Origin of the sequence: Massilia brevitalea, from assembly GCF_030711405.1 — a bacterium.
In the GTDB taxonomy this organism is placed as follows: domain Bacteria; phylum Pseudomonadota; class Gammaproteobacteria; order Burkholderiales; family Burkholderiaceae_D; genus Telluria; species Telluria brevitalea.
Genome location: NZ_JAULSI010000010.1, coordinates 57,672 through 163,251 on the forward strand (window position 1 = coordinate 57,672; position 105,580 = coordinate 163,251).

Annotated in this window: 90 protein-coding genes, 1 tRNA gene and 2 pseudogenes (1 of these 93 running past the window's edge); 64 read left to right on the forward strand and 29 right to left on the reverse strand. The window is 64.5% G+C overall.

Annotated features, from left to right (window positions below):
* Together QWL29_RS08235 and pcp are read left to right on the forward strand one after the other, a co-directional pair.
* Positions 1 to 252 carry the 3' end of a DUF979 domain-containing protein gene (locus QWL29_RS08235; protein ID WP_305822404.1) on the forward strand. The gene continues 705 nt to the left of window position 1, outside the view, so only the last 252 of its 957 coding nucleotides appear in the window; the start codon falls outside the window, past its left edge; its stop codon occupies positions 250 to 252.
* Positions 253 to 265: 13 nt separating this feature from the next.
* Positions 266 to 910 carry a pyroglutamyl-peptidase I gene (pcp, locus tag QWL29_RS08240; protein ID WP_305822405.1) on the forward strand — a complete coding sequence of 215 codons (645 nt, stop codon included), beginning with the start codon at positions 266 to 268 and terminating at the stop codon, positions 908 to 910.
* 46 nt (positions 911 to 956) lie between these two features.
* On the opposite strand, the gene QWL29_RS08245 is transcribed toward pcp, so the two are convergent.
* Genes QWL29_RS08245 through QWL29_RS08255 form a run of 3 tightly spaced genes read right to left on the reverse strand, consistent with a single transcriptional unit; the run spans position 957 to position 3,891 of the window.
* Entirely contained in the window at positions 957 to 1,859 is a 903-nt protein-coding gene (locus QWL29_RS08245; RefSeq protein WP_305822406.1) for a LysR family transcriptional regulator, read from the reverse strand.
* 7 nt (positions 1,860 to 1,866) lie between these two features.
* Positions 1,867 to 2,781, reverse strand: a complete 915-nt coding sequence (locus tag QWL29_RS08250; protein ID WP_305822407.1) for a pseudouridine-5'-phosphate glycosidase — start codon at positions 2,779 to 2,781, stop codon at positions 1,867 to 1,869.
* 9 nt (positions 2,782 to 2,790) lie between these two features.
* Complete coding sequence (locus QWL29_RS08255; RefSeq protein ID WP_305822408.1) at positions 2,791 to 3,891, reverse strand: carbohydrate kinase; 1,101 nt, start codon at positions 3,889 to 3,891, stop codon at positions 2,791 to 2,793.
* A gap of 333 nt (positions 3,892 to 4,224) precedes the next feature.
* Between QWL29_RS08255 and xapA the strand changes: the two genes are divergently transcribed.
* The 10 genes from xapA (at position 4,225) to QWL29_RS08305 (ending at position 19,237) form a co-directional block, all read left to right on the forward strand.
* On the forward strand, positions 4,225 to 5,079 hold the full coding sequence (gene xapA / locus QWL29_RS08260; protein ID WP_305822409.1) for a xanthosine phosphorylase: 855 nt from the start codon (positions 4,225 to 4,227) through the stop codon (positions 5,077 to 5,079).
* A 19-nt stretch (positions 5,080 to 5,098) separates the two neighbouring features.
* The gene (locus QWL29_RS08265) at positions 5,099 to 6,292 is read left to right on the forward strand and encodes a phosphopentomutase (RefSeq protein ID WP_305822410.1); all 1,194 of its coding nucleotides are present in this window, start codon (positions 5,099 to 5,101) and stop codon (positions 6,290 to 6,292) included.
* Positions 6,289 to 7,245, forward strand: a complete 957-nt coding sequence (gene deoC / locus QWL29_RS08270; RefSeq protein WP_305822411.1) for a deoxyribose-phosphate aldolase — start codon at positions 6,289 to 6,291, stop codon at positions 7,243 to 7,245. Before QWL29_RS08265 ends, deoC begins: the two co-directional genes overlap by 4 nt.
* Positions 7,246 to 7,263: 18 nt before the next feature.
* Positions 7,264 to 9,642, forward strand: a complete 2,379-nt coding sequence (locus QWL29_RS08275; RefSeq protein ID WP_370663679.1) for an aldehyde dehydrogenase family protein — start codon at positions 7,264 to 7,266, stop codon at positions 9,640 to 9,642.
* 366 nt (positions 9,643 to 10,008) lie between these two features.
* On the forward strand, positions 10,009 to 11,334 hold the full coding sequence (deoA, locus tag QWL29_RS08280; RefSeq protein WP_305822412.1) for a thymidine phosphorylase: 1,326 nt from the start codon (positions 10,009 to 10,011) through the stop codon (positions 11,332 to 11,334).
* Between the two features lie 5 nt (positions 11,335 to 11,339).
* Positions 11,340 to 11,744: a cytidine deaminase gene (locus QWL29_RS08285; protein ID WP_305822413.1), complete on the forward strand. Its 405-nt coding sequence runs from the start codon at positions 11,340 to 11,342 to the stop codon at positions 11,742 to 11,744.
* A 325-nt stretch (positions 11,745 to 12,069) separates the two neighbouring features.
* Complete coding sequence (locus tag QWL29_RS08290) at positions 12,070 to 14,880, forward strand: type VI secretion system Vgr family protein (protein ID WP_305822414.1); 2,811 nt, start codon at positions 12,070 to 12,072, stop codon at positions 14,878 to 14,880.
* Between the two features lie 11 nt (positions 14,881 to 14,891).
* Positions 14,892 to 15,767 (forward strand): DUF4123 domain-containing protein, encoded by an 876-nt coding sequence (locus QWL29_RS08295; protein ID WP_305822415.1) that lies wholly within the window; start codon positions 14,892 to 14,894, stop codon positions 15,765 to 15,767.
* Between the two features lie 2 nt (positions 15,768 to 15,769).
* Positions 15,770 to 18,037: a T6SS effector BTH_I2691 family protein gene (locus QWL29_RS08300; protein WP_305822416.1), complete on the forward strand. Its 2,268-nt coding sequence runs from the start codon at positions 15,770 to 15,772 to the stop codon at positions 18,035 to 18,037.
* Positions 18,038 to 18,208: 171 nt separating this feature from the next.
* The gene (locus QWL29_RS08305) at positions 18,209 to 19,237 is read left to right on the forward strand and encodes a DUF6708 domain-containing protein (RefSeq protein WP_305822417.1); all 1,029 of its coding nucleotides are present in this window, start codon (positions 18,209 to 18,211) and stop codon (positions 19,235 to 19,237) included.
* A 118-nt stretch (positions 19,238 to 19,355) separates the two neighbouring features.
* Here QWL29_RS08305 and QWL29_RS08310 read toward each other — a convergent pair whose 3' ends face one another.
* The 4 genes from QWL29_RS08310 to QWL29_RS08325 all read right to left on the reverse strand — a co-directional run bounded on the left by QWL29_RS08310 (position 19,356) and on the right by QWL29_RS08325 (position 21,936).
* A complete protein-coding gene (locus tag QWL29_RS08310; protein ID WP_305822418.1) occupies positions 19,356 to 20,120 on the reverse strand; it encodes a LytR/AlgR family response regulator transcription factor in 765 nt (254 codons plus the stop codon).
* Positions 20,120 to 21,010 carry a sensor histidine kinase gene (locus QWL29_RS08315; RefSeq protein ID WP_305822419.1) on the reverse strand — a complete coding sequence of 297 codons (891 nt, stop codon included), beginning with the start codon at positions 21,008 to 21,010 and terminating at the stop codon, positions 20,120 to 20,122. Before QWL29_RS08315 ends, QWL29_RS08310 begins: the two co-directional genes overlap by 1 nt.
* Positions 21,011 to 21,012: 2 nt before the next feature.
* Positions 21,013 to 21,264, reverse strand: a complete 252-nt coding sequence (locus QWL29_RS08320; RefSeq protein WP_305822420.1) for a hypothetical protein — start codon at positions 21,262 to 21,264, stop codon at positions 21,013 to 21,015.
* 96 nt (positions 21,265 to 21,360) lie between these two features.
* Positions 21,361 to 21,936, reverse strand: coding sequence for a GNAT family N-acetyltransferase (locus QWL29_RS08325; RefSeq protein WP_305822421.1), 576 nt, complete (start codon positions 21,934 to 21,936; stop codon positions 21,361 to 21,363).
* Positions 21,937 to 22,264: 328 nt separating this feature from the next.
* On the opposite strand from QWL29_RS08325, the gene aptA reads away from it, so the two are divergent.
* From aptA to QWL29_RS08380, 11 genes are all read left to right on the forward strand, one after another.
* On the forward strand, positions 22,265 to 23,581 hold the full coding sequence (aptA, locus tag QWL29_RS08330) for an omega-aminotransferase AptA (protein WP_305822422.1): 1,317 nt from the start codon (positions 22,265 to 22,267) through the stop codon (positions 23,579 to 23,581).
* A 10-nt stretch (positions 23,582 to 23,591) separates the two neighbouring features.
* Positions 23,592 to 25,094 carry a CoA-acylating methylmalonate-semialdehyde dehydrogenase gene (locus QWL29_RS08335; RefSeq protein WP_305822423.1) on the forward strand — a complete coding sequence of 501 codons (1,503 nt, stop codon included), beginning with the start codon at positions 23,592 to 23,594 and terminating at the stop codon, positions 25,092 to 25,094.
* Between the two features lie 196 nt (positions 25,095 to 25,290).
* Complete coding sequence (locus QWL29_RS08340; RefSeq protein ID WP_305822424.1) at positions 25,291 to 26,661, forward strand: NAD(P)-dependent oxidoreductase; 1,371 nt, start codon at positions 25,291 to 25,293, stop codon at positions 26,659 to 26,661.
* Positions 26,649 to 27,998 carry an NAD-dependent dihydropyrimidine dehydrogenase subunit PreA gene (gene preA / locus QWL29_RS08345; RefSeq protein ID WP_305822425.1) on the forward strand — a complete coding sequence of 450 codons (1,350 nt, stop codon included), beginning with the start codon at positions 26,649 to 26,651 and terminating at the stop codon, positions 27,996 to 27,998. Before QWL29_RS08340 ends, preA begins: the two co-directional genes overlap by 13 nt.
* A gap of 61 nt (positions 27,999 to 28,059) precedes the next feature.
* Entirely contained in the window at positions 28,060 to 29,550 is a 1,491-nt protein-coding gene (locus QWL29_RS08350; RefSeq protein ID WP_305822426.1) for an NCS1 family nucleobase:cation symporter-1, read from the forward strand.
* Positions 29,551 to 29,586: 36 nt separating this feature from the next.
* Complete coding sequence (gene hydA, locus QWL29_RS08355; protein WP_305822427.1) at positions 29,587 to 30,966, forward strand: dihydropyrimidinase; 1,380 nt, start codon at positions 29,587 to 29,589, stop codon at positions 30,964 to 30,966.
* Between the two features lie 20 nt (positions 30,967 to 30,986).
* Positions 30,987 to 32,228: a Zn-dependent hydrolase gene (locus QWL29_RS08360; RefSeq protein WP_305822428.1), complete on the forward strand. Its 1,242-nt coding sequence runs from the start codon at positions 30,987 to 30,989 to the stop codon at positions 32,226 to 32,228.
* A gap of 59 nt (positions 32,229 to 32,287) precedes the next feature.
* Positions 32,288 to 32,623: a hypothetical protein gene (locus QWL29_RS08365; protein ID WP_305822429.1), complete on the forward strand. Its 336-nt coding sequence runs from the start codon at positions 32,288 to 32,290 to the stop codon at positions 32,621 to 32,623.
* 217 nt (positions 32,624 to 32,840) lie between these two features.
* Positions 32,841 to 33,443, forward strand: coding sequence for a DUF1326 domain-containing protein (locus QWL29_RS08370; RefSeq protein ID WP_305822430.1), 603 nt, complete (start codon positions 32,841 to 32,843; stop codon positions 33,441 to 33,443).
* Positions 33,444 to 34,274: a DUF2182 domain-containing protein gene (locus QWL29_RS08375; RefSeq protein WP_305822431.1), complete on the forward strand. Its 831-nt coding sequence runs from the start codon at positions 33,444 to 33,446 to the stop codon at positions 34,272 to 34,274.
* Positions 34,267 to 35,133, forward strand: coding sequence for a DMT family transporter (locus QWL29_RS08380; protein WP_305822432.1), 867 nt, complete (start codon positions 34,267 to 34,269; stop codon positions 35,131 to 35,133). The genes QWL29_RS08375 and QWL29_RS08380 overlap by 8 nt, the downstream gene beginning before the upstream one ends.
* Before the next feature lie 6 nt (positions 35,134 to 35,139).
* Here the strand turns inward: QWL29_RS08380 and QWL29_RS08385 are convergent, their stop codons facing one another.
* The 3 genes from QWL29_RS08385 to QWL29_RS08395 form a co-directional block, all read right to left on the reverse strand.
* Positions 35,140 to 35,607 carry a GNAT family N-acetyltransferase gene (locus QWL29_RS08385; protein ID WP_305822433.1) on the reverse strand — a complete coding sequence of 156 codons (468 nt, stop codon included), beginning with the start codon at positions 35,605 to 35,607 and terminating at the stop codon, positions 35,140 to 35,142.
* Complete coding sequence (locus QWL29_RS08390) at positions 35,604 to 37,358, reverse strand: allantoate amidohydrolase (protein ID WP_305822434.1); 1,755 nt, start codon at positions 37,356 to 37,358, stop codon at positions 35,604 to 35,606. The genes QWL29_RS08385 and QWL29_RS08390 overlap by 4 nt, the downstream gene beginning before the upstream one ends.
* Before the next feature lie 74 nt (positions 37,359 to 37,432).
* Entirely contained in the window at positions 37,433 to 38,371 is a 939-nt protein-coding gene (locus QWL29_RS08395; RefSeq protein WP_305822435.1) for a LysR substrate-binding domain-containing protein, read from the reverse strand.
* A 119-nt stretch (positions 38,372 to 38,490) separates the two neighbouring features.
* On the opposite strand from QWL29_RS08395, the gene QWL29_RS08400 reads away from it, so the two are divergent.
* From QWL29_RS08400 to QWL29_RS08410, 3 genes are all read left to right on the forward strand, one after another.
* Entirely contained in the window at positions 38,491 to 39,720 is a 1,230-nt protein-coding gene (locus QWL29_RS08400; RefSeq protein ID WP_305822436.1) for a urate hydroxylase PuuD, read from the forward strand.
* The gene (locus QWL29_RS08405) at positions 39,717 to 40,961 is read left to right on the forward strand and encodes a M20/M25/M40 family metallo-hydrolase (protein ID WP_370663680.1); all 1,245 of its coding nucleotides are present in this window, start codon (positions 39,717 to 39,719) and stop codon (positions 40,959 to 40,961) included. Before QWL29_RS08400 ends, QWL29_RS08405 begins: the two co-directional genes overlap by 4 nt.
* Positions 40,962 to 41,022: 61 nt before the next feature.
* Entirely contained in the window at positions 41,023 to 41,265 is a 243-nt protein-coding gene (locus QWL29_RS08410; RefSeq protein WP_305822437.1) for an H-NS family nucleoid-associated regulatory protein, read from the forward strand.
* Here QWL29_RS08410 and QWL29_RS08415 read toward each other — a convergent pair whose 3' ends face one another.
* The 5 genes from QWL29_RS08415 to QWL29_RS08435 form a co-directional block, all read right to left on the reverse strand.
* Positions 41,266 to 41,457: a YqaE/Pmp3 family membrane protein gene (locus QWL29_RS08415; protein WP_305822438.1), complete on the reverse strand. Its 192-nt coding sequence runs from the start codon at positions 41,455 to 41,457 to the stop codon at positions 41,266 to 41,268.
* Between the two features lie 269 nt (positions 41,458 to 41,726).
* Complete coding sequence (locus QWL29_RS08420) at positions 41,727 to 43,460, reverse strand: vWA domain-containing protein (RefSeq protein WP_305822439.1); 1,734 nt, start codon at positions 43,458 to 43,460, stop codon at positions 41,727 to 41,729.
* 141 nt (positions 43,461 to 43,601) lie between these two features.
* Positions 43,602 to 45,845, reverse strand: a complete 2,244-nt coding sequence (locus tag QWL29_RS08425; protein WP_305822440.1) for an RIFT barrel domain-containing protein — start codon at positions 45,843 to 45,845, stop codon at positions 43,602 to 43,604.
* 82 nt (positions 45,846 to 45,927) lie between these two features.
* On the reverse strand, positions 45,928 to 48,288 hold the full coding sequence (locus QWL29_RS08430; protein ID WP_305822441.1) for a S9 family peptidase: 2,361 nt from the start codon (positions 48,286 to 48,288) through the stop codon (positions 45,928 to 45,930).
* Positions 48,289 to 48,484: 196 nt separating this feature from the next.
* On the reverse strand, positions 48,485 to 48,694 hold the full coding sequence (locus tag QWL29_RS08435) for a hypothetical protein (RefSeq protein WP_305822442.1): 210 nt from the start codon (positions 48,692 to 48,694) through the stop codon (positions 48,485 to 48,487).
* A 360-nt stretch (positions 48,695 to 49,054) separates the two neighbouring features.
* On the opposite strand from QWL29_RS08435, the gene QWL29_RS08440 reads away from it, so the two are divergent.
* The 7 genes from QWL29_RS08440 (at position 49,055) to QWL29_RS08470 (ending at position 59,242) form a co-directional block, all read left to right on the forward strand.
* Complete coding sequence (locus tag QWL29_RS08440) at positions 49,055 to 49,717, forward strand: ANTAR domain-containing response regulator (protein WP_305822443.1); 663 nt, start codon at positions 49,055 to 49,057, stop codon at positions 49,715 to 49,717.
* Entirely contained in the window at positions 49,714 to 50,886 is a 1,173-nt protein-coding gene (locus QWL29_RS08445; RefSeq protein ID WP_305822444.1) for a CmpA/NrtA family ABC transporter substrate-binding protein, read from the forward strand. The genes QWL29_RS08440 and QWL29_RS08445 overlap by 4 nt, the downstream gene beginning before the upstream one ends.
* A 271-nt stretch (positions 50,887 to 51,157) precedes the next feature.
* Complete coding sequence (locus tag QWL29_RS08450) at positions 51,158 to 52,468, forward strand: MFS transporter (protein WP_305822445.1); 1,311 nt, start codon at positions 51,158 to 51,160, stop codon at positions 52,466 to 52,468.
* Positions 52,465 to 54,990, forward strand: coding sequence for a nitrite reductase large subunit NirB (gene nirB, locus QWL29_RS08455; protein WP_305822446.1), 2,526 nt, complete (start codon positions 52,465 to 52,467; stop codon positions 54,988 to 54,990). Before QWL29_RS08450 ends, nirB begins: the two co-directional genes overlap by 4 nt.
* A gap of 10 nt (positions 54,991 to 55,000) precedes the next feature.
* The gene (gene nirD / locus QWL29_RS08460) at positions 55,001 to 55,342 is read left to right on the forward strand and encodes a nitrite reductase small subunit NirD (protein WP_305822447.1); all 342 of its coding nucleotides are present in this window, start codon (positions 55,001 to 55,003) and stop codon (positions 55,340 to 55,342) included.
* Positions 55,327 to 56,568 (forward strand): NAD(P)/FAD-dependent oxidoreductase, encoded by a 1,242-nt coding sequence (locus QWL29_RS08465; RefSeq protein WP_305822448.1) that lies wholly within the window; start codon positions 55,327 to 55,329, stop codon positions 56,566 to 56,568. The genes nirD and QWL29_RS08465 overlap by 16 nt, the downstream gene beginning before the upstream one ends.
* Before the next feature lie 16 nt (positions 56,569 to 56,584).
* Complete coding sequence (locus QWL29_RS08470) at positions 56,585 to 59,242, forward strand: molybdopterin-dependent oxidoreductase (protein ID WP_370663681.1); 2,658 nt, start codon at positions 56,585 to 56,587, stop codon at positions 59,240 to 59,242.
* A gap of 293 nt (positions 59,243 to 59,535) precedes the next feature.
* On the opposite strand, the gene QWL29_RS08475 is transcribed toward QWL29_RS08470, so the two are convergent.
* Together QWL29_RS08475 and QWL29_RS08480 are read right to left on the reverse strand one after the other, a co-directional pair.
* A complete protein-coding gene (locus QWL29_RS08475; protein WP_305822450.1) occupies positions 59,536 to 59,769 on the reverse strand; it encodes a hypothetical protein in 234 nt (77 codons plus the stop codon).
* 183 nt (positions 59,770 to 59,952) lie between these two features.
* Positions 59,953 to 60,510, reverse strand: coding sequence for a GbsR/MarR family transcriptional regulator (locus QWL29_RS08480; RefSeq protein ID WP_305822451.1), 558 nt, complete (start codon positions 60,508 to 60,510; stop codon positions 59,953 to 59,955).
* Positions 60,511 to 60,879: 369 nt separating this feature from the next.
* Between QWL29_RS08480 and cydD the strand changes: the two genes are divergently transcribed.
* From cydD to QWL29_RS08510, 6 genes are all read left to right on the forward strand, one after another.
* Positions 60,880 to 62,613 (forward strand): thiol reductant ABC exporter subunit CydD, encoded by a 1,734-nt coding sequence (cydD, locus tag QWL29_RS08485; protein ID WP_441295504.1) that lies wholly within the window; start codon positions 60,880 to 60,882, stop codon positions 62,611 to 62,613.
* Positions 62,610 to 64,301: an amino acid ABC transporter ATP-binding/permease protein gene (locus tag QWL29_RS08490; protein ID WP_305822452.1), complete on the forward strand. Its 1,692-nt coding sequence runs from the start codon at positions 62,610 to 62,612 to the stop codon at positions 64,299 to 64,301. The genes cydD and QWL29_RS08490 overlap by 4 nt, the downstream gene beginning before the upstream one ends.
* Positions 64,302 to 64,338: 37 nt before the next feature.
* Positions 64,339 to 65,940: a cytochrome ubiquinol oxidase subunit I gene (locus QWL29_RS08495; RefSeq protein WP_305822453.1), complete on the forward strand. Its 1,602-nt coding sequence runs from the start codon at positions 64,339 to 64,341 to the stop codon at positions 65,938 to 65,940.
* A gap of 19 nt (positions 65,941 to 65,959) precedes the next feature.
* Positions 65,960 to 67,114, forward strand: coding sequence for a cytochrome d ubiquinol oxidase subunit II (gene cydB, locus QWL29_RS08500; protein ID WP_305822454.1), 1,155 nt, complete (start codon positions 65,960 to 65,962; stop codon positions 67,112 to 67,114).
* Positions 67,115 to 67,142: 28 nt separating this feature from the next.
* Positions 67,143 to 67,247, forward strand: a complete 105-nt coding sequence (gene cydX, locus QWL29_RS08505) for a cytochrome bd-I oxidase subunit CydX (protein WP_305822455.1) — start codon at positions 67,143 to 67,145, stop codon at positions 67,245 to 67,247.
* A gap of 371 nt (positions 67,248 to 67,618) precedes the next feature.
* A complete protein-coding gene (locus QWL29_RS08510; RefSeq protein ID WP_305822456.1) occupies positions 67,619 to 70,093 on the forward strand; it encodes a PAS domain-containing hybrid sensor histidine kinase/response regulator family protein in 2,475 nt (824 codons plus the stop codon).
* Position 70,094: 1 nt separating this feature from the next.
* Here the strand turns inward: QWL29_RS08510 and QWL29_RS08515 are convergent, their stop codons facing one another.
* Positions 70,095 to 72,278 (reverse strand): TonB-dependent receptor, encoded by a 2,184-nt coding sequence (locus tag QWL29_RS08515; RefSeq protein ID WP_305822457.1) that lies wholly within the window; start codon positions 72,276 to 72,278, stop codon positions 70,095 to 70,097.
* Between the two features lie 110 nt (positions 72,279 to 72,388).
* Here QWL29_RS08515 and QWL29_RS08520 point away from each other — a divergent pair, with 110 nt between their 5' ends.
* From QWL29_RS08520 to QWL29_RS08555, 8 genes and pseudogenes are all read left to right on the forward strand, one after another.
* A complete protein-coding gene (locus QWL29_RS08520; RefSeq protein WP_305822458.1) occupies positions 72,389 to 73,525 on the forward strand; it encodes a PepSY-associated TM helix domain-containing protein in 1,137 nt (378 codons plus the stop codon).
* Complete coding sequence (locus tag QWL29_RS08525; protein ID WP_305822459.1) at positions 73,522 to 73,701, forward strand: hypothetical protein; 180 nt, start codon at positions 73,522 to 73,524, stop codon at positions 73,699 to 73,701. Before QWL29_RS08520 ends, QWL29_RS08525 begins: the two co-directional genes overlap by 4 nt.
* 126 nt (positions 73,702 to 73,827) lie before the next feature.
* A complete protein-coding gene (locus tag QWL29_RS08530) occupies positions 73,828 to 74,466 on the forward strand; it encodes an NAD(P)H-dependent oxidoreductase (RefSeq protein ID WP_305822460.1) in 639 nt (212 codons plus the stop codon).
* A 1,307-nt stretch (positions 74,467 to 75,773) separates the two neighbouring features.
* Positions 75,774 to 76,727, forward strand: a pseudogene (locus QWL29_RS08535) (DUF6402 family protein).
* A gap of 58 nt (positions 76,728 to 76,785) precedes the next feature.
* Positions 76,786 to 77,469, forward strand: a complete 684-nt coding sequence (locus QWL29_RS08540; RefSeq protein WP_305822461.1) for a hypothetical protein — start codon at positions 76,786 to 76,788, stop codon at positions 77,467 to 77,469.
* Positions 77,470 to 77,847: 378 nt separating this feature from the next.
* A complete protein-coding gene (locus QWL29_RS08545; RefSeq protein ID WP_305822462.1) occupies positions 77,848 to 78,330 on the forward strand; it encodes an Hcp family type VI secretion system effector in 483 nt (160 codons plus the stop codon).
* A 9-nt stretch (positions 78,331 to 78,339) separates the two neighbouring features.
* Positions 78,340 to 78,738: a CHAP domain-containing protein gene (locus QWL29_RS08550; RefSeq protein ID WP_305822463.1), complete on the forward strand. Its 399-nt coding sequence runs from the start codon at positions 78,340 to 78,342 to the stop codon at positions 78,736 to 78,738.
* Positions 78,719 to 79,309: a hypothetical protein gene (locus tag QWL29_RS08555; RefSeq protein ID WP_305822464.1), complete on the forward strand. Its 591-nt coding sequence runs from the start codon at positions 78,719 to 78,721 to the stop codon at positions 79,307 to 79,309. Before QWL29_RS08550 ends, QWL29_RS08555 begins: the two co-directional genes overlap by 20 nt.
* A 329-nt stretch (positions 79,310 to 79,638) precedes the next feature.
* On the opposite strand, the gene QWL29_RS08560 is transcribed toward QWL29_RS08555, so the two are convergent.
* Positions 79,639 to 79,715, reverse strand: a tRNA-Pro gene (locus tag QWL29_RS08560).
* Between the two features lie 57 nt (positions 79,716 to 79,772).
* Positions 79,773 to 80,762, reverse strand: a complete 990-nt coding sequence (gene ispB, locus QWL29_RS08565) for an octaprenyl diphosphate synthase (protein WP_305822465.1) — start codon at positions 80,760 to 80,762, stop codon at positions 79,773 to 79,775.
* 269 nt (positions 80,763 to 81,031) lie between these two features.
* Between ispB and rplU the strand changes: the two genes are divergently transcribed.
* From rplU to QWL29_RS08605, 9 genes and pseudogenes are all read left to right on the forward strand, one after another.
* Complete coding sequence (rplU, locus tag QWL29_RS08570; protein WP_305822466.1) at positions 81,032 to 81,343, forward strand: 50S ribosomal protein L21; 312 nt, start codon at positions 81,032 to 81,034, stop codon at positions 81,341 to 81,343.
* A 42-nt stretch (positions 81,344 to 81,385) separates the two neighbouring features.
* Positions 81,386 to 81,664, forward strand: a complete 279-nt coding sequence (gene rpmA, locus QWL29_RS08575; RefSeq protein WP_305822467.1) for a 50S ribosomal protein L27 — start codon at positions 81,386 to 81,388, stop codon at positions 81,662 to 81,664.
* Between the two features lie 104 nt (positions 81,665 to 81,768).
* A complete protein-coding gene (gene obgE / locus QWL29_RS08580; RefSeq protein ID WP_305822468.1) occupies positions 81,769 to 82,884 on the forward strand; it encodes a GTPase ObgE in 1,116 nt (371 codons plus the stop codon).
* Complete coding sequence (locus QWL29_RS08585; RefSeq protein ID WP_305822469.1) at positions 82,874 to 83,314, forward strand: hypothetical protein; 441 nt, start codon at positions 82,874 to 82,876, stop codon at positions 83,312 to 83,314. The genes obgE and QWL29_RS08585 overlap by 11 nt, the downstream gene beginning before the upstream one ends.
* Positions 83,311 to 84,441, forward strand: coding sequence for a glutamate 5-kinase (proB, locus tag QWL29_RS08590; protein ID WP_305822470.1), 1,131 nt, complete (start codon positions 83,311 to 83,313; stop codon positions 84,439 to 84,441). Before QWL29_RS08585 ends, proB begins: the two co-directional genes overlap by 4 nt.
* A gap of 11 nt (positions 84,442 to 84,452) precedes the next feature.
* The gene (locus QWL29_RS08595; protein WP_305822471.1) at positions 84,453 to 84,815 is read left to right on the forward strand and encodes a nuclear transport factor 2 family protein; all 363 of its coding nucleotides are present in this window, start codon (positions 84,453 to 84,455) and stop codon (positions 84,813 to 84,815) included.
* A gap of 510 nt (positions 84,816 to 85,325) precedes the next feature.
* The gene (locus QWL29_RS08600) at positions 85,326 to 87,020 is read left to right on the forward strand and encodes a methyl-accepting chemotaxis protein (protein WP_305822472.1); all 1,695 of its coding nucleotides are present in this window, start codon (positions 85,326 to 85,328) and stop codon (positions 87,018 to 87,020) included.
* 251 nt (positions 87,021 to 87,271) lie between these two features.
* Positions 87,272 to 87,613, forward strand: a pseudogene (locus QWL29_RS26760) (acyltransferase family protein); the annotation flags it as partial.
* Positions 87,614 to 87,662: 49 nt separating this feature from the next.
* Entirely contained in the window at positions 87,663 to 88,298 is a 636-nt protein-coding gene (locus tag QWL29_RS08605) for a hypothetical protein (RefSeq protein ID WP_305822473.1), read from the forward strand.
* Here QWL29_RS08605 and nth read toward each other — a convergent pair.
* Positions 88,267 to 88,956 (reverse strand): endonuclease III, encoded by a 690-nt coding sequence (nth, locus tag QWL29_RS08610; protein ID WP_305822474.1) that lies wholly within the window; start codon positions 88,954 to 88,956, stop codon positions 88,267 to 88,269. The genes QWL29_RS08605 and nth overlap by 32 nt on opposite strands.
* A gap of 18 nt (positions 88,957 to 88,974) precedes the next feature.
* Entirely contained in the window at positions 88,975 to 89,712 is a 738-nt protein-coding gene (gene rsxB, locus QWL29_RS08615; protein ID WP_305822475.1) for an electron transport complex subunit RsxB, read from the reverse strand.
* A 146-nt stretch (positions 89,713 to 89,858) separates the two neighbouring features.
* Between rsxB and QWL29_RS08620 the strand changes: the two genes are divergently transcribed.
* Positions 89,859 to 90,263, forward strand: a complete 405-nt coding sequence (locus QWL29_RS08620) for an RcnB family protein (protein WP_305822476.1) — start codon at positions 89,859 to 89,861, stop codon at positions 90,261 to 90,263.
* 68 nt (positions 90,264 to 90,331) lie between these two features.
* The gene (locus QWL29_RS08625) at positions 90,332 to 90,535 is read left to right on the forward strand and encodes a hypothetical protein (protein ID WP_305822477.1); all 204 of its coding nucleotides are present in this window, start codon (positions 90,332 to 90,334) and stop codon (positions 90,533 to 90,535) included.
* 281 nt (positions 90,536 to 90,816) lie between these two features.
* Here QWL29_RS08625 and QWL29_RS08630 read toward each other — a convergent pair whose 3' ends face one another.
* The 5 genes from QWL29_RS08630 to QWL29_RS08650 form a co-directional block, all read right to left on the reverse strand.
* Entirely contained in the window at positions 90,817 to 92,052 is a 1,236-nt protein-coding gene (locus QWL29_RS08630; RefSeq protein WP_305822478.1) for a polyhydroxyalkanoate depolymerase, read from the reverse strand.
* A 255-nt stretch (positions 92,053 to 92,307) separates the two neighbouring features.
* Positions 92,308 to 93,405, reverse strand: coding sequence for an NAD(P)/FAD-dependent oxidoreductase (locus QWL29_RS08635; RefSeq protein WP_305822479.1), 1,098 nt, complete (start codon positions 93,403 to 93,405; stop codon positions 92,308 to 92,310).
* A gap of 149 nt (positions 93,406 to 93,554) precedes the next feature.
* A complete protein-coding gene (gene fdxA, locus QWL29_RS08640; protein ID WP_290425552.1) occupies positions 93,555 to 93,878 on the reverse strand; it encodes a ferredoxin FdxA in 324 nt (107 codons plus the stop codon).
* Between the two features lie 247 nt (positions 93,879 to 94,125).
* The gene (locus QWL29_RS08645) at positions 94,126 to 94,407 is read right to left on the reverse strand and encodes a protealysin inhibitor emfourin (protein ID WP_305822480.1); all 282 of its coding nucleotides are present in this window, start codon (positions 94,405 to 94,407) and stop codon (positions 94,126 to 94,128) included.
* Positions 94,408 to 94,417: 10 nt separating this feature from the next.
* Positions 94,418 to 95,995 (reverse strand): gluzincin family metallopeptidase, encoded by a 1,578-nt coding sequence (locus tag QWL29_RS08650; RefSeq protein ID WP_305822481.1) that lies wholly within the window; start codon positions 95,993 to 95,995, stop codon positions 94,418 to 94,420.
* Positions 95,996 to 96,148: 153 nt separating this feature from the next.
* Here QWL29_RS08650 and QWL29_RS08655 point away from each other — a divergent pair, with 153 nt between their 5' ends.
* On the forward strand, positions 96,149 to 96,430 hold the full coding sequence (locus QWL29_RS08655; protein ID WP_229437853.1) for a polyhydroxyalkanoic acid system family protein: 282 nt from the start codon (positions 96,149 to 96,151) through the stop codon (positions 96,428 to 96,430).
* A 58-nt stretch (positions 96,431 to 96,488) separates the two neighbouring features.
* Here the strand turns inward: QWL29_RS08655 and QWL29_RS08660 are convergent, their stop codons facing one another.
* On the reverse strand, positions 96,489 to 96,743 hold the full coding sequence (locus QWL29_RS08660) for an acyl-CoA-binding protein (RefSeq protein WP_305822482.1): 255 nt from the start codon (positions 96,741 to 96,743) through the stop codon (positions 96,489 to 96,491).
* A 391-nt stretch (positions 96,744 to 97,134) separates the two neighbouring features.
* Complete coding sequence (locus QWL29_RS08665) at positions 97,135 to 97,491, reverse strand: FKBP-type peptidyl-prolyl cis-trans isomerase (RefSeq protein ID WP_305822483.1); 357 nt, start codon at positions 97,489 to 97,491, stop codon at positions 97,135 to 97,137.
* Between the two features lie 163 nt (positions 97,492 to 97,654).
* Between QWL29_RS08665 and QWL29_RS08670 the strand changes: the two genes are divergently transcribed.
* From QWL29_RS08670 to QWL29_RS08690, 5 genes are all read left to right on the forward strand, one after another.
* Positions 97,655 to 98,506, forward strand: coding sequence for an EI24 domain-containing protein (locus tag QWL29_RS08670; RefSeq protein WP_305822484.1), 852 nt, complete (start codon positions 97,655 to 97,657; stop codon positions 98,504 to 98,506).
* A 144-nt stretch (positions 98,507 to 98,650) separates the two neighbouring features.
* On the forward strand, positions 98,651 to 98,818 hold the full coding sequence (locus QWL29_RS08675; RefSeq protein WP_305822485.1) for a hypothetical protein: 168 nt from the start codon (positions 98,651 to 98,653) through the stop codon (positions 98,816 to 98,818).
* Positions 98,819 to 98,838: 20 nt separating this feature from the next.
* Complete coding sequence (locus QWL29_RS08680) at positions 98,839 to 102,093, forward strand: transglycosylase domain-containing protein (RefSeq protein ID WP_305822486.1); 3,255 nt, start codon at positions 98,839 to 98,841, stop codon at positions 102,091 to 102,093.
* Positions 102,090 to 103,496, forward strand: coding sequence for a TAXI family TRAP transporter solute-binding subunit (locus tag QWL29_RS08685; RefSeq protein ID WP_305822493.1), 1,407 nt, complete (start codon positions 102,090 to 102,092; stop codon positions 103,494 to 103,496). Before QWL29_RS08680 ends, QWL29_RS08685 begins: the two co-directional genes overlap by 4 nt.
* A gap of 57 nt (positions 103,497 to 103,553) precedes the next feature.
* A complete protein-coding gene (locus tag QWL29_RS08690; RefSeq protein ID WP_305822487.1) occupies positions 103,554 to 105,515 on the forward strand; it encodes a CocE/NonD family hydrolase in 1,962 nt (653 codons plus the stop codon).
* Positions 105,516 to 105,580: the final 65 nt, after the last annotated feature.

Here is a 105,580-nt window from a genome sequence, read left to right on the forward strand (position 1 = left end):
ATTGCCGGCGGCATCGGCATCCCGGTGCTGGTGAAGGTGTATGGCGCCGATCCGGCCGTCATGGCTGCCATCGGCATGTTCAGTGCGTATTGCGGCACCTTAATGACGCCAATGGCGGCGAACTTTAATATCGTCCCCGCGGCGCTGCTGGAGTTGCCTGACAAGAACGCGGTGATCAAGGCCCAGATACCGACCGCGCTGCCGCTGCTGGCGGCAAACATCCTCCTCCTCTACTTCCTCATGAACCGCTGACGTTGGAGAAATGATGAAAAAAACTGTCCTCCTGACTGGTTTCGAGCCCTTCAACGGCGCCAGCATCAACCTGGCCTGGGAAGCGGTGCGCGCGCTCAAGGGCTGGAGCGGCGGCGACTTCCTGATCGAAGTGCTGCAGCTGCCCTGCGTGTTCGGCTTCGCCAGCCGGGTGCTGTCCGGCGCCATCGACGAGATCAAGCCGGACGTGGTGATCGCCGTCGGCCAGGCCGGCGGACGCGCCGACCTCACCGTGGAGCGGGTGGCGATCAACGTCGACGATGCGCCGATCGTCGACAACGACAAGCAGCAGCCGGTCGATGCGCCGATTGCCGCCGATGGCCCTGCCGCCTATTTCTCCAGCCTGCCGATCAAGGCCATCGTCGCCGAGATGCGCGAGCGTGGCTTGAAAGCGTCGGTGTCGCAGACGGCCGGCACCTTTGTCTGCAACCACGTGTTCTATGGCCTGATGCACCGCATCGCCGGCACAGGTATCCGTGGCGGCTTCATCCACGTACCGTATTTGCCCGAGCAGGCCGCGGCCTTTGCCGGAGCGCCGGGGATGGCGCTGGACGAGATTGTCGAGGGGCTGCGCGTGGCGGTCGAGGTGGCGGTGCGGGGTGGTTCAGATACGGTTGTCGAAGGCGGGGCGACGCACTGATGGTTCAAACGCGGATGAAACGCGTGAACCTGCGGCGCAACCCGAATCACTCCCCGTCCGGATTCAAAATCTTCAAAAACGCCCGCACCACCGGTGCATCGTCCTGATTGGTGGTCGTGATGTACAAATTCGCCGACGGCGCATTCGTGCGGATCGGTAAAAAGGCCACGCCCGGCCAGCCGATCCGGCTGGTCGTCTGCGGCATCAGCGCCACGCCCAGACGCGCGCCGACCATCGCCAGCAGCGTCTGCGGCTCGGCTGCTTCCTGGAAGATCGCCGGCTGGAAGCCCGCGTTCACGCAGCATTGGATCAGGTAGCGCGGTTCGGCCGACTGGTGCAGGTGCAGGGTCAGCATCGGCTCCTGCGCAATGTCGGTCAGTTCGATCGCTTCCTGGCGCGCCAGCGGGTGTTCCTTGTGCACGGCCACGCAGAAGTTCTCGCGGAAGCACAGCTGCTGGCGCAGGTGCGCCGCCTTCAGTTCCTCGTCGTCCAATCTCGGTTCGCGCCAGAAGCCGACGTCGATCTGCTTCGAGCGCAGCGCTTCCAGTTGCTGGTCCGGTCCCAGCTCGTGCAGGGTCCAGGTCACGCGCGGGAACTCGGTCTGGAAGCGCTCCAGCAGGCTCGGGATCGGGCCCCACATCGCCGAGCCGACGATGCCCACGCGCAGGCGGCCGACTTCGCCGCGGTCGATCTGGCGGATGGTGTCGATCGTCATGCGCATCCGGCCCAGCAGCTCGGACGCTTCCGCCATCAGCGCCTTGCCGGCCACGGTCAGCTCGAAGCTGCGCGTGGTGCGCGCGAACAGGCGCACGCCGAGTTCGGACTCGAGCTTCATGATCTGCTGCGACAGCGGCGGCTGCGAAATGTGCAGGCGCTCGGCGGCGCGGCTGAAGCTTTTTTCCTCGGCCACGGCCAGGAAGTACTTCAGCTGTTTCAGGTCGATCGACATAAGGTAGTCAAGCGTTGCCGCTCAGGGCCACCGCCAGGCGCGCGCCGACCAGGGCATTGTGCTTGACCAGCGCGATGTTGGTCACCAGGCTGCGCCCTTCGGTAAGCTCCTTGATGCGCGCCAGCAGGAAGGGCGTCACCAGCTTGCCGGCCACGCCTTGTTGTTCCGCCTCGCCGAGCGCCTGCTCGGTGATGCGGTCGATCTCTTCCTTCGGCATCGCCGATTCCGCCGGTACCGGATTGCTGACGACCACGCCGCCATCCAGGCCGAGCTGCCACTTGGTGCGGATGAACGACGCCTGCGCTTCCGGCGCGTCGAGCTGGAAGTCGGCCTTGAAGCCGCTCTCGCGCGTGAAGAAGGCCGGGAAGCCGGGCTGGCCGACGCTGACTACCGGCACGCCGTTCGTTTCCAGGTATTCCAGGGTCAGGCCGATGTCGAGGATGGACTTGACGCCGGCGCAGACCACGGCGACATTCGTCTGCGCCAGTTCCTGCAAGTCGGCCGAGATGTCGAAGCTGGTCTCGGCGCCGCGGTGCACGCCGCCGATGCCGCCGGTGACGAACACCTCGATGCCGGCCAGTTCGGCGCAGATCATGGTCGCGGCGACGGTGGTGGCGCCGAGCAGCTTCTGCGACAGCACGTAGGCCAGGTCGCGGCGGCTGACCTTGATGGCGTCCGGTGCGGTGCCCAGGCGTTCCAGCTGTTCGTCGTCCAGGCCGATGCAGATCTTGCCGTCGATGATGGCGATGGTGGCCGGCACGGCGCCGGCGTCGCGGATGATCTGCTCGACTTCGCGCGCGGTCTGCACGTTTTGCGGGTAGGGCATGCCATGCGAGATGATGGTCGATTCGAGGGCGACCACGGGCAGGCCGGCGTTGCGCGCGGCGGCGACTTCGGGGGAGAACAGCAGGAAGGATTGCATGGTGAGACCTTATTCTGTGATGAGGGCGCCGAACGTATCGGGCGCGAGTTGCGGACAAACGGTCTGGCGGCATTCGACCGTCATGGCCGACAATTGCAGGCCGCGGCGGCAGGCCAGGGCCAGGTCGGCGCCGCCGCTGTGCAGCGACAGCACCAGGGCGGCGGCAAAGGCGTCGCCGGCGCCGGTGACGTCGACCACGTCGGCCGGCGGCGCGTCGAGGCGTTCGGCGCCGCCGCCCGGCACGGTGAACAGCACGCCGCGCGCGCCGAGCGTGACCACCACGTCTTCGGCGCCTTGCGCCTGGACTTCGCGGCAGGCGGCGGCCAGCTCGGCTTCGCTGTTCAACGCACGGCCGACGCGGGTGGCGAGTTCGCCTTCGTTCAGGATCAAGAGGCGCACGCCCACCAGCGACTCCGGCAGGCGATTCATCTTCGGTTCCGACACGGCGACCAGGATCAGCGCCACGCTGTCGCGCGCGGCATCGCGCTGCAGCGCGGCGATGGCGTCAATCGTCAGGTTCAGGTCGGCCACGATCAGCGAGGCGCCGCTGCGCTGCTGCTGGCGGGTGTCGAGGAAGGCCGGGGTGATGCGGTCGTACAGCGCCATGTCGGCCAGGGCCACCAGCAGCTGTCCGTCGCCGTCGAGCACCGCGGTATAGGTGCCGCTGCCGGCGTCGTCGAGTTTGAAGGCGCCGCGGGTGTCGATGCCGACGCTGTCGGCGTGGGCGAGCAGGGCGCGGCCCGATGAATCGTTGCCGACCGCCGTGATCAGGGACACGGCCGCACCCATGCGCGCCAGGTTCTCGGCGATGTTGCGGGCCACGCCGCCGAACGATTCGACGCCGCTGGCCGGGTTCGAGGTGCCCATCGCCAGCGTGCCTTCGGCGCGCAGCTTGCGGTCGAGGTTCGCGGCGCCCACGCACAGGATGGGGCGGTGGTCGGGCAGCACGTAGGCGCGGCCGAGGAGGCGGCGTTCGCGTACCAGGGTGGCGATGTAGCCGGCAACGGCCGAGCGCGAGAGCCCGAGCTCGGCGGCGAGGTCCTGCTGGGAAATGAAGGGGTTGGCACGGATCAGCTCGTACAACTGTTCTTTCTTGGAGAGTTCAGTCACAGTCGGCACTTATAAACAAATGTTGATCGATACTAGACAAATGTTTGAATGCGGTCAATACGTCGCCAGCATAATATTGTCCTGTTAGCTAAATTGTATCTCCAAGCCAACATGCAGCGGACATAAATTTACGTCGATTTATTTGTCAGACATATAAATGCAGAAGAAAAATGGTATTTGCCATACATATCCGGGATAATGCATAGTTAGAATAATTTTTGGCTACGCAGCGCCCCGTCCAGGCGGCGCCGGGCCGCAGCTCCAGCACCCCGCTCAGCACACCGCCCGTACGTAGCCTCCTCACCGTTTTTTCAGATCCCACGAAGGAATACCATGTCCAGCAATACCCCATTCGAAGCCGCCGACGTCATCCGTGCCCGCAAGCCGGGCTTTGCGCCGCGCGTGGCGATGATCCTCGGTTCCGGCCTCGGCGTGCTGGCCGAGCAGATGACCGACGTCGTCTCGATCAGCTATGCCGACCTGCCGGGCTTCCCGATCAGCACCGTGCACGGCCACGCGGGCGAACTGGTGCTGGGTGAGCTGGCCGGCGTGCCGGTGGTGTGCATGAAGGGCCGCGGCCACTTCTACGAAGGCTATGGCGCCCACGTGATGACCTCGGCCGTGCGCACCTTCAAGCTGCTCGGCTGCGAAATGCTGCTGGTGACGAACGCCGCCGGTTCGCTGCGTCCTGAAGTCGATGCGGGCAGCGTCGTGGTCCTCTCCGATCATATCAACCTGCTGCCGGGCAGCCCGATGGCCGGCCCGAACGACGACCGCTTCGGCCCGCGCTTCTTCAGCATGGCGAATGCCTACGACGCCGACCTGCGCGCGCTGGTGAAGGAAACCGCGGCAAGCAAGAACATTACCCTGGCCGAAGGCGTGTACCTGGCCGCGCCGGGCCCGAACTTCGAAACCGCCGCCGAAATCCGCGCCTTCAAGACCCTGGGCGCCGACGTGGTCGGCATGTCGGTGGTGCCGGAAGTGATCTCGGCACGCCACTGCGGCCTGAAAGTGGTGGGCGTCTCGGCCATCACCAACCTGGCCGAAGGCCTGTCGCCGTTCCCGCTGTCGCACGAACAGACCCTGAAGTACGCAGCGATCGCCGCCAAGGACCTGGTCACCCTGATCCATTCCTTCACCGAACGCCTGGGTTCGATCCCACGTGCAGCCACCCCGGCCGCCAACTAATCAACGACACGAGCGAACAATGTCACGCGCATTCATCCTCCTGCTTGACTCCTTCGGCCTGGGCGCGCTGCCCGACGCCGACCAATACGGCGACACGGGCGCCAACACCTTCGGCCACATCGCCGCGTGGGCCGCGAAAGAAGGCAAGCCGATGTCGCTGCCGAACCTCGAGCGCCTGGGCCTGGCCGCTGCCGCCCACAAGGCCAGCGGCGAATGGGCTGCCGGCTTCGACCTGCGCGACGGCTTTACCGGCGCCTGGGGCGTCGCGCGCGAGCAATCGACCGGCAAGGACACGCAGAGCGGCCACTGGGAAATCGCCGGCGTGCCGGTGCTGTTCGACTGGGGCTACTTCCCGAAGACCGTGCCGACCTTCCCGCAAGAGCTGACCGACAAGCTGCAGGAATTGACGGGCGTACCGGGCTGGCTGGGCAACTGCCACGCTTCGGGCACCACCATCATCGACGAACTCGGCGACGAGCACGTTGCCAGCGGCAAGCCGATCCTGTACACCTCGGCCGACTCGGTGCTGCAGATCGCCGCGCACGAAGAGCACTTCGGCCTGGAGCGCCTGTACGCAGTGTGCGAAGCGGCCTACGAGCTGGTCAAGCCCTACAACATCGGCCGCGTGATCGCGCGTCCTTTCCTGGGCGAGAACGGCAAGTACAAGCGCACCAGCAACCGCCACGACTACGCCGTGCCGCCGACCGCGCCGACCCTGCTGGATCACGTGAAAAACGAAGGCGGCGAAGTCATCGCCCTCGGTAAAATCAGCGACATCTTCGCGGCCCAAGGCGTGACCCGCCTGGTGAAGGGGCCGGACAACATGGCCCTGTTCGACCGCCTGCTGGAAGTGGCCGATGAAGCACCAGCCAAGTCGCTGAGCTTCGTGAACTTCGTCGACTTCGACATGCACTTCGGCCACCGCCGCGACGTCGCCGGCTACTCGAACGCGCTGCACGAACTCGACGCGCGCCTGCCGGAATTCATGGCGAAACTGAAGGATGGCGACCTGGTCGTGATCACCGCCGACCACGGCTGCGACCCGACCGCGCCTGGCTCGGACCACACGCGCGAGCACATCCCGATGATCTTCTTCGGCCCGAACGTGCCGGCGCAGGAACTGCCGACCGCACCGACCTTCTCCGATATCGGCGCCACGCTGGCCAAACACCTCGGCGTCAAACCCCTCTCCAACGGAACCGCACTGCTATGACCCAGAACCTGGACTTCAAACGTAATACCGCCGTCGGTCTCGACCTCGGCTGGGTCAACAGCCTGAAGGTGAACCGCAACGCGGCCGACCGCCGCGCCGCCAGTCTGGCAAACCGCCGCACGGTGAAAAAGGAATACCAGGCCGCCTGGCTGATCCGCGCCGTGCAGTGCATGGACCTGACCACCCTGGGCGGCGACGATACGCCGGGCCGCGTCGAGCGCCTGTGCATGAAGGCGATGCGCCCGCTGCGCGCGGACCTGATGCAGGCCCTGGGCCTGGAATCGCTGACCACCGGCGCCGTCTGCGTGTACCACGAGATGATCGAACCGGCCGGTAAAATCCTGAAGGGCCGTTTGCCGATTGCGGCGGTGTCGACCGCCTTCCCGGCCGGTCTGTCGAGCCTGGAAACCAAGCTGCGCGAAATCGAACTGAGTGTTGCCGCCGGCGCCACCGAGATCGACATCGTCATCACCCGCCAGCACGTGTTGACCGGTAACTGGCAAGCCTTGTACGACGAAATGCTCGCCTACCGCAAGGCCTGCGGCGACGCCCACGTGAAAGCCATTCTCGCCACCGGCGACCTGGTTACGCTGGACAACGTGGCGAAAGCGTCGTGGGTCTGCATGATGGCCGGCGCCGATTTCATCAAGACCTCGACCGGCAAGGAAGGCGTGAACGCCACCATCCCGGTATCGCTGGTGATGGTGCGCGCGATCCGCGAATACTACGAGCAGACCGGCTTCATGGTCGGCTACAAGCCGGCCGGCGGCGTGAGCACCGCGAAGAGCGCGCTGCAGTACCTGACCGTGATGAAGGAAGAGCTGGGCAACGAGTGGCTGCAGCCGCACCTGTTCCGCATCGGTGCATCGAGCCTGATGACCGACATCGAACGCCAGCTCGAGCACTACGTGACCGGCGCCTACTCGGCCGCCCACCGCCACGCGCAACCTTAAACACCGAACGGATACGTCATGCCAACAATTAACGAGATTCTGCAAACTATGGATTACGGCCCCGCACCAGAAAGCACCAAGGAAGCACAAGCGTGGCTGGACCAGCATGGACGCCGTTTCGGCCTCTTCATCGACAACGCATGGACCGACGCCGCCGACACTTTCGCCACGACCAACCCGGCCGATGGCGTGGAACTGGCGCAGGTCACGCAAGCCACCGCTGACGACGTCGAGCGCGCCGTCGCTGCCGCACGCCGTGCCCAGCCGGGCTGGGTGGCCATGGGCGGCGCCGGCCGCGCGAAAGTCATGTACGCGATCGCGCGCCTGCTGCAAAAGCATTCGCGCCTGTTCGCCGTGCTCGAGACCCTGGACAACGGCAAGACCATCCGCGAAACCCGCGACGCCGACTTGCCGTTAGCAAGCAGGCACTTCTACCACCACGCCGGCTGGGCTGCGCTGCAATCGGAAGAATTCGCCGACTACCGCGCCGTCGGCGTGGTCGGCCAGATCGTGCCGTGGAACTTCCCGGTCCTGATGCTGGCGTGGAAAATCGCCCCGGCCCTGGCCGCCGGTAACACGGTCGTGTTCAAGCCGGCCGAGTTCACCTCGCTGACCGCGCTGCTGTTCGCCGAGATCTGCCAGCAGGCTGGCGTCCCAAGCGGCGTGGTCAACATCGTCACCGGCGACGGCCGCGTGGGCGAAGCCATCGTGAACCACCCTGGCATCGACAAGCTGGCGTTTACCGGCTCGACCGAAGTCGGCCGCATCATCCGCAAGGCCACCGCCGGCAGCGGCAAGAAGCTGTCGCTGGAACTGGGCGGCAAATCGCCCTTCATCGTGTTCGACGACGCCGACCTGGATGCAGCCGTCGAAGGCCTGGTCGACTCGATCTGGTTCAACCAGGGGCAGGTATGCTGCGCCGGTTCGCGCCTGCTGGTGCAGGAGTCGGTGTACGACCGCTTCATCACCAAGGTGAAAGCGCGCATGCAGAACCTGCGCGTCGGCTCGCCGCTGGATAAATCGAACGACATCGGCGCCCTGGTCGACCCGGTGCAGCAGCAGCGCATCCACGGCCTGGTGGAAGCCGCCCGTGCAGAAGGCTGCGAGATCTGGCAGCCAGCCTGCGAAGCGCCGGAAGCCGGCTCGTGGTACCTGCCGACCCTGATCACCGGCGCCTCGACTTCGGCCGCCGTCGCGCAAACCGAAATCTTCGGACCGGTGCTCGTCGCGATGAGCTTCCGTACGCCAGGCGAAGCGGTCCAGCTGGCCAACAACACCGTCTACGGCCTGGCCGCCTGCGTGTGGTCGGAATCGATCTCGCTGGCGCTGGACGTGGCGCCGCAGATCAAGGCCGGCGTGGTGTGGATCAACACCGCGAACCAGTTCGACGCAGCCTGCGGCTTCGGCGGCTACAAGGAGTCCGGCTTCGGCCGCGAAGGCGGTAAAGAGGGCATGTACGAGTACATGACCGCGCTGTCGGAAGATGCACGCCCAAGCGCACCGGTCGTCGCTGCCAAAGCAGCAGCCAAGCCGGCAAGCGGCGACAGCCCGTTCGCCGTCGACCGCACCGCCAAGCTCTACATCGGCGGCAAGCAGGCCCGCCCTGACGGCGCCTACAGCCGCGCCATCAACGGCGCCGACGGCAGCTTCCTGGCCGATATCGGCGAAGGCAGCCGCAAGGACATCCGCAACGCCGTGGAAGCCGCGCACAAGGCGGCCGGCTGGTCGAAGGCCACCGCGCACAACCGCGCGCAAGTGCTGTACTACATCGCCGAGAACCTGGCGATCCGCGCCGACGAATTCGCAGGGCGCATCGCCGCGCAGACCGGTTCGAAGGACGCCGCACGCGAAGTGCAGGCCTCGATCGAGCGCCTGTTCTACTGGGCGGCATGGGCCGACAAGTACGACGGCCTGGCCCACCAGCCGCCGATGCACGGCGTGACCGTGGCGCTGAACGAACCGGTCGGCGTGATCGGCATCGTCTGCCCGAACGAGAACCCGCTGCTGGGCTTCATCTCGCTGGTGGCGCCTGCGCTGGCCATGGGTAACCGCGTGGTGGCCGTGCCGTCGGAAGCGCATCCGCTGTCCGCGACGGACCTGTACCAGGTGCTGGACACCTCGGACCTGCCGGGCGGCGCGCTGAACATCGTCACCGGTTCGGCCGACGAGCTGGCGCGCACGCTGGCCACCCACGGCGATATCGATGCCGTGTGGCGTCACGACGGTTCGGCCGAGGGTTGCGCCGAAGTCGAGCGCCTGTCGTCGGAAACCCTGAAGCGCACCTGGGTCGGCGGCGCCAAGGGCCGCGACTGGTTCGATGCGAAGCAGGCCTGCGGCCGCGCCGTGCTGCAGCACGCGACCCAGGTAAAAAACATCTGGATTCCGTACGGCGTTTGAGATGGCATGAATAAACCGTCGCGTTAGCGCGCGACGGGTAGGGTGGGCACTCCGTGCCCACCCTACGAGCGTGTGAAGAAATCGCCATGGCTGCGTTGCCTCGTCTCGCCGTACGCTCGTACTGCCTTCGACTCGGCGCCTTGCCCTGACCATTTCTTCACACGCTCTACGTCGTTTGCGGCGCGTCTGAAATGGTCGCGTCAAGATAGATCATTACGTTAAAGAGAGCACCCCATGTTCCTCCCCCAAGAAATCNCCTTCGACTCGGCGCCTTGCCCTGACCATTTCTTCACACGCTCTACGTCGTTTGCGGCGCGTCTGAAATGGTCGCGTCAAGATAGATCATTACGTTAAAGAGAGCACCCCATGTTCCTCCCCCAAGAAATCGTCCGCAAGAAGCGCGACGGCGGCACCCTGACCGCGGAAGAAATCCAGTTTTTCGTACGCGGCATCCCTGACGGCAGCGTCACCGAAGGCCAGATCGCGGCACTCGCGATGGCCGTCTACTTCAACGACATGAGCATGGACGAACGCGTCGCCTTCACCCTGGCCATGCGCGATTCCGGCCAGGTCCTGGAATGGAAGTCGATGAACCTGCCCGGCCCGGTGGTCGACAAGCACTCGACCGGCGGCGTCGGCGACGTGGTCTCGCTCATGCTGGGACCGATGATCGCCGCCTGCGGCGGCTTCGTGCCGATGATCTCGGGCCGCGGCCTGGGCCACACCGGCGGCACCCTGGACAAATTCGACTCGATCCCCGGCTACAGTACCGTGCCCGATCCGGAACTGTTCCGCAAAGTGGTGAAGGAAGTCGGCGTCGCCATCATCGGCCAGACCGCCCAGCTGGCCCCGGCCGACAAGCGCTTCTACAGCATCCGCGACACCACGGCCACCGTGGAATCGGTGGCCATGATCACCGGCTCGATCCTCTCGAAAAAGCTGTCCGCCGGCCTCGACGCGCTGGTGATGGACGTGAAAGTCGGCAGCGGCGCCTTCATGCCGACCTATGAGAAGTCCGTGGAACTCGCCGAGAGCATCGTCGCCGTCGGTAACGGCGCCGGCACCCGCACCTCGGCCATCCTCACCGGCATGGACGAGTCGCTGTGCCACGCCGCCGGCAATGCCGTCGAAGTGCGCGTCGCCATCGACTACCTGACCGGCAAGGCGCGCCCGGCACGCCTGCACGAAGTGACGATGGCGCTGTGCGCCGAGATGCTGGTCATCTCTGGCCTGGCCGCCAACGACATCGAAGCCCGCGCCAAGCTGCAGGCCGCGCTGGACTCGGGCGAAGCCGCCGAACGCTTCGCACGCATGGTCACCGCCCTGGGCGGCCCGGCCGACCTGATGGACAAGCCGGACGCCTACCTGGAAACCGCCCCGGTCATCGTGCCAGTGCCGGCCCTGCAAGCCGGCTACGCCACCTCGGTCGACACCCGCGGCCTGGGCCTGGCAGTCGTCGCCCTGGGCGGCGGCCGCGTGCGTCCGCAAGATGCGATCGACTTCGCCGTCGGCCTCACCAATCTGGTGGAACTCGGCGACGCCATCGCCGTCGGCCAGCCGCTGGGTACCGTGCACGCACGTACCGTTGAAGCGGCCGAGCAGGCTGTGCGCCAGGTGCAGGCGGCTTACCAGATCGGCGCCGAGAAGGCCGCCGTGCAGCCGATGATCCATCGCACCATCCGTCCGGAGTAATCACCGTGAAATACGACAAGCTGATCGAAGAAGCCCGCGCCGCACGCGAACTGGCCTACGTGCCGTACTCGAACTTCCAGGTCGGTGCCGCCCTGGAATGCAAGGACGGCCGCATCTTCCGTGGCTGTAACGTCGAAAACGCGTCCTACGGCCTGTGCAACTGCGCCGAGCGCACTGCCTTCTTTTCGGCGATTGCGCATGGCTACAAGCCTGGCGACTTCGCGGCGCTGGCGGTGATCGGCCAGACCGAGGGCCCGATCGCCCCCTGCGGGGCCTGCCGCCAGGTGGTGCTGGAACTGGGCGGCAACGAGCTGCCGGTGGTGTTGACCAACCTGAAGGGCGATGTGTTCGAAACCACGGCGGCGGCGCAATTGCCGAATGCTTTTGGTGGCAAGGATCTGAACAAGTGATTGTTCGATGACGTGATAGATGAGCGGCGTGCTTGAAGGCGCGCTGCTTGTCGCATGAAGTTGGAGCGCTGCCCGCGAAAGCGGAGCAGCGCTTTTTTTCGCCTGTTGCGCATGTGTTCGGATTGTTCTGACTTCGTGCTGCGTGGTTTTCCGAACGCGAGCATGCACGTGCTGTTGCTGATTTGCCGAACTATGTCGCAGTGGCAATTGACCTGATCTGGCGCAATTGCCGTACTGTGGACTCGGCGTGTAATCGCTGGGTTCGGGCTGTCGTGCACACCACCGTTGTGCGCCGATGCGGCCTGCATTTCACAGGAGCTCATGCATGCGGCAGCACATCCAGGCAGGTCTACTCGCAGCGTTCACGCGCACTACCCAGACGACGCGCCTGATCCGGCTGACGACGCCCCTCGGCGAAGACTTGCTGGCCGAATGCGTGCGCGGCGAGGAGAGCATCAGCGCAGGCTTCACCTTCCGCCTCGACGCCTTGTCCGAAGATGCGCACCTGCCGCTGAAATCCCTGCTCGGTCAGCCTGCCTTGCTGCAATTGATGACCGCCGCCAGCCGCGATGCGCTGCGGCCGTTTCACGGGCACATCACCGCAGCCCGGATCAGCGGCGCGAACGGCGGCCTGGCCCGCTACCACCTCACTCTTCAACCCTGGAGCGCCTTCCTCGGCCTGGGCCGCGACAGCCGCATCTTCCAGGACATGACGGTGTTCGACATCCTCGACGCCGTGTTCGCCGCCTGGCAGGGCAAAGGCCGGCTGACGCCGGCATGGCGCTACGAGATCGTCGACCGCCGCATCTATCCACGGCGCAGCCTGGTAACGCAATACCAGGAAAGCGACCTGGCCTTTGCCGAGCGCCTGATGCATGAGGAAGGGCTGTTTTATTTCTTCGAACACGAGGGCGACCCAGGCAACGCCTTGCTCGGTTGCCACACGATGGTGATTGCCGACCACAACGGCGCCTTCCAGCCGAATGCGCAGGCAGCGGTCCGCTTCACCCAGCCCGGCGCCGTGATGCGCGCCGACAGCATCGACCGCTGGCGCACCGAATCGCGCCTACGCACCGACGCCGTCGAGATGGGCAGCTGGGATTACCGCAGCGTGCGGCAGCGCCAGGTGAACGTCGCCGGCGTGGGCGGTGACGCCAGCCTCAGCAGCCGTGATGCATCCGGCACGTACGCCTGGGTCGACCGCGAGCACGGGCAGCGCATCGTCACCAGGCAGATCGAGGCGCTGGAAGCCACGCACCAGGTGCAAGGAGGTGCCGGAACGGTGCGTACCTTTGCGCCCGGCACCACGTTTTCGCTGCATGGCCATGCCCGCTTCGACGCAGCACACGACGATGCCGGGCGCAGCTTCACCATCGTGCGCACCGTGCACCTGATGCACAACAATTTGTCGGCCGAGGTCAGCGGCAGCGTGCGTGCCATGTTGGGAAAGGGTGCTGTGGCCGCAGTGCTCGATGCGGAGCCCAGTATGCGCGCTGCTGGCGACGGTCCTGGCGAGCGCCCTCTGTACCGCAACCGCTTCGACGCCTTGTGGGCCAGCATTCCCTACCGCAGCAGCGGTATCGATGCGCAAGGCCAGTTGTTGCATCCGCGTCCGACGGTGCGCGGGCAACAGACGGCGATTGTGGTCGGTCCGGCCGGCGCCACCGTCCATACCGACCGCGATCACCGCATCAAGCTGCAGTTTCACTGGCAGCGCGGCGAGGCAAGCCACAGCCGCATGGCGCATCCATCGCCCGAGCGGCATACCGGTGCGCCGGGCAACGATAGGGCCGGCACCTGGGTCCGCGTGATGACGCCGCTCGCCGGCGCGAACTGGGGCAGCAACATGCTGCCGCGCGTCGGGCAGGAAGTGCTGGTCGATTTCATGGATGGCGACATCGACCGGCCGGTGGTGATTGGTGCGCTGTACAACGGGCATGGGCAGGCCGATGCGCAGCACAACAGCATGGCGTATGGCGCAGGGGCGGTGACGGGCAATGCACCGGCATGGTTTCCGGGCGAGGGTGGGGCGCATGCGCATCCAGCGGTGCTGTCAGGGATCAAGTCACAGGCGATGCGCGATAGTCAGAACGGGGGCGGCGCCTATAACCAGCTGGTGTTCGACGACAGCGCGGAGCAGGCGCGGCTTGTATTACAGCGGCATGGCAAGGCGCACGATGGGTCGGCCGAGCTTAACCTGGGGCACTTGCGGCACCAGAGCGATAACGGACGGCTGGATTCAGCAGGATTTGGTGCGGAGTTGAAGAGCGAGCACAGTGCGGCGCTTCGAGCTGGACAGGGTGTGCTGTTGTCTTGCGATAAACGTAGCGGCGGCAGTGGCGGCCAGCTCGATGCGCGGGAGGCGGTGATGCAGATCGAGGCGAGCCAGCAGATGGCGATTGGCCTGGCGACGCAGGCGCAGAAGCATAACGCGAAGATGAAAAATGAGCCGGAAGCGGAAGGGCTGGCCGCATTCAAGGAGATGGGGCGCAGTGCCGAGGTGCTCGGGAGTATGGATAGCGGCAGCAACAGTGAGACGGGCGGGCAGGGCAAGGTGACGGCTTATAGCGAACCGCATATCCAGTTGTCGGCACCTGCAGGCATCGTTGTCGGTACACCTGGGGACGTGACCGTTACGGCCGAAGCGACTGCCAGCATGGGCGCCGGGCAGGATATTAACTTCGCTGCACAGGGCAGTACAGGCATCGCCGTCATTCGCGGCATCAGCATGTTCAGCTACGGGAAAGTCGCTAATAGCAAAAAGCCGAATCAGGAAGCTGGCCTGAAGCTGCATGCAGCCAGCGGAAAGCTGAGCAGCCAAAGCCAGTCTGGCGCAACGTCTTTGGTAGCCGATAAGCTGGTTACGGTTACAAGCGTCGGTAAGTCAGTGGCAGTGGCAGCTCCCAGAAAGCATGTGCTGCTGACCGCGCAAGGTGCTTACATCAAACTGGAAGGCGGAAACATCGAAGTGCATGCGCTTGGCAAAGTCGATTTCAAGGCGAGCAAGAAAGAATTGGCAGGACCGCAAAGCGTTAACCAGGAAAAAACGCTGCCGAAACCCGGTGAACTAAAGCTATGCGAGTACCGCGCAGCAGGTGCTGCGGCTGCTGGTGACAGCACTGTACCCCTGTCCTGATAGGGATTGCCATGAACGCAAACCTCGACTACCAGGCATACCAGGAACACGCCTTTGCTGTGGTCGACGCGTCGACGATGGAGGAGCTTCCTGACGGGCTGGTCACTAAAACTCTGGTTCCGGAGAGACTAGCTGCAAGCTCACACTTGATGCCGAGGCTGATCGATCTGCGCCGTACGCCGCATACCCGTTCAGAGGAACTGTTCGCATTTCTATGCGATGTGTCTCCAGCGGCACAATCGCTACGAGCGGTCGTGTTGCTTCGGACCAGCGCAGATGCACCAGCGACCGTCAGGCATTGGAACGCCATGCAACTGGCTACACCGCAACCAGGGCGTCGACTATGGCTGCGGTTGCACGATCCGCGCGTCTTGCATCAGCTGCTACGCATATTAAGTCCAGCCCAGCGCAAGAAGATGTTCGGCGTGGCACAAGCCTTTACCTACTGGGTGGGCGGGACCTGGTTGTCGGCGGTACGAGACATTACTGCTCAAACCGACACGCATGTTAGCGGCAATGGCGTTGTGCCACCGTATGCCGGTGCACTCATGTGGGACTGGAACCGCATTGAACGGATCGGCATGGTCAATCGCACGTTACATGGTGCTGGAGCTTTCGCCGCATCTGCATTGGATACGCAGGGATCGTTGGCCGAGCGATTGATCGAACGCGGTGCCGAACACGGTCTTGTCGAGCAGGCCGATCTCGTCGAGTTTGCTGCCCGTGGTTTGGTGAGCCATTTCGAGTTCGACCGCCATCCTGACGTTGCACGCGCCATTAAACCTTCACGAGATGGGGATTCTGCTTTATCCGACCGCTTTGCCTTGGTGCCAGAGCATGTCTGGGCCGAGTTGCGCCTATCCACAACGCTGCAGGGAGAAATGTAACGATGACAACGCAAACCAAATGCGAATTCTGCGACAAGCGCGGCTTGCCGATTTTTCTGGTGCGGGACGCAGTAGCCCCTGCAGGAGAAGGTGCCCCATTGGCCTCCAGCTTGCCAATCGAGCTTTCACCAACCGCCGCGCATTACACCAAGCGTCTGCTACGTAGTGGCTATGTCAATGTGTTTGACGAAGCGAGGCAGCGCTGGGAAGGGTACTTTCTCACAAAAGAGGGCTACTTTTTTAAGTTATTGCAAACTCCTGACGCCATTCCTCCTGTACCAGCAAAACCATTTAACTGTCCAGATGAAGGTCATCGAGCAATGGCAAGTTGTATTACCGTATCAGATCCACGTAATGCTACTAAGATATGGATTGGATTCAGCGATGTATTGTGGACCAAAGCGATACGTAAGGCGAACGAGAACCCGAATCATCGCAAGAGACATATGGTAGAGATAGACGTCCGAGCCGCCTTAAAAGGCAAGAGCATGCCCCATTTTCGTATTGCACAAGCTTCCTCAATCATCGCTGAGTACGCAATGAAGCCGGAAAAAGCAATGTCAGCCTTTGCAAGAAATCCATTTAAATTTTCTGTGCGCTCTAACCATGCAGAGCGATTGATTCAGGAGTGCAATGCGTTACGTGCTGGAGGTCTAATCGTAACACTTCCAGATCCAGTTGGAATTGTACAAGAGCTGGCTTTTTTAATGAAAAGAAATGCTGATTTATTTACCTCTAAAAATCCAGAAAACCGTCGAAAATTGTCTACTGACATAGTTATAGATGGTCTAGAGCATGCAATCCGAAAACAAGCACAGGTAGGCGAGATTACTGCTGCGGATACTCTTGCATATGAACAGGTTGCAGCTGATCCCCTGGGGCACTGGATGTCGAAAAATACTCGGATGAAAACGGAAAGCCTGCGCACTAAAAGCTCAGCTGAATTACACCGCGCGTCCGATGAGATATGGGCAAAGTATGCTGCTAAATTTGACCCTGACGAGCGAGTGGCTTGGCAAAAAGAATTTCGCAATAAACTTGTTGATTTTGATGCGAAATACATTGCACCCCTGGCATCTAGCCATGTTTTATGGATGAAAAGTGCAGAGCTTGCTGCATACTTTGAATGTAATTTCGATGACTTTGATCCTCATGTTGGAGCCGTTTATACTGCAACAGTAGCGCACTGCATGATGGCTACACAGGATAAGGCCTCTTGTTCTAGTCTTTATGAAACGTGGTTAAATGGTGATGTCACTGACACGAAGAATTTGCTGCTGCGGGCGATGGTGTTTAATCAAAAAATAGTTGCTGAAAAAATTAAAGAGGCGACAGCGATAAGCAAGGATCCGCGTCAAATTCCGTGGGATAACCTTTTTGCTATTTACGCAGAATCAGTGGGGAAAATTAGAGAAGGTATTCAAGACGCAGCAGCTCAGCTATTAACCCAAACTACAACGTCTCTTGCAGAAGCTTTTTCAAAAATCATGGACGGTAGCCCTGGGTTTAGGGCTGCTCTCATTGCGGCGGGACTTTTTTCCGGACATCCAATTATTCTTTGTGAGGTCATCGGAACACGGCGAGAAGTTCAGGAGTACTTAATTCGCCAATTGCAGTACGCGAACGGTAGACCTGCTAGCCAAAAACAATTGCGGGTATCTGTCGATCTTGAGATGAGACGCAGACAGATTCACGGTGTATCTATGGAGGGAACTACTAAGCAGAAATTTATTATTGCTATCGATAAGGAAATGGCGACGAATGTGCCTAGAGATATGTCGCGGCGCCAACAAATCGATCAGTTGGCAAAAAGTCTAAAAACAATGGGTGAGATCGACAAACTGAATCTGGAAAGGTGGCGCACAGTTATTAATCAAAATGTTCGTTTAGGGTTAATCGCTGGAATTCTTCAATTTGTCAGTTTGAGTAAGCTGATGTCAGACGAGGAAAAGGCCTTGTCCCATGATAAGGCCGACGCTGCGAACAGACGATATGCAGGTATCGCTGCCATTTCAGCGACTATTTCCGACATTATAGGTAATGCAATAGCAGGGCGAGCCTCTTTAGGTTTGCGTTATGGTCAGGGCATTACCAGTTTTGCAGAGGCTTTAAAAATTCTTGGTAAAGGTTTGGGAGTCGCAACTGGCTTGTTCGTTGTTGGGTTGGATCTTTACGCAGGATACAAGGAATTTAAGGAAGGATCTAATGGGCTTGTAATTTTAGCTTACGCCGCTTCAGGGGGGCTGGTATTGGTCTTACCATTGCACTAATTGTCGGTGCTAGTATTCCTATTCTCGCCCTTTTGATAATTGTTATTATTGGAATTGGAATATTGATAGCTTTTGTCAAGGATAACCCAATTCAGGACTGGTTGGAAAGGTGCTCCTGGGGGAAGTTAAAGGATCAGCGCTACCCTAATCTGGCAGTAGAGCAAGCTCAATTTGAAAAAGCAATCTCTTAAAAGGTGCGATATGGAATTTACTGGCTTAGTTTCTAAATATCCAACAAAACGCCAGTTGACTGATGCTGAGTTGGCGTTACGGCTTGATCAAAAAATTTGCGCGAGCTTAAATCCACATTATCAGCTTTGTGTAATCAAGCTGAATTCAACATATTTAGAGTCTGTGGATAAGTGGTTCGGCTGGAAAGGGATGATCTCTGCAGTGTCAATAATAGTGATATCTATGTTCTCAATGCTTTATTTCGGGCTGGTCCACGTTGCGCTTACGCGAGAAGAAGGAGGGGGTGTAAGTAATGAAGATTTATTAGTGTTGATCGGTGCTGCAGTTATGATATTCCCAGTACTTGGAGTCGCTTTATGGGCTCTAAGAAAGGAATCATTTTCCTATACTCACTATCCTATGCGATTTAATCGAAAAACGCGTATGATTCATGTATTTAGAACTAATGGGACTGTATTGTCTATTTCTTGGGATAAGGTTTTTTTTACTATGGGCCATCTGGAGCTTTGGAACGAGTGGGAAGTGCGTGGACATGTTCTGGAGCCGGATAGCACAACGGTAAGCGAGACCTTTGCTCTTAGCTACATTGGCAGTCTTCACTCTTCACATAGTGCAAACGCAGGAGTTCATTCTCTACCAGCTAAAGACTTTGTTCGTGCGCATTGGGAATTTATTCGGCGTTACATGGAGGATGGTCCGGAGGCAGTATCCGAGCAAATACAATTTTGCATGCCTGTTGACATTAATCGAGAACCATTTCGAGGAAGTATTGAGCGTATATTTGCCAATGTTGCAGGCGCGCCATTTGTGATTTATTGGATGCTATTTCCGATTTGTTCGGTGGTGAGTCTTTTTCGTCTGTTCGCAATGTTTACGAGCAAAATTCCTCAATGGCCAGATGATTTGGAAGCTAATAATCAGGTTGATCCAAGCGACCCTCATGCGATTAGAGGTGCAGCGGATGGAGAGAGAATTCGAGATTCTGCTGAGTTCCGCACCTTTAAGTAAATGGTCTTTAGTGTGCGCGTTGCTTACAAGGATAAGGAGTAAAAGACATCAAAATTTGAAACGGTAAAACTGATTTTCTAATCCAGAATAGAATGGTAGTCGTACCGTCACCGTTAAATCACATCTGCTGAAACAAATGCGAATGGTTCCTGCTGACCTCCAGCTCATTCGGATAATTCCTTACCCTCAGCATCTGCCGCCCCCGCATATCCCGCGATACCTCGGCAATCGCATCCACACGCACCAGTGTCGACCGATGAATCCGCCAAAACTCATCCGGATCCAGCTCGTCCGCCAGCTCCTTGAGCGTCTTGCGGATCAACAGCTCGGCCGTCGCCGTCTGCACCCGCGTGTACTTTTCGTCTGACTGGAAAAACAGAATTTCGCGCGTGCTGATCATGCGCAGATTGCTGCCGACCTGCGCCTGTATCCAGCGCAAGTAGCTGCGCTTCGGCGCCGAACCCTGCTGCTGCAGCAAACTGCCTAGCTGCGCCAGCTGCGCCCCGATATCCTGCGGCGCCTGCGACAAGCGCCTGCGCAGCCGTTCGCAGGTCGTCACCAGTCGCTCGGCTGTCACCGGCTTCAGCAGATAATCGATGGCGCCGTGTTCAAACGCATCCACCGCATACTGGTCATACGCCGTCACGAACACGATATGGCAGCGGTCGTACAATTGCCGCGCTGCTTCGATGCCGCCCATGCCCGGCATGCGGATATCCAGGAAAACAATCTGCGGCTGAAAACGTGTGGCCATTTCCACAGCCTCAACGCCATTCGCCGCAAGCGCCACGATCTGCAATTCGGGCCAGGCCTCCAGCAGCCGCGCACGTAATTGCTCACGCATCGGCGCTTCATCGTCCGCAATCAGGGCAGTCATAGCCATCACGCGTCCTCCATCATCTTGTAGGGAATGCGCACCGACGCGCAGGCGCCGCCGCTCATCGGCGCTTCGATCACCAACTCGGCCTGCGCGCCATACAGCAACTGCAAACGTTCGCGGATATTCGCCAGCCCTACGCCTTCATCCGCATGCAAATCGATGCCGACACCGTCGTCGCACACGTCCACGATCAAGGTTGCACCATCGACCCGCGCCCGCACGGTAATCGTGCCGCCGGCGATCTTCGGTTCCAGCCCATGCTTGATGGCGTTTTCGATCAGCGTTTGCAGCATCATCGGCGGGAAGGGGGCGCTGCCGAGGAAATCGGGCACCTCGAAACGCACTGCCAGCCTTTCCTTCATGCGCGCCTGCATGATGGCCAAATAGGCTTTCGACAGTTCCAGCTGCTTGCCGAGCGTGGCGCCGCCCGAGGAGCGCATCTGCGGCAGGGCCGAGCGCAGATAGGCGATCAGGTGCGCATGCACCTTGGCCGCTTCCGGCGGATCGGTCTCGATCAGGCGGCCGATCAGGGCCAGGGTATTGAACAGGAAGTGCGGCTCGACCTGCGCCTGGAGCGCGGCCATTTGCGCCTCGGTCAGGCGCCGCTCCAGGGTGGCGACGTCGGCTTTCAGGGTGGCGTCGCGCGCCACCAGTTCGGCGCGGCGCTTGCCGCCGGCCAGCACCTTGACGCCGAAGGAAATGAACACATACCAAAACGCTGGTTCCGGCGTGTTCACCATGATGAAGAACACGACCGCCAGGAACCAGGTGAGGTAGAGCCGGCGCCACTCGACGACGGCAAGCCAGTCGAAAAATGCCCACCAGAGCTTGCTCGCTTCCCTGACGGCTTCGCGCATGAAGTCGAGTGTCCGGTTGATCTGGCTTGCCTGCACGTTCAGTCCTCGAGTGGGGTGGTCTTGTCGTTGTTGATGGCCAGCACCGCGTACTTGATGGCCAGGAAGACCGCAAACAGCATCAGGGCCAGCGGAATGACGGTGATCGCGCAAGCGACCAGCACGGCCGCCAGCAACAGGGCCGGCCAGGGCAGGGCCGAGAAAGTGCGCAGGCCGCCGCGCAGGGTGCGCAGGCAGGCTTCGGCGGCGTCTTCGAGTTCGGCGGCAAAGCTACGGAAGGTGGTGGTTTTCATGCGACCGCTCCCTTTAAAAGAAGTTCGGATAGCTGCACTCTAAAACCACTGCCGCGTCCGCGCGAGCCTGGGGCGACGAATGGTGGATTTCATGGGCTAACCAGTCGCGTGGGCCGATGAAGGGAGGGCAGTGCGCTCGTCCCAATAGCGCCGCAGCAGGCCGTAGAAGGCCGTGTCCGCCTTTTCGCCATGGACGATCCAGCGCTCGGGCATGTAGCCTTCCTGTCGAAAACCGAGCTTTTCCAGCAGCCGCGCCGAGGCTTCGTTGCGCGGGTCGATGTCGGCTTCGATGCGGTTGATGTCGAGCACGTGGAAGGCATGGTCGAGCAGGCCTTCCAGCGCTTCGGCCGCGTAACCCTGGCCCCAGTAAGCGCGTCCCAGGGCGTAGCCGAGTTCGCAGCGCCGGTTCTGTTCGAAGAAGCCGCGCAGGTTGCAGATGCCGATCAGGCGGTTCGTGCCGACCAGCGCGATGGCGTAGCGCGCCAGGCCGCCATCCCGGTAGGCCTGCCGGGCCTCGGCAATCATGGCCTCGGCCTGGGCGATGTCGGTCCAGGCGCCGCTCGACCAATAACGCACCACGTCGGGCTCGGCGAATACACGCAGCAGGTCGGCGGCGTCGTCGTTCTCGAAGGGGCGCAGGATCAGGCGGCCGGTACGCAGGATGGGTGGCATGGCAATCTCCGAAGCTAAACGGTTTGCGCTGGATCAAACACCTTGGCATTCTGCTAAGAAGTTCTTAAGTGCACTAGCATTGTCCAGTTCTCGTGGCTGACTTCGCATATACGCAATTTCATATGACGGTTTCCCAGCCTGCGTTTATATTAATGGATCGCTTAGCTCTTTTGCATGTTTGCAACGCAGCATGCATGAGCGCCTCGGGTCTGGCGCCGCCGGCTTTACTTTTACGGCCAGGGCGCGCACATTGTTATGACGACTCATCGTTTTGCATCATCGTTTTGAATGACGGTCCGCCACAGGACTGCAACAAGGGAGAGCCTGCATGAACGAAGCCAGACCCGCATCGATGTCCGCATTCTGGATGCCATTCACGAACAACCGCGACTTCAAGTCCGATCCGCGCCTGCTGGTGTCGGCCGAAGGCATGTACTACAAGGATGTCGACGGCAACCAGATCCTCGACGGCACCGCCGGCCTCTGGTGCGTCCCCTGCGGCCACGCCCAGCCCCGCATCGTCAGCGCGGTACGCGAGATGATCGGCCAGCTCGATTTCGCGCCCACCTTCCAGATGGGCCACCCGGCCGCCTTCGACCTGGCCGAGCAGCTGATGGACTACACCGGCCACAAGTTCGGCCACGTGTTTTATACGAACTCCGGTTCCGAGGCGGTCGACACCGCCCTGAAGATCGCGCTGGCCTACCACAAGGCGCGCGGCGAGGGCGGGCGTACCCGATTGATCGGGCGCGAACGCGGCTACCATGGCGTCGGCTTTGGCGGCCTGTCGGTGGGCGGCATCGGCCCGAACCGCAAGGCCTTTGGCCCGCTGCTGCCGGGCGTCGACCACCTGCCGCACACGCACAACCTGCTGAAGAATGCGTTCTCGCGCGGCGAGCCTGACTTCGGCGCCGAGCTGGCCGACGAACTCGAACGCCTGGTCACGCTGCACGATGCGTCCACGATTGCCGCCGTCATCATCGAGCCGGTGTCCGGTTCCACCGGCGTGCTGGTGCCGCCGAAAGGCTACCTGAAGAAGCTGCGCCAGATCTGCGACAAGCACGGCATCCTCTTGATCTTCGACGAAGTGATCACCGGTTTCGGGCGTCTGACTAAGCCCTTCGCGGCGGACTATTTCGACGTCGAGCCGGATATGATGACCACGGCGAAGGGCCTGACCAACGGCGTAATCCCGATGGGCGCCGTGTTCAGCAAAAAGCACATCCACGATGCCTTCATGGAGGCGCCGGCCGGCATCGAGCTGTTCCACGGCTATACCTACTCGGGCCACCCGGTGGCCTGCGCCGCCTCGCTGGCCACGCTCGAAGTCTTCAAGGAACAGCAGATCCTCGAACACGCGAAGGGCATCCAGCCCTATTGGGAAGACGCGGTGCATTCGCTGAAAGGCCTGCCGCATGTGATCGACCTGCGCACCATCGGCCTGATCGCCGGCATCGAGCTCGAACCGATTCCGGGCAAGCCCGGTGCGCGCGCCTTCCAGGCGCTGAAGAAGGCCTTTGCCGACGGCATCCTGATCCGCACCACGGGCGACATCATCGCGCTGTCGCCGCCCCTCATCCTCGAGAAACAGCACATCGACGAATTGTTCGGCAAGCTGGCCAACGTACTGAAAAACCTGGATTAAAGAGACAAACATGAATCAACTTGACGTCATTGGCCACTTCATCGGCGGCCATGTGGTCGACAGCGCCGGCGAGCGCTATGCCGACGTATTCAACCCGGCGCTGGGCGAGCCCTGTGCGCGCGTGACCCTGGGCGGCGTGGATGAAGTCAATGCCGCCGTGTTTGCCGCGGCCGCCGCTTTCCCGGCCTGGTCGGCCACGCCGCCACTGGCGCGCTCGCGCATCCTGTTCAAGTACCTCCAGCTGTGCCAGCAGCACCTTGATGAATTCGCCGCCATGATCACGCGCGAGCACGGCAAGACCTTCAGCGACGCGCAGGGCGAAGTGGCGCGAGGCATCGAGGTGGTGGAATTTGCCTGCGGCATTCCGCAACTGCTGAAGGGCGAGTTCACCGACCAGATCGCACGCGGCATCGATGCCTGGTCGATGCGCCAGCCGCTCGGCGTGGTGGCCGGCATCACGCCGTTCAACTTCCCGGTGATGGTGCCGATGTGGATGTTCCCGGTGGCGCTCGCGTGCGGGAATACCTTCGTGCTGAAACCGTCCGAACGCGATCCGTCGCCGTCGCTGCTGCATGCGAAGCTGTTGAAAGAAGCAGGGCTGCCGGATGGCGTGTTCAACGTGGTGCAGGGCGATAAAACGGCGGTCGATGCGCTGCTCGACAATCCGGAAGTGCAGGCGATCAGTTTTGTCGGCTCGACGCCGATTGCCGAATACATCTACGCGCGCGGCAGCGCCAACGGCAAGCGGGTGCAGGCCCTGGGCGGCGCCAAGAACCACATGGTGGTCATGCCCGACGCCGACATGGACATGGCGGTCGACGCGCTGATCGGCGCGGCCTACGGTTCAGCCGGCGAGCGCTGCATGGCGATCTCGGTGGCGGTGGCGATCGGCGACGCCGGCGACAAGCTGGTGGCGGCGCTGGCCGAGCGCACGGCCAAGCTGAAGATCGGCGAGGGCATGAGCGCCGGTGCGGAGATGGGGCCGGTGGTCACGCAGGCGGCGCGCCAGCGCATCGAGCGGCTGATCGGCGAAGGCGTGGAGCAGGGCGCCACGCTGGTGGTCGATGGCCGCGGGCACAAGGTCGAGGGCTTCGAGAATGGCTTTTTTGTGGGCGGCACGCTGTTCGACCATGTGCAGCCTTCCATGAGCATCTACCAGGAAGAGATCTTCGGGCCGGTGCTGTGCGTGGTGCGCTTGCCCGATGTGGGCAGCGCGCTGGAGCTGATCAACGCCAACGAATACGGCAACGGCGTGGCCGTGTTCACGCGCGACGGCGGCGTGGCGCGCGAGTTCGTGCGCCAGATCCAGGTGGGCATGGTAGGCGTGAACGTGCCGCTGCCGGTGCCAATGGCCTTCAACAGCTTCGGCGGCTGGAAGCGCAGCATGTTCGGCGACCACCACGCGTACGGACCGGAAGGCGTGCGCTTCTATACGCGGCACAAGGCGGTGATGCAGCGCTGGCCGAACACGGCGAGCGCCGGCGTCGAGTTCGCGTTCCCGCAGATGAAGTAACCGGCGTCGCCGAAGCACGCATTGTAGGGTGGGCACTTGTGCCCACGCGGTACCACATTCGATGGTCGATATGCGCGAGCTCACCCTTCATGAGCACGACCGCGTGGGCACAAGTGCCCACCCTACGAAAAGCAACAGCACGTATCAGCAGCAGTTCGAACACCAGCATTTCACCTTACAACAACAAGGGATGCACATGATCGAGACTCTCCAGCACCTGCCGCCGGCAGCCGATTCGCACGCGGCGCTGGCCACCCAGTTCACCGACCTGGCGCCCCCGCTCACCGCGCGCCAGGCCGCCATCGAGGCGGCGCGCTGCCTGTACTGCTACGACGCCCCCTGCACCCGGGCCTGCCCCACCGGCATCGACGTGGCCAGCTTCATCCGCAACATCCACGACCAGAACGTCACCGGCGCAGCCGTCGGCATCCTGAAGCAGAACATCTTCGGCGGCAGCTGCGCCCGCGTCTGTCCCACCGAAATCCTGTGCGAAGACGCCTGCGTACGCAACCACTACGCCGAGCGCGAGCCCGTGAAAATCGGCCTGCTGCAGCGCCACGCCATCGACAACGCCGGCTTCACCGCCCACCCCTTTACACGCGCCCCCAGCACCGGCAAGACGGTCGCCGTGGTCGGCGCCGGTCCCGCCGGACTCTCCTGCGCGCACCGCCTGGCCATGCTCGGCCACGACGTGGTGGTGTTCGAGGCGCGCCCCAAAGCCGGCGGCCTGAACGAATACGGCATCGCCAAGTACAAGCTGCCCGGCGAATTCGCCCAGCAGGAAGTCGACTTCCTGCTCTCGGTCGGCGGCATCGACATCCAGTACGGCCAGGCGCTCGGCGACAACCTGCAGCTGCGCGATTTGCACACGCGCTTCGACGCCGTCTTCCTCGGCCTCGGCCTGGGCGCCAGCCGCCGTCTCGGCCTCACTGGCGAAGACGCCCCTGGCCTGCTGGCCGCCACCGACTACATCGCCGCACTGCGCCAGGCCGACGACCTCTCGCGCCTGCCGGTGCCGCGCCGCGCCATCGTGGTCGGCGCCGGGAATACGGCCATTGACATGGCGGTGCAGATCAAGCGCCTCGGCGCCGACGAAGTCACGCTGGTCTACCGCCGCGGCTTTGAGGCCATGAGCGCCACCGGCCACGAAATCAAGATCGCGAAACTGAACGGCGTGCGCATCCGCACCTGGGCCGCGCCCCTGGAAGTGCTGCTCGACGATGCGGGCCGCGTGGCCGGCATGCGCTTCGAGGAAACCCGCATCGACGATGGCCGCCTGGCGCGTAGCGGCGCCTTCATCGACATCGCCGCCGACGCCGTGTTCAAGGCCATCGGCCAGGCGATCGAGGCGCCGCCGCCACTTGACCAGTTCGCGCAGACGCTGTGGCGCGAGGGCGAGCGCATCCAGGTTGATGCGGCATTGCGCACCGGCGTGCCGGGCATCTACGCCGGCGGCGACTGCGTGGCCCTCGGCCAGGACCTGACGGTGCAGGCCGTCCAGCATGGCAAGGTGGCCGCGCTGGCCATCCACAACGACTTCCAAGCGGGGGCAGCATGGCCGACCTGAGCATCGACTTCTGCGGCATCCAATCGCCGAATCCCTTCTGGCTGGCCTCGGCGCCGCCGACCGACAAGGCGTATAACGTGGTGCGCGCCTTCGAGGCGGGGTGGGGTGGGGTGGTCTGGAAGACCCTGGGCGAAGACCCGCCGGCGGTGAACGTCTCCTCGCGCTATTCGGCCCACTACGGCAAGAACCGCGAAGTCATCGGCTTCAACAACATCGAGCTGATCACCGACCGCAGCCTGGAGATCAACCTGCGCGAAATCACGGCCGTGAAAAAGGCCTGGCCGGACCGCGCGATGATCGTGTCGCTGATGCTGCCTTGCGAAGAAGCGCCCTGGGCCGCGATCCTGCCGCTGGTGGAAGCGACCGGCGCCGACGGCATCGAACTGAACTTCGGCTGCCCGCACGGCATGCCGGAACGCGGCATGGGCGCGGCCGTCGGCCAGGTGCCCGAATACGTGCAGATGGTGACAAGCTGGTGCAAGAAGCACACCCGCCTGCCCGTCATCGTCAAGCTCACCCCGAACATCACCGACGTGCGCGCGCCGGCCCGCGCTGCACTCGCCGGCGGGGCGGATGCGGTCTCGCTGATCAACACCGTGAATTCGATCACCCACCTCGACCTGGAGCGCATGGTGGCCTACCCGATCGTCGGCGGCGCCAGCACCCACGGCGGCTACTGCGGCTCGGCCGTGAAACCGATCGCACTGAACATGGTGGCCGAGATCGCGCGCGACCCGGCCACGCGGGGCTTGCCGATCTCCGGCATCGGCGGCATCGGCAACTGGCGCGACGCGGCCGAGTTCATCGCCCTCGGCGCCGGCTGCGTGCAGGTGTGCACGGCGGCGATGCTGCACGGCTTCCGCATCGTCGACGAGATGAAGGATGGCCTGTCGCGCTGGATGGATACGCAGGGCTACGCGAACATCGCGGCCTTCTCGCGCAAGGCGGTGCCGAACACCACCGACTGGAAATACCTGGACATGCATTACCAGGTGATCGCCGACATCGACCAGGACAAGTGCATCAAGTGCGGCAAGTGCTTCGTGGCCTGCGAAGACACCTCGCACCAGGCCATCGCCCAACTGGTGGCGGAGAACGGCACGCGCCGCTACGAAGTGATCCGTTCCGAGTGCGTGGGCTGCAACCTGTGCGAGATCACCTGTCCGGTCGAGTCCTGTATCACGATGGTGCCGCAGCCGTCTACGCAGCCTTACATGAACTGGACCCAGGACCCCCGCAATCCGCGCGCGGAGAACCTGGCGCCGCCGACTGCGCCGGTGGACGGAGCGGCCATTGCGGAGGCGGGCAGTTCGGCCGGTGCTGCCGCGCTGGTGTAGCGCACGTACATATTGCGCTACACTGCGCCGCATCCACCGCAACCGATAGGAGAGCCCCACTGTGACGGAACAGCACCCAGTCAGCAACGAACTCTGGAACCACGATCTCGCCCCCACCAGCCCCGCCCAGCGCACCTGGCGCTGGTACCACTTCGCCGCGCTCTGGGTCGGCATGGTCATCAGCATCCCGGCCTACATGCTGGCGGCCAGCCTGATCGAAAGCGGCATGTCGGCCTGGCAGGCGGTGTTGACGGTGTTCCTGGCGAACGTGATCGTGCTGCTGCCCATGCTCCTGATCGGCCATGCCGGCACCAAGTACGGCATTCCCTACGCGGTGCTGGCGCGCGCCAGCTTCGGCACCCGCGGCGCACGCCTGCCGGCGCTGATGCGCGCGATCGTCGCCTGCGGCTGGTACGGCATCCAGACCTGGTTCGGCGGTAGCATGATCTACACGCTGCTTGGCGTGCTGCTCGGCGCGCCGATTGCCGGCGCCAACCTGCCGGGCCTGGGCATCAACGCCGGCCAGCTGGCCTGCTTCCTGGGGTTCTGGGCGATCCAGATGTACTTCATCGTGCACGGCATGGAGTCGATCCGCAAGCTCGAGACCTATACCGCGCCGCTGAAAATCGCGATCTGCTTCCTGCTGCTCTGGTGGGTGTACGACAAGGTCGGCGGCTTCGGCCCGCTGCTCGACCAGCCTTCGCAGTTCGTCGCAGGCGGCCCGAAATCCGGCCTGTTCTGGTCGGTGTTCTGGCCTTCGCTCACCGCCATGATCGGCTACTGGGCCACGCTGGCGCTGAACATCCCCGACTTCACGCGCTTCGCCAAAACGCAAAAAGACCAGGTGGTCGGCCAGACCCTCGGTTTGCCGCTGCCGATGGCGCTGCTCGCCGCGCTGGCCGTCACCGTCACCTCGGCCACCATCGTCCTGTACGGGAAAGCGCTGTGGGACCCGGTCGACGTGGCCAGCCGCATGACCGGCATCGCCGTGCTGGTGGCCTTGCTGATCCTCCTGATCGACACCGCCAGCGTCAACCTGGCGGCCAACCTGGTCGGCCCGGCCTACGACTTCTCGGCGCTGTCGCCGAAGCGCATCACCTACCGCACCGGCGGCTACATCACGGCCGGCATCGCGCTGGCCATGATGCCGTGGAAGATCCTGGAGACGACCCAGAACTACATCTTCATCTGGCTGACCGGTTACTCGGCGCTGCTCGGGCCGATCGCCGGCATCATGATCATCGACTACTACTTCATCCGCCAGACCCGGCTCGACGTCGACCAGCTGTACCGCGACAACGGCATCTATGCGTACAAGGGCGGCTGGAACGGCGCGGCCATCGTGGCGTTTGCAGCGGGCGTGCTGCCGAACCTGCCGGGCTTCCTGAACGCGGCGCTGCCGGCCTCGTTCCCGAACGTGGGCGAGGCGTTCAAGACCATCTATACCTATGCCTGGTTCGTCGGCGTCGTGATCGCGGCGGTCGTCTACGGGCTGATGATGAAAGGCCGCACGGCGCCGGCATTGCGGGCGGCTCCGCACACTCCAACCTGAGACCCGGGCCAGGGTCCATCTGAAAGGGACGTATCCATGACGACGATCATCCGTGGCGGCACCATCGTGAACGCCGACCGCGCCTTCCGCGGCGACGTGCTCTGTTTCGGCGACAAGATCGTCGCCGTCGGCGACAGCATCGACGCGCCGGCGAATGCCACGGTGATCGACGCCGGCGGCCAGTACGTGATCCCGGGCGCGATCGACACCCACACGCACATGCAGCTGCCCTTCATGGGCACGGTGACGGCCGACGACTTCTTCAGCGGCACCGCGGCCGGCCTGGCCGGCGGCACCACCACCATCATGGACTTCGTCATTCCAAACCCGCGCCAATCGCTGCTGGAGGCCTACCATACCTGGCGCGGCTGGGCGCGCAAGTCGGCAGCCGACTATACCTTCCACGTGGCCGTCACCTGGTGGGACGACTCGGTGCACGCCGAGATGGGCACGCTGGTGCGCGAGCACGGCGTGAACAGTTTCAAGCACTTCATGGCGTACAAGAACGCGATCATGGCCGACGACGAGACGCTGGTGAAAAGCTTCCGCCGTGCTTTGGCGCTCGGCGCGATTCCGACCGTGCACGCCGAGAACGGCGAACTGGTATTCCAGCTGCAGCAGGAATTGCTGGCGAAGGGCATTCGCGGCGCGAAAGCCCATCCGCTCTCGCGCCCGCCCGAGGTGGAAGCGGAAGCGGCGAACCGCGCGATTGCGATTGCCAACGTGCTTGGCACGCCAGTGTATATCGTGCACGTGTCCTGCGCCGAATCGCTGGACGCCATCGTGCGCGCCCGCGCCAAGGGCCAGCGCGTGTTCGGCGAGGCGCTGGCCGGCCACCTGGTGATCGACGACAGCGTGTATGGAAGCGAAGACGAAGACTTTGCACGCGGCCACGTCATGAGCCCACCGTTTCGCAGCCGCCACCACCAGGACGCACTCTGGAACGGCCTTACCGGAGGCAATTTGCACACCATCGCCACCGACCACTGCACCTTCTGCGCCGAGCAAAAAGCGATGGGGGCGGACGATTTCACGCGCATTCCGAACGGCTGCGGCGGCGTCGAGGAGCGCATGGCGGTGGTGTGGGACGCCGGCGTCAACACGGGCCGCCTCACGCCCTCGGAATTCGTGCGCGTGACGTCCACCAACGCGGCGCAGATCTTCAACATGTACCCGCGCAAGGGCGTGATCGCGGTCGGGGCCGATGCCGACCTCGTGGTCTGGGACCCGAACGGCAGCCGCACGATTTCAAGCAAGACCCAGTTCTCGAAAGGCGGTTTCAACGTCTTCGAAGGCCGCACCGTGCGCGGCGTCCCGACCCACACGGTCGCCGCCGGCAAGCTGGTCTTCGAGCGCGGCGACTTGCGCGCCGAAGAAGGCGCCGGCCGCCACATCGACCGTCCCGCATTCGCTTGATTACCACTGGAGACACCACCATGTCCGACACCCTGCGCATCAACGGCCAACGCCTGTGGGACTCCCTGATGGAACTGGCCCGCATCGGCGCCACCGACAAGGGCGGCGTCAAGCGCCTCGCCCTGACTGACCTCGACCGCCAGGGCCGCGACCTGGTCGTGCAATGGGGCCGTGAGGCCGGCATGAGCGTCACCATCGACAAGATCGGCAACGTCTTCATGCGCCGCCCGGGCCGCAACAACGGTCTCGCCCCGATCGTCACCGGCAGCCACGTCGACACCCAGCCCACCGGCGGCAAGTTCGACGGCAACTACGGCGTGCTGGCCGGCCTGGAAGTCGTGCGCACGCTGAACGACCAGGATATCGTTACCGAAGCCCCGATCGAAGTCGCCTTCTGGACCAATGAAGAAGGCTCGCGCTTCGTGCCGGTGATGATGGGCTCCGGCGTGTTCTGCGGCGCCTTCAGCCTGGACGCCGCCTACGCCGCCACGGACGTCGAGGGAAAAAGCGTGCGCGAGGAACTCGAACGCATCGGCTATCTTGGCGAGGAAGAACCGGGCCAGCACCCGATTGGCGCCTATTTCGAGACCCACATCGAGCAGGGCCCGGTGCTGGAAGACGCGGACAAGGTGATCGGCGTGGTGCCGGCCGTGATGGGCCTGTCCTGGTACGACTGCACGGTCAGCGGCATGGAAGCGCACGCCGGGCCCACGCCGATGGGCCTGCGCCGCGATGCGCTGCAAGTAGCGACCGTCATCATGCAGGAGGTGGTGGCGATTGCCAACCGCTACCCGCCTTACGGGCGCGGTACGGTCGGCATGGTGCAGGTGTTCCCGAACAGCCGCAACGTGATTCCGGGCCAGGTGAAGTTCAGCATCGACCTGCGCAACGTCAGCGACGATTTGCTGAACACCATGCACGAAGAGATGCTGGCCTTTGTGGCGCAGACGCGCGCCGGGACCGGCCTCGGCATCGAGGTCGAGCGCGTCTCCTACTTTCCGCCTTGCCCCTTCCACCCCGACTGTGTGAACGCCGTACGCGCCGCCACCGACAAGCTGGGCTACTCGGTGATGGACGTGGTCTCCGGCGCCGGCCACGACGCCATCTACGCGGCGCGCGTGGCGCCGGCAGGCATGATCTTCGTGCCCTGCAAGGACGGCATCAGCCACAACGAGATCGAGGACGCCAAGCCTGAGCACCTGGAAGCCGGCTGCAACGTGTTGCTGCACGCGATGCTGGAGCGGGCGCAGGTGGTGAAGTAGGGGAGGGACACTTCCTTTGCTGGACGGCAAGCGCCGGCGAACGCGGCTAGAATGCCCGCATGCCGAGCAAACTTCCTACCTTTCCCGGACCGCTGACCGCGCGCGGCGCCGTGCTGGCGGTACTGCTGTCGAACGAAGACCAGACCGGTTCCGAACCGCTGCAGGGCCGCGTGACCCTCGCCGCCATCGTGCGCACCCTGAAGCGCAAGTATCACTGGCCGATCGAGACCAACAGCTTCCCCGCGAATGCCGCCGACGGCCGCGCCACCTGGGCCACGGTCTACAGCCTGCCGCAGAACGTGATCGACAAGGCCCTGGAGCGGGGCGGACGCGACTGGCTGCGCAGCCGCAAACTCGCCCGCCGCCGTGTGGCCCGCCTCGACAACGAGGAATAAGCAGGAGGGCGGGTTCAGGCCAGCATCCTCAAGCACGTAGGGTGGGCGCCCCGTGCCCACGCGTTCAACTACAGGCTGCATTCGCAAAACTCGCCTTTGATCTGGCTCATACCGACTGCGATTTGCCGCGCTTGCCTGCGCGAGCCTGGCGGCCTACCTTGTAAGGATGCAGCCGGTCTGCATTCGTGCGACTGGCGGCGACAACGCGGAGGTCGTCATGAGCTATCGTCTGGAAGGCAGGCTGCTGGAAGTCTGCAACTGCAAGGTCCTGTGCCCGTGCTGGATCGGCGAAGATCCCGACCACAGCACCTGCGACACCATCGTCGCCTGGCGTATCGACAAGGGCGCCATCGACGGCGTCGATGTCGGCGGCCACACCCTGGCCGCCGTCTCCCATCTTCCCGGCAATATCCTGGCGGGCAACTGGCGTGCCGCCTTCTTCATCGACGACGACGCCAGCGATGCACAAATGGATGCGTTGCTCAAGGTGTACAGCGGCAAGGCCGGCGGCGCGATCGCCGAGCTGGCCAAGCTGATCGGCGAAGTGGTGTCCATCGAGCGCGCACCGATCAGGTTCACGGTGAACGAGGGCAGGGGCGAGCTGTCCATCGGCGACGATTACTATGCCGAGCTCGAACCCTACCGTGGCCCGAGCGGCAACATCACCACGCTCACCGAAACGATTTTCTCCACCGTGCCCGGCGCGCCGGTGTTCGTCGGCAAGGCGCCGGTCTACCGCTCGCACAACGACAAGCTCGGCATCCACCTGAACCTGCGCGACCATAATGCACTGCAAAGCACTTTCGTGTTCGAGGCATAAGTGCCTGTCGATGCAAGCGCCGCGAACACGCCTCGGCTGCGGCGCCACTACCGCGTGTTCGTGCCGCTGATCGTGGCCCTGGCGGCGCTGGCCTGGCTGGCGCTCTGGGCCTGGGCGCGCAGCCCCTACGGCCGCTATCTCGAACACGGGGTTGCACACGGCAGCTGGACCGATTCCGGCCCCGCCGCCGCGCTGTGCCGCGCGCTGCCTGCCGGCGACATCGTCGTGCCGCTGCTGTTGTATGCTGCAGCCTGGATCCTGATGACCGCCGCGATGATGCTGCCCACTACATTGCCGCTGTTCGACGCCTTCGACCGCCTCACCAGCGGCCGGCCCGACCATGGCCGTTTGCTGGCGCTGCTCGGTCTCGGCTACATGGGCGCCTGGGGCGCGTTCGGCGTCCTCGCGCATGGCCTGCACGAAGGCTTGCTGGTGCTCCTCGCACAGTCGCCGCAGCTGGCCTGGAACGGCTGGATCGTCGGCGCCGCCGTCATTGCCGGCGCCGGCGCCTTCCAGTTCAGCCGCCTGAAATATGCCTGCCTCGACCGCTGCCGTTCCCCGCTCGGTTTCGTGATCGCCCACTGGCGCGGCCGTGCGCAGAAGCGCCAGGCTTTCCTGCTCGGCCTGCACCACGGCGCCTGGTGCGTCGGCTGCTGCTGGGCGCCGATGCTGCTGATGTTCGCCGTCGGCGCCGGCAGCCTGGGCTGGATGCTGGTGCTGGCGGCCGTCATGGCCATCGAGAAGAATACGCCCTGGGGGCCGCGCCTCGGCAAGCCGCTGGGTGTGGTCTTGCTGGCCTGGTCGGCAGCGCTGGTGGCCAGCCATGCGTGACCTTGCAACCGGCCGGCCGCGGCTCTCGACGCTGGCATGCACGGTGGCGGCCATGCTGGCCTTTGCGGCCAACTCGCTGCTGTGCCGCCTGGCGCTGCTGCGCGGCGGGATCGACCCGGCCAGCTTCGGCACGGTGCGCATCGTGTCCGGCGCCATGGTGCTGGCGCTGATCGTGCGCTGGCGTGCGGAGGGAGCACGCGAGACTGGCGGCGACTGGCTGTCGGCGGCCATGCTGTTCGCCTACGTCGCCTTCTTTTCCTTTGCCTACGTCAGCCTGGCGGCCGGCACCGGCGCGCTGATCCTGTTCGGCGCCGTCCAGCTGACCATGTTCGGCGCCGCCCTGCGCGCCGGCGAACGCTTCGCGCCGCTGGCCTGCGCCGGCCTGGCGCTGGCGGCGCTGGGACTGGTCTACCTGGTGCTGCCGGGCGTCAGCGCACCGCCATTCGCCGGCGCCGCATCGATGGCGCTGGCCGGCGCGGCCTGGGGCGTGTATTCGCTGCGCGGGCGCGGCGCCCTCGACCCGCTCGGGGCGACCGCAGGCAACTTCCTGCGTGCGGCGCCCATGGCGCTGGCGCTGTGGATTCTGTTCGTCGGCAGCGCACACGCCGATACCGAAGGCATCCTTCTCGCTGTGGCATCGGGCGCCATCACTTCCGGCGTCGGCTATGCGATCTGGTACACGGCCCTGCGCGAGCTGAGCGCCATGCGCGCGGCCACGGTGCAGCTGTCGGTGCCGCCCATCACGGCCTTCGGCGCGGTGCTGTTCCTGGCCGAGCCGCTGACGCTGCGGCTGGTGCTGGCCTCGGTGGTCATCCTCGGCGGGATTGCGCTGGTGCTGGCCGGCCGCGCCAGGAAGTGACAGCGATCAGAGGTGCTTTTCCATGAGCACGGAGGGGATGCCGATACCGGAATGGTGCGCGTACAGTTCTTCGCCAAGGGAGATAAAACCGGCGCGGCGGTAGAAAGGAACGGCATTGAGCGAGGCCGACAAATACAGGCGGGTGCCGCCGGCCGCGCGCGCCAGGTCTTCGCATGCAGTGAGCAGCAGCGCGCCGATGCCGCGTCCGTGCTCGCCGGGCTCGACAAACAAGGCGTCGACTTCGCCGCGCGCCAGGTCGAGCGCCGTGTAGCCAAGCACGCGGCCCGCTTCCTCGGCCACCAGCGCGCTGCCGGCCGCAACCAGGCGCGACATGCTGCCCGGCGCCGGTGCAGGCAGCCAGACGTCCAGCACCGCCTGCGCATAATGCCCGGGGCAGGCGTGGGCAAGCGCACGCGTGCGCAGTGCCCACAAGGCGGCGATCTCTTCTTCCCGCGCTGGCCGCAAGCGCATCATGCGCCCCTCCCCAGGCTGCGCAGGAAGTCCAGCAGCACCTGCCCGGCCAGTTCGGCATCGTCGGCCGTCATGGTCTCCAGCGGATTGTGGCTGATGCCGCCGTTGCCGCAGCGCGTGAACAGCATCGCCACCTCGGTGATGCGCGCCATCTCCATGGCGTCATGCCCGGCGCCGGACAACAGATCGAAACGCGGCACGCCGGCGCGCTCGACCGCCGCCCCCAGGGCATCCATCAGGCGCGGCGAGCAGGGCGCCGCTTCCGCTTCCACGATCTTCCACAGCTTCTCGTCGATGCCGCGCCGCGCGCAGATGGCGCTGATGCCGGCCAGGATATCGTCCACCGCCGCCAGCCGCACTGCGTCGTCGGCCGCGCGGATGTCAAGCGAGAGCTTGCAGGCGCCGGGGATCACGTTCACCGAACCGGCCGGCACCTCGAGCTGGCCGACGGTACCGACCAGCGATGGCACGCCGTCGCAGCGCGCCTCCACCAGCAGCACGATCTCGGCTGCGGCCGCCGCCGCATCGCGACGCATGCCCATCGGCGTCGTGCCGGCATGGCTGGCCACGCCTTGCAGTTCGACCAGATAGCGCGAGCTGCCGGCAATCGCCGTCACCACGCCCACCGGCAGGCCGCGCTCGAGCAGCACCGGCCCCTGTTCGATGTGGACTTCGACGAAGCCGAGCAGGTCCTCCCGCCGGCGCGCAATCGCCGCAATCGCCTGCGGATCGTGGCCTGCCTCAAGCAAAGCCTGGCGCATGCTCACGCCGCCGTCATCGACCGCATCGAGTTTGCCCAGGTCGAACTGCCCGGTGATCGCGCTGCTGCCGAGGAAGGTGCTGCGAAAGCGCACGCCTTCTTCTTCCGCAAAGCCAATGACCTCCAGGTGATACGGCAAACGCTCGCCGCGCTCGTGCAGCGCACGCACCAGGGCAATCGGCAGCAGGATGCCCAGGCGGCCATCGTACTTGCCGCCATTGCGCACGGTGTCGTAGTGCGAGCCGGTGATCAGGGTCTTCGCGTTCGCGTCGAGCGTGGCGTAGCGCCCGACCACGTTGCCGACCGCATCGATGCGGGTGTCCATGCCGGCATCAACCATCCAGGCTGCAATCTGGGCGGCGGTACGGCGGTGCGCCGGCGTCAGGTAGGCGCAGGTCAAGCCCTCGCCGGCATCGCTCCAGGAGGCGATCGTTTCGGCCCAATCCATCACCTGGGCGCCGATCGACGGCGTCACCCCAAGCAGGGCATTCAGGCGGATCTCGGCGATGCGGTGTACCTGGCGCAGCGCCTCCGCCATTTCATCAAGGCGAGCATGCTTCAGGCGCCGCGCAAATGTGTCGATGATCGCCGTGCGCGTCAGCCCGCGTCCGGTCGGGCCTCTCACGGCCAGGATGAAGGGGAAGCCGAACTTCTCGTTGTACGCGGCATTCAGGCGCTGCAGCGTCGCGTATTCGTCGGCGCTGCACAGGTTCAGGCCCGACGCCGCCTGTTCGCCTGTCGATTCCGCCGTCAGCTCGCCGGCAATCGCCGCCTTGCCCGCCAGCTCGGGGTGGGCGCGCAGCAGGGCCAGGCGTTCATCCTCGCGCGCATGGTCGACCACATCCTGCAAGGTCAGTTTCAGCGCCGCCAAGCTGGCAAACGGCCGCCGGCTCGCGGCCTGCTCTGCGATCCAGGGCGAATGCTCGTAGATGCCGTTCAGGGCCGCGACAAAATCGGCGGCGTCCAGGGTGTTCAGGCGGGAGAGGGTAGTCATGGTCGGCCTCGCATGGTTCGAGCCTTCGATGATAAAGCCGGATAGCGCCTGCGCTTATACGGCGGCCGATATAGTTACTTCTGCACCAGCGCGCGCGCCGCCTGGCTTACCTGGTCGCGCAGCCATTTGTGTTCCGTCGACTGATGCACGCGCTGGTGCCACAGCTGGTAGAAACGCATCGGCGGGAACTTGATCGGCATGGTGAAGGTTTTCAGCGGCAGCGCCTTTTCATAGAAGCGCATGAACTGGCGGCCGGTGGTCAGGACCAGGTCGGTCTGGGTCAGCATGTAGGGGATCAGGCCGAAGTAGGGCGACTCGACCGCGATCTTGCGGTGTAGCCCGGAGCGCGCCAGGAAGGAATCGATCACGCCGTGGTAGCCGGGCAGCATCTGCGACGGCGCCACGTGCGGCAAACTGAGGTAGTCTTCGATGGTCATGGCATCGGCCTCGGTGCGCTTGGCGTAGGGGCTGTCGGCGCGCATGGTGCAGACGATCGGGTCCTCGAACAGCTTCGACATGTGCAGGTGCGCGGGCGGCTCGTCCCAGTTGGCGATCACCAGGTCCATCTCGCCGTCGGACAGCATGCGCAGGTAGTCGGTACCCGGCCCGACGCTGTGGATGGCCACGCGGCTGTTCGGCGCCACGCGCCGGATCGAGGCGACCACGTTCGGCAGGAACTGGGTGTCGAGGTAGTCGGGCGCGGCGATGTGGAAAGTGCGCGCCGCCGCCTCGGGCACGAAGGGCGACTTCCTGATGAACAGGCTCTCGGTTTCGTCGAGGATGCGCTTGGCCGGTTTCAGCAGGCTTTCGCCGTGCTGGGTCGGCACCATGCCGCGCGCGCCGCGCACCAGCAGCGGGTCGCCGGTCAGCTCGCGCAGTTTGCGCAGCGAGGCCGAGATCGAGGGCTGCGGCTGGTTCAGCTTGAGCGCCACGCGCGAGACGTTTTTCTCCACCAGCAGCAGGTAGAGGATGCGGATCAGGTGCAGGTCGAGGTGCTGGGGCAGGCTGGCCATGGCGATTTGGATGTATATCGGTTCGATTATGTCGAATATACGGCATATTTCATGTTGTAGAAAATGAAAACCGCGTATCTTCGTTGAAATATAGCCACGAAAAACGATGAGGACCCTGCATGGACGTGTTCGGATACCTGGCGCCCTACGGCCTCGAATGGATGAATCTGCTCGTACGCTGGCTGCACATCATCACGGGCATCGCCTGGATCGGCGCCTCCTTTTATTTCATCTGGCTCGACAACACCATCAAGCCGCCCGCGCCGGGTTCCGACCTGGCGAACAAGGGCGTGGCCGGCGAACTCTGGGCCGTGCACGGCGGCGGCTTCTACAACCCGCAAAAGTACCTGGTGGCCCCGGCCACGCTGCCGAAGGAACTCCACTGGTTCAAGTGGGAAGCCTATTCCACCTGGCTGTCCGGCTTTGCGCTGCTGTTCGTCGTGTATTACCTGAATGCCCAGGCCATGATGGTCGACCGCAGCGTGGCCGACCTCTCGAGCTGGCAGGCGGTCGGCATTGGCCTTGGCAGCCTGGTGGTGGGCTGGCTGGTCTACGACCTGCTGTGCAAGTCCCCGCTCGGCAAGCGTGACCTGGCTTTCGGCGTCGTCATTTTTGCCTTCCTGGTGGCGAGCAGCTGGGTGCTCACGCACCTGCTCAGCGGGCGCGCCGCCTACCTGCACATCGGCGCCATGATCGGCACCATCATGGTGGCGAATGTCGCCCACGTGATCATCCCCGGCCAGCGCAAGATGGTGAACGCGATGATGGCCGGCCAGCAGCCCGACCCGCGCTACGGCATCAAGGCCAAGCAGCGCTCGGTGCATAACAATTACTTCACTCTGCCGGTGCTGTTCCTCATGATCAGCAACCACTACGCGATGACCTACCGCCACGAGCACGCCTGGGCCGTGCTGGCGGTGATCATGGCGGCGGGCGTGTTGATCCGCCACTTCTTCAATCTGCGCCACAAGGGCCGCATCGAGTGGAAGTATCCGGCGGCCGGCGTGGCGCTGCTGGCTGTGCTGGCAGTGCTGATCGCGCCCAAAGCGCCCGTGGCGCAGGCCTCTGGCGCCGATACGATGGCCCAGTTCACCCAGGTGAAGCACATCGTCGACCAGCGCTGCGTCAGCTGCCACGCCGCGAAACCGACCCAGCCCGGCTTTGCCACCGCGCCGGCCGGCGTGATGCTGGAGTCGCCTGAACTCATCAGCCAGAACGCCGCGCGCATCTACCAGCAGACCGTCCAGCTGAAAGCCATGCCGCTGGCGAACCTCACCAACATGACCGACGCCGAAAGGGCGCAGATCGGCGCCTGGTTCGAGGCCGGCGCCAGGACAGGAAGCCAATGATGGATACCCAGGCCCGACAACAGCTGCTCGACTGGATCGACGCCCACTTCGACGAGCAGGTCGCTTTCCTGCAGGGCGTTGTACGCATTCCCACCGATACCCCGCCGGGCAACAATGCCCCGCATGCCGAGGCCGTGGCGGAGATGGTGCGCGCCTATGGCTGGGAGGCCGAGCGGCATGCGGTGCCGGCTGATGCTGTGCGCGACTACGGCATGGAATCGATCACCAATCTGATCGTGCGCCGCCCGTATGGCGACGGGCCGACCATCGCCCTGAATGCCCACGGCGACGTGGTGCCGCCCGGCGAAGGCTGGACCAGGCCGCCGTACGGCGCCGAGATCGAGGACGGCTATTTGTACGGGCGCGCCGCCGCGGTCTCGAAGAGCGACTTCGCCACCTACATCTTCGCCGTGCGTGCGCTCGAAGCACTCGGCCTGCCCTTGAAGGGCGGGGTCGAGCTGCACTTCACCTACGACGAGGAATTCGGCGGCCTGCTGGGGCCGGGCTGGCTGCTGGAACAGAAACTCACAAAGCCCGACATGGTGATCGCGGCCGGCTTCAGCTACCAGGTCATTACCGCCCACAACGCCTGCCTGCAGCTGGAAGTCACGGTGCACGGCAAGGCCGGCCACGGCGCCATGCCGGAAACGGCGATTGACGCCTTGCAGGCGGCCACGCACATCCTGAACGCCATCTACGGCCAGCTGCCGGAACTGAAGAAGATCAAGTCGAAGGTGCCCGGCATCGATTCGCCCACCATGCTGGTCGGCCGCATCGACGGCGGCACCAACACGAATGTGGTGCCAGGCAAGGTGGTGCTGAAGATGGACCGGCGCATGATTCCCGAGGAAGACCCGGTGGCAGTCGAGGCCGGGGTGCGTGCGCTGATCGAGGACGCGGTGCGGGACCTGCCCGGCATCCGGGTCGAGATCCGGCGCTTGCTGCTGTCGCATGCGCTACGGCCGCTGCCCGGCTCGGAGACGCTGGTGGACAGCCTGCAGCGCAACGCCGGCGCCATTCTGGGCGAGGCCATTCCGGCCGTCGGCACGCCGTTGTATGCCGATGCGCGCCTGTACGGCGAGCACGGCATCCCGGCCGTGATGTACGGCGCCGGCCCGCGCACGGTGCCGGAATCGCATGCGAAAAAGGCCGACGAGAAGCTGGCGCTGGAGGACCTGCGCAAGGCGACGAAGGTGGTCGCGCTGACGCTGTTCGATTTGCTCGGGAAGGAAGCTGGCTAAGCGCTGCATGAGCGCTGCCCTCGTGATAGGCTAGCGGTTCCAACCGAACAGAGGACAAGCGATGGCACAGATCGATCTGTCGAACTACAACCTCGGCGAACTGAAAGGTCTGCAGTTCGACGTCGAGAAGGAACTCAAGGAACGCCAGCGGCACGATTTGCGCAAGGCGCGCGAGCAGGTGATGGCGATCGTGCAGGAGGCCGGCATGTCGGTCGACGAGCTGCTGGCCGAGCGCAACAAGGACAACGCTGCGGGCAAGGGGGGCGGCAGGGGCAGGCCCAAAAAGGCCGGCCCCGAGGCTTGACTAGCGCCCGCGCATCGAGCGCTCGATCTTCTGGTCGGTCTTGTACTGGCTGAGGGCATACACGGCCCAGATGGCGGCCGGCAGCCAGCCGACCAGGGTTACTTGCAGGATCAGGCAGATGATGCCGGCGATCGGGCGGCCGATGGTGAAGAAGGTGAGCCAGGGGAGGATCAGGGCGATGAGGAGGCGCATGGGGTTTCCTTGATGGTCGAATGGTCGAGCCCGTGCAACCGGGCGTGTCTGTCAAAATCTTATAACAGGCAGGCCCGCGCTCAGCACACCGTTGCCGCCTCCAGGTTTTGTCGTCGTAGGGTGGGCACTTGTGCCCACGCGGTAATCATCGGTCGAGCATCTGCGGCTTTGGCAAATTTCGATGAACGGGCGCCTACCGGGGCACATTTCGACACGTCACCGTTCGACCGCGTGGGCACAAGTGCCCACCCTACGCAGCCCACCACCGGTTACGGTTGCCCGACCGGCCCTGTCTTGCCCAGCGTCTCCGCCATCCGCACCAGACGCACGAACTCGGCGCGGTACCCCTCCGCATCCTTGCCGCGCGTATCGTTTGCCAGCGCCGCGATATCGGCATAGCTGTACTCCGCCACCGGCGCCTCGCCGCGCAGGCGCTGGCCGAACGCCGCCACCGCCACCGCAAAGCGCGCATCTTCCGGCGCCGCATCCAGCCCCTTGCGCACACTGTCGGCACGCACCGCATGCGAAGTCTCGCGGCTGGTGCTCTGGCCCGGCAGCTTGTAGCGCACCTTCACGAAACAGAGCTCATCCCCCTTGCCAGCCGGCGCCGCCTTCCTGGCCTCGCCATAGCGCAGCGGATCGACCAGCTTGCCCGCCTCCGAAGCCGGCGTGGTCTCGTAGATCGCCGTGACGGTGTGCCCGGCGCCCATGTCGCCCACATCCACTTTGTCGTCCTTGAAGTCCTGGCGCGCCAGCATGCGCGTTTCGTAGCCGATCAGCCGGTAGGCCGCCGCCTGGCGCGGGTTGAACTCGACCTGCATCTTGACGTCGTTCGCGATCGGGAACATGGTCGAGCCGAGTTCTTCCTGCATGGCCTTGCGCGCTTCCAGCAGCGAGTCGATGTAGGCGGCGTTGCCGTTGCCGGACTGGGTCAGGCGCTGGATCAGGGCGTCGTTCAGGTTGCCCGTGCCGACGCCGAATACCGACAAATAGACGCCGCTCTTGCGCTTGTCGGCGATGAAGCGCTCCAGCTGCTTCGGATCGGTGATGCCGATGTTGAAGTCGCCGTCGGTGGCCAGGATCACGCGGTTCACGGCCTTCGGGTCGCGGTGGCGCTCGGCCAGCGCATAGGCACGCTGCAGGCCGTCGCCGCCGGCGGTGCCGCCGGATGCGCGCAAGCCGTCGAGGGCGTCGACGATCTTCTGCTTGTCGCGGCCCAGCGTCGGCTCGAGCGCCACCTGGGTGCCGTTGGCATAGGTGACGATGGACACGCGGTCGTTCTCGCGCAACTGGTCGGCGAACAGGCGCAGGCCCTGCTGCAGCAGCGGCAGGCGGTCGGGGCCCCCCATCGAGCCGGAGACGTCGATCAGCAGCACCAGGTTCAGCGGCGGACGTGCGGCCTGCTCGACGTCGAAGCCGCGCACGGCGACGTGCAGCAGCTGGTTGCCTGCCTTCCAGGGGCTGGGCATGACCTCCGTGGTTACGGCGAAGGGCTGGTTGCGCGCCTTCGGGGCGGCGTAGCGGTAGGGGAAGTAATTGACCATCTCCTCGACGCGCACGGCCTGCGGCGGCGGCAGGCGGCCGGAGGTGAGCTGGCGCCGGACGAAGGCGTAGGAGGCGGTGTCGACGTCGGCGCTGAAGGTGGACACCGGCTGCTCGGACACCAGCTGGGTGACGTTCGCTTCCTTGTCCGGGAACTTGTCGGCCTGTGGTGGAGCAATGACGACAAAGCCCGGCGGCGCCGCGCGCCGCAGCGGCTGGTACTGCCCCGCGATCGACGAGCCGGTCACGACCACGCTCTGCTTCTGCTGCGAAGCGTAGGCGGACACTGAAGGAGAGGGCGGCGGCGGCGGTGCAGGAGCCGAGACTGAAGCCGGAGGCGGCGCCGGCGACGCTTCGGCAAGGACCGGCGACTCCTGCTGGCCGGGAGACTGCACGCTGCAGCCGGCCAGCAGTACGGCGCCCAGCGCCAGGAGCGCGGGCGTATTCAGGGGACATCTCATGATTGGACTTCCTTCGGTTGTTATACCGATAAGGTGCAACAGCGATGCCCGGATTGCAATGGCGCTTACAACCTGTAATTCTTTATGCGGCCGGCATGTGCGCGCTTTTGCGTTGCCGCAGTGCGCCGCCTGATGCGGCGGCTAGCGCGCTTCGTCCGCTGCGCCGGCCGAGCGCGGAACGACCGCGAACTGCGGCGCCTTGCTGTAGTCGGGCTTGACGCTGCGCGACATGAAGCGTGCCCAGGCCTTCCGGCCGGCCGCGCCGCCGACGTCAGCCGCGTAGGCCAGGGCCGGTTGCATGTTCGAGGGGAAGCCCATCGGCTCCGCCGCGTAGCCGCCCATGTCGCCGACCTTGCGCTTGGTGGCGACGGCCAGTTCCTGGCCAGCGCAGGGCAGCGCGGCCAGTTCGCCCATGGTGCCGCGGTAGGCCTGGGCGATGCTGTCGTAGATCGGTGCACCCGGCGCATCGCGCACGGTGATGGTGTAGTTGGCGCCATCGACCCAGCAGGCGCCTTCGCCGACCATGCGCGCGATCGGGAACTTCGCCTTCCACTTCAATAGCGGCTGCGCCTCCTTGAAGCCGAGTTCCGCCACGTGCCCGACCGCCGAGGTAAAGAAGTCGTCCTGCCAGGGCGCCACCGCCGTCTTGCCCTTGTAGATCACAGCCTGCTTGTTATCGATCACACCGAGGCGGTTGGCTGCCGGGTTGTCGCTGTAGACCTCGTTGTAGAAGGAGAGGTTGCTCTTCAGGATGGTTGTGAAGTCGCGCTTGAGCGGGTGGCTGTCGGGCGTGACGTAGGCCGCTTCGGCCAGCGTGCGCAGGCTCCAGGCCTGGCCGCGCACCTGGTGCGAATCGAGCAGTCCGCGGATGTTCTTGCGGTAGCCGGGATTGGTGGAGAACACGTTCCACATCGCCCAAAACTGCAGCTCTTCCAGGTAGTAATGGTCGCCGGTGACAAGATAGGGCAGGTAGGCAAAGGCCGGCTGGTGCGCGCTGTCGACCGCATACGGCGTCTGGCAGGCTTCCTTCGGGCAGCGCGGGAAGACTTCCTGCTTGCCGGTCTTCGGGTTGCGCGTGTCGCCGGGATTGCCGAGCAGGGTCATGTAGGGATAGTCCATCAGGCTGATGGGCAGGCCGGTGCGCTTGTCGCGGTAGTGCGCCGACCAACTGCCGGCCAGGTCGGCGGTGCCGAGCGTGACCTGCCTGGCGCGCGGGTCCATGCTCAGCAGGTACATGGCCGCCCACCCCGGCAGCAGTCCGATGTCGTTGCGTCCGCCCGTACCCGGCATGGCCGGATTCGCCGCGCCTATGCCCATCGGCTCGGTCCTCGGCCCTTCCCATTTGCCGATCAGCGCGGTCAGTGCCGCATCCGACACGACCACCGAGCGGTCGTAGTTGGGCAGCGCGCGCGAGTCGATCAGGTAGGCCGTATCGTGGCGCAGGTGGATGTGGGGCGCGTCGCCTGCCCAGGCCAAAATGCGCCAGCGCGCGTGGTGCAGGTGGGTCAAGTCCTTCTTCGCGTAGACCGTGTTGCCGCCGACCTTGACCTCGACGTTGTAGGTGAAGTTCTGCGGCGCCGGCTCGTAGGCCCAGTCGTTTTCCACCACCACGTCGACGCGGGTCTTGCCGCTGCCGGCATAGCCGCGGATCGCGAAGCGCGCCGCCAGGTGCGGGTGTTCATCGCCGTTCGCATTGCGCAGCGGCGCGGCCACCTGCAGCTCGGTGACGACCGGTCCTTCCAGCCAGGCTTGTGGCTTCTGCTCCTTGAGCAGGCGGTCGGCGGAGGCGGTATACCGTTCGCCGCCGATGTCGATGCTGACCACGGCGCCAGTGGTGAAGTCCGGCCTGGCGCCCGCCTCGCCGTGCTTCGCATTGCCCTTGACCAAGGCGATGCCGGCCCCTTGCCCCTTGGCCAGGCGCGGCAGCAAAGCCGAAATGACCGCGTGCCGCACCGAGCCGTCCGGATGGGTGGCCTTGACGTCGACCTGCAGCGGCAGGCTGCTGCCGTCTGCGAGTTTGCCCGACAAGCCCGCGCCGCGTGGCAGGTCGCCCGGTGCGAAAACCTGGCCGAAGGTGAGCGGCACCCGCGTCTGCTCTCCGCCCGTGTTCTCGACCGCCACACCGGTGAAGCCGCCGGCGGGAATCGCCGCCCTGCGCGCCGGCGCCGGCGCTGCGGCCTTGCCTGGCGCTTCCTTCATTTCCTTCGTTTCCCGGGCTTCCTTCGCATCGGCCGCCGCGGCGTTGCCATGGCGCGCCGACAGCACCCGGCTGTCGTCCACCTTGCCGGTGGTCGGCAGGCCGACGAAGCCATCCTGGGCATGGGCGATGCCGGTGACGAGTGCGAGGAAGAGGGCAAAGCGAAGCGGAGTACGGACAGGAATCATAGGCGGCGAGAGAAGTAATGGAGTGAACATACAACAGTAAAACAAAAAGCGCCCCGCAGGGCGCTCGCTTACTTCTGGCTGCTTACTGCTTCAGCGTGCGTTCGAACAGCTTCAGGATGCGGCGGTACTGGTCGAACCAGCTTTCCGGCTGGGTGTAGGCGTGGCGTTCCAGCGGGTAGCTGGCCAGCTCCCAGTTATCCTTGCGCAGTTCGATCAGGCGCTGCGCCATGCGCACCGAGTCCTGGTAGAACACGTTGTCGTCGACCATGCCGTGGCCGATCAGCAGGTTGCCGCGCAGGTTCTCGGCGTACTCGATCGGCGACGAGATTTTATAGGCCTGCGGGTCGAGCTCCGGCGTGTTCAGGATGTTGGCGGTGTACTCGTGGTTGTAGCTGGTCCAGTCGGTCACCGGGCGCAGCGCGGCGCCGGACTTGAACATCTCCGGTGCGCGCATCAGCGCCATGAAGGTCATGAAGCCGCCGTAGCTGCCGCCGTAGATGCCCACGTTCTGGGCGTCGCCCTGCAGGTTCTGCACCACGTACTTCACGCCGTCCTGGTAGTCCACCAGTTCCGGGTGGCCCATCTGGCGGTAGATCGCGGTGCGCCAGTTGCGGCCATAGCCTTTCGAGGCGCGGTAGTCCATATCGAGCACGATGTAGCCGCGCTCCACCAGCAGGTTGTGGAACATCTGCTCGCGGAAGTAGTTCGGGTAGCGCTTGCTGGTGTTTTGCAGGTAGCCGGCGCCGTGCACGAACATCACGATCGGGTATTTTTTACCCGCTTCCAGCTTGGCCGGGCGGTACAGCTTGGACCACACCGGGTCGCCGCCGTCGCTCGACGGCACGGCCACGTATTCGGGCTGGATCCATTCGCGCGCCTTGTATTCGGCGGTGCGGGTATCGGTCAGCTTGGCCGCCGCGCCGCCCGCCACCGGCACCGTGGCCAGCTGGATCGGCATGTAGCTGGTCGAGTAGTGCACCAGGAGTTTACGGTTGTCCGGCGACAGGGCGAAGCGCTCCACGCCTTCCAGGCCCGTCACTTCGCGCGTGGCGCCGTCTTTCGCGTTCACCGCGCACACTTCATAGGTGCCCGGGTTCTTGCGGTTGCAGAGCAGGTAGGCCGTGCTGCCGTCGAAGTTCCACTGCACGTCGCCGGCTTCCCACTTGCCGCTGGTGAGGGCGCGCGCCTGGCCGTCGGTGCTCGACGTGTACAGGTGCGAGTAGCCGCTTTCTTCCGACAGGTACCACAGCGTGCGGTTGTCCGGCAGCCAGCCGAAATCGGCGTTGTCGTAGTTGACCCAGGCTTCGTCACTCAGGCGGTGCACGGGTTTCAGCTTGGCGTTCGGCAGGTCGATGGTGGCGATCCAGCGGTCCTTGTTGTCGACCGCGCGCAGCATCACGGCGGCCTGCTTGCCGTCGAAGGTCCAGCGCACGGCGTCGGCGCGGTCGGCGATACGCAGTGGGCGGTTGCCCTTCAGCGGATCGAGCTTGGCGTCGGCGCGCAGCTTGGCCAGCGGGTCGGTAGCGATGCCGGGCAGGCTGTCGAACGGGATGTCCTTGACCGTATTCGTGGCCAGGTCGATCAGTTTCAGTGCATGCGGCGCCGGGTTGTTGCGGCCGACGCGGGTGCGCTCGTCGTCGGTTTCCTCGTAGCCCGATTCGGTCACGTAGCGCGGCATCTTGCCGACGCGGCCCTTGTCGCCGCCTTTTGCCGCGGTGACCACGACCAGCCAGCGGCCGTCGGGCGAGAGGGCGCTGCCTTCGATGGTGAGCTTGTCGCCCAGGTAGATCGGGGCGGGTGCGCGGGTCGGGTCGGCGCGGCGCTCTTCCTCGGCGCGGGCGCGGCCAGCGTCGCGGTCGTCCTTGGTCCGCTTCAGGGTGGCGATCAGGCGCAGCTGCATGTCGCGCAGGGCGTCTGGGTCAGTCGCTGCAGGGTCTTTCGCGGCGCGCGGCAGGGCGACCGGGCCCTGCACGCGGCTGGCGCGGTCCCAGCTGAACCACTCGTGGCCGACGCGGAACTGCACGGCGCGCTCGTCGCTCGAGAACTGCGGGTCTTCGGCCTTTACGCCGCGGCTGATCTGGACCAGGGCGCCGTTCTTCAGGTCGCGCTCGAAGAGGTCGCCGTTACGCACCAGCACGGCGCGCGTGTGGCTGCGGTTGTAGACGACGTTCGGGCTGTCGAGCTTTGCCAGGTCGGCATCCGCCACCTTGCGCGGCTGGCCGCCCTGCACAGCCTCGAAAGTATCGCGCAGCTGCGAACCGGTGCGCTTCTGCTTGAAGAAGACCTGCTTGCCGTCCCAGCTCCACCAGGCCTGTTCGGCAGGGTTGCCGATCCAGTCGGGGTTGGCCATGGCCTGGTCGAGGGTGATCGGCGTCGGCGCCGCAACGGCTGCGCCGGATGAGGCGATGAACGCGGCAAAGATCGAAAGAGCAGGAAGTCGCATCGTGAATGAGTGGTGGGTGAAGGAATCAGCCAATCATCTGGCTAGTCATTCGCCAGGAATAGCTTTCTGGCTAAAAATTGCGAAAGCATTCTAGCGCAGCCACCATGCGACGGGGCACTTCGCGGACGATAATCCGGAAGAATTTTTAACCGCGTATTGCTGTGTTTACGCGGGTTTTTACACTATTTACAGCGGCTCAGGCAGCCTGGTTCTGCGACTTCGGCTGGCGTGGCAGGAACATGGCAATGCGTGCAACGACGGCGAGAACGGCGAGGCCAACTGGCAGGTATTCGAGAGCGATCATGGTGAAACCTTTCTTGCGCTGGTTAGCGCGCTGGTTGGTAAATACTGCGATGTTGCGTTGCAGTATAGAACGCCTTTTTTCATAAATAAACTTTATGTTCATGATGTCCGCGATAAGCTGTGCTTATGATCTATTCGCTGTCATCGCATGCGATATTGATGGCTGATATATCTCGACTGCAACTAAACCATATGATGCGCCGGTTGGGGTATGTAGGGTGGGCACTCCGTGCCCACGCGGTACGCACGTGTCTGGCGGACATACACGGTGAGGTGTCGCTCGCACCGCATCCGCAAGCCCACGGTAGGCCGTGGCCGGGTGATACCGTGCGAGCGACGAGTCGAGACACGTGTCCAAAGGGGGACGCCCGTACCGCGTGGGCACGGAGTGCCCACCGTACGATTAACGTCGCGGCGAGAGCAGTCAATCCGGTGTGGCCCGCTTCTTGCATTCCTTGTCAGCATGAAATCCAGCCACCCACCCCGCAGCCTGCGCATCGTCGTCGTCACCGCCGACACATCCGGCCACGGCGATGCCGCGCTCGCCGCCCGGCGCGAGCGCAACACGGCGCTGCGCATCGGGCTGCTGGAGTCGGGCTACGACATCGTCGCCTCGCTGCCGCCGGATATCTTCCTGCCCGAGCGCGTGGCCCAGCTGCAGCCGGACCTGATCATTGTCGACAGCGAATCCGATGCGCGCGACGTGCTCGAGCACATCGTGATCGCCACCCGCGACGAGCGCCGCCCCATCGTCCTGTTCACAGAGGACCATAGTGCGCCCGCCATGGAAGCGGCGATGGCAGCCGGCGTGTCGGCCTATATCGTGGCCGGCCTGCAGGCCGAACGCGTGCGGCCCGTGCTCGACGTGGCCCTGGCGCGCTTTCGGCGCGAGCAGCAACTGCTGGGCGAACTGGCCGACACGCGCCAGAAGCTGGCCGAGCGCAAGGTGGTCGAGCGCGCCAAGGGCGTGCTGATGGCGCGCTACCGCCTGAAGGAAGAAGAAGCCTACGGCCGCCTGCGCAGCCTGGCGATGAACAAGAACCTGAGACTGGCCGAGGTCGCGCAGCGCATCCTCGACGTCGAGGATTTGCTGGGCCAGGCCCCGGCTGCGAAAGGACATACATGACGGGTTTGCTGGGGCAGGGCGGGCAGGGGGCCTACGCGACAGGAAGCGACCGGCCCGAAAAGACGGAACTGCGGATCGGCTTCATGCCGCTGGCCGATTGCGCGCCGCTGGTCATGGCCTCCGTACTCGGCTTCGACGAGAAGTACGGCATCCGCCTGATACTGGAACGCCAGCACTCGTGGTCGGCCATGCGCGACCGCCTGAACACGGGCGAGCTCGATGCGGCCCAGGCTTTGTATGGCCTGCTGTACGGCCTGCAGATGGGCATCGGCGCGGCGCCGCGCGACATGGCCTTGCTGATGAACCTGAACCAGAACGGCCAGTCCATCGTGCTGTCGCGCGCCCTTGCCGAAGGGGGCGCACGCGACGGCGCCGGGCTCGCCGCGCTGATGCGTGCGCAGCCGCGCCGCTACACCTTCGCCCACACCTTCCCGACCGGGAACCACGCCATGTGGCTGTGCTACTGGCTGGCCGCCGCCGGCATCGATCCCTTGAACGATGCCACGCTGGTCACCGTGCCGCCCGGGCAGATGGCGGCGAACCTGGAGGCTGGCCACATGGACGGCTTCTGTGCGGGCGAACCCTGGAGCCGGCGCGCGCTGCAGGGCGGCGCCGGTGCGCTGGCGGCGCCGAGCAGCCAGGTCTGGCCCGACCATCCGGGCAAGGCGCTGGGCGCGCGCGCCGATTTCGTTGCGGCGCATCCGCACGCCTGCCGCGCCCTGGTGGCGGCCCTGCTCGACACGGCGCGCTGGCTCGACGCCTCGCCGGTGAACCGCGAAGCGGCGGCCGAGGTGCTGGCCAGTGCCGCCTACGTCAACACGGGCGTGGAACTGCTGCGCGCCTGCCTGCTGCCGCGCCGGGGCGACTGGCCGGCGCTGCGCTTCTTCGGCGAGGGCGCCGCCTGCTTCCCCTGGCTGTCCGACGGCATGTGGTTCCTGACCCAGCAGCGGCGCTGGGGCCTGCTGGCCGCGGACCCGGATTATCGCGCCGTCGCCGCCCAGGTCAACCATGTCGATTTGTACCGCGAGGCGGCGCAGCTGGCCGGCGTGGCCCTGCCTGACACGGCGATGCGCAGTTCGACCCTCATCGACGGACGGGTGTGGGATGGCAGCGACCCCGCCGCTTACGCGCGCGCGTTCGCGATCCACGACTTGCGCTCATCGGACTAATTCGGGGCGAGCGCGGTGCGCCGCGGCGCATCATTTTCGCGCATGGTGCACTGCAATGAGGCGGAGCCGGCCGCGCACTACGCGCCCATGCCCTGCAAGCTGGCTGGCACGGCTCTTGCAAACTCCACGGACAGGATCAACGGCGATCCCTTCACATTCAGCCAGCCCAGCGAGGGGCCGGCACCCGGACAACGGCGTCCGCTTTCCAGGCCACGGCCTCGGGATGCGGACGCCTTTTTTTTGCCTGTCAGTCTAAAAACGAGGGACGATCATGGCCAGCAAAGCAAGCAGCATCCGACTCTTTTCCTTCAACACCCCGCAAATGCGGGCCTTCCACCTGACTTGGGTGGCCTTCTTCGTCTGCTTCTTCGCCTGGTTCGCCTGCGCGCCGCTGATGCCGGTCATCAAGGGCGAATTCGGCCTGTCGATGGCGCAAATCGCCAACATCAACATCGCGGCCGTCGCCATCACGATCCTGGTGCGGCTGGTGGTCGGCCCGCTGTGCGACCGCTACGGTCCACGTAAAACCTACACCGGCCTGCTGCTGCTGGGCGCGATCCCCGTGATCGGCGTGGCGCTGGCGCAGAGCTACGAAAGCTTTCTCCTGTTCCGCCTCGGGATCGGCGCGGTGGGCGCCAGCTTCGTCATCACCCAGTACCACACCTCGGTGATGTTCGCGCCAAAAGTGGTCGGCACGGCGAATGCCACCGCAGCCGGCTGGGGCAATGCCGGCGGCGGCGCGGCGCAGGCGCTGATGCCGCTGCTGCTGGGCGCTATCGTCATGGCCGGCGTCAGCGAAACCCTGGGCTGGCGCGTGGCGTTGGTGGTGCCGGGCGTGGCGATGCTGGTCATGGCCTTCGTCTACTGGCGCTACACGCAGGATTGCCCGGCCGGGAACTTCAGCGAATTGCGGGCAGCCGGCGTGGCCTTCGAGTCCGGCGGCAAGGGCGGCTGGGCGAGCTTCCGCGCCGCCTGTCGCAACCACCGCGCCTGGTTGCTGTTCGTCACCTACGGCGCCTGCTTCGGCATCGAGATCTTCATCCACAACATCGCCGCTGTGTACTACGTCGAGCGTTTCGGCCTGTCGCTCGGCGCGGCCGGGCTGGCAGCGGGCAGCTTCGGCTTGCTGGCGCTGTTCGCCCGTGCCCTGGGTGGCTGGCTGTCGGACCGCCTTGCCGCGCGCGGAGACCTGAACAGCCGCGTGACCGTGCTGTTCCTGCTGATGATCGGCGAGGGCCTGGGCCTGCTGTGGTTTGCAAACGCCGACGGCGTCGCCTTTGCCCTGGTTGCCATGCTGTGCTTCGGCCTGTTCACCCACATGGCCTGCGGCGCCACCTACGCGCTGGTGCCTTTCGTGGCGCCACAGGCGCTGGGCGGCGTGGCCGGCATCGTCGGGGCCGGCGGCAACGTGGGCGCGGTGCTGGCGGGCTTCCTGATGAAAGGGACGGGCGACCTGCGCCAGACCCTGGTCATCCTGGGCGTACTGGTGGCGGCGTCGAGCCTGTGTGCGCTGGGCGCCCGGTTTGGGAATGCAGCCGTGGCAGCACCGGCGGCCAGCGCCGCTTTGAGGAGAGCAACATGAAGATCATCGTCATCGGCCACGGCATGGTGGGCCACAAGTTCGTCGAATCCCTGGCCGCCGCAGCGCCGCACTTGCACATCACGGTGCTGGGCGAGGAACCACGCCCTGCCTACGACCGCGTGCACCTGTCCGAATTCTTCGCCGGGAAAACGGCGGACGACCTGTCGCTGGTCGCACCTGGCTTCTTCGATCGCCCCAACCTGGAACTGAAGCTGAGCGCCAAGGTGACCGGCATCGACAGCGCCGCGCACACCGTGACGCTGGCAAGCGGGGAACGGCTGGCCTACGACACGCTGGTGCTGGCCACCGGTTCCTCGCCTTTCGTGCCGCCGGTGCCGGGGCGCGACCGTTACGACTGCTTCGTCTACCGCACCATCGAAGACCTGGAGGCGATGCGCGAGTGCGGCGCACGCTCGCGCAGCGGCGTGGTGGTGGGCGGCGGCTTGCTGGGACTGGAATGCGCCAAGGCGCTGCGCGACCTCGGCCTGGAGGCGCACGTGGTCGAATTCGCACCACGTTTGATGGCGGTGCAGGTCGACGATCCCGGTGCGCGCGTGCTGCGCGGGCGCATCGAAGAACTCGGCGTGCGCGTCCACACGGGCAAGAACACCCTGGCCATCGTCGACGGTGCCGAGGCCACGCACCGCATGGAGTTCGCCGACGGCAGCGCGCTCGAAACCGACATGATCGTGTTCTCGGCCGGCATCCGCCCGCGCGACGAACTGGCGCGCGCCGCCGGCCTGGCGTTGGGGCCACGCGGCGGCGTCGCCATCGACGCCAACTGCCTCAGTTCCGACCCGGATATCTACGCTGTCGGCGAATGCGCTGCCTGGAATGGCCAGCTGTTCGGCCTGGTGGCGCCGGGCTACGACATGGCGCGCTCCGCGGCGCGTCACGTGCTGGGTGCGCCGGGCGGCTTTGCCGGCGCTGACCTGAGCACCAAGCTGAAGCTGATGGGCGTGGACGTGGCCAGCATCGGCGACGCCCATGGCACAACCAGTGGCAGCCGCAGCTACCAGTTCCTCGACGAGCGCAAGCAAACGTATAAAAAGATCGTCGTCTCCGATTGCGGCAAGCGCCTGCTGGGCGCGGTGCTGGTCGGCGACGCTGCGCAATACGGCACGCTGCTGCAGATGGCGCTGAACGGCATGCCGCTGCCGGCGGCGCCCGAGTTCCTGATCTTGCCCCAGGCCGAGGGTGCGCCGGTACGCGGCCTGGGTGTCGATGCCTTGCCGGCCAGCGCCCAGGTCTGCTCCTGCAACGACGTCTCGAAAGGCACGCTGTGCGAGGCGGTGGCGAACGGCGCCACCAGCATCGGTGCCCTGAAGAAGTGTACCGGCGCCGGCACCGCCTGCGGCGGCTGCGTGCCGCTGGTGACGCAGGTGTTGAATGCCGAGCTGGCGAAGGGGGGCGTGGCGGTGAGCCGGGCGTTGTGCGAACACTTCGCGTACTCGCGCCAGGAATTGCACCACCTGGTGCGGGTCGGGCGCATCCGCAGCTTCGGCGAACTGCTGGAGCGCCACGGCTCCGGCCTGGGCTGCGAGGTCTGCAAACCGGTGGCGGCCAACATCCTGGCCTCGACCTGGAACGATTTCGTGCTGAAGCCGGAACACGCCAGCCTGCAGGACTCGAACGATTACTTCCTCGGGAATATCCAGAAAGACGGGACGTACTCCGTGGTGCCGCGCATGCCGGGCGGTGAGGTCACGGCCGACGGCCTGATCGCGGTCGGCCAGATCGCCAAGAAATACGGCCTGTACACCAAGATCACCGGCGGCCAGCGTGTGGACTTGTTCGGCGCCCGCGTCGAGCAGCTGCCGCCGATCTGGGAAGAATTGATTGCGGCCGGCTTCGAATCCGGCCACGCCTACGGCAAGTCGCTGCGCACGGTGAAGTCCTGCGTCGGCTCGACCTGGTGCCGCTTCGGCGTGGGCGACAGCGCTGGCTTCGCCATCGCGCTGGAGCATCGCTACAAGGGCTTGCGTACGCCGCACAAGGTGAAGTTCGGCGTGTCCGGCTGTACCCGCGAATGCGCCGAGGCGCAAGGCAAGGACGTCGGCCTGATCGCCACCGAAAAGGGCTGGAATTTGTACGTGTGCGGAAACGGCGGCATGAAGCCGCGCCACGCCGAGCTGCTCGCCAGCGGCCTGGATGAAGCGGCGGTGGTGCGGCTGGTCGACCGCTTCCTGATGTTTTACGTGCGCACCGCCGACCGCCTGCAGCGCACCAGCACCTGGCGCGAGAACCTGGAAGGCGGGCTCGAATACCTGAAGGGGGTCGTGGTGCAGGACAGCCTGGGCATCGGCGCGGAGCTGGAGGCCAAGATGCAGCACGTGGTCGACACCTATGCCTGCGAATGGAAGAACGCGGTCGAGGACCCGGAGGTGCGCAAGCGCTTCCGCACCTTTGTGAACAGCGACGCGCCGGATGCGAACGTCGTGTTCATGCCGGAACGCGGCCAGATCCGCCCGGCCACCGTCGAAGAACGCCGGCGCACGATTCCCATCGTGGCGTCGGCCTGAGGAGAAAGCCATGCATCGGGATATCCAATTGCAGGAGTGGAGCGCGGTATGCGCGCTCGACGACATCGTGCCGGACACCGGCGTGTGCGCGCTGTTCAAGGGGCGCCAGGTCGCCGTGTTCCGGGTGGGAGCGGAGCGCCTGTTCGCCATCGATAACTACGACCCGCATTCGCAGGCGGCCGTGCTGTCGCGCGGGCTGGTGGGCAGCATCGGCGAGCGGGTCGTGGTCGCTTCCCCGATCTACAAGCAGCATTTCGATCTGGCCAGCGGCGAGTGCCTGGAGTCCGCGGCGCACTCGGTGGCCAGTTATCCAGTACGCCTGGAGAACGGCACGGTATGGGTGGCCCTGTGAGTACCGGCTCGCCATGCGCGCGCCTGGTCGTGGTCGGCAACGGCATGGCCGGCATGCGCACGGTCGAGGAAGTGCTGAAGCTGGCGCCGGACCTGTACGACATCACCGTCTTCGGCGCTGAGCCGCACGGGAACTACAACCGCGTGCTGCTGTCTCCGCTGCTGGCCGGCGACAAGGCGCTCGACGAGATCATGCTTCATCCGCGCGCCTGGTACGACCAGCACGGCGTCACCCTGCATGCGGGCGACCCGGTGCTGCGCATCGACCGCAAGCGCCGCGTGGTGGTGTCCGCGTCGGGATTGGAGGCGCCGTATGACCGGCTGCTGCTGGCCACCGGCTCGACACCCTTCATGCTTCCCGTTCCCGGCGCGGAGCTTGAGGGTGTGGTCGGTTTTCGCGACCTGCACGACGTCGACACCATGCTGGCCGCGGCGCGCCAGGGCGGCCGTGCGGTGGTGATCGGCGGCGGCCTGCTCGGGCTGGAAGCGGGCCATGCGCTGCAACGGCGCGGGATGGACGTCACGGTCGTGCATGTGGCGTCGAGCCTGATGAACCAGCAGCTCGATGGCGAAGCGGGCCGGCTGCTGAAGGAGTCGCTGGAGCGCGCCGGCCTGCGCATCCTGCTCGACGCCCAGACCACGGCGATACTTGGCGAGGGCATGGCGGCAGCGGTGCAGTTTGCCGACGGTGCAGAACTGGCGGCCGACCTGGTGGTGATGGCTGCCGGTGTGCGTCCGAACGTGGCGCTGGCGCGCGCCGCCGGGCTGCATTGCGAACGCGCCATCGTGGTCGACGACACCCTGCAAACCTACGACCCGCGCATCTATGCCGTCGGCGAATGCGTGCAGCACCGGCGCGCCACCTTCGGCCTGGTGGCGCCGGTGTGGGAGCAGGCGCGCGTCTGCGCCGCCCACCTGGCCGGCGCCGGCCACCGCCGCTACGTGCAGGCCGCCACCGCCACCAAACTCAAGGTTACGGGCATCGATTTGTACTCGGCCGGTGACATCGCCGGGCGCGCAGGCAGCGAGGAGCTGGTGCTGCGCGACCGCCGCGCCGGCGTCTACAAGCGCCTGGTGCTCGATGGCGCGCGCCTGTCCGGCGCAGTGCTGGTGGGCGACGTGGCCGACGGCCCCTGGTACTTCGACCTGATCCAGCGCGGCGCCGACGTCTCGGCCTTCCGCGAGCAACTGCTGTTCGGCCGCGCCCTGTGCGTGCAGGCCGCCTGAAAGGATACATATGGACATGAGCCTGCCCGTATCGACGGTGCGTACCACCTGCCCGTATTGCGGCGTCGGCTGCGGTGTGACGGCAAGCGTCAAGCCGGGCACGATTCCGATCATCGCCGGCGACAAGGAGCACGCCGCCAACCGCGGTCGCCTGTGCGTGAAGGGCGCGGCGCTGGGCGAGACCCTGGATCTGGAGGGACGGTTGCTGCATCCCCAGGTGAGGGAAAACGGACAGCTGCGCCGCGCGAGCTGGGACGAGGCGCTCGGCCACGTGGCCAGCGGCCTGGCCAGCATCATCGCCGAACACGGGCCGGATGCGGTGGCCTTCTACGTGTCGGGCCAGCTGCTGACCGAAGATTACTACGTCGCCAACAAGCTCATGAAAGGCTACATCGGCAGCGCCAACATCGACACCAATTCGCGCCTGTGCATGTCCTCGTCGGTGGCCGGCCACAAGCGCGCCTTCGGCGAAGACATCGTGCCCGGCTGTTACGAGGACTTCGAGCTGGCCGACATGATCGTGCTGGCCGGCTCGAACGCAGCCTGGTGCCACCCGACGCTGTTCGGGCGCATCCTGCGCGCGAAGGAAGCCAGGCCGTCGCTGCAGATCGTCGTCATCGACCCGCGCCGCACGGCTACCTGCGAGCTGGCCGACCTGCACCTGCCGATCAAGCCCGGCACCGACGTGTGGCTGTTCAACGGGCTGCTGGCCTACCTGGCGCGCGCGGGCAGGGCCGAGACGGACTTCATCGGCGCGCATACCGAAGGACTGGAGGCCGCACTGGCAGCGGCGCAGATCGGCATCGACGAGGTGGCCCGCGCCTGCCGCCTCGATCCGCGCGCCGTACGCGCTTTTTACGAAAGCTTTGCCGCCACGCGCAAGGTCGTCACCGCGTATTCGCAGGGCGTGAACCAGTCGTCGAGCGGCACCGACAAGGTCAACAGCATCATCAACTGCCACCTGCTCACCGGGCGCATCGGCCAGCCCGGCATGGGGCCGTTCTCGCTCACCGGCCAGCCGAATGCGATGGGTGGGCGCGAAGTGGGCGGCCTGGCCAACATGCTGGCGGCGCACATGGAGCTCGACAACGCGCAGCACCGCGAGGCCGTGCGCAGTTTCTGGGATGCGCCGCGTATCGCCTCGCAACCCGGCCTGAAGGCGGTCGATTTGTTCCGCGCGGTGGAAGAGGGCAGCGTGAAGGCGGTCTGGATCATGGGTACCAATCCGCTGGTCAGCCTGCCCGACGCCGACCGCGTGCGCCGCGCGCTCGCCAGGTGCGAGCTTGTGATCGCCAGCGACATCGTGCGCGATACCGACACGAATGCCTGCGCCGACGTGCTGCTGCCGGCCTTGGGCTGGGGCGAAAAGGATGGCACGGTCACCAATTCCGAACGCTGCATCTCGCGCCAGCGCGCCTTCTTGCCGGCGCCGGGTGAGGCGCGCGCCGACTGGCAGTCGCTGTGCGCGGTGGCGCAGCGCATGGGCTATGGCGGCTTCGATTACACGTCGACGCACCAGATTTTCGACGAGCACGCACGGCTCTCAGGCTGGCGCAACGAGGGAGACAATGCGCGCCTGTTCGATTTGTCCGGCCTTGCGGGTCTGGACCGCGCAGCCTACGACGGGCTGGAACCGCTGCAATGGCCGGTCACGCTGCAGGCGCCGGGCGGCAGCACGCGCCTGTTCGGTGACGGCGTTTTTTCGCATGCGAGCGGCAGGGCGCGCTTCATTGCGACCCCGCCGCGCGGGCCAGGGAATTTACCTGATGAAGACTACCCGCTGGCCCTGAACACCGGCCGCGTACGAGACCAGTGGCACACGATGACGCGCACCGGCAAGTCGCCTCGTCTGGGCAGTCATGTGCCGGAACCCTTCATCGACCTGCATCCGCATGACGCCCTGCTGTGCGGCGTGCGCGAGGGAGAGCTGGCGCGCGTGAGCAGCCGCTGGGGCGCCATGGTCGGGCGTGTGACGCACGGCGGCGGCATCGCGCGTGGCGGCGTTTTCGTGCCGATCCACTGGAGCGGGCCGACGGCATCGGACGCGCGCGTCGGGGCGCTGGTCAACCCAGTGGTCGATCCGGTGTCGGGCGAGCCGGAGTTCAAGCACACGCCGGTGAAGGTAGAGCCGTTCGTGGTGGAGTGGCAGGCGTTTGTGCTGAGCCGCAGCATGCCGAGGCTCGATGCGCTCACCTGGTGGACGCGCGTGCAGGGCGAGGCTTACCTGCGTTTCGAGGCGGCCGGGCGCGGGGCGGTGGATGGGGAGTGGGCGCGTGCGCTGCTCGGTGTGGACGCTGGCGCGGACTGGATCGAGTACGAGGACCGTGGGGCGGGCGTGTATCGGGCGGCTTACCTGGTCGATGGCCGCCTGCAGGCATGTGTGATGGTGGCAAGAGCGGGGGCGCTGCCGCCGCGTGAATGGCTGGGCGGCCTGTTTGGGCAGGAGATATTGGGTGCGGGCGAACGCGCGGTGCTGCTCGCGGGGCGGCCCGCGCAGGCGGGTGCGGATGCGGGGCCGACGGTGTGTGCCTGTTTTGGCGTGGGGCGGAATACGATTTGCACGGCGATCCGTGAACGGAAACTACGCAGCACATCGGAGGTGACGGCTTGCCTGAAGGCGGGCGGGAATTGTGGCTCCTGTCTACCGGAGATCGGCAGGCTGCTTGCTACGTAGGGTGGGCACTCCGTGCCCACGCGGTTACGTGTTTGTCCGGAGTTCGTGGCCGTGATGACTCGCTCCGCGGCGTGTCCATGGTCTGAACGCTAACGAGACGCTTTTAAGCCGCCAACACAATGCTACACGCGCGTCAAAATATGCGGTAACGGTGATCATCGTTCCGCGTGGGCACGGGGTGCCCACCCTACGACCAGCGACGCCAAAAACGTCGCTGCGGTTGCAGTTGAAACGCCATGAAAAAAGCGCAGCCTCGGCTGCGCTCCATTCGTTCTTCCTTTGACTACCGCTGCTTAGCGGTTCGCGAAGTAACGCAGTTCCGCCGCCAGGTTTGGCGAGTGCGCTTCCGACTCGGCTGCCAATGCCAGCATCTCGCGGCGGCCAGCCTGCTCGTCGCTGTTATGCGCGAACCAGCCGCCGTGTGCGGTGAACAGCTGTTCGCAGAAGCTGCGCGCCGTCACGAACAGGGCGCCGATGTCATGGCGCAGGCTTGGCTCTTGGGTATGGGTAATCGTTGCTGCATTCATGGTCGGCTCCGGTAAATACTGTGATGTTGCAGTGCAGTATAAATGCCTCAGATCCATAAATAAACTTTCGGTTCGTGATACCAGCGATACGAATCCCGAATAATGTTGCGGCGCCGCAACTCAGCCGCAACTCAACCGCAACTCAACCGCAACTCAACCGCAACTCAGCCGCAAGTCAGCCATTCATTCGTCGTCGTTCGCCTTCCCATTCCCCAGCAGCCGATCCTTGACAGTCAATAAACGCTGCACCTTGGCCCCCATCTTCATCAGCTGCGCCAACGATTCCGGCGACAGGCGCTGCAGATCGTCGAACCAGTTGTTCGCCAGATCGACCAGTTCGTGCATCTCGCCCATGCGCTGCTGGGCAAACTTGTCTTCCGGCGTCTTGGCCTTGACCAGCAGCGATTCGCGCAACACCGACAAGGTAGGCGCCACTTCGCGCCGGCGCCGTTCGGCCGCCACCACGCGGAAGATTTCCCACACGTCGCCCAGCGAGGTGAAGTATTCGCGGCGGTCGCCGGGAATGCGGCTCAGGCGCACCAGGCCCCAGGACTGCAATTCCTTCAAGCCGATGCTGACGTTCGAGCGCGAGATGCCCAGCTTTTCGCCGATGTCGTCGGCGTGCAGCTGCTGCTCGGTCACGAAGAGCAGGGCATAGATCTGGCCCACGGTGCGATTGATGCCCCAGCGGCTACCCATCTCGCCGAAGTGGCTGACAAAACTCTGGACTAATGGCGTCACGGTCGAGAACTTTTCGAAAATTTGGAAACTTCGATTATCTCACGCGCTCTGGAATTCCCGACTAAGCCGCTGGCCTTCTCGTGACAAGCCAACATTTCCGCTGCATACTTTCACTGTTTTCTGAAAATTCAGAAGTTTTTACAGATTGTGAAACTTGTGCGGACAGGGATCATCCCCGGCCGGTATCACTGCAAAGCTGACAGTATGGATTCGCATCGTGCCCGTTGTACCGTTTTCCGGACCGCCCTCTGCGCGCTTCGTCCGGGCCGCCTTCTCGTCTTTTCTTCCGGTCGCGCGCCACCGCCTTAGCCCGCGCTAGCCCGAACACGCGGCCCCAGCGCCGCATCCCAGAACCACCGGAGAAACACCATGCTCTCGAACAGACGCCGTGGCGCGGACGCGCACGCCCCTGCGCAGCAGGACAAGGCCCCATCCGCTCGCCGCCAGCCAGCTGGCAGCCGCGCCGGCGCCATGGCGCAAGCCGCCGCCGCACTGCTGTGGATCGCCCAGGCGGCGCTGCTGGCCAACGCGGTCGGCCGCCTTGCCGATGGCGCCGGCCTCGACGCGGTGATCCTTCCGGCACTCAGCTTCCTGCTGCTGGGCCTGGCCCGCGCCAGCCTCGACGCCTGGGGCGCACGCCGCGTGTTCGCGGCTGCCCGCAGCTGGTTGAGCGGCCTGCGTGCCGGCGCCGCCGATGCCCTGGCGCGCCGCTCGCCGCTGGACCGCACGCGTCCCGCCTCGGGCCAGGCTGCCAGCATCCTGGCCGAACAGGCCGAGGCCGTGCTGCCCTGGCTGCTGCGCTACCAGGGTGCGCGCTGGCGCGTCATGCTGGTGCCGCCAGTGATCGCGCTGGCGGTCGCTTGTTTGTCCTGGGCCGCGGCGCTGATCCTGGTGCTGGCCGCGCCGCTGATCCCCCTCTTCATGGCCGTCATCGGCTGGCGCGCCAAGGCTGCCAGCGAAGCGCAGCTGCAGCTCGTCGGCGGCATGAACGGCTTCCTGCTCGACCGCCTGCGCGGCCTGTCGACCCTGCGCGCGCTCGGCGCCGTCGACACCACCGCGCGCCGCCTGCACGACACTGCCCAGGCCCTGCGCCGGGGCACCATGCGCGTGCTGCGCATCGCCTTCCTGTCGTCCACCGCGCTGGAACTGTTCTCGGCGCTGGCCGTCGCCCTGGTAGCAGTGTATGTCGGCTTCCACTTGCTCGGCCAGATCGACGGCGGCAGCTGGGGCGTGCGCCTGCGCCTGGAGCAGGGCATGTTCATCCTGATGCTGGCGCCGGCCTTTTTCGAGCCGCTGCGCGACCTGGCCGCGGCCTGGCACGACAAGGCTGCGGGCGAAGCGGCGCTCGAGGCGCTGCACAAGCTGCAAGCCCCAGCACCGATCCTGCCCGGCGCGCTGGATGATGCGCAAGACGCAGCAGCGGAGGGCATCGCCGCGCCAAGCCTGGCGATTGCCGGCCTGCGTTTTGCCCACCCCGGCGAAACGCCGCTGTTCGACGGCTTCACGCTCGATATCGCGCCGGGCGAACACGTCGCCCTGGTCGGCGCCAGCGGCAGCGGCAAGACCACGCTGCTGTCGCTGGTCGCTGGCCTGGCGCAGGCGCAAGGCGGCAGCATCCGCATCGGCGGCGTCATGCTGGACGACAGCAGCACCGCCGGCCTGCGCACGCGCATGGCCTGGGTCGGCCAGAAGCCGCACGTGTTCGCCGGCACGGTGCGCGGCAACGTGGCGCTGGGCCGCGCCGGCGTGACGCCGCTGGCGGTAACGGCCGCGGTGCGCCGCGCCGGCCTGGCCGATGTCGAACACGCCGCGCCGCACGAAGCGCTGGGGGAGGGCGGTATCGGCCTGTCCGGCGGCGAGCTGGTACGCCTGGCGCTGGCGCGCGCCGCCGTCGCCCCGCACGCCAGCCTGCTGCTGGCCGACGAACCCACCGCCCACCTCGACCGCGACACCGCCGCCGGCGTCGTCGATGCGCTGCTTGAGCTGGCGCGCGGCCGCACGCTGGTCGTCGCCACCCACGACCTGGCGCTCGCGGCGCGCATCGGCCGCATCGTGCACGTCGGCCGTCTTGGCGAGCAGGGCATGCAGGAGGAAGCAGCATGAAACACCACCACGACTTCGTTACCGTGCTGCGCCTGTTCATGCGCAGCGACGCGCGCCGCCTGCTGCTGGGCGCGGGCCTGTCCACCCTCACCGTGCTGGCGGGGATCGCGCTGCTGGGCGTCTCCGGCTGGTTCATCACGGCCACAGGCCTGGCCGGCCTGTCAGCCGCGGCGGCCCTGGCCTTCAATGTCTTCGTGCCGAGCGCCGGCATCCGCCTGCTGGCACTTGGCCGCACCTTCGGCCGCTATGCCGAGCGCCTGGTCACCCATGACGCCACCCTCGGCGTGCTGGCGTCGCTGCGCGTCACACTGTTCCGCGGCTGGGCCGAACCGCAGGCCGCACGCGCGCTGCTGCTGCGCCCTGGCCGCCTGCTGTTCCGCCTGACCGGCGACATCGACGCACTGGAAGCGGTCTACCTGCGCCTGCTGGTGCCGCTGGCCGCCACCTTCGGCGCGGCGCTGCTGGCCGGCCTGCTGCTCGCCATCCTCGACTGGCGGCTGAGTGCATTTGTATTCGTCTGGCTGCTGGCATGCGGCTGGGGCGTCGCCGCCTGGACCGCAGGCCGCGCTCGTCCGCTGGCGCTGCGCCGCGTGCAGATGACCGAACGCCTGCGCGCCGGCGCCATCGACCTGAGCGCCGGCCAGACCGACCTGGCCCTGGCTGGCCGCCTGCCGGCGCAATGCGCGGCCCTGCAGCAGACCGACGCCCGCCTGGCGCGCGGCGACGACGCTTTGCACCGGCTGGAAACCCGCGCCGGCTGGCTGCATGCCGTGGCCGGCCACGCGACGGTGGCACTGGTGCTGCTGGCGGCCGGCGCGCTGGCCGGGCAGGGCCAGCTCGATGCGCCGCTGTCCGCGCTGGCCCTGCTCACCGCACTGGCCGCTCTGGAACCGTTCGCGGCGCTGCGCCGCGGCGCCATCGAGGCGGCGCGCAGCGCGCTGGCCGCACGCCGCCTGGCGCCGCGCCTGCGCGCAGACGCCACGCAGACGCAGGCTGCCGGCCGCACCGAGGCTGGCGAAGCACTGCGCATGGACCGGGTGGGCGTCACCCACGCCGGCCGTGCCCAAGCCGCGCTGCACGCCATCGACCTGCGCATCGCAGCCGGCGAACGCGTTGCCGTGATCGGCGCCAGCGGCGCCGGCAAGTCGACGCTGCTGGCGCTGGCCGCCGGCGAACTGGCGCCGCAGTCGGGCCGGGTGGCGGCATCGCCCTGCACCTGGCTGACCCAGCGCACCGAACTGTTCCAGGACAGCCTGCGCGACAACCTGCGCCTGGCCGACCCGCAAGCCTCCGATGCCCAGTTGTGGAGCGTGCTGCAGGCGGCCGGCCTGGCCGAAGACGTGCGCCGCCTGGCGCAGGGCCTGGACACGCCGCTGGGCGAGGGCGGCCTGGGCCTGTCGGGCGGGCAGTCGCGGCGCCTGGCGCTGGCGCGCCTGCTGCTGCGCGATGCCGGCTTCTGGCTGCTCGACGAACCGACCGAAGGCCTGGACAGCGCCACCGCCGCCGACGTGCTGGCGCGTTTGAATCGCCACGCCGAAGGCCGCACCCTGCTGATCGCCACCCATCTGCGCTGCGAAGCCGCGCTGGGCGAACGCCTGCTCGTGATGCAGGGCGGGCGCATCGTGGCCGACCTGCGGCGCGGCGCCCCTGATTACGACGCGGCGCTTGCACGCCTGCGCCAACACTGAACCTACCCACTTCAACAAGAAAAGAAAGGCTCTCACCATGGATCTCGATGTCGTCGGGCTCTCCCGGCTACAGTTTGCCCTTACGGCGCTGTACCACTTTTTGTTCGTGCCCCTGACCCTCGGGCTGTCGATGCTGGTTGCCATCATGGAGACGGTCTATGTGATGACCAACCGCCCCATCTGGCGCCAGATGACCAAGTTCTGGGGCGTTTTGTTCGGGATTAACTTCGCCATCGGTGTTTCCACCGGCCTGGTGATGGAATTCCAGTTCGGGATGAACTGGAGCTACTACAGCCACTACGTGGGCGACGTCTTCGGCGCCCCGCTGGCGCTCGAAGGCCTGATGGCCTTCTTCCTCGAAGCGACCTTTGTCGGACTGTTCTTCTTCGGCTGGGACAGGCTCTCGAAGCGCGCCCACCTGATCGTGACCTGGCTGACCGCCATCGGCACCAACTTCTCGGCGCTGTGGATCCTGATCGCCAACGGCTGGATGCAGAACCCGGTCGGCGCCGCCCTCAACCCGCAGACCATGCGCATGGAAGTCACCGACTTCTACGCCGTGCTGACCAACCCGGTGGCCCAGGCCAAGTTCGTGCATACCGTCTCGGCCGGCTACGTGATCGCCGCCTTTTTCGTGCTCGGCATCTCGGCCTGGTTCCTGCTCAAGGGACGCCACGCCGAGCTCGCCAAGCGCTCGATGACGGTGGCCGCTTCCTTTGGCCTGGCCGCTTCGATGTCGGTGGTGGTGCTGGGCGACGAAAGCGGCTACCTGTCGACCGAACACCAGAAGATGAAGCTGGCCGCGATCGAAGCCATGTGGCACACCGAGCCGGCGCCGGCCGCGTTCACCGCCTTCGGCTTCCCCGACCAGGCCGCGCGCGAGACCCATTATTCGATCCACATCCCCTGGGTGATGGGCCTGATCGGCACGCGCTCGCTGGACGGCCAGATTCCCGGCATCCACGATCTCGTGCAACTGGCCGAGGCGCGCATTCGCCAGGGCATCGTGGCCTACGACGCGCTCGAACAGATCCGCGCGCTTGGCGGCAAGGGCCCGGTCCCGGCCGAACTGCAAGCCACATTCGAAGCGCACGGCCAGCAGCTGGGCTATGCGCTGCTCCTGAAGCGCTACATCGACGATCCGCGCCAGGCCACCGACGCGCAGATCGCGCTGGCCGCCGGCGACACCGTGCCGCAGGTCGCGCCGCTGTTCTGGTCCTTCCGCGTGATGGTCGGCCTGGGCATCTACTTCATCGCCTTTACCGCCGTGTTCTTCGTGCTGTCGGCGCGCCGCCAGCTCGACACCTACCCGTGGCTGCTGAAGCTCGCCGTGTGGTCGCTGCCGCTGCCGTGGATCGCCGCCGAAGCCGGCTGGATCGTGGCCGAGCTGGGCCGCCAGCCCTGGGCCATCGAAGGCGTGCTGCCGACGGCGGTGGCGGTGTCGAACCTCGGCATCGGCACCGTCCTCGGCACGCTGCTCGGCTTTGTCGTGCTGTACACGATCCTGATCATCGTCGAGATGAAGCTGATGCTGAAAGCCATCCGCAAGGGGCCCGAGGCCGACGATGCACCGGACATGCCGCTTGCCGGCGAAGTCCGCGTCGCGGCGCCACGCAACGCCAGCCTGCAGCCATCCTGACACTCCGGAGACAACAACCATGATTCTTCATACACTGCTCGACTACGACGTATTGCGCGTCATCTGGTGGATTCTGCTGGGCGTGCTGCTGATCGCCTTTGCCGTGACCGACGGCTTCGACCTCGGCACCGGCACCTTGCTGCCCTTCGTGGCGAAAAACGACCTGGAACGCCGGGTCGTGATCAACTCCATCGGCCCGGTCTGGGAAGGCAACCAGGTCTGGCTGGTGCTGGGCGGCGGCGCCATCTTCGCCGCCTGGCCGCAGCTGTACGCGGTGTCGTTCTCGGGCTTCTATCTCGCCATGTTCGCGGTGCTGTTCGCCCTGATCCTGCGTCCGGTCGGCTTCAAATACCGCAGCAAGCACGAAGGGGCGCGCTGGCGCAGCACCTGGGACTGGCTGCTGTTCGTCGGTGGTTTCGTGCCGTCGCTGATCTTCGGCGTGGCCCTCGGTAACGTGCTGCAGGGCGTGCCTTTCCGCCTGACGCCGGACATGCAGATCTTCTACGACGGCGGCTTCTTCGGCCTGCTCAACCCCTTTGCGCTGCTGTGCGGGCTGGTGTCGGTGGCGATGCTGGTGATGCACGGCGCCAGCTGGCTGGCGCTGAAGACCGAGGGCGCCGTCGCCTCGCGCGCCCGCAACTGGGGCATGTGCGCGGCCGTGGCCGTGGTGGCGCTGTATGCGCTGGCCGGCTGGGTGTTGTGGCGCTTTGTCGATGGCTACCGCATCACGAGCGAAGTCGTGACGACCGGCGCCTCGAATCCGCTGTTCAAGACGGTGGCGGGGCAGGGCGGCGCCTGGTTCGCCAACTACGCTGCCCATCCGTGGACGGTGGCGGCGCCGGTGCTGGGCTTCGTTGGCGCCGTGCTGGCGCTGCTTGGCCTGGCGCGCCGCTGGGAAGGCTGGACCATGGTGTTCAGCAGCCTGTCGATTGCCGGCATCATCCTCAGCGTGGGCGCGTCGATGTTCCCCTTCATCCTGCCGTCGTCGATCCAGGGCGCGGCCAGTTTGACGGTGTGGGATGCCTCGTCGAGCCACCTGACGCTGTTCATCATGCTGGTCGGCAGCTGCATCTTCCTGCCGATCATCATCGGCTATACCAGCTGGGTCTACAAGGTTTTGTGGGGCAAGGTCGATGCGGATGGCATCCGCGACGGCAAGGGCCACGCCTACTAATTACTGATATTGAATAAGGAGTCTGATCATGTGGTATTTCGCCTGGATCCTCGGCCTGCCGCTGGCGGCCGCTTTCGCGGTGTTGAACGCGATGTGGTTCGAACTGGTGGACGACGACAAGCGCAGGGCTTGAGTCTTATTTCCGGCGCGCCACCCAGGCGCGCTTCGATCGGTTCAATTGGTCCACATGCTGGCGTACGCTGGTCGACGGCGCCAGGTGGATCAGTTCGCAGCTCGCCAGGACGAGGGCCTGGACAGCGCGCGGCCGGCACGGTCATGACCTCGTACATCCGCAAGAACGACAAGACCCTGCTGAACCGGATGCGTCACGCGTTCTGAACGGATGTGATGCAGGGCCGGTCCGGGGGACAGCGTGCCGCTTCCGGTGCGAGACGATGGGCAAATATGTGCAAAAATCACGCTTGCTCATACATTCCCGTCTCGTGTTTTTATGTATCAACTTCCCCTGCGCCCAGTGCGCTTCAGCCAGCGCCAGGTGGGCGCGTGAGTGCGGTTCTCTCCGATTTGGAGACCTTCGACTGGAGCACGACACCCCTTGGGCCGCGCGCGCAGTGGCCTGCGTCGCTCGAGGCGATCTTCGCCATGATGCTGGGGACGCCGCGCGCCATGTGCGCGACCTGGGGTCCCGAGCAAACGCTGCTCTACAACGCCGCCTATGTGCCGTTCCTGGCCAAGCGCCATCCGGCGGCGCTCGGGCAGCCGATCTCCGTCGTGTGGTCGGAAATATGGCGCGACATTGGTCCGCTCATCGAGCGCGTGCTCGGCGGCGAGGCGGTGAGCTTTGTCGACATGCACCTGGTCATGACGCGCAATGGCTATGACGAGGATACCTGGTGGTCCTTTGCCTACAGTCCGCTGCGTGACGGCAGGCGGATCATGGGCATCCTCAACATCGCGAACGAAAGCACCGCCGGGGTCATCGCGGCACGCCAGCGCGATGCGGCGGAAATCGAGCTACGCGCACGCAACATCGCGCTCGAGCAGGAAGTCTTCAAGCGCCGGGAGGCGGCCAACCGCTTCTCCACGCTGATCGAACACTTGCCGGTCGGCGTCTGCCTGCTCGACGGCGATGGCCAGCCCGTGTTGAGCAACCCCGTGTTCCGCAAATTCCTGCCCGATTATCCCCGTCCTGCCCACGGCGCGGGCACCGGGCAGGAGCACTGGCGCGGTTACGACGCCCAAGGACGCCTGCTCACGCCCGAACGCTACCCGAGCGCACGGGCCCTGCGCGGCGAGCTGGTCGTGCCCGGCGACGAATTCCTGCTGGCGAAGGACGATGGGACCGAGGTATGGGTCGCGATCAGCGCGGTGCCGCTGGCCGACAGCGACGGCGGCCAGGCCGGCATCATCCTGGTGCTCGACGACATCAACCAGCGCAAGCGCATCCTGATCGACCTCGAACGGCAGGTCGCGGAGCGTTCCCAGGACCGCAATGCGCTCTGGACGCTGTCGTCCGACATCATGTTGCGCTGTACCTTCGATGGCGTCATTACCGCCACTAACCCGGCCTGGAGCGTCGTGCTGGGCTGGCGCGAACATGAGCTGGTCGGTTCCAACCTGTTCGATTTGATCCACCCCGACGACATGGCGCATACCGCCGCAGGCGCGCAGGAACTGTCAGGCGGTATCAGCCACCAGCGCTTCGACAACCGCTATCGCCACCGCGACGGCAGTTATCGCTGGATCTCGTGGTCCACGCGTTCGCACGATGGCCTGATCAACGCCGTAGGCCGCGACATCACGCGCGACAAGGACCAGATGGCCGAACTCGAGACGATGCAGAACGCCCTGCGCCAGAGCCAGAAAATGGAAGCGGTGGGCCAGCTCACCGGCGGCCTGGCGCATGACTTCAACAACCTGCTGGCCGGTATTTCCGGCGCCCTGCAGCTGATGCAGATGCGCATGCAGCAGGGACGCTTCAACGACTTCGAGCGCTACATCACGACGGCGCTGGGAGCATCGCGCAGGGCGGCGGCCCTGACGCACCGCTTGCTGGCCTTCTCGCGCCAGCAGACGCTGACACCGAAGGCCACGAACGTGAACCGGCTGGTGGCCGACATGCAGGAGCTGATCCAGCGCACCGTGGGGCCGGCGATTCCGATCGAGGTCGTGTGCGTGTCCGATGCCTGGACCGCCCTGGTCGACGCCTCGCAATTGGAGAACGCGTTGCTGAACCTGTGCATCAATGCGCGCGATGCGATGCCCGATGGCGGCCGCATCACCGTCGAAACCGCCAACAAGTGGATCGACGAACGCGCCGCGCGCAAGCAGAACATGGAGCAGGGCCAGTACCTTTCCTTGTGCGTGAGCGATACCGGCACCGGCATGTCGCCGGAGGTCATCGCACGGGCATTCGAACCCTTCTTCACCACCAAGCCCATCGGCCAGGGGACCGGGCTCGGGCTGTCGATGATCTATGGATTCGCCCAGCAGTCCGGCGGGCAGGTGCGCATCTATTCCGAGGTGGGGCAGGGCACGACCGTGTGCATCTACTTGCCGCGCCAATATGGCGACAGCGTCGACGACGATACCGAAGTCGCGGCCGCGGTGACGGAGTTCAGGCAGTCCGGGCAGGTCGCCACCGTGCTGATCGTGGACGACGAGCCGACGGTGAGGATGCTCGTCATCGACATCCTGCAAGACCTCGGCCTGGCCTGGATCGAAGCGGCCGACAGCGCGACCGGCCTCAAGATCCTGCAGTCGGATGCGCGGGTCGACATGCTGATTTCGGATGTCGGCCTGCCGGGCGGCATGAACGGGCGCCAGATGGCCGACGCCGGGCGCGTCAAGCGGCCCGGATTGCAGGTGCTGTTCATCACGGGCTATGCAGAGAACGCCGTGCTTAACAACGGCTACCTGGAGCCGGGCATGGCGGTGCTCACCAAGCCGTTTTCGATGGACACGATGGCGGAGCGGATCCGGTCGATGATCGAGACCGGCTTGCGCTCCGGGGGCTGAATCAGAAATCGACCGTGCCGGTCAGCGAGAACGTCCGCGGCGCGCCGACCACCAGGTAGCCGCTGCCCGGGAAGCCGCCCACCGACGCCCAGTAGTTCTTGTCCGCCACGTTGTTCACGCGCGCGCGCAGCGTGACCTCGCGCTCCATGACGCGCAGCGCGTAACTGGCGCCCAGGTCGAAGCGGGTCCAGGACGGCACTTCCTTCGTATTCGCGCCATCGGCAAACTGGGTCGACGTGTACAGCGCACGCGCATTCAGGCTCAGGCCATCGACGTAGGGCACATCCCACTCGCCGCCCAGGTTGAGCTGGGTCTTCGGCACGCCGATCGCATCCTTGCCCTGGTTGAGGCCACCGGCGGTGGTGACCTGCTCGGTATCGAGCAGCGTCAGGCCGCCCAGCACGCGCACGCCGCGCAGCGGCACGCCGAACACGGACAGTTCCAGGCCGCGGTTGCGCTGCTCGCCGTTCACGCCGAAGAGCCTGCCGACGACGAAGGCCGACGGTTGCGCGACCGTGAACAGCGCCGCGCTCATGCCGAGCCTGCCGGCGTCGTATTTGACGCCGATTTCCTTCTGCTTCGAGCGGTAGGGTGCGAATGCCTCGCCCACGTTGTCGATATCCGTGCCTGCCGCAACAGGACCGGGCTGCAGCGCCTCGATATAGTTCGCGTATAGCGACACACCCTTGACCGGCTTGTAAACCAGGCCGACCACCGGCGTGTTCGCCGTTTCGTCGTAGCGCGCGGTGCGTGCGCCGGTGATGTAGCTGAAGCTGCCCGAGCGGATGCGCTGGTGGCGCACGCCGACCGTCAACAGCACGCTGTCGTCCAGCATGGCCAGGGTATCGGCCACTGCATAACTGGCCAGGTCGCTGGTCATCGTCACCTGAGGATCGGTCATGCTGCCGCCCACCGTTGGCGTGGGCGTGACGGATGGGTAGTCGACCGGACGGTAGATATTCGTGGCCTGGGCGGGGCCGGTCGCATAGCCGTTGCGCGAGGACAGCGAGAAGGCCGAAGCCGTCGCGCTGAGCGTATGCTTGACGGCGCCGGTGCGCAGCATGCCGCGCACGCCGACTTCGCCGGTGCGCACCGTGTCGTGGCGCACGTTGTCGAAGCGGGACATGCTGGTCGTGCCGTTGGCATTGCTGACCCGTGGCGACGCGAGTTCATTGTGTTCGTCGCCGCTGCGGGCGCCGAAGGCGGCCCAGGCCACCACGTCCTGCGCCAGGTCGACCTCACCGCGCACGGTGCCGAAGGTGTCGCGTTCGCTGGAAACGGTCCACGGCTGGCCGAAGTTGCTGGTCGAGGAGGGCGGCGCGATCATCGGCACGGTCGCCAGCAGGGTCACGGCCGGACGCGGGTTGTGCAGCGCGTGCTCCTGGTAGCCGACGTCCGCCGACAGCCGGTAGCCATCGCCGCGGTAGTCCATGCCGACTGCCAGCACGTCGAGCTTGCGCGACTCGCGGTCGACGGCGGTGTCGCCCTCGCGGTGCGCGGCATTCACGCGCAGGCCAAGGCGCTCGCCTTCGCCGAAACGGCGCGAGACGTCGGCGGCCACATAACCCTGGCCGCCCGATTCGACGCCCGCCGTCACCTGCGTCAGCGGTTTCGTGGCCGCACGCTTCGGCAGCAGATTGATGGTGCCGCCGATGCCGCCGCCGCCCGGCGCTGCACCGTTGACGAAGGCGCTGGCGCCACGGAACACTTCCACGCGTTCCAGCAATTCGGCCGAGACGAACTGGCGCGGCAGCAGGCCGAACAGGCCGTTGTACGCGAGGTCGTCCGAATTGACGGCGAAGCCGCGGATCACGTACAGCTCCTGGAAGTTACCCGAGCCGCGCGCCACGCGCACCGATGGATCGTTCTGCACCACGTCGGCCACGCTGCGCGCCTGCTGGTCCTGGATCACGCCGAGGGTGTAGTTGGTGGTGTTGAACGGCGTGTCCATCATGTCCACGTTGCCGAGCAGGCCGAGGCGGCCGCCGCGCGCCACCTGGCCGCCGGCATACGCCGCCGGCAAGCCCTGGGCGGATGCGTCAGCCGAGGCGGTGACGACGACGGTTGCCATCGGCTCGGCGGCGGTGTCGCTGTCGGCAGGGGTGCTTTGCGCGATGGCACTGGCAGAGGTCATCAGGAGGGCGGCGAGGGCCAGCGGAGTCAGCGCAAAACGGGCAGGAGTCATCAGGTGGGGAAGTTGGTCTAGATGAGAATGGTTCGCATTATATGCGGAATGGGTTGCCGGGGTAAATGCGAACCATTATGATCTGACCCCCTACCGAATATTCACGCCCCATGACACCCAAGAACGTGCGCCGCTGGTCCTGGATTCACAAGTGGAGCAGCCTGGTCTGCACGGTGTTCATGCTGCTGCTCTGTATCACCGGCTTGCCGCTGATTTATCACCACGAGATCATCCACGCCCTCGGCAACGAGGTCGAGGCGCCCGAGATGCCGGCGGATACGCCGCGTGCCGACATCGACCGCGTGGTCGCCGCCGGCATGGCCGCGTATCCCGGCAAGGTCATGATGTACCTGTCCCAGGACCGGGAGGAGCCTGACATGTGGGCCATGACCCTGGGCGACACGCCGCGCGACAAGAACTACAAGCCCCTGCTGGTGGATGCGCGTACCGCCCAGCTGCTGCCCGAGCCGCCGGTCGAGGGCGGCCCCTTCATGTCGCTGATGTTCCACCTGCATGTGGATCTGTATGCGGGCCTGTGGGGCAAGCTCTTCCTCGGCTTCATGGGCTTGCTGCTGATCCTCGCGGTGGTGTCCGGCGTGGTGCTGTATGCGCCGTTCACGCGCAAGCTGGCCTTCGGGACGGTGCGGCATGAGCGCAGCCGCCGCGTGCGCTGGCTCGACCTGCACAATGTGCTCGGCATCGTCACGCTGGTGTGGCTGCTGGTCGTGGGCACGACCGGCGTCATCAATACCTGGGCCGATTTGCTGCTCAAGGCCTGGCAAAAAACGGAGTTGGCCGAGATAACGGCGCCGTATGCCGGCCTGCCGCCGGTGACGAAGCTGGGGTCGATGTCGCAGATGATCGCCGCGGCCGAGCGCGCCGCGCCCGGCATGCAGGTGAAGTATGTGGCCTTCCCCGGCACCAAGTTCGCGACCCCGCACCACTACATCGCTTTCATGCAGGGCACTACGCCCTTGACCTCGCGCCTGCAAAAGCCGGTCCTGATCGACGCCCAGACCGGCGCCGTGACGGCCAGCCCCGACCTGCCCTGGTACATGGTGGCGCTGCGCGTGTCGCAGCCGCTGCACTTCGGCGACTACGGCGGCCAGGCCCTGAAGCTGCTGTGGGCCTTGCTGGACATCGCCACCATCGTCGTGCTCGTTACCGGCCTGTATTTGTGGCTCAAGCGCGGCAAGGCGGCAGCGGCCAAGCCGGCGGAAGTGCGCGCCGAGGAGGCAGCGGTATGACGCGCATCTTTGGACCCATCTGGACCGCGCCGATCGTGCTTGGCGTGCTGACCGTTATCGGTCTCGTGAGCGCATTGCTGGGCGATGGCGTCTGGGATGCGGTGTCCGCCGTGTCGCTGGGCGTGGTGGTGGCGGTGGGCGGGTGGTATGGCCTGCGCCGGCCGAAGGCGCGCTAAGGTGGCGTAGGCGATGAATCGGACCGTGAAGTGAAGCGGGCTGCTGGAAAATGAAGCCCTGCTCGGCAAGAATTTGCCGCGTCGGGCATCATGGCGTGTCATTCACTTCATTAGAAAGAAATTTGCATGTCTGATCTCCTGCAAACCTTGCAGTGGCGTTATGCCACCAAAAAAATGGATCCGGCCAAGAAGGTCGCCCAAGAAAAGCTCGACCGTATTCTTGAGGCGGTGCGCCTGACGGCCAGTTCCAGCGGCTTGCAACAGTACGAGATGTTCGTGGTGACCGATCCTGCTCTGCGTGAGCAGATCAAGGCGCATGCCTGGAACCAGTCGCAGGTGACGGAGGCCTCGCACCTGCTGGTGTTCGCCGCATGGGATAACTACACGCCCGAGCGCATCAATGCCATGTTCGACCTGGTGAACGACGAGCGCGGCTTCAAGAACGAAGGTTGGGAAGCCTACCGCCAGCAATTGCTGTCGACCTACCCGCAGCGCGACGCCGAGACCAATTTCGAGCACGCCGCACGCCAGGCCTACATCGGCCTCGGCAGCGCGCTGATTGCCGCCGCTGAAGAAAAGGTGGATGCCACGCCGATGGAAGGGTTTGATCCGGCCAAGGTCGATGAGATCCTGAAGCTGCGTGAGCGTGGCCTGCGTTCGGTGATCCTGCTGCCGGTTGGTTATCGCGCGGAAGAGGGCGACTGGCTCGTCAACTTGAAGAAAGTGCGCCGCCCGTTGTCGCAGTTCGTTACCGAGCTGGCCTGAGCAAGACGGTATCCTGGCCAGTTGCGCTCAGTGACTGGCTCAGCCAGGCAAGAATAAAAAAAGCCAGACCGGCATATGCCTGGTCTGGCTTTTGAATTTTGCAGTCGGGGTGAGAGGATTCGAACTTCACCGGTCATTAAGAATCAACAACTTACGCCGAAAGTGGTGTTGCATGTGGAAAGCTCTAGTGTGGAAGAGCAGGCGACATGTTTCCACTTACAACTATCCGTATGATCTGCCGGACATACATGAAGTATCCGAACGACCGGCCCCACATGCCGTTAAGCATTCCGGGCGTGGAGGGACGAACCTATTTGGAGGTGTTCAAATCCGTTTGGGGCAAGCCTAACCGCTGAACGAAATGACTCGCCTTTTCGATGCGCCGATCCGTTGGATCGTCAAGCCGGTCATCCGCGAGGACTATTGTGAACTGACACTCAGTGCCGGGGAGTGGGATGAGACCAGCGGCAGGTACAGGAGCATGTATCGCGTCCGCGTCCATTGGGCTGGTTGGAGCAAGTCGCGCCGCAATACCCTCATCAGGGAATGCGAAACCACACGCGAAGAGGCTAAAAGAGCAAGCGCAAACTGATAAAACCGCCCAAGGTTGGCTCTTCTTTGTAGGTACGCAGGATGAAACTGACCCATCCGTCTTCCATGTGAACACTTCCGGCTTATTTGTAGTCTGTCTGGCGTTGTAGAACGGCCCGCGAAGAAGTAATCCGGCGTCATCCTAGCCCTGCCGGAGATGCTTTCGGCGGGATGCCGCGTACAACACAGCCGGGATGCCCGATACAGGCATGTGGCATCCTGGCTACTTTAAGCAGCCGCGCAAGTCGGGCTTGACTCTTGTCAATCGGCTGCGAAGCAAGGCACGCAACAATGGCAGCTTGCCATCAGTTCGCCTACTTGCGTAATCGTCCATGCCAGAGCAAATCCGAATCCCGTACTACAGGCTCGACCTCGCCAGTTTCTATGCGTTGCGAAAGACTTGGCAACTGTTCGACAAGACTGCGGGCTGCAAGCCCCTCAACAACCCACAGGCCACGATCCTCATGGAGAGGAAACCGCCACCGCTACCCGGCGAGAAGGCAGCGCAAGCAAACAAGCTAGAGAAGGCGAAGCCGGAGCCCCAGACCGGGCCGAAGTCGGCTGGAACAGGCACGGCGATAAAGAAAGCGCCGCCATCACCAACCGCCCCTGTTAGTGCAACGAACGAAAAAGCGTGGCATCCGTTCAAGGTCTCCAACGATCAGGCTAAAGCTAAGCAACCAGTCGAGGAATGCAGGACTCCTCCGCCGTTTGACATGCTCGATCTACCTGATGCAATCGACAAGATGGGTTTTACTATCGCGGCGAAGCTCGCAAAGCGGTGGTTCAATTCAAGAAAGCATGAGATTCCCAATGGAACAACATACGATTATCCAGCCGACATGGTTGACACAAAAATCGTATCATTCGACTTCGTAATGAAGTACCCGAAAGCGCGGGCCAAGTACGAGAATCTAATCAGCAGTGGAATTTACGGTGATAGGGCGATTAAGGTTATCAGGGAAAAAGTTGGACGGATGCTGGCAAGTAAATTCGCCGAAAATGGCATTGCCTATTCAGGAGAGCTTGACGCACTTGCACACTCAGGGCTCGACATCCAAAAATTGCATAACGATTTTCAATTCCAAAGGGAAGCTGTAAGCAATCTCGATACGCTGGATTGGAGTTTTGGTCTAACTGATCTTACAGCTTCCTTGGCGAACTTTGCTATCTGCGCGGCCGTAGCCGAGGCGCGTGTCCACTCAGAGAAGTATTACAACTATCCGAAGGGGGCAGCCCCGGTCTATTGTTGCCAGTCTCAAGTCGAGGTTACGCACATCTATGTCTATGCGCGAGACAGCTATTCGTTTTCGGATAAGCCGGGTAAGAAAGCTTCGCAGTACCTGGGACATTGGAATCGGAACGGTGTAATACTTGTCCCGGCTGCTCTTGCATCGGATTTTGCGGCAAATTATGGCAAGGACGTACAGTGGGGAAGCGGGCCTTACACGCAAGATGGCTTTGATAAGCCCGTTGACATCCTCAAGGGTATGTTCTGAGCGATGCGAAAACAGGACGTGTACTACCCCGTTCGTAATAGTGATTACCAGAAATGGCGCGAGAAATTCGGTCGGGGTGGCGATTTCGCTATTTACACCGAACTCAAGAAAGTCAAGCTGTCAAAGCCAATAAAACTGAATTTAGAAGAAGTGTGGAAATCGAAAAATTGATGTGTGGCGAAATGCCCAGTGATTCCAACCGATCAGTCGCATTCAAAACGGAAGTGGTATGCCGACCATGCTAAATTACTTTTACAAGTCAATAAAGAATTTGTTCTTGATTCTTACTTCGATCATTGTTCTGATTTTGGCATGTATTGTGATTGACTGGTTTCTTCCGCGCCAAATCCACAACGGACTTATCGTGGCCTCGCTGCACTTCATTGAACAGATAGGCCTTGCTGTTGTCTTTGGAATCTTTGTCTTCTTTGGATACAAGACTTTCAAGGTCTTTAGAGCTGCAGAATCCCCAAGTCAAGAATTTATCAAGATGACTCCCACTGTCATCATTTGGCTTGTTATCATTTTTTTAGGGGCGATCTTCATTGATAATCATGGGAGCAGAAGTGGCTGTCAGAATTACAACTACAACGAGAAGCTGAATGGTGGAGTCAAAGTCTTCAATGGCAAGAAATACACCATCAACATTTGTGGAAGTGGGGTGGACAACAGTCCCTTCTTTGGGGATGGCATGGATACCGTTCATCTGACAGTCCTTAGCGAGCAAGGGGCGCTACTTGCAAGGAGACGCTACAAGGTCTTTTGGGATGGAGAGCCGGGAAATGAACCCATCGGCATTGAGAAGGACAAATTAACCTACTACGACGATGAAAACCAAGACGGCCCACGAAGCATCACGATGCCCCCGACTTGGGTGGACTGGATCAGAGCCAGGCTCCCTCTGGTTGACTAGAGAAATTCTGGTTTCCCACCGGCATTGATCAACGCCAAGCTGCCTGTTGGGAAGCAGCAGAACAATAGTAAGTTACTACTGACTTCATTCCTCGGGGAATCAATACAAGAGCACGCGCTGCATCGAGCCTGGATCGAACGCCGCAGCGTTGAGCTTCCCCGTAAAGCCGATACCCCGCTGCGTTTCCTTGTTGGCGTTTTGTGCGCGTATGGCAAGCCGACAGCAAGCGTCTATGAACAGCGGGGTGTAGTGGCCGCACTGGCCTTGCGTGTGCTGACCAAGCCGAACCGAGGCCGAGCGGCACACAACCGCAAAAGCAGACCCTCAAAGTAATCTGCCAACAACCCAGCTAGGAGACTTACTATCACGGCAATCGACGTGTACCTGAAAATCGACGGCATCAAGGGCGAATCGCAAGACGACAAGCACAAGGATTGGATCGAGGTGACTGGTATTCATTGGGGCATCCACCAGCCCCGCAGCGCCACGGCTTCGACTGGCGGCGGGCACACGGCCGAGCGGGTCGAAATCTCCGAAATCTCCTTTTCCAAGCTGACCGACCTGTCGTCCCCGATCCTTGCCCAAACCTGCGCGATGGGCAAGACGATCCCGAAAGCCAAGGTCGAGTTCTTCCGCGCTGATGGCGATGGCGCCCGCGTCAAATACTTCGAGATCGAGCTGGAGAACGTCCTGATCGGCATGGTGAACCCACACCTGGGCGGGGACGATTCCTACCTGTCCGAGACGGTCAACCTGAAATTCTCGAAGATCAAGTGGAAGTATTCGCAGCAGCGGATCGGCGGGGGCGGCGGGGGCAACACGGCTGGAGGATGGGACTTGGCGGCCAACAAGGTTGCGTAGAGGCGCGCCATGCCTGTCGATCTGGAGAAATTCACGAAGCATTTGCGTGCCCACGCCGCCCCTAAACCTCCAGGGAAGGGTCAGTGCGGGTTATTTGTGCGAAAGGCTCTACAAGCAGGTGGAGCCAATTTCTACGGTTCTTATCCACCGCAAGGAAAGCTGTATGGTCCGGCCCTTGAGAAGCTCGGATTTCATCGAATAACGGTCGAGAATCCCGATACTTTCCATTTCCAGAAGGGTGATGTAATGGTGATGGAGTCCTACAAGGGCAGCACTAACAATGCGGGGCATGTCGCAGGGTTTGACGGGGGAAATTGGATTTCCGACTTCGTTCAGAATGATTTTTGGGCTGGACCTACATATCGTAAGCAAAAGCCGAGGCCAACTTATGCTGTCTACCGTTATTAGCAGAACCGTCGCAGCGATCCTGTTTGCAGTCAGCACGACAACCGCTGCGATGGAGAGCACCAAGCCACCGCACTTTCTGAACGTTCCCGTTCTGGGTCTGCGCTTGCCCCTCGACCGGATTAACCTTGAGACGTTTCCGGACGAACTGCGCATGAAATGTGGACAGATCGAGGATGAGTACCGCACAAGCCGGGTGTGGGTTTTCGGGCGCGTAAACGACGCCGCAAAAACATACTATGTACTGACCGGGTACACAAAACGGCTGCACCCTGAGCCGGGCCAGCGGCTTTATCAGTATTGGAACGACGGTCTAGTATTCACAGTACAGGGAGATGAATGCGGTGGCGATGGCGCAGAGGAGACTTTTGAAACCGCCGACCCTGATGCCGAGAATAACGGCAATGTGCCAATTCCGATCCTGCACGAGTTAGCCCGTGATCTTGCCGCCCGAACAGTTCGAGCATTCGGCGGTCCGGACAAGCTGCGCGCTGAAATCAAGAACCAGCGCATCGACTTCAATCAGCTTTCGCCGGAGCTGCAGGAGGCGTTCAAGCCTTACTTCGGTAAGTGAAGCGCCCTATCCGACAGACTGGTAGGCCGTTTCTGGCTTGCCGGGCCTAAATTTTGGTCCAGATTTTCCCTGAGGCCACTGCGTGGTTTGCGCGGCCAAGCAGACCGAGCATAAGTGATATAACCTCGTCCGTGTTGAATGGGCGAATAGAGGCGGCGCAATGGCTCTGCAAGTCAACAGGGATTTCGCTGTGAATCGAATACCGGCGGCGCGTTTGATTAAGTGACTACACGCAGCTTACTCCTCAGCTGTTGTAATACTCATTCGCGACATTGGTACTGTAAGTCCTTGAAAACCAAGGAAAATCGTTGAGAATCAACTAGATGAAATGGTCGGGGTGAGAGGATTCGAACCTCCGGCCTCTACGTCCCGAACGTAGCGCTCTACCGGGCTAAGCTACACCCCGACTGAATTTGAGACGCCGGGAAAATGACGTCTCGGGATGGCATAACTATAAATATTCTCAGTGGTTCCTGTCAACAGCAAAGCTGCAGAGCTGGAGCAGGCTTTCCTTGTAGGCACTGTCGGGCAGATCGGCAATCGACTCGGCCGCACGGCGCGCCGCTGCCTCCGCTTCGCGGCGCGTGTAATCCAGCGCGCCGCTCGAGGTCACGGCAGCCAGCACCGCGTCGAAATGCTGCTCGTCGCCCTGCTCGATGCAGGTGCGCACCAGTTCGCGCTGCTGCGGCGTGCCGTGTTCCATCAAATAGATCAACGGCAGGGTAGGCTTGCCTTCACGCAAATCGTCGCCGACGTTCTTGCCGATCTCGGCGGCGTCGCCGGCGTAGTCCAGCACGTCGTCGATCAGCTGGAAGGCGGTGCCCAGCGAGCGGCCGAATTCGCCGGCCGCGGCGATCTGCGCGTTGCTGGCGCCGGCCACCAGGGCGCCCAGTTCGGCGGCGGCCTCGAACAGCTTGGCGGTCTTCGAGCGGATCACGGTGAGGTAGCTCTCGTGGGTCACGTCCGGGTTGTGCATGTTCAGCAACTGCAGCACTTCGCCTTCGGCGATCACGTTGGTGGCGTCGGACAGGATTTGCATGACGCGCATGCTTTCCAGGCCCACCATCATCTGGAACGAGCGCGAGTACAGGAAGTCGCCAACCAGCACCGAGGCAGCGTTGCCGAACAGGGCGTTCGCCGTTTCGCGGCCGCGGCGCATCGAGGATTCGTCGACCACGTCGTCGTGCAGCAGGGTGGCGGTGTGGATGAACTCGACCACCGCTGCCAGTTCGTGGTGCGCGGTGCCGCGGTAACCGTGCGCGTTTGCCAGCAGCAGCACCAGCACGGGGCGGATGCGCTTGCCGCCGGCGCTGATGATGTACTCGGAAATCTGGTTCACCAACGGGACGTCGGAGTGCAGGCGCTGGCGGATCACCGTGTTCACCGCCGCCATGTCGTCGGCGATCGTCTGGGTAATATTGTTCTGTTGAGCGTGTTGGGTAGCGGCGGACAAGGCGAACCTGCGTAGTCGTTGAGGGCGTTGAGTGCGGCGATTATACGACAAGCATGCATAAGCCGTGCCATTTGCCTAACTGTAAGGAAATACCCATCCATTCCCCGCGCAGAGCCCATCGTTGCTGGGATGACACACTGTTGACGGGTGATGCCGGCTTTTGACGCAATGCGGCGAACTATGTATAATCCTCTGTTCCCCGGCTTCAGACCAGCTCAGCGCGACGGCGCCGGTGGGAATTCTTTAAACATTTGATGAGGTTTTCAATCATGTACGCGGTCATAAAAACCGGTGGCAAGCAATACAAAGTTGTCGCTGGCGAAAAACTTAAAGTAGAACAGATACCGGCAGACATTGGTTCCGAACTCACCATCGATCAGGTCCTCGCCGTTGGCGCGGGCGAAAGCATCAAGTTTGGTGCTCCTCTGGTCGAAGGCGCGACGGTTCTGGTGAAGGTCATTTCGCAAGGTCGCCACGACAAGGTCCGCATTTTCAAGATGCGCCGTCGTAAGCACTACCAAAAGCGTCAAGGCCATCGCCAGAACTTCACCGAGATCGAAGTCGTTTCGATCAACGGCTAATTGCCCCGGTCTATTTTTAAACAGTCATCCAGGAGTATTTAAATGGCACACAAAAAAGGCGGCGGCACTACCCGTAACGGCCGCGACTCAGAAAGCAAGCGCCTCGGCGTGAAAGTGTACGGCGGCCAGGCGATCACCGCCGGCGGCATCATCGTGCGTCAGCGCGGCACCCCGGTTCGTCCAGGCGTGAACGTTGGCCTCGGTAAAGACCACACCCTGTTCGCCCTGGTGGACGGCACGGTCAAGTTCGTCAAGCAAGGCGTCGGTTCGAAGCAGTACGTCACCGTCGTCGCTGCAGCTGCTGAAGCTGTCGCAGCGTAATTGACGCTCAGCGCCGCTTCAAGCGGCGCATCCTTGTAAGGCGCAAGCCTTCCATCGAAAGGCTCTGCCCAAGGTAGAGCCTTTTTAGTTTTTTGGCGGTCATCATGAAGTTTATCGACGAAGCAAGAATTGAAGTCATCGCGGGCGACGGCGGCAACGGCTGCGCATCGTTCCTGCGCGAGAAGTTCCGCCCATTCGGCGGGCCGGACGGCGGCGACGGCGGCAAGGGCGGCTCGATCTGGGCGGTTGCTGACCGCAACATCAATACCCTGGTGGATTTCCGTTATTCGAAAGTGCACACCGCGCGCAACGGCGAACCCGGCCGCGGCTCGGACTGCTACGGCAAGGGCGCGGACGATGTCGTCATGCGCATGCCGGTCGGCACCCTGATCATCGATAACGTGAGCGGCGAAATCATCGCCGACCTGACCGAACACGGCCAGACCGAACTGCTGGCCAAGGGCGGCGAGGGCGGCTGGGGCAACATCCACTTCAAGACGTCCACCAACCGCGCGCCGCGCCAGAAGACCGAAGGCAAAGAGGGCGAACGCCGCCAGCTGCGCCTGGAGCTGAAGGTGCTGGCCGACGTGGGCCTGCTGGGCATGCCGAACGCCGGCAAGTCGACCTTCATCACGGCCGTCTCGAACGCCAAGCCGAAGATCGCCGACTACCCGTTCACGACCCTGCATCCGAATCTCGGCGTGGTGCGCGTATCGCACGAGAAGAGCTTCGTCATCGCCGACATCCCGGGCTTGATCGAAGGCGCTTCCGAAGGTGCGGGCCTGGGCCACCAGTTCCTGCGTCACCTGTCGCGTACCGGCCTGCTGCTGCACATCGTCGACCTGGCGCCGTTCGAGGCAAGCGTCGATCCGGTGAAGGAAGCCAAGGCCCTGATCAAGGAACTCGCGAAGTACGACGAAGACCTGCTGAACAAGCCGCGCTGGCTCGTGCTGAACAAGCTCGACATGGTGCCGGACGAAGAGCGCAAGAAGAAGGTCAAGGACTTCCTGAAAAAGCTGGCGTGGAAAGGCCCGGTCTTCGAGATCTCGGCCCTGAACCGCGAAGGCTGCCAGGACCTGATCAACGCGATCTACCTGCACCTGGAAGAAAAGCGCGCGCAGGACGTGCGCGTGGACGAAACCACGCAGATGACCGAGGAAGCACGCGGCATCAGCTCGATCGATCCTGACGATCCACGCTTCAAGATCCTTGAAGACTGAGGACCGCGTCATCCCTCAGCGTCCCAAGTTCACGTTCACGCGTGACTGGGCGCGCGGCCAGCTGTTGCAGCTGGTGGCCACCGCCAGTTCGCTGGCGGCGCTCGTGGCCCTGCTCGACCCCGACATGGTCGCCGCGGTCATGGGCCTGTTTCTCGTTGGCGTAAACGGCTACAGCCAGTTCTACGCCATCTATGTCGGCGTCCGTCTCGCGATCGCGGGGCTGGCGATGCTGGCGGCAAGGCGGGGCGACCAGCCCCTCCTCGGCGATCTCGTTGCATTCTTCCTGCTGGCCCAGCCGGCCGGGCGCCTGGTCGCGGCATGCGCGATCGGCCTGCCGCATGGGTCCCTGTTGATCGTGAGCGGGATCGAGCTGCTGGCAGGCGTAGGCCTGCTGGCCTTGCGCCCGCGAGATGGAAAACACTCGCCATGAACTCCGCGCATTCCTCCTGCATCCAACCAGCCGGCCGCATCATCGTCAAGGTCGGCTCTTCGCTCGTCACCAATGAAGGACGCGGCCTCGACCACGAGGCCATCGCGCGCTGGGCCACGCAGATCGCCGCGCTGCGCGGCCTCGGCAAAGAGGTCGTGCTGGTCAGTTCCGGCGCGATTGCCGAGGGCATGCTGCGCCTTGGTTTCACTAGCCGCCCGCACGACATCCACGAACTGCAGGCCTGCGCCGCCGTCGGCCAGATGGGCCTGGCGCAAATCTACGAATCCAGCTTCGCCACCCATGGCGTGAAAACGGCGCAGGTGCTGCTGACCCATGCCGACCTGGCCGACCGCGAACGCTACCTGAACGCGCGCGCCACCCTGACGACGCTGCTGCGCCTGGGCGTGGTCCCGATCATCAACGAGAACGACACGGTGGTCACGGACGAAATCAAGTTCGGCGACAACGACACGCTCGGCGCCCTGGTGGCGAACCTGATCGAAGCCGATGCCCTGGTGATCCTGACCGACCAGCGCGGCCTGTTCTCCGCCGACCCGCGCAAGGACCCGGGCGCGCGCCTGATCGACCAGGCCGAAGCCGGCGACCCGACGCTGGAAGCGATGGCCGGCGGCGCCGGCAGCAGCATCGGCCGCGGCGGCATGCTGACCAAGGTGCTGGCCGCGCGCCGCGCCGCCCGTTCCGGCGCCCACACCGTGATCGCCTGGGGCCGCGAGCCCGACGTGCTCACGCGCCTGGCAAGCGGCGAAGCGATCGGCTCGCAGCTGAACGCACCCACCACGCGCCTGACCGCGCGCCGCCAGTGGATGGTCGACCACCTGCACACGGCCGGCGAAGTGGTGCTGGATGCCGGCGCCGTGCAGAAGCTCACGCAAGAGGGCAAGTCGCTGCTGCCGATCGGCGTCGTCAAGGTGAGCGGCGAGTTCGGGCGCGGCCAGGTGATCACCTGCGTGCGCGAAGACGGCACGCCGGTTGCGCGTGGCCTGACCAGCTATACCAGCAGCGAAGTGCGCCGCATCATGCGCCACTCGTCGCACGAGATCGAAGCCATCCTCGGCTATATCGAAGGGCCGGAGCTGGTGCACCGCGATAACCTGGTTTTACTTTGACGGAGTTGCCGATGTCTGTTTCGCCCGCCGCCGTGGTTCAGGCCCAGCTCGACGCATATAACGCCAAGGACCTCGACGCCCTGATGGCGACCTATGCGCCGGATGCGCGCCAGTTCGCGCTGCACGGCGCGCTGCTGGCCGAAGGCCATGAGCAGATCCGCCCGCGCTACGAAGCGCGCTTCGCCGAGCCCGATCTGCGCGCCCAGCTGCTGACCCGCAGCGTGGCCGGCAACTTCGTCACCGACCTGGAACTGGTGTACCGCAATTTCCCGGAAGGGCGCGGCACGGTCGAGATGCTGTGCGTTTACGAAGTCATCGACGGACGCATCGCGCGGGCCTCGTTTGCGACCGGTGCGACCACGATGCTGGCCTGAGGGTTTCTGACACAGGCCCCACTTTTGGCGTATGTGGGGCTGTTGCCTATAAGGTTATTGGTATGCCTGATCCGCGTGGGCTCGAGAGCCCACCCTACCGTCACCGCCGACAGCGAGATCATACGAAAGCCGGATTCATCACCGCGAACGGCGAGATCATACGAAAGCCGGATTCATTACCGTGAGCGGGGAGATCATACGAAACGCGGATACGCAACGTGTCTCGTAGGGTGGGCTCTCGAGCCCACGCGGATTCAACACACCATCAACGTCTCAGGCAACAGCCCCACTTCCCTTCGCAAACCCTCGTCCGCATCACATCACATTTCACACACGCTGCTGTTTCGTGGAAACCTCGATAACTTTCCCAGTATCGTTCGAATAATTCTGTTGTGACGAGAGGACAATCCGTCCACATAAAATTGCAGCAGATACCTTTTAGTTGCCGTCTGGACAGGACCTCCCGTAGACTCGCCTGGAAAACTCGTATTGACGTTAACCAAGGCCATCATGAAACTGAGTCGTAAACTTCCTCTCTGCTTTGCCGCCGTCGCGCTGGTTGTTGCCTGCGCCGGCCTGTTCGGCCTGTGGGCATTGAACGGCTCGCTGGCTACCTACGACCGCGCCGTGGTCAGCTACAGCCAGGCCGGGGAAGTCGAGGCCCTGCTGTCGACGTTCAAGACGCAAATCCAGGAATGGAAAAACACCCTCCTGCGCGGCAAGGATGAGGCCGAGCGCAACAAGTACTGGCAGGCTTTCCAGGACGGCGAGCGCGAGGTCGGCGCCCAGCTGGCGAAGCTGAATGCCGCACTGGCGCCAGGCAGGGAGCGTGAGCTGCTCGAACAGTTCGGCCACGCCCATGCGCAAATGGGCCAGGACTTCCGCAAGGGCTACGAACAGTTCGCCGCCGCCGGTTTCGATCCGGCCGCGGGCGATGCGGCGGTAAAGGGCAAGGACCGCGCGCCGTCCGAACTGCTGGACCAGGCCAGCCGGCAGATCGTTGCCGCCACCCGCGCCAGCGCCGCGGCGGCCGAAGCGGCCAGCGAGCGCGCTACGCTGCTGAGCCTGATCGCGATGGTGCTCGGCTCGGGCGCCGCCATCGTGGCCGGCGTGTTCGTATCGCGTTCCGTCGTGCGTCCGCTCGAGCGCGCCGTGGAAGTGGCGCAGACCGTCGCCGCCGGCGACCTGCGCGCCCGCATCGACGTCACCTCGAACGACGAGACCGGCCAGCTGTTGCAGGCGCTGAAGGACATGAACGCCAGCCTGACGCAGATCGTCGGCAAGGTGCGCAGCGGCGCCGAAACGATCACGGTCGCTTCGGATGAGATTGCAAGCGGCAACATGGATTTGTCCTCGCGCACCGAGCAGCAGGCCGGCGCGCTGGAAGAAACCGCGTCCTCGATCGAGGAATTGACCTCGACGGTGAAGCAGAACGCCGATAACGCCCGCCAGGCCAACCAGCTGGCGATCAGCGCCTGTGACGTGGCGGTGAAGGGCGGCAACGTGGTCGAGCGCGCGGTGACCACCATGGGTGCGATCAGCGAATCCTCGAAACAGATCGTCGACATCATCGGCGTCATCGACGGTATCGCCTTCCAGACAAACATCCTGGCGCTGAACGCGGCCGTCGAGGCGGCCCGCGCCGGCGAACAGGGACGCGGCTTTGCGGTCGTCGCTTCCGAAGTGCGCAACCTGGCCCAGCGCTCGGCCAGCGCGGCCAAGGAAATCAAGGCCCTGATCGGCGACTCGGTGGCGCGCGTGGAAGCGGGCAGCGCGCTGGTGAACGAGACCGGCACCACCATGAACGAGATCGTCGCCAGCGTGAAGCGCGTGATGGACATCATGGGCGAGATCAGCGCCGCCAGCGCCGAGCAGGGCGCCGGCATCGAGCAGATCAGCATCGCGGTCACCGAGATGGACACCACGACTCAGCAGAACGCGGCGCTGGTGGAAGAAGCGGCGGCGGCTGCGCAGGCGCTGCGCGAACAGACCGTGGCGCTGAATGAGGTGGTGGGCGTGTTCAAGCTCGATGGCGACGCGGTGGCAGCGCAGAACGTGCAGCCGGCGCGCGCAGCCATGGCGCCGGCACGGCCGATGGCGCCGGCCGCCAAGGCGCCGCCCGCTGTCCGCAAGGAGCCGGTGCGTTCGACAGTCAGCGCGAAGACAAACGCAAAGGTCAGCAGCGAGGAGTGGGAAGAGTTTTAAGCTCTTTGCCTTCCCAGGCAGCCGTGCCGCACTTGCCGCGCGGCTTTTTTACGTCCGGGTAACGGTGGCGACAGGGCGGCGGCTTGAACAGCGATCGATCACCCGGAGGCTTGCCCTTGTGCTATCTTTGTGGCAACAATTTTGCTGGCACAACCGGAACGCAGATGGCCTCCACCGCAAGCCGCACCGACTTCCTCGACCGCATCCGCGTCGTCCTGACCGCGCTGGTGATCCTGCACCATGCCGCAATCATGTTCGGCGCGCCCGGTGGCTGGTACCTGATTTATCCCGCTCACGGCGTGGCGGAAAAGCTGCCGTTCGCCGCCTTTGTATCGATCAACCAGGCCTTTTTCATGGGCTTTTTCTTCCTGCTGTCCGGCTATTTCACCGCGCTATCCTACGAACGCAAGGGCGCCGCGCGTTTCGCCCGCGACCGCCTGCTGAGGCTGGGCATTCCCTTGCTGGTCTACGGCTTCGTACTGGGGCCGCTGACGGTGGCCCTGGCCGACCTGCGCGAAGGTCATCCCCTCCTGTCAAACTGGGCGGCGATGACGGCGGCGCTGCGCTTCGAGATCGGCCCGCTCTGGTTTGCCTGGGCGCTGCTGCTGTTCAGTGCAGCCTACCTGCTGTGGCGCCGGTTGCGTGGCGGCGCCGGCCTCGGCGCATGGGAGCCCGCCCAGCCGGCGCACCTTGCTGCTGGCCGCCCTGGTCACTGGCGCCGTTGCCTTCCTGCTGCGCCTGCTGGTGCCGGTGGGAGAAGAGCGCCTGGGCCTGCAGGTCGGCTATTTTGCGTCCTACAGCGTGCTGTTCGCAGGCGGCTGTGCCATGGCTGGCAGCCGCTGGATCGAGCGGGTCGGCCCGCAGCAGGCCGGGCGCTGGCCGCTGGCGGCGCTGCTGGTGGCGCCGCTGCTGTTCGTCTATGGAGTCTACGTGAGCCTGGTGCAGGGCCAGCCCTTCGAGACGGCGGGCGGCTGGACCCTGCCAGCGCTGGCCTACGCGTTCTGGGAACCTTTTGTTGCCTGGGGCATCATCCTCGCGATGCTGATGCGCTTCCGGCGCGCAGGCACTTCCTCGCCGCGCTGGCTGCCCTGGGCGGGGCAGGCCTATGCCGCCTACATCCTGCATCCGCCGCTGCTGACGGCGACCGGCCTGCTGGTGGCAGCGCTGCCGCTGCCGAACATGCTGAAGTTCGCGCTGGCCGGCGTGGTTGGCGTCATTGCCAGCTTCCTGCTGGCGCGCCTGGCGCTCAGGCTGCCGGGAGCGCGATCGATTCTGTAACGCCGGGGGCGATGATGCCGTCCGGCGTCGGCGTCTTGTCGCGGAACTCGCACAAGTCGTTGATGATGCAGTTCCAGCACTTCGGGCGGCGCGCCACGCAGGTGTAGCGGCCGTGCAGGATCAGCCAGTGGTGGGCATCCTGCAAGAAGTCCTTGGGCACGAACTTCAGCAGCTTCATTTCGACTTCGTCGACGTTCTTGCCCGGCGCAATTTTCGTGCGGTTCGAGACGCGGAAGATGTGGGTGTCGACCGCCATGGTCGGCTCGCCGAAGGCCGTGTTCAGCACCACGTTCGCCGTCTTGCGGCCCACGCCGGGCAGGGCTTCGAGCGCCTCGCGCTGGCGCGGGACTTCGCCGCCGTGCTGCTCGACCAGGATCTGGCAAGTCGCCATCACGTTCTTGGCCTTGGTGTTGTACAGGCCGATGGTCGCGATGTAGCTCTTCAGCTCGTCGATGCCGAGGTCGAGGATCTGTTGCGGGGTGTTCGCCACCGGATACAGGCGGCGCGTGGCCTTGTTCACGCCCACGTCCGTGGACTGCGCCGACAGCAGCACCGCGATCAGCAGTTCGAACGGCGTCGTGTATTCGAGTTCGGTGGTCGGATGCGGGTTGGCGGTGCGAAAGCGGGTAAAGATCTCGAGGCGTTTGGCGGGATTCATCGCGCAGTTTTTCTTCGCTCAGTGCTTGTTCGAATCGGGTGGCGTGGCCTCTGGCGGGGCCGTGCCGGGAGTTGCTGCAGCGCGCTGACGGGCGCGTTCCATGGCGGCGGCGATGATGGCGCGCTTGCGCTCTTTCTCGGCCAGTTCTTCCGGCGTGTTCGTGACTTCCGCCGTCACCGCGCGCATCTTCTCCAGCGCCTTGGCCGCCAGGCGCGCATCGTTTTCCTCGCGTTCGCGCTGCAGGCGCAGGGTGCGGAAATCGTGGCGCGCGCGCGCCGCGTCCGCCGCTTCCTGCGACCAGGCGGCCCAGCCGGTGGTCTCGGTCACCGGCACCATGCTGATGCAGTCGACCGGGCAGGGCGCCACGCACAAGTCGCAGCCGGTGCACAGGCTAGTCAGGATGGTGTGCATCTGCTTGGCGGCGCCCATGATGGCGTCCACCGGGCAGGCCTGGATGCACAGGGTGCAGCCGATGCACAGGCCTTCGTCGATGAAGGCAACCGGGCGCGGGCGTTCGATGCCGTTGGCCGGGTTGATCGGAATGACAGGGTGGCCGGTCAGCGAGGCCAGGCGCCGCACGCCCTCGATGCCGCCGGGCGGGCACTGGTTGATCGGCGCTTCGCCGTTCGCGATCGCCTCGGCATAGGGCCGGCAGGCCGGGTAGCCGCACTTGGTGCATTGCGTCTGCGGCAGCAGGTCTTCGATCTGGTCGGCAAGAGTCTTGGTCACGGTGATGCGGCGGTGTAAAGCCGTCATTATCCGATAAAAGCGCGGAGGGCGCGACCGGGGCTTGCTGTTTCATCCAGTACGTGGTGCAGCGTACAGAGCCGTTGCGGCCCCCATGGCTTACTGGCGGTACAGGCTGCGCGTCGACGCGCGCCATCTTTCAAGGAGGAAAAAACATGAACAAACGCCTCATCGCCAAGAGCATGATCGCACTGATGCTGGCCGCTAACGCGCCGGCATTTGCCCAACACAACGACCGTCACGACCGCCGTGACGACCGCCGCGAATATCGCGATGACCGCCGCGACGATCGCCGCGACCACCGCGATGCGCGCCGCGACGACCGCCGTGATCACCGCGACGACCGCCACGCCCGCCGCGGCGCCGGCCCGCGCCACGACCTGTACCGCGGCAACCGCTTGCCGTCGAACTACAACCACCGCCAGTACGTGGTGGACAACTGGCGCTCGCACCGCCTGAGCGCGCCGCCGCGCGGCCATCACTGGGTGCAGGTGGGCAACGACTACGTGCTGGCGGCGATTGCCACCGGCGTCATCGCCAGCGTCTTGCTGGGTAATTGAGTGGTTGGCGGGGACGCCAGCCCGCCGACGCGGGGGAAGTCTCTCCAGCCTGTTTTTAGGAGAATGAAATGACTGAATGGATTGTCGCGCCCTTGCTGGCCGCCGACCCCACCTCGCGGCCGGTGTACCGGCCCGAGGAGAGCGACGCTGCCGCCGCGGCCAAACCCGAACCTGCCGCCGACGACCGCCGCGGCGCCGACCGGCGCGAGCAGCATATCGACACGGACGACGATTTCGCGCGGGGCGAGGACCGGCGCGACAGCGCAGCCTGAGTGATTTGGTCGTACGAAAAATGCCGCGGACTTCCGCGGCATTGTTTTTTGGGCGGGGGGGTAATTTCGTAGGGTGGGCACTTGTGCCCACGCGGTCTGAGCTGATGAGCACCCGCAAGGCAAACCAAATGAGTGAACATCCGCTAACGACGGGTTAACTGTCGCATTCCTGCGTCCGATGAGACCGCGTGGGCACAAGTGCCCACCCTACAGAACCAACCCAGCAGTTGGATAAAAAATGCCGCGGAATTCCGCGGCATTTTTATCGAGCGTTAAGCCGTTCAGCCGTGCGCCTTGATGAACTCGCCGATCTTCGGGCAAATGATCTCGCGCCAGCGGCGGCCCGAGAAGATGCCGTAGTGGCCGGCCTTCGGCGCCACGAAGTCGAGTTTCATGTCGGCCGGGATGTTGCTGCACAGTTCATGCGCGGCCTGGGTCTGGCCGGCGCCGGAGATGTCGTCGAGCTCGCCTTCGATGGTGAACAGGGCCACCGTCGTGATGTCCTGCGGACGCACAAGCTTGCCGCCGACTTCCCAGGTGCCCTTCGGCAGGCGGAATTCCTGGAACACGGTCTTGATGGTGTCGAGGTAGTACTCGGCCGGCATGTCGAGCACGGCGTTGTATTCGTCGTAGAACTGGCGGTGGCTCTCGGCCGATTCCTCGTCGCCGCGCACCAGGTGCTGGTAGAACTCGCGGTGCGACTGGGCGTGGCGGCCCGGGTTCATGGCGATGAAGCCGGCGTGCTGCAGGAAGCCCGGATACACCTTGCGGCCGTAGCCAGGGTAATTGCCCGGCACCGCGTAGATCACGGTGTTCTCGAACCACGAGAACGGCTTTTCGGTGGCCAGGTCGTTGACGGCGGTCGGCGACTTGCGCGGGTCGATCGGGCCGCCCATCATGGTCATGGTCTTCGGCAGCTTCGGATCGTTATCGGATGCCATCAGCGCGATCGCGGCCAGCACCGGCACGGTCGGCTGGCACACGGAGATCACGTGGACGTCGGGGCCGAGGGTGCGGATGAAGTCCTGCACATAATAAATATAATCATCTAAGTGGAACGGCCCGGCGGACAGCGGCACCATGCGCGCGTCGACCCAGTCGGTAATGAACACGTCGTGGTCGGGCAGCAGGGCGCGTACGGTGTCGCGCAGCAGGGTGGCGTGGTGGCCCGAGAGCGGGGCGACCACGAGCACGGTCGGCTGGGCCAGCGCGGCAAAGGCCGCGTCCGGCAAGTCTTTCTTGAAATGGCGCAGCTGGCAGAACGGTTTCTCGACGGCGAACTGCTCGACGATCCTGACTTCTTCGCCTTTGATGGTGGTGGTGTCGATGCCGAAGGCCGGTTTTTCGTAGTCCTTGCCCAGGCGGTACATCAGCTCGTAGCCGGCGGCGATACGTTGGGAGAAGGGGGTGTGGGCGAAAGGGGAAACCGGGTTCGAGAACAACTTCGACGACGCATCCGCCCATTGCATCAGCGGGGTCAGGAAGGAGCGTTGCATCTCGTGCAATTGGTAGAGCATAGTAATCCTTCTTCGATGAAGCATTCGCTGCGCCGGGACGCCCGATGACGCCTGCCGTGCACGAATTTTGATCAAATCATTATAGGGTTAAATGGTTGGCGGGTGGAAATTTCCCGCACCATCGTGCGAATTTGATCTGTGCTTAGAAGGTTTATAGCACCGTTTTTTGGGGGCCGTCCGTGATGCGCCACACATAAAAACAAATGCCCCGGCTAACCGGGGCATTGTGGTTTTTGCGTAACTGAGCCGAGAATCTTAGTCGAAAACCGGGGTCTCGACACCGAGGATCTTGTGCAGTTTCGGCGAGGTCGTCGTGTACTGCATGTGGATCTTCTTGTCCGGGAAGATGTACGGCGCGGCGCCGAAAGCGGCCAGCGCGGCTTCGTGGAAGCCCGACAGGATCAGCTTTTTCTTGCCCGGGTAGGTGTTGATGTCACCCACGGCGAAGATGCCCGGCACGTTGGTTTCGAACTTCTCGGTGTCCACGACCTTCAGCTGCTTGCGCTCGATGTCCAGGCCCCATTCGGCGATCGGACCCAGCTTTGGCGACAGGCCGAAGAAGACCATCAGCATGTCGAGCGGCACGCGGCGGGTCACGCCGTCGGCGCCGGTGACTTTCACCTCGCTCAGCTGGCCGTCTTTTTCGTCGTAGCCGGTGACCTGGCCGGTGATCAGCTGCATTTCGTATTCGTCGCACAGCTGCTTCATCTTGGCGACCGAAGCCGGCGCGGCGCGGAAGTCGTCGCGGCGGTGCACCAGCACGACCGATTCGGCCTTGCCGACGAAGTTCAGGGCCCAGTCCAGCGCGGAGTCGCCACCGCCGCAAATGACGATGTTCTTGCCTTCGAAGATGCTCGGGTCCTTGACGCGGTAGTGCAGCTGGCTGTTCTCGAACTTCTCGATGCCCTCGACCTTGATCGTGCGCGCCTGGAAGGAACCGACGCCGGCGGCGATGAAGATGGTCTTGGTGATGAACTGGGTGCCGGTCGAGGTTTCGACGTTGAAGCGGCCGTCTTCGCGGCGCTGCACGGTGGTGACTTCCTGGCCCAGGTGGAAGGTCGGCTCGAACGGCTCGATCTGCTTGAGCAGGTTGTCGGTCAGTTCCTGGCCGGTGCACACGGGCACGGCAGGGATGTCGTAGATCGGCTTGTCCGGGTACAGTTCCACGCACTGGCCACCAACGGCCGGCAGCGAATCGATGACGTGGGCCTTGATCTCGAGCAGGCCGAGTTCGAAGACCTGGAACAGGCCGACCGGGCCTGCGCCGATGATGACGGCGTCGGCGTCGATGGCGCCGGCGAACGAGCTGTTAGGGGCGATGCTGCCCGCATCGTGGGTGGCACTGATAGTCATGCGCTAAATCCTGTTGATTTTTGAAAGAGGGGCGGTGACGCGATGGCCGCTAGTGTGCCATGGATGACGCGAAACTGCCGGCGAGGATGGAAAAACGGCGCCAGGCGACGGCGGCCCGCAGCGGCCGACGCGTCACCGGTCTCAGTCTTTCATCGTGCCAGCTGGTCGAGCTTGCTCGTGACGTCTTTCCACTCTTCGGCGTCGGGGAGCGCCGGCTTGGTCTTGGTGATCGAAGGCCAGAAGCGCGACAGATCGGCATTGATCTTGATGAATTGCTGCTGGTCGCCCGGCACGTCTTCCTCGGCATAGATCGCATTGACCGGGCATTCGGCCACGCACACGGCGCAGTCGATGCACTCGTCGGGGTCAATCGCGAGGAAATTCGGGCCTTCCCGGAAACAATCGACCGGGCATACATCGACGCAGTCGGTATACCGGCAGCGGATGCACGATTCGGTGACAACGTGGGTCATAACAGTCCTATCTATGGTGGGGTGACGCAGCGTCAGCGCGCAGGGGGGAGCCGCCGACTGGCAAAGCACTGTATTTTAGGGCAATTCGGGTTTTCCGACAAATTGGGTTTAGACACAATATACATAAGCAAATGTGTTGCCCAAGCTTGGGTTCGCCGTGGAAATGATGGGCCAGGGCATGGCCCGCGGCGTTTCCCGTACGGTGGGGGGTATTGAAGCCCCCGGCTTCGATACCCCCACCGTACGGTCACGCCGCTGCCTGCAAATGCCCCAATAGGGTAGCCCACCCCGTCGCCCCGAGCGACCCATCGTCGCTCAGCACCACCGTATGCCTGCGCCCGCCATCCTCTACCGTGATTTCCCAGCGCGGTAGATCCGCCCCCACCGTGCACATTGGCGCCGCCCCGAAAAAATCCACCTGTTGCAGCAGCGCCTCGACCGACCCGCCATCCGCGCGGCAGGCCGTGTCGAGCTCGAAGCATTGCCCGCCGCCGGCAAACCCGCCTTCCTGCTTCGCCGTGATCTTCATGGCGCGTGTGTTACGAGGACGTCGCCGTGCCGTCGTCCAGCACCGGTTCCTCGCCCGCCGGGCCATTGCGCCCGCGCTCGGCGCACCAGCGCGCCAGGGCCTGGGCTTCGGCGTCGAGCAGGCGCTCGATGTTGTAGTACTCGGCCAGGTTCATGGTGCCGCAGCAGGCGCGCCGGTCCTGCTGGGCGCCGGGGGCGTCGCACACGCCAGCCGCCAGGCGCACGTGCACGCGGCAACTCGGGGCCATCGGCTTGCCGGGCAGTTCGGCGTCCATCGGCGGTACGCCATCGGGCATCGGGGTCGGCGGCTCGGCGGTTTCCGGCGCCGCCTCATTGGGCGAACCGCTGGCCGCATCGTTGGCAACCTCGGGCTGGCCCACCACTTCGCGCACCGTGAACTGCTGGCGGATCGATGCCGTATAGCTCTCCGGCTTGCCGTCCTCGAGTGCCAGGCGCAGCATCTCGTTGACGACGTCGGCATAGGTGGCGGCGATGTCCGGCGCGGCAATCAGCGCGCGCAGCACCAGCCCGCGCAGCCAGGACGCCACCCGGTGCAGCACGGCCGCGTCGTCTTCCAGCGCCGGGTTGCGCTCGATCGCAAACAGATCGGCCAGGATGTCGTACACGCCGCCGGTAAACACCTGGGAAATCGCATGCACCTGGGTGCCGGCCTGGGACAGGGTCAGGTCGTTGTCGGCATTTCTCAGCCCGGTGGTGCTGCCGAGCGCCAGGCCGAATTGCTCGGCGATGTCGGCCAGGAAGGTTTTATCGTGCAGGCGCGCCTTGGTCTGGGCCACCACGGCTTCGCACTGGTCGAGCTGGGACAAGGCCAGGAAGATCGCCGTCAGGTCGCCGAAGGATTCGTGCAGGCCGCCGGTCTGGGGTGGCGAATCGGCCAGCAGCCAGTAGGGTTTCAAGCCATCCAGCACGGCATGCCCGGTCTCGTGGGCGACGATGTCGAACGAGCGGCAGGTGAACACGCGCTCGGCCTGGCCGCTCGGCACGAAGTCGCCGAACTTCAGGCAATGCTGGGTACGGCTGTAGAAGGCGTTCATTACGTTCGGCAAGCCATAGGGGAAGACTTGCAGCGGCGCCGTGTCGATGCTGCTCTTCCATTGCCAGGGCAGCGGCATCGCGGCGCCGCTCGAGGACAGCGAGCGCTGGTACATGGTCAGCGTCTGGCGCACCACGGCAAAGGTGTGGACGGCGTCGAACTGGGGCGTGTCGGGCATGGTGACGAAGTCGCCAAAGGCATTCGGCTCGACCGCGTCGATGCCCGGCATGCCGCTGGCGATGCGCGCATCGCGCGGGCCGGCCAGCACGATGCCGGGCAGGAAAGCCTTGCGCGTGCCCATGTCCAGCACCGAAGGGTCCTGCTTCCACATCAGCACGCGCGCACCGAACGCGTAGGGCGGGGGCACCTCGGATGCCGGTTCGCCGGCGCCGCGCGGGGCGCCAGGCTGGTCGAGCAGCTGCGCCGCCTTGCGGTGCTGGCGGTAGGCTGCGCTCGGCGTGGGGATGAAGGCGACCGGGGGCTGGTCGCGTTCGGTCGTGATCGGGTCGTCCGGCAGCAGGGCTCGTTGTTCCATGGTGCATCCTCGTGTGGTTGCGTTAGCGCAGACCATACTCGGCCCCTGCCGTGTTTAGGTCTTGACCGAGATCAATTGCAAGGCGGACTGGCACGAGCGCGATGCAACTGGCATCATGGCGGGCTGTTGCGTTTATATGAGGAAGGAAATCGGATGGCCGACATTCACATCGTCCAGGAACACAGCCTGAGCCCGGAAAAGGCGCGCGCGGCGGCGCAGCAGGTGGCGGACAAGGTTGCGGCCGAGTTCGGCATGCAGTGCCGCTGGGACGGCGACGTCTTGCGCTTCGAGCGCAGCGGCGTGGAGGGCGCCCTGACCCTGGAAGAACAGCGCGCGGCGCTGCGGATCAAGCTGGGCTTCCTGATGAGCGCCTTCGGTCCGGCGATCGAGGCCAAGGTGAGCGACAAGATGCGCAAGGTGTTTGCGGCGGCTTGAGCCGAGCTTGCAGTGACGGCGCCTTGCCTGTGCAAGGCGCCGGCGGAACTGTTGAAGATTAACCCTTCAGTTCTTCGATCAGGTCGATGTACTGCTGCATCGCTTCTTCCTGCGAGGTGCCCTTCAGGCCGTCCCAGGCGTCGAACTTGGCGCGGCCGACCATGTCGGTGAAGCCTGGACGCTCGCCGGTGGCGTCGCCGCTCGACGCCTGCTTGAACAGCGCGTAGATCTTCAGCAGGGTCATGTTGTCCGGACGCTCCGGCAGGTTCTTCGAATCGGCCTGGGCCTGGGCGAACTGGTCTTGCAAGCTCATAAAAACTCCTGTTGTCTGGATTGCTGGATGGTGCATTGCCTGAACGGCAAGGCGCGCGGCCATCTTAGCGTACAGGGTGGCGTTTCACGTGCTTCTGGCGGGAATTTTAGAGGGGATGCTCGGGGCGGCATGCGGCCGGGGCGGCGTTGATCGCACGATAAATTCAACACCATGTCGCGGCGTCGAGGAGGGAGTAGGGTGGGTTCTCGAACCCACCGCTACTACGGTCGATTGATCGAAAATTCAACCGGTGCAATGGTGGGTTCGAGAACCCACCCTACGCATTACACAGCCAGTTTTCGATTAATCGACCGTGGTACCGCGTGGACACAGGTGTCCACCCTACAAATTCAACAGCAGGTAGGGTGGGTTCTTGAACCCACCGTACAAATTACACAGCCAGCAGCTCGACGTCGAAGATCAGCGTCGCGTTCGGTGGAATCACGCCGCCGGCGCCGCGGGCGCCGTAGCCCAGGCTGGCCGGGATGGTCAGGCGACGCGCGCCGCCGACCTTCATGCCCTGCACGCCTTCGTCCCAGCCGCGGATCACGTGACCGGCGCCCAGCGGGAACTGGAACGGGTCGTTGCGGTCTTTGCTCGAATCGAACTTGGCGCCGGTGCTGCCGTCGTCGTTGCGCAGCCAGCCGGTGTAGTGGACGGTGACGTAGGCGCCAGCCTTGGCTTCGGCGCCTTCGCCGACGACGCTGTCTTCGTATTGCAGGCCGGAATCGGTGGTGGTAGTGGACATGGTTTTCCTTCAGTGTTCAAGTTGAGCGGGGATTGTAGTGCATGGCTAGTCAAAGCGCTATCGAGGGCCAGCCGTGCGGCCAGCGGCCGGGCTCCCCGGATTCTGTCTACAATACGCTTTTGCCATCGGGGAGCGCCGCGAATATGCCAACACCTATGCCAGCATGCTTTCTGAACACGCCACGGAGCGCACCGTGAACGGCATCGCCACCGCCTGGGGCCGCGCCCTGCGCGCGCAGTTCTCGCAGCGCATGATCCTGTTGTCGCTGGTGCCGCTGCTGCTGTCGCTGGCGGTCTGGGGCGCGGTGCTCGGGTTCGGCATGCAGCCTTTCCTCGACTACCTGCATGGCGTGTTCCAGGACTACGGCTGGTTCCAGTCCAGCGGCGGCATGCTGGCCACGCTCGGCCTGGGCGCCCTGACGGCGGTGGTGGTGCCGCTGATGGCCATCATCCTGCTGCTGCCGCTGATGATCGCGAGCGCGCTGCTGTTCATGGGCATCCTCGCCATGCCGGCCATCGAGCGCTACGTCGGCCGGCGCCAGTTCCCGCAGCTGGAACAGAAGGCGGGCGGCAGCTTCGCCGGCAGCGTCTGGATGAACCTGACCAGCGTGCTCGTGTTCGCCGGCCTGTGGCTGATGACGGTGCCCCTGTACGCGGTGCCGCCGCTGGCGGTGCTGGTGCAGGCGGCGCTGTGGGGCTGGGTGACCTCGCGCGTGATGAGCTACGACGCGCTCGCCGCCCACGCCAGCCCGGAAGAACGCCAGGCCCTGATGCGTGCGCAGCGCTGGCCGCTGCTGGCGATCGGCATGGTCTCGGGCGTGCTCGGCGCCATGCCGGGCATTGCCTGGATGGGCGGCGCGCTGCTGTCGGTGGTGCTGTTTCCCTTCCTTGCGATCCTGTCGGCCTGGCTGTATGTGCTGATCTTCCTGTTCACGGGATTGTGGTACCAGTATTACTGCCTGCAGGTGCTCGACAATATGCGTTCAGCAAACATGAGGGCCCAGACCGCCGCCTGAAAATGCGCGTCAAACTATCTACAAAACAACGTCTTGTAGGAAAGTAATACCGATGCTTGTAGGCATTAATGCCGTCTCAATAACTCTGCCGTTGTTTTTTTGCGAAAATAATCTGGGCAGGTCAAATTTGTTGAACAGCGCTACATGGAAGGCCTGTTGGTGTGGTGGAATGATGGCTGTGGCGTGCTGATTTTCGGGCGAATTCCGGAAAAAAAGCGCAGCGCCAGACACGAACTAACAATGACCTCGATCACTCGAACAGACCAGCAGCAAGGATGGCGAGCAGGTTGGCAGGGATTGCAGGAACAATGATTCAAACCGGTTGAGCCATCATGGAAAGTACCCGCCGTTTCAAACGGCCACGTAATGTGTTTCGCGCCGTGCGCATCCTGCGCGGGCGCTCCGACAGCGGCAGCGCCGCGCCCGCCATGGCTGCGGATGCAGCCGAGCAGGACGCGCCGCTGTACGAAAGTTATCCGCACCTGTCGCTGGTCACCGACCCCAAGCAGGACGACATCCCTGGCGATGCCGGCGAGCCCGACAGCGAGGGCGAGCCGCCGAAAGGCCGCGGCTATACCAAGCGTATCCTGCTTGGCCTGGTGCTGGTGGTGGTTGCCGCCGGCGCCGCCTACGCGGTGTACGAAACCCGCACCTCCACGCTGCAGGCGAAGATCTTCGCCGGCATGATGAAGGACGTCAGCTTCCGCATGGAGAAGGGGCCGAGCGACGCCATCCGCTTCCCGGCCGAGAGCCCCTACGATGCCCGCCTCGGCTACTCGCATTTGCCGGCTTTCCTGAGCAAGCTGCACACGCGCGACTATACCGTCGACGCCCAGGCGCGCATGTCGCCGAAGATGCTGGAGCTGGCCGACCGCGGCCTGTTCGCCGCCTACCGCGAAAAGACCCGCGCCGGCCTCGAGATCCTCGATTGCCGCAGCCAGCCGCTGTTCGGCTCGCAGTTCCCCGAACGCCAGTACGCGCGTTTCGACGACGCGCCGCAGCTGCTGGTGCAAAGCCTGCTGTTCATCGAGAACCGCGAGCTGCTCGATCCGGCCTACCCGAAACGCAATCCGGCCGTCGAATGGGACCGCTTCTCGAAAGCCGTGTTCGACAAGACCCTGCATTCGGTCGGCCTGGGCAGCGGCAGCCGCGTGGCTGGCGGCTCCACCCTCGCCACGCAGATCGAAAAGTACCGCCATTCGCCCGAAGGGCGCACCGCCTCGCTCGAAGATAAACTCATCCAGATGGCCTCGGCCACGCTGCGCGCCTACCACGATGGGGAAGACACCACCGGCCACCGGCGCCAGATCGTGCTCGACTACCTGAACACGGTGCCGCTGTCGGCGAAGGTCGGCTACGGCGAAGTGAACGGCATCGGCGACGGCATGTGGGTCTGGTACGGCCGCGACTTCAACAAGGTGTCCGCCGTGCTGAAGGGCGGCATGGACAATCCCGACGCCGTGCTGGCCTACAAGGAAGCGCTGTCGCTGATGATCGCGCAGCGCCGCCCGGCCTACTACCTGGGCGCCGGCGAAGCCGACCTGGAAACGCTGACCAACAGCCACCTGCGCGTGCTGGCGCAGGCCGGCGTGATCACGCCGCAGCTGCGCGACGCCGCCCTGGCCGTCAAATTGCACCCGGCCCTGGGCTCGGGCGTGGAAGCGCCGCCGGCGAATGCCTTCGTGTCGCGCAAGGCCTCGAACGCGGTGCGCAACCACCTCGGCTACCTGCTGGGCGAACCGCGCCTGTACAACCTCGACCGCCTCGACCTGTCGGTGGTCTCGACCCTGGACGCCGAAGCCCAGCAGGCCGTGACGGCCGCGCTGCGCCAGCTGACCAGCGCCGACGCCGCGCAAGCCGCCGGCCTCACCGGCAAGGGCATGCTCGGCAACGGCGACCCGGCGCAAGTGGTGTACAGCTTCACGCTGATGGAGCGCGGCGACAACGTGAATTACCTGCGCGTCCAGACCGATAACTACGACCAGCCGCTCGACATCAACGAGCAGGCCAAGCTCGACCTGGGTTCGACGGCCAAGCTGCGCACGCTGGTGACTTATCTCGACATCATCGACCAGCTGCACCGCCGCTACGAGCCGATGGACCCGAAGACGCTGCGCGACACCCGCATCGATCCGAAGGACCGCCTGAGCCAGTGGGCCGTGGATTACTTCCTGGCGCTGCCGGCGAACGCCGACCGCGGCTTGACCCCGATGCTGGCGGCCGCCATGAGCCGCACGTATTCGGGCAACCCGGGCGAGGGATTCTTCACCGGCGGCGGCTTGCATTACTTTGGCAATTTCAGCAAGCTCGATAACAGCAAGATCATGACCGTGCAGCAAGCGCTGCAGCAGTCCACCAACCTGGTGTTCGTGCGCCTGATGCGCGACGTGGTGCGCTACTACATGTTCCAGCTGCCGGGTTCCTCGGCGGCGCTGCTGGCCGACGCCGACGATCCGCGCCGCGCCGGCTACCTGGCGCGCTTCGCCGACAACGAAGGCAAGACCTTCCTTGCCAAGTTCTGGAACAAGTACAAGGGCAAGACCCCGGACGAAGCGCAGGCGCTGCTGTTTGCCGGCGTGCGTCCGCTCGCCTCGAAGCTCTCGGCCGCGCACCGCACCATCGCCCCGAACGCGACCCTGCAGCAGTTCGGCGGCTTCATCAACGACACGTTGCCGAGCAACGAGGTGGATCAGGAGCGCATCGAGAAGCTGTACGACCAGTATGCGCCGCAGAACATGTCGCTGGCCGACCGCGGCTACGTGGCTTCGGTGCACCCGCTGGAACTCTGGCTGGTGGGCTACCTGCGCGACCATCCGAAAGCCGGCTGGAGCGAAGTGGTGGGCGCCAGCACGAAGGAGCGCCAAGAGGTTTACTCCTGGCTGTTCAAGACCAGCCGCAAGAACGCCCAGGACAAGCGCATCGCCGGCCTGATCGAGGTCGAGGCCTTCCTGAAGATCCACGCCCAGTGGAAGAAGATGGGCTATCCCTTCGATTCGCTGGTGCCGTCGTATGCGACCACGCTCGGCGCATCGGCCGACCGTCCGGCCGCGCTGGCCGAGCTGATGGGCATCATCGTGAACGGCGGCGTGCGCAAACCCGTCGAGCGCATCGATTCGCTGCACTTCGCCAGGAACACGCCCTACGAGACCCTGGTCAAGCGTGCCAACAAGGTCGAGCAGGAAGTGGTGCTGGCGCCGGAAGTGGCGCGCGCCGTGGCCGATGCGATCCGCGGCGTGGTGGCCGAAGGCACGGCGAAACGCGCCAAGACCGCCTTCACCACCAGCGAGGGCAACGTGGTTGCGGTCGGCGGCAAGACCGGTACCGGCGACCAGCGCTTCGACGTCTACGCACGCGGCGGCCGCCTGATCGAATCGCGCTACGTGAACCGTTCGGCCACCTTCGTCTTCAACATCGGCGAACGCTTCTTCGGTTCCATGACCGCCTACGTGCATGGTCCGCAGTCGGAGAACTACGACTTCACCAGCGCGCTGCCGGTGCAGCTTTTGGTGACGCTGGCGCCGAGCCTGATGCCGATGATCGAACCGCCGCAAGGCAGCGTGGCCGCACAGAAGCAGTGCGTGCGTTGAGAGGGGCGACGGCAAGCGAACGCGCGCGCCGGGCCAGCCGGCGCGCCGTCTCCACCATCCGCAGCTTCAGCCTGATCTCGCTGCGCGATTTGCTGGTCGCGTCCGGGCCCACCATCGTGCTGGTGGCGGTGGCCTGCTTCATCGCCTGGCTCGTGGTCGATCCGGCGCCGCCGCGCTCGGTACGCCTCGCAACCGGCCAGGAAAACTCCGCCTACGAAACCTTCGGCAAGCGCTATGCGCAGGAACTGAAGCGCGACGACATCAAGGTCGCCCTGCAGCCCACGCTCGGCTCGAAGGAAAACCTGGAACGCCTGCAGCGCGGCGAGGTCGACATCGCTTTCGTGCAAAGCGGGTCGACCGTCGAAGAAGAAGCCGCCGACCTGGGCCTGGCTTCGCTCGGCAGCCTGTTCACCGAGCCGGTCTGGCTGTTCCTGCGCGAGGATGTGAAAGCGACCAATCTTACCGGCCTGCGCGGCCTGCGCATCAACCTCGGGCCGGAAGGCACCGGCGTGCCGAATTTGTTTCGCCAGATCCTGGCGGTGAACGGCGTCGAGCCGAAGGAACTGACCATTGGCGCGCTGGAGAACACGCCGGCCACCGTCGAACTGCTGGCCGGCCGCATCGACGGCCTGGTATTCAGCTCCGCGCCGGAAGCGCCGCTGATCCAGATGCTGCTGCAAACGCCGGGCATCCGCCTGTTCAACTTTACGCAGGCCGAAGCCTATACGCGGCGCCTGCCTTTCCTCACCCACGTGACCCTGCCGCGCGGGATCGTCGATCTGGGACGCGACATTCCGGCCCAGGACTACCAGTTGATTGCGCCAACGGCCACGCTGGTGGCGCGCGAAGATTTGCATCCAGCCCTGGTCGATCTGTTCGTAAAGGCGGCCGGCGACATCCACGGCGGGGCAGGGTGGTTCCAGCAACAGGGCCAGTTCCCGTCGCCGAAGTACACCGAGATTCCGGTGGCGCAGGAGGCGGCGAAATATTACCGCGACGGCCCGCCGCTGCTGCAGCGCTACATGAGCTTCTGGCTGGCGAATTTGTTCGACCGCCTGTGGGTCGTGGTGGTGGCGCTGGCGGCCCTCGTCATTCCCTTGTCGAAGATCGTGCCGCCGCTGTACGTGTGGCGCGTGCGCTCGCGCGTGTATCGCTGGTACGGCGAACTGCGGGCGGTCGAGCAGGCACTCGAGACGGTGCCGGAGACCCAGCGCAAAGACCATGTGCGCGCAGACCTGGTGCGGCGCCTCGACGACATCGAGATGCGCGTGAACCACATCTCGATTCCGCTCGCGTATGCGGACGAGTTGTACCGCTTGCGCAGCCATATCGACTTCGTGCGCGAGCGGGTGCAGGCCACGCTGGATGGCGAATCCGGCGAGCCTGGCGCGCTGGCAAAGTAACAAGAGGGTCGCGAATCGGATTACACTGGCGGGCTTCGTTCATCCGCAAAGGTCACCATGTTTCGCCGTCCGCTTTCCGTCCTTTCCTTCAGCCTGATGCTGGCCTTCGGCGCCGGCGCGATGCTCCCCGCCAGCGCAGCCGGCCAGGCGGACGCACCTGCCGCCAAACGCAGCATCAAGGACAGCTATACCAAGTACGAATACCGCATCCCGATGCGCGATGGCGTCAAGCTGTTCACGGTGGTCTACGTGCCGAAGGATGCGTCGCAAAGCCATCCCTTCCTGATGCAGCGCACGCCCTACAGCGCCGGCGTGAACGCCCAGGGCGAGCTGCGCTATGGCGTCGACTGGATGCCGGAAGCGATCGGCCCGTCGCGCGAATTCGAGGAAGCCGGCTACATCTTCGTGAAACAGGACGTGCGCGGTCGCTACATGTCGGAAGGGAAGTGGCAGGAGATGACGCCGCACCTGGCGGCCAGCGCCAAGCGCGCGCCGGGCGAAGGCGTCGAGAGCGAGGACATGCACGACACCGTGGCCTGGCTGCTGAAGCACGTCCCGAACAACAACGGTAAAGTGGGAATCTACGGCATCAGCTATCCGGGCTTCTACACGGCGGCCAGCATCATCGACTCGCACCCGGCGATCAAGGCCGCCTCGCCGCAGGCGCCGATCGCCGACCTGTACATGGGCGACGACTCCTATCACGGCGGCGCCTTCATGCTGGCCGCGAACTTCGATTTCTACGCCTCCTTTACCGAAGCGCCAAACCCCGCGCCGCCGCCCAAGTCGCGCGGTGAATTCGACTACGGCACGACCGACGGCTACGACTTCTTCCTGCAGCGCCTGACGCTGGCGAACATCGCCGCCGCCATGAGCCCGGCGCAGCGCACCTACTTCATGCCGAACATCGAGCACGACAGCTATGACAGCTTCTGGCAGACGCGTTCGATCACGCCGCACATGAAGAACGTGAAAGCGGCGGTGCTGACGGTGGGCGGCTGGTTCGACGCCGAGGACCCGCAGGGACCGTTCTCGATCTACGGCGCCATCAAGAAGCACAATCCGGCGGCCAGCAACAGCCTGGTGATCGGGCCCTGGGTGCACGGCGGCTGGGCGCGCGGCGACGGCGCCCGCCTGGGCCATGTGAACTTCGACAGCAAGACGAGCGAGTACTTCCGCAAGAACCTGCAATTTCCCTTCTTCGAACAGCACCTGCGCGGCGTGAAGCCGGCGCGTGCGATTGCCGAGGTCACCGCCTTCGAGACCGGTTCGAACGTCTGGCGCCAGTATTCGGCCTGGCCGCCGGTGCAGGCCAAGGCGCGCACGCTGTACTTCGGCGCTGACGGCAAGCTGGACTGGAAGGCGCCGGTTGCCAGCGGCGCCGGATACGACGAATACGTGGCCGATCCGAAGAAACCGGTGCCCTTCATCGGCTACCCGGCCACCGGCGTGCCGCGCGAGTACATGGTCTCGGACCAGCGCTTCGCCGCCAAGCGTCCAGACGTGCTGGTGTACCAGAGCGAAGTGCTGGAAGAAGACGTGACGATTGCCGGCCCGGTGCTGCCGAAGCTGTTCGTCTCGACCACGGGGACGGATGCCGACTGGGTGGTCAAGCTGATCGATGTGTACCCGGCCGACTATCCGCAGCCGGAAGCCGAGCGCCGCGGCAATGACACGGGTGCGCCGCCGCTGGCGATGGGCGGCTACCAGCAGCTGGTGCGCGGCAACCCTTTACGCGCCAAGTTCCGCAACAGCTTCGAACAACCGGAAGCGCTGGTGCCGAACAAGGTGGAAGCGCTCAGCTATGAACTCGGCCAGGTGAACCACACCTTCCGCCGCGGCCACCGCATCATGGTGCAGGTGCAAAGCTCGTGGTTCCCGCTGGTCGACCTGAACCCGCAGACTTTCACCCGCATTCCGAGCGCGAAACCGGAAGACTTCGTGAAGGCGACCCAGCGCGTGTATCACCAGCCAAATGCGGCGTCGGGCTTGCAGTTGATGGTGATGCCAGCGAATTGAACTGCGCCGTGTGACAGCCGGTAGGGTGGGCACTTGTGCCCACGCGGTCTCACCGGTTGATCATA

Excerpts from the sequence above, each read along its gene's own strand:
- QWL29_RS08600 (WP_305822472.1), top strand. The coding sequence starts at position 85,326 with ATGAAACTGAGTCGTAAACTTCCTCTCTGCTTTGCCGCCGTCGCGCTG.
- cydB (WP_305822454.1), top strand. The coding sequence starts at position 65,960 with ATGATTCTTCATACACTGCTCGACTACGACGTATTGCGCGTCATCTGG.
- QWL29_RS08410 (WP_305822437.1), top strand. The coding sequence starts at position 41,023 with ATGGCACAGATCGATCTGTCGAACTACAACCTCGGCGAACTGAAAGGT.
- QWL29_RS08395 (WP_305822435.1), bottom strand. The coding sequence starts at position 38,371 with ATGGCCAGCCTGCCCCAGCACCTCGACCTGCACCTGATCCGCATCCTC.
- QWL29_RS08325 (WP_305822421.1), bottom strand. The coding sequence starts at position 21,936 with ATGCCACCCATCCTGCGTACCGGCCGCCTGATCCTGCGCCCCTTCGAG.
- QWL29_RS08340 (WP_305822424.1), top strand. The coding sequence starts at position 25,291 with ATGATCGAGACTCTCCAGCACCTGCCGCCGGCAGCCGATTCGCACGCG.
- QWL29_RS08490 (WP_305822452.1), top strand. The coding sequence starts at position 62,610 with ATGAAACACCACCACGACTTCGTTACCGTGCTGCGCCTGTTCATGCGC.
- QWL29_RS08440 (WP_305822443.1), top strand. The coding sequence starts at position 49,055 with ATGAAATCCAGCCACCCACCCCGCAGCCTGCGCATCGTCGTCGTCACC.
- QWL29_RS08250 (WP_305822407.1), bottom strand. The coding sequence starts at position 2,781 with ATGCAATCCTTCCTGCTGTTCTCCCCCGAAGTCGCCGCCGCGCGCAAC.
- QWL29_RS08470 (WP_370663681.1), top strand. The coding sequence starts at position 56,585 with ATGAGCCTGCCCGTATCGACGGTGCGTACCACCTGCCCGTATTGCGGC.
- rpmA (WP_305822467.1), top strand. The coding sequence starts at position 81,386 with ATGGCACACAAAAAAGGCGGCGGCACTACCCGTAACGGCCGCGACTCA.
- QWL29_RS08550 (WP_305822463.1), top strand. The coding sequence starts at position 78,340 with ATGCCTGTCGATCTGGAGAAATTCACGAAGCATTTGCGTGCCCACGCC.
- QWL29_RS08540 (WP_305822461.1), top strand. The coding sequence starts at position 76,786 with ATGCCGACCATGCTAAATTACTTTTACAAGTCAATAAAGAATTTGTTC.
- QWL29_RS08245 (WP_305822406.1), bottom strand. The coding sequence starts at position 1,859 with ATGTCGATCGACCTGAAACAGCTGAAGTACTTCCTGGCCGTGGCCGAG.
- QWL29_RS08265 (WP_305822410.1), top strand. The coding sequence starts at position 5,099 with ATGTCACGCGCATTCATCCTCCTGCTTGACTCCTTCGGCCTGGGCGCG.
- QWL29_RS08665 (WP_305822483.1), bottom strand. The coding sequence starts at position 97,491 with ATGTCCACTACCACCACCGATTCCGGCCTGCAATACGAAGACAGCGTC.
- QWL29_RS08495 (WP_305822453.1), top strand. The coding sequence starts at position 64,339 with ATGGATCTCGATGTCGTCGGGCTCTCCCGGCTACAGTTTGCCCTTACG.
- QWL29_RS08635 (WP_305822479.1), bottom strand. The coding sequence starts at position 93,405 with ATGACTATCAGTGCCACCCACGATGCGGGCAGCATCGCCCCTAACAGC.
- QWL29_RS08380 (WP_305822432.1), top strand. The coding sequence starts at position 34,267 with ATGCGTGACCTTGCAACCGGCCGGCCGCGGCTCTCGACGCTGGCATGC.
- QWL29_RS08530 (WP_305822460.1), top strand. The coding sequence starts at position 73,828 with ATGTCTGATCTCCTGCAAACCTTGCAGTGGCGTTATGCCACCAAAAAA.
- hydA (WP_305822427.1), top strand. The coding sequence starts at position 29,587 with ATGACGACGATCATCCGTGGCGGCACCATCGTGAACGCCGACCGCGCC.
- QWL29_RS08360 (WP_305822428.1), top strand. The coding sequence starts at position 30,987 with ATGTCCGACACCCTGCGCATCAACGGCCAACGCCTGTGGGACTCCCTG.
- QWL29_RS08680 (WP_305822486.1), top strand. The coding sequence starts at position 98,839 with ATGGAAAGTACCCGCCGTTTCAAACGGCCACGTAATGTGTTTCGCGCC.
- QWL29_RS08390 (WP_305822434.1), bottom strand. The coding sequence starts at position 37,358 with ATGACTACCCTCTCCCGCCTGAACACCCTGGACGCCGCCGATTTTGTC.
- QWL29_RS08385 (WP_305822433.1), bottom strand. The coding sequence starts at position 35,607 with ATGATGCGCTTGCGGCCAGCGCGGGAAGAAGAGATCGCCGCCTTGTGG.
- xapA (WP_305822409.1), top strand. The coding sequence starts at position 4,225 with ATGTCCAGCAATACCCCATTCGAAGCCGCCGACGTCATCCGTGCCCGC.
- QWL29_RS08660 (WP_305822482.1), bottom strand. The coding sequence starts at position 96,743 with ATGAGCTTGCAAGACCAGTTCGCCCAGGCCCAGGCCGATTCGAAGAAC.
- pcp (WP_305822405.1), top strand. The coding sequence starts at position 266 with ATGAAAAAAACTGTCCTCCTGACTGGTTTCGAGCCCTTCAACGGCGCC.
- QWL29_RS08620 (WP_305822476.1), top strand. The coding sequence starts at position 89,859 with ATGAACAAACGCCTCATCGCCAAGAGCATGATCGCACTGATGCTGGCC.
- QWL29_RS08370 (WP_305822430.1), top strand. The coding sequence starts at position 32,841 with ATGAGCTATCGTCTGGAAGGCAGGCTGCTGGAAGTCTGCAACTGCAAG.
- deoC (WP_305822411.1), top strand. The coding sequence starts at position 6,289 with ATGACCCAGAACCTGGACTTCAAACGTAATACCGCCGTCGGTCTCGAC.
- QWL29_RS08320 (WP_305822420.1), bottom strand. The coding sequence starts at position 21,264 with ATGAAAACCACCACCTTCCGTAGCTTTGCCGCCGAACTCGAAGACGCC.
- QWL29_RS08420 (WP_305822439.1), bottom strand. The coding sequence starts at position 43,460 with ATGAGATGTCCCCTGAATACGCCCGCGCTCCTGGCGCTGGGCGCCGTA.
- nirB (WP_305822446.1), top strand. The coding sequence starts at position 52,465 with ATGAAGATCATCGTCATCGGCCACGGCATGGTGGGCCACAAGTTCGTC.
- rplU (WP_305822466.1), top strand. The coding sequence starts at position 81,032 with ATGTACGCGGTCATAAAAACCGGTGGCAAGCAATACAAAGTTGTCGCT.
- QWL29_RS08430 (WP_305822441.1), bottom strand. The coding sequence starts at position 48,288 with ATGCGACTTCCTGCTCTTTCGATCTTTGCCGCGTTCATCGCCTCATCC.
- deoA (WP_305822412.1), top strand. The coding sequence starts at position 10,009 with ATGTTCCTCCCCCAAGAAATCGTCCGCAAGAAGCGCGACGGCGGCACC.
- QWL29_RS08295 (WP_305822415.1), top strand. The coding sequence starts at position 14,892 with ATGAACGCAAACCTCGACTACCAGGCATACCAGGAACACGCCTTTGCT.
- QWL29_RS08365 (WP_305822429.1), top strand. The coding sequence starts at position 32,288 with ATGCCGAGCAAACTTCCTACCTTTCCCGGACCGCTGACCGCGCGCGGC.
- rsxB (WP_305822475.1), bottom strand. The coding sequence starts at position 89,712 with ATGACGGCTTTACACCGCCGCATCACCGTGACCAAGACTCTTGCCGAC.
- aptA (WP_305822422.1), top strand. The coding sequence starts at position 22,265 with ATGAACGAAGCCAGACCCGCATCGATGTCCGCATTCTGGATGCCATTC.
- proB (WP_305822470.1), top strand. The coding sequence starts at position 83,311 with ATGAACTCCGCGCATTCCTCCTGCATCCAACCAGCCGGCCGCATCATC.
- QWL29_RS08515 (WP_305822457.1), bottom strand. The coding sequence starts at position 72,278 with ATGACTCCTGCCCGTTTTGCGCTGACTCCGCTGGCCCTCGCCGCCCTC.
- QWL29_RS08595 (WP_305822471.1), top strand. The coding sequence starts at position 84,453 with ATGTCTGTTTCGCCCGCCGCCGTGGTTCAGGCCCAGCTCGACGCATAT.
- preA (WP_305822425.1), top strand. The coding sequence starts at position 26,649 with ATGGCCGACCTGAGCATCGACTTCTGCGGCATCCAATCGCCGAATCCC.
- fdxA (WP_290425552.1), bottom strand. The coding sequence starts at position 93,878 with ATGACCCACGTTGTCACCGAATCGTGCATCCGCTGCCGGTATACCGAC.
- QWL29_RS08465 (WP_305822448.1), top strand. The coding sequence starts at position 55,327 with ATGGGTGGCCCTGTGAGTACCGGCTCGCCATGCGCGCGCCTGGTCGTG.
- QWL29_RS08335 (WP_305822423.1), top strand. The coding sequence starts at position 23,592 with ATGAATCAACTTGACGTCATTGGCCACTTCATCGGCGGCCATGTGGTC.
- QWL29_RS08445 (WP_305822444.1), top strand. The coding sequence starts at position 49,714 with ATGACGGGTTTGCTGGGGCAGGGCGGGCAGGGGGCCTACGCGACAGGA.
- QWL29_RS08275 (WP_370663679.1), top strand. The coding sequence starts at position 7,264 with ATGCCAACAATTAACGAGATTCTGCAAACTATGGATTACGGCCCCGCA.
- QWL29_RS08310 (WP_305822418.1), bottom strand. The coding sequence starts at position 20,120 with ATGGCTATGACTGCCCTGATTGCGGACGATGAAGCGCCGATGCGTGAG.
- nirD (WP_305822447.1), top strand. The coding sequence starts at position 55,001 with ATGCATCGGGATATCCAATTGCAGGAGTGGAGCGCGGTATGCGCGCTC.
- QWL29_RS08690 (WP_305822487.1), top strand. The coding sequence starts at position 103,554 with ATGTTTCGCCGTCCGCTTTCCGTCCTTTCCTTCAGCCTGATGCTGGCC.
- QWL29_RS08525 (WP_305822459.1), top strand. The coding sequence starts at position 73,522 with ATGACGCGCATCTTTGGACCCATCTGGACCGCGCCGATCGTGCTTGGC.
- QWL29_RS08290 (WP_305822414.1), top strand. The coding sequence starts at position 12,070 with ATGCGGCAGCACATCCAGGCAGGTCTACTCGCAGCGTTCACGCGCACT.
- QWL29_RS08670 (WP_305822484.1), top strand. The coding sequence starts at position 97,655 with ATGCTTTCTGAACACGCCACGGAGCGCACCGTGAACGGCATCGCCACC.
- QWL29_RS08415 (WP_305822438.1), bottom strand. The coding sequence starts at position 41,457 with ATGCGCCTCCTCATCGCCCTGATCCTCCCCTGGCTCACCTTCTTCACC.
- QWL29_RS08475 (WP_305822450.1), bottom strand. The coding sequence starts at position 59,769 with ATGAATGCAGCAACGATTACCCATACCCAAGAGCCAAGCCTGCGCCAT.
- obgE (WP_305822468.1), top strand. The coding sequence starts at position 81,769 with ATGAAGTTTATCGACGAAGCAAGAATTGAAGTCATCGCGGGCGACGGC.
- QWL29_RS08400 (WP_305822436.1), top strand. The coding sequence starts at position 38,491 with ATGGACGTGTTCGGATACCTGGCGCCCTACGGCCTCGAATGGATGAAT.
- QWL29_RS08405 (WP_370663680.1), top strand. The coding sequence starts at position 39,717 with ATGATGGATACCCAGGCCCGACAACAGCTGCTCGACTGGATCGACGCC.
- nth (WP_305822474.1), bottom strand. The coding sequence starts at position 88,956 with ATGAATCCCGCCAAACGCCTCGAGATCTTTACCCGCTTTCGCACCGCC.
- QWL29_RS08555 (WP_305822464.1), top strand. The coding sequence starts at position 78,719 with ATGCTGTCTACCGTTATTAGCAGAACCGTCGCAGCGATCCTGTTTGCA.
- QWL29_RS08625 (WP_305822477.1), top strand. The coding sequence starts at position 90,332 with ATGACTGAATGGATTGTCGCGCCCTTGCTGGCCGCCGACCCCACCTCG.
- QWL29_RS08435 (WP_305822442.1), bottom strand. The coding sequence starts at position 48,694 with ATGAACATAAAGTTTATTTATGAAAAAAGGCGTTCTATACTGCAACGC.
- QWL29_RS08425 (WP_305822440.1), bottom strand. The coding sequence starts at position 45,845 with ATGATTCCTGTCCGTACTCCGCTTCGCTTTGCCCTCTTCCTCGCACTC.
- QWL29_RS08675 (WP_305822485.1), top strand. The coding sequence starts at position 98,651 with ATGGAAGGCCTGTTGGTGTGGTGGAATGATGGCTGTGGCGTGCTGATT.
- QWL29_RS08300 (WP_305822416.1), top strand. The coding sequence starts at position 15,770 with ATGACAACGCAAACCAAATGCGAATTCTGCGACAAGCGCGGCTTGCCG.
- QWL29_RS08650 (WP_305822481.1), bottom strand. The coding sequence starts at position 95,995 with ATGGAACAACGAGCCCTGCTGCCGGACGACCCGATCACGACCGAACGC.
- QWL29_RS08450 (WP_305822445.1), top strand. The coding sequence starts at position 51,158 with ATGGCCAGCAAAGCAAGCAGCATCCGACTCTTTTCCTTCAACACCCCG.
- cydX (WP_305822455.1), top strand. The coding sequence starts at position 67,143 with ATGTGGTATTTCGCCTGGATCCTCGGCCTGCCGCTGGCGGCCGCTTTC.
- cydD (WP_441295504.1), top strand. The coding sequence starts at position 60,880 with ATGCTCTCGAACAGACGCCGTGGCGCGGACGCGCACGCCCCTGCGCAG.
- QWL29_RS08655 (WP_229437853.1), top strand. The coding sequence starts at position 96,149 with ATGGCCGACATTCACATCGTCCAGGAACACAGCCTGAGCCCGGAAAAG.
- QWL29_RS08520 (WP_305822458.1), top strand. The coding sequence starts at position 72,389 with ATGACACCCAAGAACGTGCGCCGCTGGTCCTGGATTCACAAGTGGAGC.
- QWL29_RS08645 (WP_305822480.1), bottom strand. The coding sequence starts at position 94,407 with ATGAAGATCACGGCGAAGCAGGAAGGCGGGTTTGCCGGCGGCGGGCAA.
- QWL29_RS08630 (WP_305822478.1), bottom strand. The coding sequence starts at position 92,052 with ATGCTCTACCAATTGCACGAGATGCAACGCTCCTTCCTGACCCCGCTG.